Origin of the sequence: Streptomyces sp. ISL-36, assembly GCF_018614205.1 — a bacterium.
Lineage (GTDB): Bacteria > Actinomycetota > Actinomycetes > Streptomycetales > Streptomycetaceae > Streptomyces.
In genome coordinates this window covers 1-108,634 of record NZ_JAGGOS010000120.1, presented here as the reverse complement: position 1 = coordinate 108,634, position 108,634 = coordinate 1, and the positions used below count along the sequence as shown (strand labels likewise).

Below are 108,634 nucleotides of genomic sequence, written 5' to 3'. Positions count from 1 at the left end.
TCTGAACCGGCTGGAGTCCGTGGTCGAGACAGTGCGGGCCGCGCTCAACGCGCTGGCCGCGGCCGCCCCGCAGTGGCTGGCCGGCCGAACGCCACCGCAGTGGTTCGACCGCTACTCTGCCCGGCCGGAGGACACGAAGTTCCCCAGCCGGTGGGCCGCCCGGGTCGCGCATGGCGAACAGGTCGGCCAGGACGGCATGACGCTCCTGAGCTCCGTCTGGTCCGCCGATGCGCCTGCCTGGCTACGAGAGCTTCCCGCAGTGGAGTTCCTGCGGCGGATGTGGGTGCAGGAATACCAGGTCAGCGACGGTGCCGTCGTCCGGCGCAAGCCGAAGGACTGCCCGCCCGGCCGGTTACGGGTCCGCTCGCCCTACGATCCGGACGCCCGCAACGGCGTCAAGCGTGACCGGGCCTGGTGCGGCTACAAAGTCCACCTGACCGAGACCTGCGAGCCCGATGCCCCGCATCTGGTCACCGAGGTGGTGACCACCACCGCCGCCGTCACCGATTTCGAGGTCACCGACAAGATCCATGACGGCCTCGCCCGGCGGAACCTGACCCCGGACGTCCACCTGGTCGACGCCGGCTACGTCGACGCCGCACACCTGGTGGCCGCCCGCCGCGACCACGGCATCGAACTGGTCGGACCGGTCAAGACGAACACCGGATGGCAGGCCGCCGCGGACAACGGTTACACCATCGACGACTTCACCATCGACTGGGACAGCAAGCGCGTGACCCGCCCGAACGGCAAGAACAGCACCCAGTGGCAACACGACCGGCGACGCTCCGAGGGCCCAGTGATCAGGGCCAGATTCTCACCCGCCGACTGCCGCCCCTGCCCCTCCCGCAACCAGTGCACCCGAGGCGTCGCCTCGATGGGGCGAGAGATCACACTGCGGCACCGCGACGAACACGAAGCACTACGCACAGCCAGACGGGACCAGCAGACCGAGCAGTGGCAGAAGCGCTACGGGCACCGCGCAGGCATCGAAGGCACCATCGCGCAAGGCGTCCGCGCCTTCGGCCTGCGCAAATCCCGCTACCGAGGCCACCCCAAGACCCACCTGCAACACATACTGACCGCCGCCGGAATGAACCTCGTCCGCCTCGACGCATGGCTCACCGGCACACCACTCGCCCCCACCCGCACTTCACACTTCGCAGCACTCCGCCCCACCGGATAAATCCGGTGGGGCGGAGTGAAGGGGCATTCGCCAACGGTGTCCGGTACACCGGGTGCGCCCCCTCCTACGCCTGGCTGGCGCCGTGCCTACCAGCGGTACCAGCGGCCTCGTCGACCACCGGTGTCTGCCGAGCGCATGACGAAGCCCAGGAGCCAGACGACCAGCACGATGACCGCGATCCACCACAGCGCCTTCACCGCGAATCCGGCACCGAAGAGGATCAGGGCGAGCAGAAGAACGAGAAGCAGGGGAACCATAGTTATCAACCTCCGTCACGCCGTCTGCCCCACCTTCACACCCTCACACGCTTGAAATTCCTTCGTTTCTTTTTCGAACGCCGGGGAATGCGTCGAAATTTAATGGTGGCGGGCAGCGCCGGTTTCTCTCCTGACGCGGTGACAGGTGCCGTCCGCTCGGGCACCGGTCCACTGCCTCCGCCGAGCCGGCCTCTTCAAGGGCCGCTGCCCCGACACCGGTGCCGAGTCCCCCACCCGAGCGGGGATCGCCCCCTTTCCCGGCCGACGTCAGGTCGATGGTTGCCCGGGGGGCAGTGAGCCCGCGCCCGGACAGGCCGGTGCCGCATTCCTACGGCCGCGCTTTCGCACCTCCCGCAGCTCACGTACTCTAGATAGACCTACCTACCTATTTTTGGACGGTCGATGAGCGAGACCGGTGTAAGTGCGACGGAGAGCGGAAGGCGGCGGCCGGCCCGGGAGCGGCTGCTGGAGGCGGCGGCCCGCCGCTTCTACGCCGACGGTGTGGCGGCCACCGGCATCGACACGATCACCGCCGAGGCCGGCGTGGCGAAGATGAGCCTCTACAACAACTTCTCCTCCAAGGCCGACCTGGTCAGGGCCTACCTCGACGCCCGGCACGAGGAGTGGCTCGGCCTGTACCGGGCCCGGCTGGAGCGGGCCCGGAGCCCGCGCGACGGCGTTCTCGCGGTGTTCGACGCCTACGCCGACCACGCTGCGTTCGCCTACGAACACGGCTTCCGCGGCTGCGGCCTGCTCAACGCCGCGGCCGAGCTCCCGGCCGGAGACGGTGGCCGGGCCGTGGTGCGCGCCCACAAGGAGGAGGTCGAGCGCCTGATCGCCGGCCACCTGGAGGAGCTGCTGCCCGACCGCCCCGACGAAGCGCACGCAACGGCTGAGCACCTCGCCTTCCTTCTGGAGGGCGCGATGGCTCGCGCCGGCCTGGAAGGGGACGGCGACCGTCTCCAGCACGCTCGCTCCATGGCTGCGGCTCTGCTGGACCGGCTGTGAGGCGGCCCATCGCACACAGCCGGTCCGCAGCGACAGGCGCGCTGTGCGTCCTGGCGGCCTCCGTTCTGTGGGGTACGACGGGCACGGCCGCCACCTTCGCTCCGGACGTGGGCCCGCTCGCCATCGGCGCCGTCGCCATGGGCCTGGGCGGACTCCTCCAAGCCCTCGTCGCCGCCCCGCGTATCACGCGCCACGCCTCCCGCCTGCGCGACCAGCGCGGCACAGTGCTCCTCGGAGCGGTCTCGGTGGCGGTCTACCCCCTGGCGTTCTACAGCTCCATGCACCTGGCCGGAGTCGCCGTGGGCACCGTGGTGTCGCTCGGTGCCGCCCCGCTCGCCTCGGCCCTGATCGAACGCGTCGTGGACCATCGTCGGCTCACCCGCCGCTGGACGATCGCTGCGACCCTCGGTCTGCTCGGCACCGTTCTGCTGTGCGTCGCCGAAGCCGCCCACGCAGCCGGCGCCGGGGGACAGGCATCGGTGGCCACCACGTTGCTCGGCGTGAGCCTCGGCCTGGTCGCCGCCGCGACCTACGCCCTCTACTCCTGGGCGGCGCACCGGCTCATCACTCGCCAGATCCCCTCCCGCGCGGCCATGGGCGCCGTGTTCGGGATCGGCGGACTGCTCCTCCTGCCCGTCCTGCTGGCCACCGGCACCCCGCTCATCAGCTCCTGGTCCAACGCGGCCGTCGGCACCTACATGGCACTGGTCCCCATGTTCGCCGGCTACGCCCTGTTCGGCTGGGGATTCACCCACGTACCCGCCAGCACCGCCACGACACTGTCCCTGCTCGAACCGGCCGTGGCGGCCGTCCTTGCCGTCCTGGTGGTCGGCGAACGCCTCCCCGCCGTCGGCTGGATCGGCATCGCATTGGTCATCGTCTCCCTCGCCGTCCTCACCACCCCGGCGCCCGCCACCTACCACCGAAAGCGGCGGCCGAGCGGTCCGGCTGGACCGGTCCCGGGAGGCGATGCCGGCGACACGGCGAAGGGTGATCTGACAGGCCTCGGCGTGGCCAGGGCGTTTCCGCCTGCGGATGCGGGCGGTGGCTGACTGACGAGCGTCTCGCCCGAAAGTGAGACACCGCAGGAGCCGTTCCCGGTACGCGTACGGGATCAGCGGGGCCACCGTGCCGCTGCCATGCGACGGGTCAACGGGCCCCGGCCGTGAAGTGGGGTCCTTGTACCGGGCGCGCGCCGGCTCCCGAGCCCCCATCAGAGGTTCGGCGGCTCCGACCGGGTGACGGCAGGGCGGCGCGGCCCAGGCATGCCTCGGCCCGGTCGCCCGGACGCCAGACTGCGAAGGGCCCACTGCCGCCGCGCATCCCGGAGCCCGCCATGCCCCAGCCCGACACCGGACCGACCCAAGCGGACACCTTCCCGGCCGTGTGCGGCTCCACGCACCTGTTCCCGGGCGCCCGCTGCCGCCTCCAGGGACTGCCCGATCCCCGTGCCTTCATCGCCGACCCTTGGCCCATCGGCGTGGACCTGCACTTCTCCGACGCGGTGGCAGCCGACGCGGAGTTGCGCAACGACGACCCGACGGGCCTCGTACTCGCCGTCCCGGCCTACACCACCGGCGCCGGCACCCGTATCGACGAACGCACCTGGCTGATCCGGGAGTTCACCCGAGCGGGAGACGAGGTCGAGCTGACGATCGGCAGCCGAGCCTCGGCCTGAGCACCGCTCCTGGTCGTGTCCCGGTCCGGGACGGAGCCTGTCCTGCCACTGCATTCGCTTCGCCGCCCCGTTGTCCGAACCCCGGGCGACGCCCTGATCAACCAGTAGGCAGGTACCGCCCAGGCGGCCCGACTCGCCAGGTCGTGAACGGGATGCCGGCGCCGTCATCGAGGAGGGCTGGACCCGTCCTCGATGAGCGGCATCCTGGCCGGCCGACAACCCCTATCGTCTGCTGCCGGCCTGACGGCCCGGTCTCACTTCAGGTGCCGGGTGAAGAACCGGGCCGCATCGTCCACCTCGAACCACGGTGTACCGGTGTGCCCGCCCAGGTTGGCGTGCAGCGTCTTCTCCTTGGTGCCGAAGGCGTCGAACAGGTCCAGGGCCGGCTGCCGGTCCATCCCTTCGTCGTCCCACTGCATCAGGAACTGCAGCGGAACGGTGACCTGCCGAGCTTCCTCGCGCAGGACGTCGGGCACGAAACTCATGCCGAAGAAAACGGCAGCCGAGATGCGCGGCTCGACCACCGCCAGCCGAATGCCGATGGCGTTCATCCCTTCGTACCCCACTGGGCCGCCGATCTCGGGCAGCGAAAGGAGGACGTCCAGAGTGGCCCGCCATTCAGGTACCGCCTTCTCGACCAGAGGGACGATGAAGGCATCGAGGATCTCGTCGACCGGCTCGCCGGCCTGCAGCGCCCGGCGGAGGTCGGCCCGGGACTGCTCGTCGACGGCGGAACGGGGGCGGTCACCGCACCCTGGGGCGTCGATGGCGGCCGCTGCGAACCCGTACTCCGCCGCATAGTGCCGGGCCCGGGCCACCAGCCGGGGAAGTCGCTTGTGCAAGCCACCGGGGTGGCCGATCAGAATCAGCGGGGCCGGCGCGGATCCAGGCGTCCACAGGACGCCAGGTACCTCGCCGAGCGTGAATTCGCGTTCGAGGACGCCGTCGTCGAGGCGCTGTTCAGAAGTGAACTGCACGGTCGTGCCTTTCGGGAGTGCTCGTGAACGGCGCTCCCGGACGACCTATCGCCCGACCGTGACCCCGGAGGGGAGCACCCATGTCGAAACTGCGTTCACGGGTACCACCTCCTCGTTCTCTCGCACGGCCTCGGGAAAAGTAGCAGTGGTCGCGGTGGTCTTCAACGGGTTTTTGCGGAGGCTCCGTGGCCGGGCGCCACGGAGCGATCGCGCCCCGGTTCGACAGGCCGTGCCGGGATTGCCGCCGTCGGCGATCTGAGTCGAGTCGGGTGTCGGCGTCGATGCCGACCAGGGTGGTCGGTGGAGTAGGGGTAGTTCTTCGACTGTTCGGCGATGGTGTGGTCGCGGGTGGGGACCAGGGTGCCGTCCACGATGAGCACGGTGTCCTTGGAGAACCGCTTGCGGGGCCGGAGCGCGAGCATCGGCCCGAGGCGACCGATCACGCGGGGCGCCGCGGATTTCGCAGCGCGGTCACCAGTCCCGAAGGCATGCGGGCTCAGCCCGGTGAACGGGGCTGTCCAGGAAGGGTTCCGACGCCGTGATCACACCAGCCACGCCGTGATCAGTGGACCGGACCCGCGTGCCCCGTCAGCAGGCATCCGCCTCAGAGCGGAACTCGTGAATCACCTGGATCTCGCCGACAATGTGGGCGTTGAAGTCGTCCAGCTCCTCGGCCGGAACCCAGAGCTCGAGGATCGTCTGCCCGCCGGCCTGCTGGATCGGATACCGGCTCAAGAACTCCGACTCGACCTCAAAACGAGTGACGAAACCGGCGCCATCGTGCTTCACGTTCCAGTCCCGCGCGATCCTGACCGCATAGTCCTCGTTGAGGACCGGGTAGAAGATCGGCTGCTCGGGCAGCCGGGGCGGCCAGGCACGCCAATTCAGCTCCCGAACCAGATCCAGCTCCTTGGGGCCGGTGGGGCGCCACAGGGTCGTCGTTGCTTGCCGGCTGGTCATCTGCATCGCTTTCTGAACGTAGGCCACCCGTTCGGCGGGTCGGGAGACCGGACGATACCGGCACCGCGATCTCCGCAGCTACGCAGTTTCCGCACCCTGGCCAGCTCCGTGACCAGCAGTTACGGGACAGCCTGTATGGGTGGGGTGTTGAGGGCCGAGGCGTTGTGGGTGGAGACGTTCACGGGTCTGTGGATGCGGCAGTTCGGGCGGCTGCTCAAGGTGGTCCGGGAACGGGGCGGGAACGGTGCTGGTGGCGGCCGGCTGTGGTGTTTGCCGCTTGCGGACCGGGTGCTGCTGGTGGCCGTGTAGCGACGCGCCTACACCAACACCGGTCTCCTCGTCCCGCACCGCAAACGCCCCGGATGGGCCCTGCTGCCCGGCGAGGAGGAGGACAACGCCGAACACCGGAAGGTCCGGGCCCGCGTCGAGTACGCCTTCGCCCGGATGAAGCACTACAAGATCCTGCGCGACTGTCGACAGCGGGGCAACGGTCTTCACCACCCGGTCCAGGCCGTCCCGGTAGTCCGCCCCCGGGGCCGTTCACCGACTGCTTTCAGCGCAGATCGAGCAGCATCACGTCATGGAGGTCCGCGCCATCGCCCCACGGCCGGGCCTCGCCGATCTTGCGGTATCCCCACGCCCGGTAAGCGGCCGAGGCGGCCTTGCTCGCCGGGTGGACGTTCAGGAGCACCCGCTCGGCCTCGATGGTGTCGAGCAGCGTCTCGTGCAGACGCTGCGCAACACCCTGTCCGCGCCACGGTCCGCGCACGGCGAGTTCCATGAGCCCGAAGGTGCGGTGCCCGTCCTCGCGCCGCATGCCGTCGGGCACGGGCTCGGTCAGTTCGTCCCACCGCACCGTGTCGGGCCCGAGTTGGTGGCCGTACGCCATGCCGATCGGCTCGCCGCCCTTGGCGCGGGCCAAAGCAGCGCGAAAGGCGTATTTGCGAGCCTGTACGGGGAAGCGGCGGAAGGCGGCGACGACATCGGCTGCAGTCTCGTTGTAAGGAGGCTCGGCGAACGCTTCGGCGTAGATCAGCTTGAACGCGTCCTCGGCCTGCACAACGGCCGATCCATCCATGCGCTCTATCGCGATGGTCCCTTGCTCCGTCATGTGGTGCCCCCCTCGAACAGTCACGCAAATGCGCTCGCCGCGCACTCGCGGCCGCCGAGCCTCCCGGATCTTACCCACCGAGGGCAGGGAGACCTGGGCAACGGCTGATGGTGCATGCCCCAACTCCCCATAGTGGGGCAACTTTTGGCTCGGAGAAGCGACGTCGAGTATCACGTCGGCTCGCCTCCGGGGCCGGCCGAGGTATGCGGCGCGCTCACCAGACGGCGGGACGGCCGAGGTCGGTGACGGGCGCAGTCGGTCACCGGCCCCAGGCCGTTCCGGGTCGCGGTCCCGGCCGGTCCCGGGGAGACCGAGCCCGGGACAATGCCGAACTCGAAGGTGAGTAGCGAAGCGACGGGCTACCGCTCGATCCCGGTGCGCCCGAGTCGGCCCCGCGGCGGCCGGGGCGGCTCGGTACGGGGTCCGCTCGCCGATCCGGCGCGACGGGGCAGCCGTCGCTGGGCGGCGGGTTAGAGAGGCTCCCCGCTGGTGCGCTGCTGGAGTTCCCACAGGGACCGGAACAAGCCCGGTTCCCGGGTGAGCTGCTGGTAGCTGCCTTCCTGGACCACGCGCCCCCGGTCGAGGACGATGATCCGGTCCGCGACGGCCACGTTGGCGAGCCTGTGCGTGATCAGCAGCACCGCCCGGTCCTTGGCCAGTTCCCGCAGTCCGGTGAAGACGCGGTGCTCGGCTCGGGCGTCGAGCGCCGCTGTCGGCTCGTCCATCACCAGCAAGGACGCCTGCCGGTGGAAGGCCCTGGGAAGCCGTCTGAAAACAACGCGTTGCTTCGCGGGCCCCATGATCGTTGATCTTGCGTGGCCATATCCCAGTCGATACCTCACCAACTTATTTCGCGGTTGGGGGTGTTGCTCCCCCATCTCAACGAAAGGCAGCGGCGTTTGCTGCTGGCCGCAGAGGCCCGCGAGCTCGGGCACGGCGGTATACGCGCGGTGTCCCGCGCGGCCGGTGTCAGCGAAACGACGGTGCGCAAAGGTATCGTCGAACTCGCAGATGAGCCGACGCCCTTTCCGAGTGGTCGCATTCGACGCCCCGGAGGCGGCCGCAAGAACGCAGCCTCGAAGGACCCCGGACTGCTGCCCGCCCTCTTGGCATTGGTCGAGCCGGATGAGCGAGGCGATCCCATGTCGCCCTTGAGGTGGACTACGAAGTCGCTGCGGCATCTTGCCGCCGAGCTGAACAAACAGGGGCATCCGGTCTGCGCGACCACAGTTGGAAAGCTGCTGCGTGCGAACGGGTTCAGCCTTCAGGGCAACGCCAAAACCCTGGAGGGAAAGCAACACCCCGACCGAGACGCCCAGTTCCACTACATCAACAACCAGGTCAAAGAACATCAAGCGGCCGGTGAGCCGGTGATCAGCGTGGATACAAAGAAGAAGGAAATGATCGGCCGGTACCACAACCCGGGCCGTGAGTGGCGGCCCAAGGGCGAGCCGATCGACGTCGAGGACCACTCGCTGTTCTTCCGCGGGGAAATCCAGCAAGCCATCCCATACGGGATCTACGACATCGCAGCCAACACGGGATGGGTGAATGTCGGCGTGGACCACGACACGTCGGCCTTCGCCGTCGCCTCGATTCGCCGATGGTGGGACAACCGCGGCAAGGGTGACTACCCGAGCGCCGAGCGCCTGCTGATCACGGCGGACTCCGGCGGCTCGAATTCTCCGCGATACCGACTCTGGAAGTCCGAGCTCGCAGCTCTGGCCGAGGAAACCGGCTTGGCGATTACCGTCTGCCACTTTCCGCCTGGAACATCGAAGTGGAACAAGGTCGAGCACCGCCTCTTCTCCCACATCACGATGAACTGGCGTGGGCGCCCGCTGACCAGCCACGAAGTCGTCATCAAGACCATCGAATCCACACGCACCCGCTCCGGACTGCGCGTCGAGGCCGAACTCGACACGCGCGCCTATCCGATCGGGGTCACCGTGAGCAAGGAATACCTGGAATCCTTGCCGATCCAGCCACACGACACTCACAGCGCCTGGAACTACACCATCCAGCCACAGGGCCGCTGCACTGTGCAGGCGGCCGACAGAAGCCCCAGAGTCATCCAGTCCGAAGTATTGGAGATGCTCGCCCACCCGGTGCTGACTGGGATGACCCGAGAAGAACTGACCCGCCTTATCGAGCTTCTCGCACCAGCCCAGGAAGCCAAAGCCGAGCAACGCAATTACGACCGACGAGGCGGGAGAAGACGCCGCGCGAAAGGCTCCGGCGGAATGACGGTAATGACCCCTGCCGCTCGCATTGTGGCCAGTCTTGTCTACCTCCGCGAGGTCTGCCCGATGCCCGTGCTCGGCGATCTGCTCGGAGTGAGCCGAAGCGCCCTTCAGCACGCCACCAGGGAGACACGGGTCCTCTTCGCAGAACACAACCACACCGTGCGAGCCATCACACTCAGGCTTTCCACCGCCCAAGCAGTCCGAGAATTCGTTGCCTCCGCCGGCCCCCTTCAGGAGGCCGACCCCGAAGAGGCATTGCGGCATCCAGCCATCACCGGCATGAGCCGTGACGAACTCGACGCCGTCACAGCCCGCCTGGCCACGCGGTATCAAGCCCGTCTTCAAGAAATCCGACACAAGCGGCGAGGCGCCGAGCCGAAGAAGGACCCAGGGGCCGTCGTCTACAGAAAGATCACCGACGAGGGTCGAGTCCTTGCCGCGATTATCGCCATGCGCCAGGTTGCCACCCGGCCGACGATCGCCGCCCTCTTCAAGGTGAGTCCTCGCACCATCGGCAACGCGCTTGTGGAACTCCGTCCTCTTCTCAAAGAGGACGGGTACAACCCCGCGCCCGTCCACAGGAAAAACCGGTTTCACAGCGCGGAAGAAGTCCTCCGCTTCGTCGAGTCCCAGGAGGAATCGAATGCTCATACGGAACCGTGAGGTTGTTTCCGCACGGCTTCTGGAGAGCACGACCCGCTGCCACTGACCACCGGACAGCTGCTGGCCGCCGAACCACTCCGCGGTCAGCAGTGTGTCCAGCCCGGACCGCAGGCCGGGCAGCATGTCGATCGCCCCGGACGCCTCGCACGCGGCGAGCACGGCCGCGTCGCTCGTGTCGCCCTGACCGAAGGTGATGTTGTCCCGCATGGTCAGGGGCAGGTACGTGAACTTCTGCGGGACCAGGCCGACGTGCTTCCACGCGTCCCACGGATCGAGCTCGGCCGTGGTCCTGTGACCCCACGCCACCGCCCCGGAGGTGGGCAGCAGCAGGCCGCAGAGCAGCCGCGAAAGGGTGGTCTTGCCCGACCCGTTCTCCCCGACCAGCGCCACGATCTCCCCTCGCTTCACATGCAGGGACACCCCGGTGAGACTGTCCTCGGGAGCGCCGTCGTACCGGTAGGTGATGTCGCGGGCTTCGAAACGCTCCGGCGCCGCCGGCAGGATCTCGGTGCCGCGGGAGGCCGTCATGGCCTGCCCGTGGGCGTTGTCGAGGAACTTCTGCCAGTCCTGCACGTACCAGCCGGTGCGCACCAGCCGCGCCCCGCCGTTGATGATGCCGCGTACGGATCCGGTCGCCGTCTGGAGGGCGAACACCGCGCCGCCTCCGGCCGCCAGGTCCATGCGGCCGGAGGCGAGGAGATAGAGGAGCGCCGCCCACACCGCGGCGGACGCGACACCGCCGACGGCGGCCCCGGCGACCCCCATCCACGCGCCGGCGTCCGCCGCCTCGCGTTCGGCGCGGTTGACCGAGGCGGCGAGCCGCCGGTACCGGTCGATGAGGAACGGTCCGGCCAGGCACGCCCGCATCTCCTCGCTGGACTCCATGTAGGCCATGTGCCAGCGCAGTTTGGACAGCATGCGGCGCCGCCCCGAGGTCTCCAGGCCCGCCAGGTACAGGACACGTGCGGCCCGTACGTACGCGGCGGCCTGCGGCAGGCACGCGATGAGGAGCAGAGGCAGAAGCGCCGGGTGGAGCACGGCGAGCACGGTCGCCCCGGCGGCGAGGGTCGCGGTGGCCGCCAGCACGTCCTGGGCCTCGGCCACGAGGTCGGGGGTGACCTGGGCGCCGCGGTCGGCGATGTCGTAGAAGTCGTTGTAGCCGGGCTGGTTGTTCGCCGCGAGCTCGGCGCCGAGCGCGGCCTCGATCATCGTCAGCTCCGCCGCTCGTCCCAACACCGGCCGCAGCCGGCCGGTCAGCCAGGTCACCATGACCCCCAGCAGCGCCCGCAGGCCGGCCGCCGCGGCGATGACGGCCAGTTGTGGGGCCGCCTCCCGCAGCCGGTCGGTGATGTCGCCCGAGGAGATCAGCGCGGTGATGGTCCCTGTGACCGCGAGCAGTCCCAGCGCGGCGAGTACGCCGGTCACGACCTGGCAGACCAACAGCCCGACGGTCGCGACCCGATCGGCCTGCCAGGCCATCGTCAGGGACCGGAGCACGAGCGCGGGCAGCCGGCGGGCCATCGTCCCGGTCGTCAGCAGTGCGCCGGCCCGGAGCCTGGACTCGTCCCGGTACAGGAACTCTTCCTTCTGCGCTGAGTTCACGCTCGCGCCGGACGAGGCCGTTGATTCCGCTGCGTCCGCATCCCACTGCTCGGGTGTACTGGCCGAGGTCAACTGATCCCCCTTGTCGGTCACGGCTGGGTTGTCGTGAGGCTCAACGAGCCCGCCCGCATTTCGAACACCTGTGTTTCGGTCGGACGTCGAACCCCGGGATACGGCGCGTGTCGGAGCGTGCGGGATGCACCGACCCCGTCCCCGCAACGGGTGTACGGATGGGCGGGGTTGGCCGAAACGCCGACACCGGGCACGGGCGTGCGCCGTGGGCCCGGTGGCGGACTCGATCGACTGCCTTGCCCAGCCGCCCGGTCGTGCGCGGACGGGGAGAGGCGCAGCCCCGAGGGCAGGCGGTCACGGCGCAGGGAGGGGTGAGGAGCATGCCGTCGGCGTCGGTTCAGCGCGCCCGCCCGATCAGGTCACCGAGCCATCCCCTGCTCGGCCATCACGTACGTGAGTAGGAGCGCGCGCCCCCGGCCCGGACGGTCTCCTCGACCAGCAACACCGCGGCACTCACGGCCGGGGATTGGTGCGGTGCCAGCGGGGACGGGCATCGCCGCCGCGGCGTCCGGCGACGGAAGCGCAGCGTGGACATTGGCGCTGGACGCGGTCTGCCGCGCCTCCGGACTCGGGAAAGGTGTCGGCCCAGGTGATGTGAGGAAAGCGCCCCAGGACGGAGCGGCTGAGGGAGAGGCCGCACACGGTCTGGTTCATGCCCGGTTCCCAGGCGTGGACCTCTCCGGCAGGCAGACGACGGCGGCCTTCCTCCTCGTCCGTCCACTGCCCCGAGGCGGCGACGGCGTACTGCTTGGCGCGTGGCATGGCGTACCGGCCTTGGTGGTAGGTCCTCAGCCGGCCGTGTTCTCGGCACGCAGGCGCACTTGTTCCGCCAGACGCTCCAGACTCGCATCGAGGGCCCGGGTGACCGCCTGCTCGCCAGGGTCGTGGCTGCCCTCGAAGAACGAAAGATGGACCGTGACCTCACTGGCTCCACTGTCGATGCCGGCGACCTGGAGCCAGCCGGCGTAATCGCCCTGCTCACGGGTGCCCCACTCGAGCCGCATCTGCTCGCGCTCGGCGCGCAGCAGTGCGGGGGTGTCCTCGTCGGTGCGATCCTCATGCACGGTCACGGCGGGCAGTCCCTCGGCCCGCACATGCAGGTCCTGTGGCATCCACGTGTCCAGTCGGCCGATATCGGCGGCTTGGTCGAACACCTGCTCGGGGTGCGCGGGCATCGTCCGTGAACGTTCGTACTCGGTCATCGCTGCACCATCCCTCGGCGTGGGGTTGCACGACGAACGAGTGCCCAGCCTGCCGGATCCAATGCCGCCCGACCCGTGATGCTGCTGTCCGGGGATTCCGCGGCCGCGAGGGCCGGTCACAGTAAGTAAATGCGGGAACGAGGGGATGAAGGTCACCGGTGTGGATCAGCGCGCGATTCCCAGGTTGGGGCGGCGCGGACCTTCGGATCCAGCAGGCCACAGACGCCCGTCACCTCGGCAGCCATCGTGCCCTCGGGCACCGGGCCACTCTCACCAGGCCACTCTCACCGGGCCACTCTTCGGCACGCTGATGACAGCGCTGCGGCGACATGGGCGCGAGGCGGCTTGGCAGAAGCACCGGACGGTTCGACTAGGCCATCGCGTCGAGGGCGACTTCGGTGGCTCGGGCGATGAGGGCGTCGTCGCGTGTGGCGTCCTTGGTGTCACGGCGGGAGAGGACGGCCAGGGCGATCGGTTCCGCGTTGGGGGGCCAGAGGATGGCGATGTCGTTGCGGGTGCCGTAGCCGCCCGTGCCGGTCTTGTCGCCGACCTGCCAGCCGGCGGGGGCGCCGGCGCGGATGGTCTTGTCGCCGGTGGTGTTCCGCTTGAGCCAGTCGGTCAGCACGGCTCGCTTGTCCGGGGCGAGGGTGTCGCCGAGGACGTACGCACGCAGGTCGGTGGCGAGGGCGCGGGGCGTACTGGTGTCGCGGAGGTCGCCGGGGGCGGCTTCGCTGAGGGCGACTTCGTAGCGGTCGCACCGGGTGACCCGGTCGCCGAGGCCACGGAGGGCTTCCTGCAGGCCGCTCGGTCCGCCGAGTTCGCGGAAGAGGAGGTTGGCTGCCGCGTTGTCGCTGTAGCGGACGGCGGCATCGCACAGCTCACGCAGGGTCAGTCCGGTGGCGACATGCCGCTCGGTGATCGGCGAGTTGCTGATGAGATCGGTGCGGGCGTAGCGCACGAGCCGGTCGAGCTGCCGGAGGGAGTTCTTGTCCAGAACGGCGGCGGCGAGCAGCGCTTTGCAGGTGGAGGCGTAGGCGAAGCGTTCGTCGGGCCGGTGGGCAATGGTCCGGCCGCTGCCGGTGTCGAGCGCGTAGACCCCCAGCCGGGCATCGAACTTCCGCTCCAGTTCGCCGAACGCGCGCTCGGTACGGGGATCAGCAGACGCCGGTGTGGAGGGCTTCGAGGCAGGTGGTGTCGCACCGGATGTGGTCGGGGACGGGGAGGCCGCATCCGGGGTGGCCGTGCATCCGGACAGCGGCAGGGCCGCGAGCCCGGCCAGGGTGGCGAGTGCGGTACGACGGGAGACAGCGGTTCGGGTGCGCGTGGTGTGCATGGCGTGCATGGTGGGCGAGCTTTCTGGTCTGACGTTCGTCGGAGTGCCTGCGTGTGTTCGTGTGTCTTCGCATGTGTTCGCATCGGGGCACGGGGCGCAGGTCATCGGCATGCCTTCGGCCACGACTCGATCGCTCAGCCGGCCAGGTTGCGCAGGAACCGCGCGGCGACCGGGCCCGCGTCGGCGCCGCCGGAACCTCCGTCCTCCAGGAGCACCGCCCACGCGAGGTCGGAGTCGCCCTGGTAGCCGATCATCCAGGCGTGGGTGCGCGGCGGGGTCTCGGCGCCGAATTCGGCGGTTCCCGTCTTTGCGTGAGGCCGGCCGGGCAGGTCCTTCAGCGCGCGGGCGGAACCGGAGGTCACGGTGGCGCGCATCAGTTCGCGGAGCCGGCCGGTCACCTCGGCATCCAGCGCCACCGGGGCGTCGTACTTCTTCTTCACCGCGTCGGGCACCAGCATCGGCTGGTTGAACCTTGCGTTTTTGACGGTGGCCGCGACGGACGCCATCACCAGCGGTGAGGTCTGAACGCGCGCCTGGCCGATCGTCGCGGCGGCTTTGTCGTTGTCGCTCGTCGTGACGGGGACACTGCCGTCGTACGTGCTCGTGCCCACGTCCCAGCTGCCGCCGATGCCGAACGCCTGGGCCGCGTCGCGCAGGTCGGTGTCGGAGAGCCGGCTGCGGGCGTTGACGAAGTAGGTGTTGCAGGACTGGGCGAAGGCGTCCGCGAAGGTCGAGCCCGCCGGTAGCTGGAACTGGCCCTGGTTCTCGAAGCGCTGACCGTTGACATGAGTGAACTTCGGGCAGGCCGCCGGGTCTCCGGGCCGTACGCCGCCCTCCAGGAGAGCCGCCGCGGTGATGACCTTGAAGACGGAACCAGGGGGGTAGCGTCCTTCGAGGGCGCGGTTGAGGCCGCCGGGCCGGTTGGCGGCGGCGAGGATGTGACCGTTGCGCGGGTCGATGGCGACGATGGCCGCGTTGACCTCGACGCCGGTCAGGGCTTCGGCCGCCGCCTGCTGGATGCGGGGGTCGATGGTGGTGCGCACGGGGCGGCCTTCGGCGGGCGCGGCCTTGGTGAGGTCCTTGACGGCGCGCCCGCTCTGCCGGTCCGCGACCACCAGGATCTTGTTCGGCTTCTTGCCGCCGGACAGGACGTCGTCGTAGCGGGCCTCCAGGCCGGATGTGCCTCTGCCGCTGACGGGGTCGACGGTGCCGACGAGACTGTCCGCCCGGAGCGGGTCGCCGTTGGCGTCGAGCACCTTCGCCCGGTCGTTCCCGCCCTTGAGCGCAAGTGTCTGCCCCGGTTTCAGCTCCGGATGGATCATCGGCGAAGTGAACTCCACCTCCCACTTCCCCGATGTGTGGAGCATCCGCGCCCGGGAGTGCCAGGTGACGTCACCCGCGCCCGGAACCGCCATGGCCACCGTGAAGGGAAAGTGCACCTCCCCTTCGTTCTTCTTCTGACCCGCGCCCGCGACGACGGTCGTCCTGGAGGGCTTGAGGTTGGTCAGAACCGAGCCCAGGAGCGACGCCGCGCCGTCGGGTGTGTCGGTGTAGCCCGCCGCCTTCCGCGCGTCGTGCCCGGCCCATGCGGCGAGGAACGCCGTCAAGGGCTCGCGGGCGGAGACCACCTGCGGGTCTTCGTCCGGCGAATCGCCGCCCGCGAGACGGAAGGCGGCATACCCGCCTCCCGTCAGCAACAGGAGAAAGGCCACGGCGATGCCGAGCGGACGCCGCTTGCGCCGCGACCGCCCGTGCAGGGCGGGAGCCTTCCGGCTGTCGGGTTGCATCAAGGTGCTCTCCGTTCGAAGTCGGGCCTGATCGGCTCGCCGGAGACGACCCCCGGCGTCCTTGGGGGCGTCCTCGACAGCAGCCTGGCGACGGCCTCGCCGGCCACCCCGGCTCGGCCGACCCCCGTCCCGGAGTCAAGCCCGACCCTGTCCGCATGTCGAATACAATCTCGGCATCACGATGATTCGCAAGCTGTATCGCTGCACGTCGGGAGGGGCGGAGTGCTGACGGAACGGCATCTGGAAATCTTTATCGCGCTGGCGGAGGAGGAACACTTCGGTACCGCCGCACAGCGGGTGGGCATCACCCAGCCGCCTCTGTCGCAGGGCCTGCGCCGGCTCGAAACACTGCTCGGCGTGCGCCTGTTCGACCGCGAGAGAGGGGTGTCCCTCACCGAGGAGGGGACCCTGCTGCTTCCGCACGCCCGCAGAGCGCTGGCCGCCCTCGCGGAACTCCGTGAGACCGGTGCCCGCGAGCACGCCGACGGCCGTCGCCTGCGGCTCGGCCTGGCCCCCGAAGTGCCGACGACCCTCGCGGCCGACGTGGCGGCCGCGCCGGTCCGGGCCGGCGAACGGACTCGGATCGGCATGGTGACGGCACCCACCGCCGCGCTGCTCAGCGACGTTGCGGCCGGACGGCTCGACATCGCCGTGATCCGCCACCCCTCCGTGCTGCACGGTCTCGACGCCGGCCGGGTGATCCTGCTGCCGACCTGGATCCTCGCCCCCGCCGGTCGCGGGGACGCCGGTGACAGGTTGCCGTCGCGCCTGCCCGTAGCCGTACGTCCGCGTGCCGAGGCACCCGCCGCCCACGATCTGTTCATCGACACCCTGGCCAGCCGCGGCCGCCGGGTGGAAACCGTGGTGGTCTCCGATGAACGCGCCGGTCTTGCCCTGGTCGCGGCAGGTCAGGCGGTCCTGGTCACGGCGGACGACGCGCTGACGGCGTCCGGAGTCGAGCGGCGCACGGCGACGGACCCGCCGCTTCCCCTGCGACTGCGGGTGGCCTGGGACCCGCGGCGTCCGGGCGCGAAGGAGACCGCCGAGACGGCGCGGCTGCTCGAGGACGCCCTGGCCCGGAAGGTGGCACCGTGAGCGGCACGCGGCGCGGCAGCGGCGTGGAGCGGGCCATTCGCAGCATGTTCGACGACGCCGGAGTCCGCGGCTGGCTGCACGTGGCGGATCTGCATCGCCCGTCTGCCCAGGTGACCATCGACCCCGACGAACAGGTGCCCATGAGCTCGGTCTACAAGGTGCCTCTGATGGTGGCGTTCTGCCGGCTCGCGGACGCGGGGCTGATCGATCCGTCTCACCGGCTGACGCTGGAGCCCGACGAGCGCGTTCCCGGCCCGACCGGCATCTCCATCCTGCACGACCCCGTCACCCTGTCGCTGCGCGACATGGTGGTGCTGATGATGAGCATCTCCGACAACACCGCGGCCGATGCCGTCCTTCGAGCGGTCGGTCCGGACGTGGTCGACGCCATGTGCCGCGACCTGGGCATGCCCGACACACATGTCCACGGGGGCGTCGTCAACACGTTCAGCCGACTGCTCGCCGAGACGGGTGCCCACTCGCTGGACGCGGCTCTGGCACACGTGGCGGACAACGACATCATCGTGCCCCCGGGCGTCTACGACCCGGCGTCCAAGGCGTCCACCACACCCGCGGACATGGCGCGGCTCCTGCGAGCGATCTGGACCGGAGAGGCCGCCTCCGACGACCGCTGCGCCTTCATGCGCCAGGTCATGCGCAGACAGCCCTGGACGCACCGGCTCGGCTCCGGATTCCCCTACGACGACGTCACGGTCTACGGCAAGACCGGTACCTTCGGTTCACTGCGCCACGAAGCGGGCGTCGTCGAACTCGCGGACGGCAGCACCTACACCGCCGTGGTCTTCACCCAGGCTGCTCGGTCCGACAACAAGCTGCCGCGCGCCGACGCCGTGATCGGCGCCGCGGCACGGGCCGCCGTGGAGGAGCTGCGCGGCAGCCAGGGCACCTGAGGGAGCCGAGCGCCATCCACACGCAGCAGTAGGCAGCCCGCACCGGCAGGCAGAGCCCAGGCGGCCGGAACGACTGCCACGGCAGGCCGTACACCGGTACGGGGGCGGGTCACCCCCGCTCCGTACCGGTGGCGGCGCCGCCTGCTGGGGCGCGTACGCCCTGCTTCCCACCACCCGCCCGGTGCCGGCGGGGGAGTGGTGGCGGACCGTCATCGCCGCCACCTGTCCCGAGGACACCGGCCTGGTCCGGGGACTCGGGCGCGGCGTCGCCGCTCACACCGACGACCCCGGCCACGGGACCGTCATGATCGGCCGGATAACCCCCTAAGCCTCCTCCCTTGCCGGAGCGGGCGCTGCCAGGTCCCAGGCCGCCACCGTGTACGCCGCGGAGGGGACTCCCGAAGCACCGGCCTGCAGACGCCAGGGGCCCTCGCCGAGCGGGTAGAAGCGCAGCGTGAGGCTGCGGCCCGAGGCGGTGAAGACCTCAGCGACGGAGTGGTCGAACACGATCCGCAGCGTGGCGTGCCGGCCCTCCGCGGGCAGTCGCCGGGCGCCGCCCTTGGCGCGCGGGTCCGCGGAGGCGTGGGCGCGGTCGACGACCACCTCCCCGGTGGCCGCGTCATGCACGATGTCGAGATACTCGCCACCGTCGGGTGAGGTGAGCAGCCTCAGTCGCCCGCCCCGCTCCAGACTGACCGTCACATCACTGCAGCGTGAGATCTCGCCGAGGTCCGAGGGCCGGTCGGGATGCGCCGTGCCTGTGGCGGTGACGCGACGTCCGCCGCGCAGGGCGAGCAGTTCCCGGGCGAGCTGCTGCCGTACGGAGCCGTCCTCGCCGAGAGTCAACTCACGCGGCAGCGTGAGCATCCCGGCCCATCCCATCTCGTCCGTCCAGGTACTGGGGGCGCCGACGTACTCCTCGTCACGGGCCTCCCAGATCCACGCCCACAGCAGCCACCGTCCGTCGGGCGCCGGCAGGACGGCCGGAGCGTAGAAGTCAGGACCGTGGTCGAGGAGTTGAGGATCCTCCGCGACGAACTCCCCGTCCCGGTCCCGGCCCGGCCAGACGGCCGCGCACTGGGCGCCGTCCTTCGGATCCCAGGCGCTGACCAGCACCGCTCCCGCGCCCCCGGGGAACGACGCGTACTGCGCGCACTCCCAGCCCTCCTCGGTGGTGAGCCCGCCGGGCAGGGGGTGGGGCGGCCGGGCGAGGAAGACGCCGCGGTACTCCCACCGCTCCAGGTCGGCGGAGGCGTACTCCAGTGCCGCGCCCCGGCCGTCGGCGAGCGAGGCGCCGACGAGCATCCGCCAGCCGCTCGCCTCCCGCCACACGAAGGGATCGCGGAACATGGTGGTGCCCTCGGGCGGATCGGCGATCAGCAGTCGGCCGCGCTTGGTGAACGTCGTACCACCGTCGTACGAGACCGCGGACGTGACCGGCTGGTGCCGGCGGTCCGGGTGGCGGGCGGAGTAGAAGGCGACGAGCGAGCCGTCGTCGGCTTCCACGGCGTTGCCCGACCAGACGCCGCCCTCGTCGTCCCCTCCGGGCGTGGGGGCCAGAGCCACCGGCATCGGCTCCCAGTGGAGCAGGTCGGCGCTTCTGAAGTGCCCCCAGTGCATGTCCGCGTGGCGGGCGCTGTGCGGGTTGTACTGGAAGAAGACGTGGTAGTGGCCGTCGTGGAAGACCAGGCCGTTGGGGTCGTTGACCCAGTGCGCGGGGGGCCGCAGGTGGATGGCGGGGAAGTGCGGGTCGTCCATGGTGGCCCGCGCTCCCGTCAGAACCGGCCGCTCGGCGGCGGTCCGCGCTTCAGCCACAGCGGCAGCCTCGGCCACGCCAGCAGCCTCGGCTACGGGAGCAGGCCCAGCCTCGGCCACGCCAGCGGTCCCGACCACGGGAGCAGCCCCAGCCACGGGAGCCGCCCCAGCGATGCGAGTGGCCTCAGCCATGCGAGCGCTCGTCGTAGCGGCGGCGGACGGCGGCGGCCTGCTTGATGTTGGCCTTGGACTCCTGCAGGGAGCGCTCACCGCGCTGCCGGGTTCGCTCGGCCAGCCGGTCCGTGTGCCGCTGGAGGCGGGCCTCGTACCGCTCGCGCATCACCGCGATCTCCTCGGCGACCGCTCCGCGGCGCGGGGCGGGGGCAGGCATCGGCTGGGCGGCGGGCCGGACGGGGAGGCGCTCGGCGAGCGGAAGGATGGACGCCTTGGGGGAGGGCAGGATCTGGTACCAGTACGCGGTCGAGGCCCAGTCGTCGCTGAGATGGTTGCCGTGACCGTGCTCGACGGAGACCTTGATCCGTTCCTCGAAGCGGACCGGATCCGCCACGTGCAGACGGTAGTTGACCGAGTACCCGGGGACGTCGGCCTCGTGGACGATTGCCCCGTGGTAGAGGTAGGCGTTCTTCTGCATGCCCCACGCGTGGTTGAAGTAGTCCTCGGTGCCGGTGCCGTGCAGCGACGGCGGCCAGCTCGTGGAGCCGTCGGACCGGAAGTCGTCGTCGATCCAGATCATGTCGTTGCCCTCGCCCCACCAACTGCCCTGGCGGTGGTGGACGGAGAGATTGCAGCCGACGTAGTGGCCCTTGCCCTCGGTGTCGAGGATGACGTAGTTGTCCTCGCCGGTGACGTCGACGATGTTGACCTCGGGGCTGTTGGTCTGGATGTCGGGCGCCCAGCCGTTGCAGGGATTGCTGCGGTTCCAGCGGGCGTGGAAGTAGAGGGTGTCGGCGGGGAGCCGCTCGGGGAACAGCTCGTAGTCGATGTAGAAGTACTGCTGGATCGGCAGGTCGTTCTCGTTGACCAGCTCGATCCTGGCACGCTTGTCGAACGGCATCGGCGCCCAGCAGTTGAGGGCCGCGCTGCCACCGAAGATCAGCGACTCCTCCGGCTTGGCGGAGACGGTGAACAGGGCCGACTGGTAGCTGTTGGGCAGGCAGTGCCCGACGCCGAAGAAGTCGCCGAGCGGGACCAGGACCGCCGGCTCCTCCTCGTCGTCCCAGGTGATGCGGATCAGGACCTTGCGGTAGTAGTCCGGGTCGGGCTCCTCCCACGTGACCCCGAGGGCGTTGTGGATCTCCATCACGGGCGCGACGGTGTCCGCCTCCAGGGGGTCGATCAGACCCGGCCCGAGCGTCCGGCGGCAGAACTGGGTCATCCAGATGTGGGTGATCTGTCCCGGGCCCTCCAGATCGGCGAGGACCCGGGTGGAGTGTGCCGGGGTGGTCCAGTAGTCCTGGTTGCGTCCGCGCTGGTCCCAGCTGGAGACGCGGGCGGAGCGGGCCGCCGCGGGCCGGGTGAGGTGGTCGAGCGAAGAAGGCATGAGAAAGTGTTTCCTTCAGTGATATGGGTCGCTGAACTCCGGCGGCGAGGGATGGCAGTCCCTCGCCGCCGCTTTCTGTCTTCCTGCCGGGGGCGGGCGGTGGTGAGTGCCGGCTCAGGCCGGGCAGCCGCACGACTCCCGGTAGGTGATCTCGGGATCCAGCCGGACCGAGCGCCGGCGGGAGGTGAGGTTCCCCTCGATCCGGCTGAGCAGCAGCTGCATCGCGGTGCTGCCGATCTCTCGGGCGGGCTGGGTGACGGTGGTGATCCCCGGGCGGAACAGGTCCGCGTACGGGAAACCGTCGAAGGTGGCGAACGCGAAGTCCCCCGGCGTACGCATGCCCAGGTCACCGGCCGCCTGCAGCACGCCCACCGCGGTCTCGGTGCTCACCGCCACGACGGCGCTCGGCCGCTGGTGGAGCGGGCGGCTCAGGAGCCCGAGCACCTGCTCACGGGTCTGGTCGGCGAGGCCGCTGCCGGTGAGGATCAGCGAGGGGTCCGCCTCGATGTCCGCGTCGCCGAGCGCCTCCAGGTAGCCACGACGCCGTTCCGCGATGGTGAGGACCCTTTCGTCACCCCCGGCGAGCGCGATGCGCCGGTGGCCGTGCCCGACCAGATGCAGGACGAGATCCCTCATGGGCGCGGTGTTCTCGACGCCCACCTGGTCGGTCGGAACGGCGCCGAGGCGGTCCATCAGGACCACCGGGGTGCCGCGTTGCTGCACCGCGACCAGTTCCTCGTGCCGCGACCCGGCGACCGGTGCGACGACCACGCCGTCCACACGGCGTGCGGTGAGGGCCTCCAACGCGCGCAGTTCCAGGTCGGGATCCTCCCCGGAGTTCGCGAGCAGCAGGGTGAGCCCCGCCCGGGTCGCCTCGTGTTCGACGCCGCGGACCATCTCGGCGAAGGCCGGCTGGGCCACGTCCGAGACGATCAGGCCGATGGAGTCGGTGCGCGACCGTCGCAGCGCCCGGGCCAGGCTGTCCCTGCGGTAGCCCGTGGCCTTCACGGCCTGTTCGACCCGTGCCCGGGTGTCGTCCCGCACGGGCCGTGTCCCGTTGATGACATGCGACACGGTGGACGTGGACACGCCGGCCATCCGTGCGACATCGGAGATGGTCGCCACTGGTAGTTCGCCGCCTCCAAGGTTGTCGAATCGATTGCGCCGACCTTGACATGCTCCGACGCCTGTCGTCAACGGGCAGGAAACGAACGCTTCTACGGGTCGTGCCCGGCAGACCTTCTACCGGTCGTGCAAGGCAACCCACCTGCACCCCAGCGGTTTTGGACGCCCCCACCGCCTCTCTGGCGTACGGAGGTAGCTCATCCGTCCGGAAACAATCTCGACACCTGGGCTTGACAGCGCGGCGCGGCTGAGTACTTTTCATCGAAACGTTTGCGCGGCTTGGCGGAAGGGTCGACCCCACACCCTCGTACCCCGCCGCAGGGATCACCCCCGCCCGGACGGCGTCCGGCCGCCGCCCCGCAACCCCTCCCTCCCCTCCCCTCCCCTCCCCTTCGTCTCGTCAAGCTTCCTGGAAGGCAGCATCATGACGACGTCTTCTCACCCCGGAACCGCACCCCGGGGCATCCGCCGCAGAATCGCGCTCGGCGCCACGGCGGTCGTACTCCTCGTCTCGTCGACGACCGCCTGCGGCGCCGCCACCGGCGGGAGTCCGTCCTCGGGCGGCGTGATCACGCTGTCCATGCAGAACCCGGACGTCAAGGCACAGGACCCGGCGACCTACGACATGGTCCAGACGTTCAACCGCAAGCACCCCGACATGAAGATCAACCTCATCGGGCAGCCGGTCGAGCAGCACGAACAGCAGATGACCATCGCGGCGCAGAGCGACACCCTCCCCGAGATGTTCTGGGTGTACAACTCACTGGCCAAGACGATGGTCAAGGACGGCGATCTCCTCGACCTGACCCCGATCCTCGGCGAGACCGGCCTCCACCCGAAGTTCGCCCCGAGCATGCTCGCCGGCTTCTACCACGACGGCATCCAGTACGGAGTTCCGTACCAGGCCCTCGTCACCGGCTTCTACTACAACAAGGACATCCTGCGCGAGCACGGCATCCAAATACCCACCACCTCCCAAGAGTTCCTCGCGGCGATCAAGAAGCTGAAGGCCGCGGGCGTGGTGCCCATCGCCCAGGGCTCGAACAACTCCGCGTACAGCGTCTGGGCCTTCCTCACCATGCTCGACCGCTTCGGCTACGAGGAGAAGATCTCCGCGATCATCAACGGCAAAACGCGCTACGACAACGCCGACTTCCTGCGTCTGTACCGGTACGTGCGCGAACTCGCCGACGCCGGAGCCTTCCCCGCCAACATGGCCACGCAGACCTACCCGCAGGCGGTCGCCTCCTTCGGCAGCGGCAAGGCCGCGTTCCTCGACGCCGGCGTCTGGGAGGCGGCGAAGATCCAGAACAGCAAGGTCGGCGACAGCGTCGGGTTCTGGGCCGGGCCCACGTTCGCCGACGGTGTGGGTGAGCAGAAGCTGGCGATGAACGCGCCCTCGGCCCCCTTCGTGGTCAGCGCCGCGGTGAAGAAGGACGCGAAGAAGTACGCCGCGGTCAAGGCGTTCCTCGCGTTCTACTACAGCGACGAGGGCCAGCAGATCCTCGTCAAGAACGCGCAGCCACCTGTGACGACCTACCGGCCGAACGTCGACGCCGCGAAGAACGCCGTCTTCGCCGCCGTCCTCGCCGAAACCTCCAAGCCGGGCTGGAAGAGCCCCCAGGCCCAGCCCGACCTCGTCGTCGAGGCGGCCACCGCCAGCGCCATGTACGACAGCTTCTACGGCGTGATGGGCGGCAGCCTCACTCCGGAAGAGGCCGTCAAGCGGGTCCAGAAGACCTTCGAGTAGGCGCCGGCCCGCACGCCACCAGGCCCCGGCGGCACACCGGTCGGGCCCGAACCACAGGAATGGCATGAACTGGCTCACCACCCGCCGGCACTTCACCCTCATGGTCGCGCCGGCGTTCCTCCTCTACAGCCTGTACATGGTCTTCCCGATCCTGTACTCGCTCACCTACAGCTTCACCGACTTCGACGGCGTCTCGGCCTCCGGCTTCACCGGCCTCGACAACTACCTTCACATGGCGCAGGACGCGGCCTTCTGGACCTCTCTGCGCAACACCGCGATCATTCTGGGCGTCGCCGTGTTCCTGCTCGTCCCGCTGGGCTTCCTGCTCGCGGTCCTGCTCAGCGGAAACGTCCGGGGCAGCGGCGTCCTGCGCGCCCTGGTCTTCGCCCCCGCCATCGTCGCGCCGATCCTCGTCGGACTGATCTGGATCTTCATCCTGGATCCGGAGATCGGCCTGGTCAACGCGTTCCTGCTGTCCGTGGGCGTCCCCGCGCACCCTCAATGGATCGGCGGCGACACGCTCAGCCCGTACTCCATCGCCTTCGTCTACCTGTGGCAGCAGATCGGCTTCGCCGTCACCATCTTCTACGCCGGGATCCGGATGCTGCCCCGCGACGTCATGGAGGCCAGCAGCCTCGACGGCGCCACACGCCTCCAACAGCTGCGCCACATCCAGATCCCCATGCTCCAGGAGACGTTCGGCATCGTCACCGCCCTGGTCGTCACCGGCGTGTTCAAGGTCTTCGAGCTCGTGTACGCGCTCACCGGCGGCGGCCCCGTCCACCTGTCGGAGGTCATGGTCAGCTACATGTACCACATCACCTTCACCACCCAGCAGTACGGCTACGGCATGGCCCTGGCCGTGGTGGTCTTCGTCGTCGGCGCCGTGGCCTCGGGGGTCACGTTCCTCGGCAACCGCCGCAAGGAGGCGCAGGGATGAGCACGGACACCCGCCAGGACAGCACGGCGGCCCGCGGCCGGCGCGCGCCCCGGTCCGCCGGCCGGCACACCGACCGGTCCGCCGTCCGGTCCGCCGTCCGATCCGGCGGCCGACGCACCGACCGGTCCGCCGGCCGGTTCGCCGCCCGGCACGACGCCGCTCAGCGGCCCCGAAGGAAGGGCCGCTCCGGTCTCCTCGTCTCCGCGGTCGCCTACCTGATCACCTTCGTGATCCTCTTCCCGCTGCTGTGGATCGTGCTGCTGTCCTTCCAGAGCAACGAGAACATCCTGGAGAACCCCTTCACGCTCGCCGATCTCAGCCTCGCCAACTACCGACGGGCGACGGAGACGCTCAACCTGCTGGTGATGTACAAGAACACCCTGATCCTGGCCATCGTCTCGGTCACGCTGGGGCTCGTCGTCTCCTACCTGGCCGCGTTCGCGCTCACCCGGATGGTGTTCCGCAGGGGCGGCCGCCGGGCGCAGAACACACTCCGGTACTACTTCCTGGGCGGCCTCGCGGTACCGGTGTACATCCTGCTGTTCCCCGTGTACCGGATCGACATCGCCCTCGGGCTCTTCGGCACCCATCTCGCGCTGATCCTGCCCTACATCGCCGTCACGATCCCCTTCAACATCCTGCTCCTGACGGGGTTCCTCCGGGACTTCCCCGAGGAGATCGAACAGGCCGCCGTCATGGACGGGGTGGGCGTGTGGCGCATGGCGTGGCGCGTCGTCTTCCCGCTGATGCGCCCGGTCATCGCCACCCTGGCCATCCTCAACGTCATCTACGTGTGGAACGAGTTCCCCTTCGCGGTGACGCTCATCAACGACCCGACGCTGACCACCGCCTCCCTCGGGGTGTCGCAGTTCCAGGGCATCTACAGCGTCGACTACGGCGCGATGATGGCGTCCGCCACCCTCGTACTCCTGCCCCAACTGGCCATCTACGCCGTGTTCCAGAGGCAGGTCATCGCCGGCATGACAGCCGGCGCCGTCCGCTGAACCGAGCCCTCTCCCAGGAGCCCGCATGGACACCGACAAGCAACTCCCGCTGCCCCGGCGCACGGTGCTGCGGGCAACCGCACTCGCCGCGCTGACCGCGCTGACACCCGTGACCAGGGGGCAGGGGAACTCGGCGCACGCCGCCCCCGCGGCCCCTCCACGGATCGGTCCGGCGCCGCACCCGGCCTACGACACCATCGTGGGCCTGCTCTGATCCCGCTCCACCCCGCCCAGTTCCCGGCGTACCCCGTGTACGCCGCTTTCCCCGCGTAAGGAGTGCACATGGCCGACACCGTCTACGACGTCACCACCTGGCCCGGCGCCACCGTCTCCCCGTACACCGACATCGGCAGGGTGATCAACGAGATCATCGCGGACATCAAGAGCAGGCAGACCACCCAGAACACCCGGCCCGGCGCGGTCGTCTACATCCCTCCGGGCCACTACGACCTGCTCACCCGGGTCGTCGTCGACATCAGCTTCCTCCAGATCAAGGGCTCGGGGCACGGCTTCCTGTCCAACGCGATCCGGGACGAGTCCTCGACGGGCTCCTGGACCGAGGTCCAGCCCGGCGGCAGCCACATCCGGGTGCGGAACACCGACGGGAACAAGGAGGCGTTCCTGGTCCAGCGGGCGGGGGCGCCCACGACGGTCGGACGGCTGAACAGCATCGTCTTCCAGGACTTCTGCCTCGACGGAGTCTCCTCGTCGAAGCCGTACTCCCCGGGGAACTCCAAGATCGGGATCTCCGTACAGTCGGACAACGACGCCCTGCGTTTCGAGGGCATGGGCTTCGTCTACCTCGAACACGCCCTGATAGTGAAGGGAGCCGACGCCCCCACCTTCACCAACAACTTCATCGCCGAATGCGGCAGCTGCATCGAACTCACCGGCGCGTCGCAGGTCGCGAGAATCACCAACAACTTCCTCATCAGCGCCTGGGCCGGCTACTCGATCTACGCCGAGAACGCGGAGGGCCTGCACGTCTCGGGCAACAGCCTCCTGTGGGCCGCCAACATCACCCTGACCAACTGCCATCGGGCGTCCATCTCCGCGAACAAGCTGCTCAGCAACTTCCCCAGCATGATCGCGCTGCTCAACGGCAGCTCCGGCAGCCTCGTCTCCGGCAACCACTTCCGCCGCGTGTACGGCGACGGAACCAGCACCCGCTTCGACGACCACTTCGGTCTGGTCCACATCAACGGCAGCGACAACGCCGTGAGCTCCAACCAGTTCTCCTTCCAGGTACCCGCGGAGAACATCAGGCCCGCCGGAGCCAGCCCGACGATCGTTCTCGTCAAGGGCGGCGACAGCAACTACCTGGCCGTCAACAACATCGTCAGCAACGTGGGCGTGAAGGTCGTCCTCGACGCCGCCTCCACGGCGACGAAGATCCTCTACAGCGCCCGCAGTGCGCAGCTCGACGCGTACACCACCAACTACTCCTTGGTGGCCACGCCGTAACGGTCCGCGCGGCGGCTTCCGCGCGGCAGCGGCTCCGGCGGCTCCGGCGGCTCCGGTCGAGGTTCGACCGGAGCCGCCGGACCGGCGTTCGTGGCGGCAGCCGAGGCGGTCGCGCCTGCCCGACCCGCCGGTCGGCCCGACCCGTCAGTTGGTGGGGCACGCGGACCACAGGCCCGCGCCGGCCTGGCGGGCGGCGGCCTGGGCCGCGGTCATCGTCTTCCAGTGCTTGTCGTCGGGCGGGAACAGCGTGGCCTTGGCGTGACCACTGCGCACCAGGGACTCGTTGACGAAGACGCCGCTCTCGTTCCACACGTAGAGCAGGTAGCGGCCGTAGCGGTCCTTGAGCGTGACGTCGATCTCCGTCCGCAGCGTGCTGCCTCGAGGCAGCAGCTCGGATGTTCGGGCCGTGGCCTGACGGCTGTAGCAGGCGCCGCGCTCGGGTGTGTCGATCTCGAGCAGGCGTACGCGGGCGACGGTGCCGTCAGGGACGACCCTGCCGGTTCCTCGTACCTCGAGCGTGTCGCCGTCGATGACGCGGATCACGATCGGTCCGGGCGGGGCGGCCTGCGCCGGGGCGGCGGGTGCCAGTACGGCGAGGCCCATCAGTGCGGTGGCCGAGGCCAGGACGGTGGTCCGTCCGCGGGAGAAAGGCTGCACGTCGACCCCTCTCAGCGAGGTTTCTGTCTTTCAGTACAGCACCGCGGCGGTGGTCAGGCGACCGCGCTGAGGGTGTCCGCGAGGCGATGGCGGGTGGCGCGGGCGGCGGGGAGGACGGCGAGGGCGACCGCGCCCGCGACGGCTGCCGCGGTGAGGGCCACGAGGTGGGCGAAGGACGGGGCGTGGGCGATGCCCGCGCCGATACCGGTGGCCTGGGCCTCGTGGTCGATCAGCCAGTGCGCGAAAGGGACGCCGAGGGCCGTGCCGGCGACAGCGGCGGTCAGGGCGGTGCAGCCGACGGCGGTGACGGTGACCATGGTGATCTGGCGCGGTGACAGGCCGATGGCCTTCAGCGCGAGCAGGTCGCGTTCGCCGTCCCGGACGCTGCCGCCGATCGCGGTGGAGAGTTCCGTGAGGCCGATCAGGGCCAGGACGGCGATCAGTCCGGCGACGACGCCGCGCAGTGCGGAGAGGTGGTCGGCGGGGCTGGTGACCTCGTGGATGTCCAGCCGTCCTCGGGAGGCGTCGGCGAGGTGGTCGCGGACCGTGCGCGGCTCGGCGCCCGGTCGCAGCTGGAGCTGGTAGTGCGTGGGGCGCAGGGAGGGGTCGTTCTCGCGCAGGGTGTCCAGCGAGGTCGAGATCACCCGGCCGCCGTTCTCTGGCTCGATGCTGCGGCCGACGATGTGCAGGACCTGCGGGTGGCCGCCGACGGTCAGCCGTACCCAGTCGCCGACGCGGGCGCCGAGCAGGTCGAGCAGGCCCTGGCCGGCGACGGCCTCGTCGGGGCCGCGGGCGGGGCGGCCCTCGGCGAGGGAGTACGGGTACGGCTGCGCACGGGTGCCGAGACCGCGCAACGCGATGGTGCCGGTCTGGCCGGGGACCAGGGCGGCGACCTCCAGGCCCGGGTGGGCGGTGACGACGTCGGGGTCGCCCTCAAGGAGGGCGGTCGCCTCGCGGTCGGTCACCGTCTCGTCGGGGCGGGCGGTGAGCGCGGCGGCCAGCCCGAGCTGCTCGGGCCGGCTGTCGAACCGCTCGATGGTCGTCCACGCGCCCAGGGCCACGGTGATCAGCAGCAGCGGCAGGGCGAGGCGCACGATGGCGGCGGGGGCGCGGCGCCCGCGGCCGAAGGCCCGGTGCCAGCCGAGGACCAGGGCCGGCGGGACGCGCAGTTCGAGCGCCTTCCTGGCCGCCCGGGACAGCCCTCCCACGGACGCCGTCCGGGGGGAGCCCCAGCCCGGGGCGGCGGCGGACGGCAGCACCGGCACGGGCGGGACGTGGCCGGCCCGCCAGGCGGCCAGACAGGTGGCCACGCCGATGAACAGCACCGCCCCGACGGGGACGAGCAGCAGAGCCGGGAGATGGCCCGGCAGTCCCTGCCAGACCTGGACCGCGTCGCCGAGCCGCCCGGGCAGGCGGCTGCCCGAGGTCCGGACGAGCAGCACCGCGAGCGCGGCGCCGAGGACGGCGAACGCCAGATGCTGGACGAGGAAGATCCGCACCACCTGGCCGGGCGTGAAACCGACGGCCTTGAGGACGGAGATGTCCCGGAGGTGGCCGCGTACCCGCGTGCTGATGGCGCCGAACACCGCCAGCGCGGCGGCGATGAGCGCGCCAAGCCCGAAGAGCCCGAGGACCTGCCCGAGCAGTCGCGTGTCGCCCTGCGCCTCGGCGCGCGCCTGCTGCCAGGTGGAGACGTCGGTGACCGCGCCCGCGCCGAGCGTGGTGACGACGCGCTGGACCGTGTAGTCGGTCTCCCCGGGATCGTCGAGCCGGAGCCCGACGACCTGGCCGCCGGTACGGTCCTCCGGCACCGCGCGGGGCAGGGCCCATACCGTGCCCGGACGCTCTCCGGGCCGGTAGCGGCGCTCGGCGGTGTCGGCGACGCCGAGGACGGTCACCGTGCGCCCGGCGAGGGAGAGGCGGTCGCCGGGCGCGGCCCACAGGGCGCGGGCGAGGCCGGCTTCGAGGACGACACCGTCCGGCACGGCGGGGTCGAGCCAGCGGCCGGACGCCACCAGGGGACGGCCGGCCGGGGGAAGGTCGGTGTCCACTGCCCGCAGCTCGGCGCCCGCGCGGGCACCGCGAGAGGCGACGGTCGTGGTGGCGGTGCGGTACGGGCCGGAGACGTCGGCGACACCGTCGAGGGTGGCGAGCCGTCCCGTGTCGGCGGCGGGCCCGGTGTGGATCCACACGTGCGCGCCCCGGGACTGGGTGAAGACCCGCTGCCACGGGTTGGTGGCGTACCCGAACAGGGCGGTCGCGAGCAGCAGCGAGGCGACGATGCCGGCGGTGGCGGCGACGATGAACAGCGCCTCGCCCCGGTGCGTGCGCAGATCGGCGTGCGCCCAGCGCAGCATGGCCCGCACGGTCAGTCCTTCAGTTCGTTCAGTTCGAGTACGCCGGACAGGCCGGTGCCGCGCGGCGGCGTACCGCCCAGCTCCGCGTCGTCGGCTATGCGGCCGTCGAAGAAGCTGATCACCCGGTCCGCCGCGGAGGCGAGCCGCGCGTCGTGGGTGACGAGCACGATGCTCTGCCCGCGCTGGTGGAAGCGGGTCAGCAGCCGCATCACCTCACGGGTGCCCTTGCTGTCGAGGCTGCCGGCCGGTTCGTCGGCGAGGAGCAGGCGCGGATGGTTGACCAGGGCGCGGGCGAGGGCGACGCGCTGCTGCTCGCCGCCGGACAGTTCGCCGGGCATGCTGCGGGCCTTGCCGTCGAGACCGAGCTCGGCCAGGAGCTCCTCGCGCTCGGCCCGGGCCTGCCGGGCGGACGCCCCGGCCAGCAGGGCGGGGAGCTCGACGTTGTCGGCGACGGTGAGGTTGGAGACGAGGTTGAAGAACTGGAAGACGATGCCGATGCGCCGCCGCCGCTCGACGGCCCACCGCGCCTCGCTGTAGCCGTCGGTGCACTCGCCGTCGAGCCACAGGGAGCCGCTGTCGGGGCGCTGGAGGCCGCCGAGGAGATGCAGCAGGGTGGACTTCCCGGCGCCCGAGGGGCCGGTGACCGCGACGAACTCGCCGTGCCGGACGGCCAGGTCGACACCGCGTACGGCATGGGCGGGGACGCCCTCGCCGTGGTGGGTCTTGGTGAGGCCCTCGGCGCGGAGCAGCGGCTCGGCCGATACGGCGGGTACGGGGGATACGGCGGAGGCGTCCGTCACTGCAGGTCCTCCAGTTCCTCCTGGCAGCGCTCCAGCCAGTCGAGGTCGGCCTGCAGATGCAGCATGGCGCCCTCGATCAGCAGGTGGGCTATGCGGTTGTCCCGGTCTTCGGTCGCGGCCAGCTTGGACAGGTTGCGCATCGTGTTGAGGTACTCGCGTCGCTGCTTGTTGATGAGGGCGATCTGGTCGGCGAGCCCGGTCCTGGGAGCGAGGGCGAGCTTCATGAAGAACTCGTCCCGGACCCTCGGTTCGTCGGCCGTCTCCTCGAACCAGGCGCGCAGTGCTTCCTGCCCGGCGTCGGTGAGGCGGTAGATCTTCTTGTTGGGCCGGCTCTCCTGGGCGATCTCCTCGCCTTCGATGAGACCGGACTTCTCCAGCCGGCCGAGCGTCACATAGATCTGGCCGACGTTGGTGGGAGGGTACGCGGCGCCCAGCAGTTGCTCAAGGTCCTGCTTGAGCTCGTAGCCGTGGGCGGGCCCGCGTGCCAGGAGAGCGAGGAGCGGAAGGCGCACTCGTGCTGTCCTCCTCCGCCGGCCCCCGATGTGATGTGGGCTCTAGTATCGCCCATGCCTAACGGGTATACATGCCCGAGACGCCGGACGCCGATGTCCTGCGCCGGTGCACTGGGAGGAACCTATGCGGTGGATACGTGCCGCGGGTAGGGGTCTCCTGGTCGCCGTGGTCATTCTGACCGGATACGCGGCATCCGGCGCCGCCCCGGCGGCCGGGGAAAGCGATGACGGGCGCGGCCCGATGACCCTCGCCACGGCCGGCGACCTCACGGGCTACCTCGGCCGCGTGCTCGACGGCTGGAACCAGACACATCCGGGCGAACGGGTCACACTGGTCGAACTGCCGGACTCGGCGGACGAGACCCGCGCCCAGATGGTCACCGACCTGCGCTCGGGCGCGGGCAGGTTCGACGTCCTCAATATCGACGTGGCCTGGACGACGGAGTTCGCCGCGGCCGGATGGATCGCGCCCGTGGACCGGACCCGGCTCCCGCTCGACAGCTTCCTGCGGCCGGTCGTGGACACGGCGACGTACGACGGAAAGCTGTACGCCGTCCCCTATGTCACCAATGCCGGAATGCTCTTCTACCGCAAGGACGTGCTCGACCGCGAGGGCGAACGGCCACCGCGGACCTGGGCGGAGCTGGAGCGGCAGGCGCGCACCATCGCGCCCCGGCACGGGCTCGGCGGATACGCGGGGCAGTTCCTGCCGTACGAGGGCCTGACCGTCAATGCCGCCGAGGCCGTTTACTCGGCGGGCGGCTCGATCCTCGGCGACGAGGGCGAGCGGGTCACGGTGGAGTCACCGGCGGCCCGCGCGGGAATCGGGTTCCTCGCCCGGGGCGTACGCGACGGCTGGATCCCACGGGAGGCGCTGACGTACACGGAGGAGGAGTCGCGGCAGGCGTTCCAGAACGGCCGGCTGCTCTTCCTGCGCAACTGGCCGTACGCCTACGCCGGCGCGTCCGGCGCGGACTCCAGGGTGGCGGGAAAGTTCGGCGCCGTACCGCTGCCCGGCCCGGACGGGCCCGGCACGAGCGTGCTGGGCGGGTCGAACCTGGCGGTGAGCAGCCATGCGCGGCACCCGGACTCGGCGCGTGACCTCATCGCGTACCTCACGAGCGAGCAGGTGCAGCGACGCGTGCTGACCGAGGGCGCGCTGCCTCCGGTGCGGGCCGCGCTGTACCAGGATCCGGCGCTCGTGCGGCGGTTCCCGTACCTGCCCGCGCTCCGCACCAGCGTGCTCGCGGCCGCTCCGCGCCCCAAGAGCCCGCGGTACGAGCAGGTCAGCCTGGCCGTGCAGGCCGTGGTGCATGACGCGATGGCGCAGCACCAGACGCCCGCGGCGGCCGTACGACGGCTGGCCGGCGAGCTCGCGGCCATCACCCACCGCCGCTGACCCGATCGCCTCTCTTCCACCTTCGGCGATCTTCACTAGTTATCTGTTAGGTATTCGTGGCCTGACTTCTCGCTGCCTGCTCACGGTACATACCGGGATATACAACCCCAACATCCGCTGGTTTTCGCACAGTCGTTGACACCTTCTCGTCATGCCTACTTAACATGCATGCATAACGGCTATCCGCTCTGGATGGCGCGCACCCCTTCACGAAGAAACAGGTCAACGGGTGATGCTCACAGCTCCCGCCGGCGACGGCCTCGCGCAGCGCCTCACACACCGCCCCGCCCACCCCTGGTGGCGTGACGCGGTGATCTACCAGGTGTACGTCCGCAGCTTCCTGGACAGCACCGGAGACGGCATCGGCGACCTCGCCGGCGTCCGCGCCGGATTCCCGTACCTGAAGAAGCTCGGCGTCGACGGCATCTGGCTGAGCCCGTTCTACCCCTCTCCGCAGGCCGACCACGGCTACGACGTCGCCGACTACTGCGATGTGGACCCCGTCTTCGGCGACCTGCAGGAGTTCGGCCGGCTGGTCGCCGACGCGCACCGGCTCGGCATCAAAGTGCTGCTGGACATCGTCCCCAACCACTGCTCCAGCGAGCACGCCTGGTTCCGCGAGGCGCTCACGGCGGGCCCCGGCAGCCAGGCCCGCGCCCGGTTCCACTTCGCCGACGGCCGCGGCCCCGGCGGCGACGAGCCGCCCAACAACTGGCACGCCATGTTCGGCGGGCCGGCCTGGAGCCGGGTCACCGAGGAGGACGGCACACCCGGCCAGTGGTACCTGCACATGTTCACGCCCGAGCAGCCCGACCTGAACTGGCGCAACCCCGAGGTAGGCGACCACTTCGACCACGTCCTGCGCTTCTGGCTGGACCGGGGCGTCGACGGCTTCCGCATCGACGTCGCCGCCGGCCTGTTCAAGCACCCCGACCTGCCGGACTCCTCCGATCCCGAGGCCGACGCCCGCACCCGCGACTCGGTCAACCCGCTGGCCTGGAACCAGCCTGAGGTCCACGACGTGTGGCGCCACTGGCGGTCGGTCTGCGAGGAGTACACCGCCCGCGACGGGCGCGAGCGGCTGCTCGTCGGCGAGGTCTCCGTACCGACCGCCCGCGAGCACGCCATGTACGTACGCCGCGACGAGCTGCACCAGGCGTTCTTCTTCGACCTCCTCGGCGCCCCCTGGGACGCCGGCACCTTCCGTACGGTCATCGACGACGCCATGCGGGACATCGCCGGCACCGGATCCACCGTCACCTGGGTGCTCAACAACCACGACCAGGTCCGCACCGTCACCCGGTACGGGGAGTCCGGCACCGAGGGCAGCGGCCTGGGGGCCGCCCGGGCGCGGGCCGCCGCCCTGCTGATGCTGGCGCTGCCCGGCGCCGCCTACATCTACCAGGGCGAGGAGCTCGGCCTGCCCGAGGTCGTGGACCTGCCCGACGAGGTGCTCACCGACCCGATCTTCCGCCGCACCGGCAGCCGGGCCCGGATCCGCGACGGCTGCCGCGTACCGCTGCCGTGGTCGGGCCACGCCTCGCCGTTCGGCTTCAGCACCGGCGCCGAGAGCGCCAAGCCGTGGCTGCCGCAGCCCGGCTGGTTCGCGGAACACGCCACCGACCGGGCGCTCGCCGACACGCGCTCGTTCTGGCACCTGTACCGCGACGGCCTCCAACTGCGCCGTGGCCTGCCCCAGTTGGGCGAAGGCACCTTGCGCTGGCTGGAGGCGCCACCCGGCGTCCTGGCCTTCGAACGCGGCGAGGGCCTGGTCTGCGCCGTGAACTTCACCGCCGCACCGGTGCCCGCACCGGTCTCCGGCGCCCCCCTGCTGTCCAGCGGCCCCTGCCCGGCCGGCGTACTGCCCGGATCCACCGCCGCCTGGTGGATCAGTGACCACACCACCTCGGAGGTATGACCATGAACATGCGACGACGGACGGCGATGGCGTGCTGCTCGGCGCTCACCCTGGCGCTCGGGGCGACCGCCTGCGGCGGCGGCCCGGTGAGCGCGGGCGGTGGCGGCAAGGAACTCAGCGGCCAGACCCTGAACGTGGCCGGTGTCTGGTCCGGCGCCGAGCAGAAGAACTTCCAGAAGGTGCTGGACGCCTTCACCGAGAAGACCGGAGCCAAGACCCAGTTCACCTCGACCGGTGACAACGTCTCCACCGTCGTCGGCAGCAAGATCGAGGGCGGCAACGCCCCCGACGTGGTGATGGTCCCCCAGGTCGGCGTGCTCCAGCAGTTCGCCGAGAAGAACTGGCTCATGCCGCTGTCCGCGACGACCCAGAAGGCCGTCGACGCCAACTACGCGCCGGTCTGGAAGGAGTACGGATCCGTCGACGGCAAGCTGTACGGCCTGTACTTCAAGGCGGCGCACAAGTCGACCGTCTGGTACAGCCCGGAGGCGTTCGAGCAGGCCGGTGTCAAGCCGCCGAAGACGTACGAGGAGATGCTCGAGAGCGGCCAGGCCGTCTCCGACTCCGGCCTGTCGGCCTTCGCGGTCGCCGGTGAGGACGGCTGGACGCTCACCGACTGGTTCGAGAACATCTACCTCTCCCAGGCCGGCCCCGAGAAGTACGACCAGCTCGCCAAGCACGAGATCAGCTGGACCGACCCCAGCGTCGTCAAGGCGCTGACCACGCTCGGCACGCTGTTCTCCGACAAGAAGCTGATAGCCGGCGGCCAGAAGGGGGCGCTGGGCACCGACTTCCCCGGCTCCGTCGAAAAGGTCTTCGGCCCCGAGCCCGAGGCGGGGATGGTGTACGAGGGCGACTTCGTGGCCGGCATCGCCAAGGACCAGTTCGGCAAGAAGATCGGCCAGGACGCCACCTTCTTCCCCTTCCCCGCGGTGACGGGCGGCAAGGCCCCCGTCGTCAGCGGCGGTGACGCCGCCGTCGTCCTGAAGGACGGCAAGAACCAGAAGGCCGCGACCGCGTTCCTGGAGTACCTGGCGACGCCCGAGGCCGCCGCCGTGTGGGCCGGGGCCGGCGGATTCCTGTCCCCCAACAAGAAGCTCGACCTCGCCTCCTACGGCGACGACACCCTGCGCGAGACCGCCAAGTCGCTGATCGACGCCGGGGACTCGGTGCGCTTCGACATGTCGGACCAGGCCCCGGCCTCCTTCGGCGGCACCAAGGGCGTGGGGGAGTGGAAGCTGCTCCAGGACTTCCTGCGCGACCCGTCGAAGCCCGCGGCGACGGCGGCCGCGCTGGAGGCCGCCGCGGCCAAGGCGTACAAGGGCTGACGGACATGACCACCCTCACCACTCCCGTGGGGGCCGCGAATCCCCGGCGGCGCGCCCAGCGCCGCCGGCGGACCATCGCCGTCGCCTTCGTCCTGCCCGCGCTGCTGCTCCTCGGCGCACTGGTCGTCTACCCCGTCCTGTTCTCCGTCGGCCGCAGCTTCTTCGACGCGTCCGGGACCCGGTTCGTCGGCGGGGAGAACTACGCGGAGATGTTCCGCGACCCGGCCACCCTGACCGCCATCCGCAACAGCGCCCTCTGGGTCGTCGTCGCCCCGACCCTGCTCACCGGGCTCGGGCTGATCCTCGCCGTGCTGGTGGAGAAGGTCCGCTGGGCCACCGCGTTCAAGCTGCTGCTGTTCATGCCGATGGCCGTCTCCTTCCTCGCGGCCGGCATCATCTTCCGCCTCGCCTACGAGGAGGACCCCGACAAGGGCGTCCTCAACGCCGCGGTCGTCGGCGTGCACGACGCCTTCACGAGCACGTCCTCGTATCCGACCGCCCGTGCCCGGGACGACCAGGGCCTGGAGAAGGCCCCGGACGGGTCGTACGGAACGGCCGAGGCCCTCACACCGGGCGGCACCGTCAGCCTCGGGCTCGTGGGCGTGTCCCCCAAGGACGTGCCCGCCGAGGCGAAACCGGCGTCCCCGGCGAAACCGGCCGCGGGTGAACTGCGCGGTGCCGTCTTCCTGGACTTCACGCCCGGCGGAGGCGGCAGGCCCGGCGTGATCGACCCGGCCGAGCACGGTCTGCCGGGGCTGACGGTGGAGGCCGTACGGGACGGCGAGACGGCCGCCACCACGACGACGGCGGCCGACGGCTCGTTCCGCTTCGCCGGCCTGGAGGCGTCGGACGCGTACACGGTGAGGCTGCCCGCGGCGAACTTCGCGCCGCCCTACGAGGGCGTCTCCTGGCTCGGTCCGGCCCTCGTCACCCCGGCGATCATCGGCGCGTACCTGTGGATCTGGACCGGCTTCGCCATGGTGCTCATCGGCGCGGGCCTGTCGTCGCTACCGCGTGACGCGCTGGAGGCCGCCCGGATGGACGGGGCGAGCGAGTGGCAGGTGTTCCGCAGGATCACGGTGCCGCTGCTCGCGCCCGTACTGACGGTCGTCTTCGTGACTCTGGTGATCAACGTGATGAAGGTCTTCGACCTCATCTACATCATCGCGCCGGGCCCGGTGCAGGAGGACGCCACCGTACTGGCCACCCAGATGTGGCTCGTCTCCTTCGGCGGCGGCAACAACCAGGGGCTCGGCAGTGCGCTCGGTGTACTGCTCCTGCTGCTGGTCATCCCCGCCATGGTCTTCAACGTCCGCCGCTTCCGCAGGAGCCAGTCATGAGCGCGACCGTCACCGCACCTCCTTCGAAGCCGTCCGCTCCACCCCCCTCCGCACGGCCGGCATCCCGCCGCCGTCCCGGCGGCCGGCTCCGCCGGTGGCTGGCCAACGGCCTGGTCCAGGCGTTCCTGGCGGTCGTCGGCCTGGTCTGGATCACCCCGGTCGCCGGTCTTCTGCTCTCCTCGCTGCGCTCGGCCGACGACAGCGCGTCGAGCGGCTGGTGGACCGCGCTGGGTGATCCCGGCCGGCTGTCGCTCGACAACTACACGGCACTGCTGGCCAATGCCGGGATCACACGCGCCTTCTGGAACACGGTGCTCATCTCGGTGCCGACGACCGTGCTCGTCGTCGTCATCGCCGCACTCGCCGGATACGCTTTCGCCTGGCTGGACTTCCCCGGCCGCGACTGGATCTTCCTGCTCGTCGTCGCGCTGCTGGTGGTGCCGGTCCAGGTGGGGCTGCTGCCCGTCGCCAAGCTCTTCGGTCAACTGGGCCTGTTCGGCACGATCCCGGGCGTGGTGCTGTTCCATGTCGCGTACGGGCTGCCGTTCGCCGTCTTCCTGCTGCGCAACTACTTCGCCGACATCCCGCGCGAGATGCTGGAGGCCGCGCGGATGGACGGGGGGAGTGAGTGGCGGATCTTCATGCAGCTCGTGCTGCCGGTGGGCCGGCCCGCCATCGCGAGCCTGGCGATCTTCCAGTTCCTCTGGGTGTGGAACGACATGCTGGTGGCGCTGCTGTTCGCGGACAGTTCCTCCCAGCCGCTCACAGTGGAACTCCAGTCGCAGGTACGGCAGTTCGGCAGCAACATCGACGTGCTGGCACCCGGCGCCTTCCTCTCCCTGATCGTCCCGGTCGTGGTCTTCTTCGCCTTCCAGCGGCACTTCGTGCAGGGGGTGATGGCGGGCTCGGTCAAGTGAGGCGGCGGCCCGGTGACGGGGCGCCCCAGGCCGCGCCCGCCGGAAGCCGGGCGCGGCCTGGGCCGCTCGGCGCCGGGGCGGACGTGGTACGGCTACGCGGCCAGACGCATCACCAGTTCCTTGGCACGGGACTCGGCGGCCGCGAGGGACTCGGTGCGGGAGGCCTCGAAGAGCGGGACCAGGTCGGTCATCGCGGGAACCGTCGGGGCGGGTTCCGCGGCGGGGCAGCGGCCCGTACGGGCCGCGACGCTGCGCGGAGACGTCGTCGGTTGAATCGACTGGTGATGTGGACTGCAGGGCGGCCTCCACGAGGCCGCCCTGCGGTGTGCAACAGCCTGCTTCCTCAAGCCTGGTTGAGGTCCAGAGGCTGTGATCCACATCATCGCCCGACAACGCCTGCCCGCTGACGGACCCTCGCGTCGGCACGGTCCGCGCGACCGTGCCGACGGGTTGTCAGAAGAGGGTCACGGGCCCCGTTCGGAGAGGCTCGGGGGTGTAGATCCCGGTCCTGGACCCGAACGGAGCACGCCAGTCGCCGGTGCCCTTGTGGAGGGCGAGCGTCTCGTGGCTACCGCCCATGACACCCTGCACGACCAGGTCGGGGCGCCCGTCCCTGTCGGTGTCCCCGACGCCGACGATGTCCGTGTACCGGTCCCAGCCGGCGCCGACCCTCGTGCGCGGGGCGAAGGTGCCGTCACCCTTGCCGAGGTACAGCCACAGCACGCCGTCCTTGTCGCGGGCGACGAGGTCCCCGGCCGGGGCGCCGGCGATGTTGCCGGTGGCGGTGATCTGGTTGTAGATGCCCCAGCCGGTGCCGATCTTCTTGCGGGCGGAGAAGGGGGCGTTGGCATTGCCGGTGCCCGGGTAGAGCCACAGGCCGCCGGCCTTGTCGGTGGCGACGAGGTCGGCCCGGCCGTCGCCGGTCAGGTCGGAGCCGCCCGTGATCCGGTCGTAGATCTGCCAGCCGGTGCCGATCTGCTTCCGGGCCGCGAGGCCGTGTCCCGTGCCCGAGTAGAACCACAGGGCTCCGTTCCGGTCCCGGCCGATGATGTCGGCGTACGGGGAGGCGTCCAGGTTCCCGGGAGCGGCGACCCGGTCGTAGATCTGCCAGCCCGTGCCCATGACCACCTGCGTCGGCTTCGACCAGGTGCCCCACTGGCCGCTCTCGAAGAGGGTCTGGCGGGCGTCGTAGTTGATCAGCCGGCCCGCGCCGTCCCGCACGAGGAGGTCCGGAACGCCGCTGTCGGAGAAGTCGTGCGGGGCGGGCATGCTCACGACCTCGAGCGTGCCGGTCCGCTCCACCGATGGGCCGATGCCGTTGGCGGGGCGTGCCGTCATCTGCCAGGTGTAGTCGCCGTTGTAGGCGGACGTCTTGTCGTCGAACACACCGTTCCAGATCGCTCCGGTGAGCCCGGGCCCGTCCGTGAAGGAGGGCCCGGCTGTCCAGCGCTTCCCCGACGCGGTGTGGGTCAGGACGACGCGTACCTGTGCGGCCTTGTCGAACTCCCACAGCAGTCTCGCCTCCGCGCCGCGTGAGAAGTCGACGACGGTCGTGGGCGTTCCTTGGGTCTTCGCCCCGAGCACGAGGGACTTGCCGGTGCTCGCCACGAGGACGGCGGTCGGGGTGCCGTCCGGGCCGGGGGCGATCCGGAAGACGCCCTCACCCTGCGCGAGCGTCCCGCCCTGCACCAGAGCCTCGCCACCGGGCTCGTTGCGGACGTACATCAGTGTGTCGAGGAGCTTGACGGTCTGCCCCGTCCTGAGGGAGCGGGCGGTCAGCGAGTAGAGGGGGTCGGGCGTCGTGGCCGTCGCTCCTCCGGCAACGCCGTACGTCACCCAGTCGCCCAGCAGATCGGCCCGGACCGGGTTCCTGGTTCCCAGGGGAACACGCTCGGCCTCGGCCTCACCTCGCCGCGCCACCACCAGCGTCCTGTCGCCGCCGGCGGACATCTCGGTCCAGGCCACGTGCGTGGCGGACGCGCTGACGCTGGAATCCCGATCGGCCGCGGGGGTGGCGCGGTCGTCGACGACGGCGGCGGTGGCGAGGTCCACCACGGCCACCCGTTTCCCGGACACCCCGCCCACCGTGCCGGTGTACAGGAGAGCCATCGTGTCGGGTGAGACCTGGCGGTACCAGTGGGGCACCGTGTCCTCGGGCAGCCCGGTCACCTTGCGGTCCAGGAGCGTGCCCTCCGGCTTGCCGACGAGGTGGATGTCTCTGGCGCCCCCCGCCTTGGCGACCGTCATGACGAGCGTGGTGTCGGTCAGGCCGATGATCTGGGCGGACGTGCCCAGGGAACTGGTGTCGATCACCACGGGGGTGGCGCCCTGCGGGCCCATGTCGTACAGCGTGTGGGTGGTTCCCTCGGATTTCACGACGATGTCGCTCTGAAGGCTCCCCTTCCAGTTGCCCGCGGGCAGTGCGGTCGTGACACCGTCGGAGTACCGCGTCCAGCGGTACTCCGACCCTTCCCCCGCGGGGAGGCGGGTCACAAAGCCCGAAGGGCCGTTGCCGGTGAGCAGGGAGCCGGGCGGAATCGAGGCGACTTCCTGCTCCGCCGGCGCCGCGACGGCCTGCGGCGTCTCAGCCGTCGCCACCGTCGGCATCGCCAGGGTCCCCGCCGTGACGGCGAGCACGGCCGCGACGGACGAGGCGAGACGCCGTCGGGACGTACGTGTGTGGTTCAAGGAATGTTCCTTCTTCAAAGGGGTGGGCGTGGCGGGAACCCGCCACGCTACTGGCGGATACGCGATGTCAGACGACCGGGTTGTACGGCGTCGTCGTCGCCGGGTAGATCGAGCTGCCCACGCGCGGCCCGAACGGGGCCGTCGCGCTGCCCGTCCCCGGGTAGACGTACGATCCTCCGCTGCCGTACGCGAACAGGTCGTTGCGGCCGTCCCGGTCGGCGTCGCCCATGCCGACGAGGTGCGTGTACGCGCCCCAGCCGGCGCCGAGGCGGACGCGGCCGATGAAGGAGCCGCTGCCGTTGCCCTGGTAGAGCCAGAGGACGCCGGAGGTGTCGCGGGCGAGGAGGTCACCGGCGGCCGTGCCGCCGATGTCGCCGACGGAGGTGATCTGGTTGTAGATCTGCCAGCCGGTGCCGATCCGCACGCGGGCCGCGAAGGGCGCGGCCCAGTTGCCCGTGCCCTTGTAGAGCCACAGGCCACCGGAGCCGTCGGTGGCGAGCAGGTCGGACGTGCCGTCGCCGTTGAGGTCGCTGCCGCCCGCGAGCTTGTTGTACACGTTCCAGCCCGCGCCGAGCCTCTGGCGGGGCGCGAAGGTGCCGTCGCCCTTGCCGAGGTAGAGCCAGAGGACACCGTCCTTGTCGCGGGCGACGAGGTCCGCGGCGGGGGCACCGCCGACGTTGCCGACGGACTCGATCTGCTGGTAGATGTTCCAGCCGCTGCCGGCGAGCTTGCTGCCCACCGACCAGTAGCTGTCGGAGGACCAGGTCTTGCGGACCTCGTCCTTCCACAGCCGCCCCGCGGAGTCGCGGACCAGCAGGTCCGGGGCGCCGTTGTCGTCGTAGTCGTGCAGAGCGGCCTTGCGGACGACCTTGAAGGTGCCGCTCGTCCTGAGGTCGGGGCCGATGCCGTTCATCGGCTTGGCGGCGACCTCCCAGACGTAGTCGCCGTTCGGGGCGACGTCGATGCCGAGTTCGCCCTGCCAGCGCCAGGGGAGCTCGTCCATTCTCTCGGTCTGCATCTGGGCGGTCTTGCCCGTCCTGACGTGGCGCAGCGTGACGGTCGCGGTCGCGTTGGGCCGGGACAGCGTCCAGCCGAGCTGCGTGTCGCCGCTCTTGTCCAGGTCGATGACGGAGGGAACGTTACTGCTGGTGAGCGCGAGCGACGTCGGGACGCCGGTGCTCGCGACCAGCGTGGCGACCGGGGTGCCGTCACCGCCGGGGGCGATCCGGTAGATCCCCTCGCCCTCGGCGACGGTGCCGCCGCGCACGAGGAGGGAGCCGTCGGGGCTGACGGTGGAGCTGTGGACGTGGTCCAGGAGCTTGATCGTGCGCGTGGGGTCGGTCAGGGAGCGGGCCGTCAGCGGGTGCAGCGCCGAGGGCGCGAAGGCGTCGTTTCCGCCGGTCATGGAGTAGGTCGCCCAGTCGCCCAGGAGGTGGACGGCCAAGGGGCCGGCCCCCGCGCCCAGCGGCGTCACGGTCGGCTGCTGCCCCTCCCCGCGCGCCGCCGTGACGAGCTGGACGGTGGTGGCGGTCGGCCGTTCGATCCACGCCCAGTGGGACGCCGAGAGGAAGGCGGGGGAGTCGGCCTGCTGAGTGCTCGTCGTGCGCTGGTCGAGGATGCTGCCGGTGGCCAGGTCCACGGCGGCGAGGTAGTACTGCGTCTCGATCCGGTAGGTGAGGAGCGCCGTGCCGGGGGTCGTGCCCGAGACGTGGGTCACTCTCGCGTTGCCGGGTATCCCGGTCACGCGACGGGTCGTCGGGGACGACGACGAGCCCGACGCCTTGCTCATCAGCACGACGTCGAGCACGCCGCTGCTGTTGACGTACGTCATGACGAGCGTGCCGTCGACGATTCCCTGCGGGGTGTAGCGCTGGTCTCCGAACGACAGACCGGTCGGCGAGCTTCCGGGGGCGGCCATGTCGTGCAGCCAGTACGTGGACTGCGTCTGCTGGCGGGACACCACGATGTCGGACATCTGACTGCCGTAGTAGTCGGTCCCCCGTGGGTCGAGGAGCTTCGTCGAGCCGTCCGCGTAGTTCGTCCACCGGTACTCGGTGCCGGACGGGTAGAGGGAGCGGATCAGGAAGCCGGTGTTCCCGGCGCTCACGATCTGCGCGTTGTGCGGGAGCGTGATCACCGCATCGGCCTGCGCCGCCCCCTGTACGACGGCGACCGGGGCGGCGGTGGCCGGCGTGGTGACCACGGCCGTACCGGCGGTGACCGCCAGGACGGCGGACACGGCCACGGCGAGGCGGCGACGGGAGGACGATCTGTACTGGGTCACGGTGGTTTTTCTCCCCGAAGACGGAGGGGCACGGCGGAGTGCCGCACCCGAAGCATGACGAGAGATCAGGATCGGTGGCTCTACGAGCCGTTCGATCAGACTCTTGATCGGCCGATGTGGTTGTACGTGTTCCGGTTCTGGTGAAGAGGTCAGGACACCGGGTAGCCCGATTTCCGACCGTCACGGACGGAAAGCGATGAGTTTCTCCGACCCGGGGAGTCTCACCACTGTTGTCGCCACCACAGGAGGAACACGTGACTCAGCTGCTGAGAGTCCAGAACTTCAATGTCTCGAGTGACGGGATCGGTGCCGGGGAGGACCAGACCCTCGAGAGGCCGTTCGGTCATGTCGATGCCGAGAGGCTCTTCGCCTGGGCCGGCGCCACGGCGAGCTGGCCCAGGCGCACCGACCCCGGGGGAAGCCGGGGCCTGGACGACTACCTCACGCGGGACTACGCCCGCAACATCGGCGCCGAGATCATGGGCCGCAACAAGTTCGGGCCGCAGCGCGGGCCCTGGCAGGACCACGAGTGGTGCGGCTGGTGGGGTGACGAGCCCCCGTTCCATACCCCGGTCTTCGTCATGACCCACCACAAGCGTCCTTCGTTCACGCTCTCCGACACCACGTTCCACTTCGTCGCCGGCGACCCGGCCGCGGTCCTCGAACAGGCGCGGGAAGCGGCGCAGGGCAAGGACGTCCGACTCGGCGGCGGAGTCACCACCATCCGGCAGTTCCTCGACGCCGACCTGGTCGACACCATGCATGTGGCTGTCTCGCCGGTGAAGCTGGGGTCCGGCCTACGACTCTGGGAGTCACCCGATGAGCTGCTCGACCGGTTCCACCTGGAGGTCGTGCCCAGCCCCAGCGGGGTGACGCATCACCTTTTCTGGCGAAAGTGACCGGTCCTCAGGGACGGCCCCGGCAGTCTGATCTTCCTGTCCGGGGCCGCCCCGGGGCCGCCCCGGGGCCGCCCTGGGACGGGCCGTCGAGCCGCGCCTCGCGCGGTCGCCGGCCTTGGCGGTTGCCTCCGCTCGGGACGACCACCAGTGGTCCACGGGTGGCTGGGGCTTGGGCTTCCGTGCGCACGGCCCTCTGTGACGAGGGCGGGACTGGTGGCACGATAGCCGGACAGGCCGGTCGACGGCCGGTTCCACCTCTCTGGAGCACCCATGAACATCTCGCTCCCGTTCCGACTCCTCACCGCAGCGACCGTGCTGGGCCTGTCGCTCACTGCGTGCGGTGGTTCCGGCGGCGCCCCCAGCGCATCGCGATCGACGCTCCCCGCACCCGGGACGTCCACACCCGTGCCCACGCCCACGCCCACCACCTCGCGCACGACGCCCACGCCCTCGACACCCCCGACGGCCACGCCGTCCGCCACGAAAGCCCCGACCACACTCACGCCGACCCCCAAGAGCACGCCGCCGCTGGGCTCCTGGAGCCTCCAGCCGTTGTGGCCGTTCACCACGCTCGCCCAGGCCCAGGAGTGGGAGCGCGCCTACCGCTCCGGCGGGCACCAGCCCTGGCACCGGGACCCCGAACAGACCGCGCTGGCCTTCACCCGCGACTACCTCGGCTTCAAGGAGATCGACAAGGTCTCCTCGCGCACGGTCAGCGGTCGGCACGCCCGTATCGGCGTCGCGCCGACGGGGCGCGAGGGCGGCACCGCGGCGGTGATCCACCTCGTGCGGTACGGCTCCCCGGACGGTCCATGGGAGGTCGTCGGCACCGACGACACGACGTTCTCACTGACCACGCCCGCGTACGGGTCGCTCGTGCGTTCCCCCCTCGCGATCGGCGGGAGGATCACCGGAGTGGACGAGAGCATCCGTGTCGAGGTACGCCAGCCCTCGTCGAAGGCGCCGTTGGGCACCTCCGCATGCTGCATCTCCGCGGGCGGCAACGACCAGCCCTGGAGCGCGAGGGTCTCCTTCTCCGGTGCCCACGACCCCGTGCTCACGGTCGTCGCCTCCACGGGCGGTCACGTCGCCGATGTCGAACGCTTCACCGTCACGGCGGTACGCGCCAGGTGACCGCATGACGGATCGCCGACATCCACGTACACCGGGGGCGTGTGCTCAGGATGCCGCGGACGAAGGACCGGGCCGCTCGATAGCGGCCCGGCCCTGCATCAGTGGTCCTCGGTGCGGCTCTCGACGCGGTGTCTACCAGTCGCCGAGGACGAGGCGTCCGCCGACCCTGCCGAGGTTGTAGGCGCCGCCGGTGTACCAGACGCCGTCGGAGTTGGCGCCGTTGAGGAAGGGGTAGAGGCCCCAGGTGCCGTCGTTGTACTGGTAGGCCATGACGATGTCGTCCTTGCCGTCACCGTTGACGTCTCCTGAGGCCATGCGGTCGTCGACGTTGGCCAGGGAGAAGCTGCCGGAGTCGTAGTCGCTGGTGCGGTCGAAGTTGCTGCCGGTGGAGGTCCAGCGGTAGATGCGCATGGTGCCGTCACCCTGGTCGTACGCCGTCGCCGGCTCGGCCTTGCCGTCACCGTTCCAGTCGCCGAGGACGAGGCGTCCGCCGACCTTGCCGAGGTTGTAGGCGCCGCCGGTGTACCAGACACCGTCGTACGTCCTGCCGTTGAGGAACGTGTACAGGCCCCAGGTGCCGTCGTTGTACTGGTAGGCCATGACGATGTCGTCCTTGCCGTCACCGTTGACGTCTCCTGAGGCCATGCGGTCGCCGACGTTGGCCAGGGAGAAGCTGCCGGAGTCGTAGTCGCTGGTGCGGTCGAAGTTGCTGCCGGTGGAGGTCCAGCGGTAGATCCGCATGGTGCCGTCACCCTGGTCGTACGCCATGGCCGGCTCGGCTTTGCCGTCACCGTTCCAGTCGCCGAGGACGAGGCGTCCGCCGACCTTGCCGAGGTTGTAGGCGCCGCCGGTGTACCAGACACCGTCGTACGTCCTGCCGTTGAGGAACGTGTACAGGCCCCAGGTGCCGTCGTTGTACTGGTAGGCCATGACGACGTCGTCCTTGCCGTCACCATTGACGTCTCCTGAGGCCATGCGGTCGCCGACGTTGGAGAGCGAGAAGCTGCCGGAGTCGTAGTCGCTCGCGCGGTCGAAGGCGCTGCCGGTGGAGGTCCAGCGGTAGATCCGCATGGTGCCGTCACCCTGGTCGTACGCCGTCGCCGGCTCCGCCTTGCCCGGGGCGGGGGTGGAAGTGGCCTTGTCGTAGCGCAGGCCCTTGAAGTTGTTGGAGGCGTAGTACGACTTGGTCTTGGTGGCGTGGCGGCCCGCCTGGCCGTAGTCGTACTCGTCGTAGATCCACATCTCCGTCTTGCTGGAGTCGGTCCACTTCTCGAAGAGCGCGACATGCCCGTCGCCGAGGATCGCGTCGCCCGGCTGCAGGCTGTCCAGGGAGATGGTAGTGGTGTCACCGAAGGCGTCGAGGTTGCCGGTGTTGCGGTCCCAGCCACCGCTCTTGGGGAGCCGCCAGGCCATCGACACGAAGCCGGAGCAGTCCGGGCGGTACTTCTCGCCGGTGACCGACGCCTTGGCGTCGGCCTGGTCCTGGCTGTAGATGACGCCGTAGGTGTCCATCCACCACTTGGCCCGGGCGAGTATCTCGGTCCGGCTGATCGAGCCGCCGACCGTGGACTGTTCCGCGGCGTACGCGGTGGTCGGGGCGGCGACCTCGGAGATCACGGTGGTGCCGATGGCCAGGCCGCCCAGGACCAGGAGGGAGGTGAGGGCGGCGGTGACACGTCTGAGCGGATTGCGCATGAGAGCTGTCCTTCTCGCTGAGGGGTCCCGCTGAGGAGTTGTTTCTCGCCGAGAAGGCTCCGCGCCGCCGCTTCAACTCCGCATCAACTCCGCTTCAACACCCCCACAGGCGCCGTTGAAGCGCCGCTGACCTCCGCGTACTCCCGTGCGCCGTGCTCCTGGAAGACCACCAGCGCATGCGTCCGAGCCGCCAGGGCCGCCTCGGTCCCCCCGCGGGCCTCATGGACCAGGGACAGGTCGTACTCCGTGCGCGCCCGCCAGAGCGGGGTGTCCATGGCGTCCCACAGCGGCAGGGTCGCCTCCAGACAGCTCTGCGCCAGGTCCAGCCGCTCGTCGGCCAGATGCAGCTGGCCGATGACCCGCAGGGTGACCGCCTGTCCGAACCGGTCGTGGCAGGCGCGTGCCGTGTCCAACGACCCTTCGAGCCGGGGCAGCGCCTCGGCCCGGTGGCCGAGCCGCATCTGTGCCTTGGCATGGGCACGGACGGCGTAGGAGTGCATCAGCTCATCGCCGAGCTCGGCGAAGATCGCCGCCGACTCGGCGCAGACGTCCAGCGCGGCCACGTAGTCGCCGACGGCCCGGTGGTACAGCCCCAGGGTGCGCAGGGTGAGCGCCAGGCCCCTGCGGCTGCCGGCCCTCCGGTAGGCATCGAACGCCGTGTCGATGTCGGTTCGGGCCGCACCGTACTTTCCCTGCTCCAGCCGCACCGACGCCCTGGTCCGCTGGACGTGGCCGATGCCGCTGTGGTCCTGGAGTGCGTGCAGCAGCGTCGCGGCCTGGTCGAGGAAGTGGACCGCCTCGGCCAGATGCCCGGGCTCGCGGCACGTCATACCGAGACCCGACAGGGCGAAGGCCTGCCCACGCACGTCGTGCAGGGCGCGGAATCTGCTGAGTGCCTCACCGAAGTGACACCGGGCGTCGGTGAACCGGTCCTGGTCGTAGCGGAGCTGGGCCAGCTCCGCCAGCATGCCGGCCTCGCGGCGCTGGTCCTCCATGCGCTGCGCCGCGGCCAGAGCGGCGGTGGTGATGCGTGCCCGGAACTCGAAGTGGTTGGTGCGCAGTTCCACGGCGTTGTACGACGAGACCAGGTCGCACACGAGATGGTCGAGGCCGATCGCGGCGGCGCGCTCGACGGCCACGGCCAGCGCCGCCTGCTCGTCGTCGAACCAGCCGAAGGCGTCGCCGAGGACGTGCTCGCCGAGGACACGTTCGAGGACGCGCTCCCCGAGCTCGTCCGGCAGGGTGCCCGGGGGCGGCGGCGCAGCGGGACGCCAGGCGATCTGAGGCGCCGGGCTGCTCGCGGCGATCTGGTGCAGCAGCGTGAGCCAGCCCCGGAACACGCGCGCGACGGACTCGGTCAACTCGGCGGCCGATTCGGCGGCTTCGGCCCGCTCGCGCGCGAAGAGCCGTACCAGGTCGTGGAGGCGATAGCGCAGGATGCCCGTCCGGTCCACCCGTGTGAAGGTGACGAGCTGTGTGTCCACGAGCAGTTCGAGCAGGTGCTGGGCCTCCGCCTCCGGGATGTCGAGCAGCCGGCCGACGACCCAGGGGGAGAACTCCGGGAGGCCGAAGAAGCCCATGCGCTCCAAGGCCGTCCTGGGCAGTGCGTCCAGGGAGGTGAAGCTGAGCCCGATCGTGCTGCGCACCGCGAGGTCGCCCACGGCCAACTCGTCGAGCAGCCGGCGCTCGTCGGCCAGCCGGTCGGCGAGAACCTTCAGGGGCAGCCGGCTCCGGGTGGCGAGGCGTGCGCCCGCGATCCGGATCGCGAGGGGCAGATTGCCGCATGCGGACAGGATGCGCGCGGCGGCCTGCGGAGCGGCCTCGGCCCGCTCCGGACCGACGATCCTGGTGAGGAGCTGAAGAGCCTCGGCCGGCGCCAGCACGTCCAGTTCGGTCAGCCTGGCTCCGACCAGTCCGCCCAACCGGTCCCGCGACGTGATGAGTACGGCGCAGCCACGGTCGCCCGGGAGCAGCGGACGGACCTGCCGTTCATCGGCGGCGTCGTCCAGCACGATCAGCAGGCGGCGGTCGGCGACCAGGGTCCGGTACAGCTCCATGCGCTCCTGCGGGCAGTCCGGCAGCCGCTCCGCGTCGACGCCGAGGGAGCGCAGAAACCTTCCCAGGATCTCGGCGGGGGCCGCGGGGCTGTCGGAGAGACCGCGGAGTTCGGCGTGCAGTTGTCCGTCCGGAAAGGAGGCGGCGACCTGGTGGGCCGCCTGCGCCGCAAGCGCCGACTTGCCGCTGCCTCCTGGGCCCGCCACGACATGGATCGGGAACGAGCCCTCGGCCGGCTCGGCAAGGGCACCGGACAGCGTGGCCAGCTCCTCGCCGCGTCCGGTGAAGTCGGCCGGTGCGGGTGGCAGATGCGCGGGAGGCCTCGCCTGGAGGGGCTGGGGTGACGGGAGGGGCTGGGGTGACGGGAGGGGCTGGGGTGACGATAGCGGCTGGTTCCGCGGATGCGGCTGGAGTGAGTGATGCGGCTGGAGAGGAATGTGGGGCTGGAGTGGAATGTGGGGCTGGAGTGGCGGGGCAGGCCACAGCGCTCCTCCTTCGGGCGACCCGTCGCCGATGCCGTCGCCGCGCAGAATCGCATCGTTCAGTGCGCTGAGAGCCGCGCCCGGTTCGACGCCCAGCTCCTCCACGAGCGTGGCCCGCCCCTCCCGGTAGCAGGCCAGTGCGTCGGCCTGGCGCCCCAGCCGGTTCAGGGTCACCATCAGCTGCCCGCGCAACCGCTCATTGGCAGGGTGCTGCGCGACAAGGCCGGTCAGCTCGGCCAGGTGATCGAGCCTGCCCAGCGCCAGCTCGACGCCGAAGCGCTCCTCCAGAGCCGTGACGCGCAGCTCATCGAGCCGCCGTGCCTCCCCTGTCAGCAGCGACTCTTCCAGGCCGCAGAGTGCGGGCCCCCGCCACAGTGCTGCCGCATCGAGCAGCAGTGTGGCCGCCGGGGCGAGCTCCCGGGCCGCGACACGCTGTTTCGCCTCGGTCAGCAGCTGGGCGAAGAGCGCGGCATCGACCGTCGCCGCTTCGGTGCCGATCGCGTATCCGGGCGCCCGGGTCTCGATCACCTCGGGACAGCCGACGCCGGACAAGGACCTGCGCAGAGTCGATACGTACGTCTGGATCAGCGAGCGGGCGCTGTCCGGAGGATCGTGCGGCCAGACGACGTCGACGAGGCGCTCGGTGGAGATCACATGGCCTTGCTCCAGCGCCAGCGCCGCGAACAGTGCACGTGGCTTGCCGCCGCCCAGTGGAACCCGTCTGTCCCCGGAGTGGACCTCGACCGGGCCCAGCAGTCTGATCTGTAGCACGTTGACCCCCACAACGATGCCGGTACGACTTCTGTCGCGGCAGGGTCATCCGGAGCGGCGGCTGTCAGCGGTCGAGCGGGCCGTAGCCTGCGTACCGCGCCCCGCTCAAACAGGCCCAGTAACGGTCCCCGTATGACCAATGCCACCACGCGGCATGGTAGTTGACGAACCCTGCGGTGGTCATGGCCATGCTCAGAGACCGGCGATTCTCGGCGGCGACGGGGTCCGGGCCGGGCGCCGTCGTGTGGCGATGCGGCGACCGCGTGTCCTGGGGTGCGGACCCCATCCACAGCGGGGCGCCCTCGACGGTGCAGAGCGTGAGGTCGGCGGCGGCGCCGGTGGCGTGCGGAGCCTCCGGTGGGTCCGGCCGGTATCCCTGGATCATGAGCAGCCGCAGCCCGGCCGGGAGCAAGGTCTGCGCCGTGACCAGGCGGTCGACGACGCCGAGCCGCAGCCTGGCCGGGGCCTCACCCGGGCAGGCCGGCCGCCGGCCCAGCCGCAGCACGCCGACCTCGCGCAGATCGACCAGCGGCTCTCCGCACTCCCGGACCTCGACCGCCGCGACCCGTGGATCGGACAGCGGTACGGTATCCAGCCTTCTGCCCTCCGCATCGCACCACCGCATAGCAGGCCGGAGCATGCCGTCCTCCGCTTCAGAATTCCTTCAAGCTGCTGCCAGAGCTCTGCCGCGCTGTCGGGCCGCTTCCCTCAGCGCCAACTTGAGTGGACCCTTGTCAATCTTCTTTATGCGAGTTATATAGAGCGTGTCGGCAGTCGCATCCTCCTGAGGTGTGAGAGGAGCGAACGGGATGCCCACGCGAACCGACGGAGCAGGCGGTGCCGGTACCCGGTGAGATCCGAAGAGCCGGCGAGACGGCTCCGAGTCCGAGAGGAGTAAGCGATGGCACGGGCAGTGGGCATTGACCTTGGTACGACCAACTCCGTGGTCGCCGTCCTTGAAGGCGGCGAGCCCACCGTCATCACGAACACCGAGGGAGCCCGTACCACGCCGTCGGTGGTCGGGTTCGCGAAGAAGGGCGAGGTGCTCGTCGGTGAGGTCGCAAGCATCAGGCCGTGACGAACGTCGAACGAACAGCACGGTCGGTGAAGCGGCACATCGGAGAGGCGCAGTGGCGCTTCCCGGAGAGCGGACATCGACGGCAAGAGGTACACGGCGCAGGAGATCTCGGCCCGGGTGCTCCAGAAGCTGAAGCGCGACGCCGAGGCGTACCTCGGTGAGGACGTGACGGACGCGGTGATCACCGTTCCTGCCTACTTCAACGACAGTCAGCGCACGGCGACCAAGGAAGCCGGTGAGATCGCCGGCCTCAAGGTCCTGCGCATCATCAACGAGCCGACCTCCGCCGCCCTCGCCTACGGCCTGGACAAGGAGAGCGACCAGACCATCCTCGTCTTCGATCTCGGTGGCGGCACCTTCGACGTCTCCCTCCTGGAGATCGGCGAGGGACTGGTGGAGGTGAAGTCCACCAACGGCGACACGCATCTCGGCGGTGACGACTGGGACCAGCGGATCGTCGACCATCTGACCAAGCAGTTCAAGAACGCCTACGGTGTCGATCTTGCCAACGACAAGCTGGCCACACAGCGTCTGCGTGAGGCCGCGGAGAAGGCCAAGATCGAGCTGTCCTCCTCCACGGAGACCTCGATCAACCTGCCGTACATCACGGCCTCCGCCGAGGGCCCGCTGCACCTGGAGGAGAAGCTCACCCGAGCACAGTTCGAGCACCTGACCCGGGATCTCCTCGATCGCTGCAAGGGCCCGTTCAACAACGCCATCAAGGACGCGGGGATCGATGTCTCGGCCATCGACCACGTGATCCTGGTGGGTGGTTCGACGCGTATGCCGGCGGTGACCGAGCTGGTCAGAAGGATGACGGGCAAGGATCCGCACAAGGGTGTGAACCCGGACGAGGTCGTCGCCATCGGCGCCGCGCTGCAGGCCGGTGTCCTCAAGGGTGAGGTCAAGGACGTCCTGCTCCTCGACGTGACCCCGCTGTCCCTGGGTATCGAGACCAAGGGCGGCATCATGACCAAGCTGATCGAGCGCAACACCACGATCCCGACCAAGCGGTCCGAGATCTTCACGACGGCCGAGGACAACCAGCCGTCGGTGCAGATCCAGGTCTATCAGGGCGAGCGCGAGATCGCGGCGTACAACAAGAAGCTCGGCATGTTCGAGCTGACCGGTCTGCCGCCGGCGCCGCGTGGCGTCCCGCAGATCGAGGTCGCCTTCGACATCGACGCCAACGGCATCATGCACGTGACCGCGAAGGACCTGGGCACGGGCAAGGAGCAGAAGATGACCGTCACCGGCGGCTCCTCGCTGCCGAAGGACGAGATCGACCGGATGATGCGCGAGGCGGAAGCGCACGCCGAGGAGGACCGGCGGCGTCGTGAGACCGCCGAGACCCGCAACCAGGGCGAACAGCTCGTCTACCAGACGGAGAAGCTGCTGGCCGACAACGCCGACAAGATCCCCGGCGACGTGAGGAGCGAGACGGAGGCCGCCCTGGCGGACGTCAAGGAGAAGCTGAAGGGCGAGGACACCGCCGCGCTCCGCTCCGCCATCGAGAAGGCCATGGCGGCCTCGCAGAAGATCGGCAGCGCCCTCTACGCCCGGACAGCGGGTGCCGGAGAAGAGGCCGACTCCGCTTCCCGGACCGGGCCGGCGAGCGGAGAGGAGGAGGTCGTCGACGCTGAGATCGTCGATGACGAGAGTGCCAAGGGAGGTGCGGAATGAGCGTGCCGAACGGTTCCCGGTCGCCACAGCAGCAACAGCTGCCTGTCGTCATCCGCGACAACCGGCGCATCGATCCGGTCACCCTGCGGCCGAGAAAGCCCGACCATGCCGACCGCGCATCGGCGGAACGGGAAACGCGATCACCAAAAGAAGACACCGCCCCGGGAGCCGAGCGGGCCCCGGTCGAAACCGGCACCCGGGAAGCCGGGCTGGAGGCGCAACTCGCCGAACGCACGGATGATCTGCAACGGTTGAAGGCCGAGTACGACAACTACCGCAAGCGCGTACGGCGTGACCGCTTGGCGATCCGGGAGATCGCGGTGGCCAATGTCCTCGGCGGGCTCCTTCCGGTGCTCGACGCCATCGACCAGGCGCGGGAGCACGGCGAAGTGACCGGCGGGCTCAAGGCGGTCAGCGAGGTGCTGGAGGGCCGGCTCGCGGCTCTCGGACTGGAGCCCGTCGGCACGGTGGGGGAGCCCTTCGACCCGGCCCGGCACGAGGCCGTCACCCATGAGGTGTCGGACACGGTCGACCGGCCGACCTGCAGCGCACTGCTGCGCCGTGGGTACCGGGTCGGACAGCAACTCCTGCGCCCCGCCCAGGTCACGGTCACCGAACCTCCCGGCCCGGGGACGCGCTCCGGCTAGGCCGGGTCTCCTCTCAGGGGGCGGAGGCGGTGCGGTAGGCGAGTGCCTCGGTCGCCCCCGTGGCGGGCCGACCACCGAGATCCACGTCGGGGCGGAGGGGAAGCTGCCCGCTGTCGCTGGTCATCGCGCCAGGACAGCGGGCGGACTGCACCCTGGGCCGGGGCTCAGGCGGACCGTGGAGCGGGCGACGATCAACAGGGATCAACAGGGTTCAACAAGATCAGCAGGCTGCAACAGTTCGGAGTCGCCGCTACCCGCCATGGCGTGGTTCGGTCGTGATGGGGAGGACGGAACCTCAGGCGCCGGCCAACTCGGCGTTCGCGCGCTCCGTGACCAGTGCCAACACGCGGCCCGCAGTGGCAAGATCCTCGGCCGGAATACCGGCGTACAGCCGGGCGGAGATCTGGGCGCTCTCCGCGGTCGTGCTCTCGTACAGCTCCCGTCCGGCGTCCGTGAGCCGCATACGGGAGGCTTCCGCCGGGTCCTCTTCCAGCAGCTTCGCGGCCGTCAGCTCCTCGATCACGCCGCGTACGACCGACTCGTCGGTCTTCAGCGAGCCGGTGACGTCGCCGACGAGCTCGTCGCTGCCGACGGACTCGCCCGCGACCACGACGGCCCGGAGCGTCACACTCTGGTGGAACGTGGCCCCGTGGCGGGCCAGTACGCCCTCCAGGAGGGCACGCCCGGCATGGTGCGCCAGCGCTATGACCCGTCCGTTGACCGTGGGTGCGGTGGTGGTCATGACTGCTCCTTGTCGTTGTGGTTGCCGTTGTCGGTGTCCGGGTTGTCGGTGTCCGGACCAAGGGGTACGTCGAGCAGGGTCGCCAGCTCGCGGGTGAACTGCTGTGTGCGCGCGCCGCCCTGTCCGCCGAGCGGCTCCAGCAGCTGGTCCAGCAGGCCCTGGACCACCTTGATCGCGCGGCGTGTGACGTCGCGTCCTTGCTCAGTGAGCGACAGCTGCATGGCGCGCGGGTCCTTCGGGTCCCGGGTCCGGGCGACCAGCCCGGCGGCCTCCAGGGTGCGGGCGAGTTTGGACACGTACAGCGGTTCGAGCCCCGTGTGGTCGGCGAGCAGACGCTGGCTGGGTCGGAGCCCGGAGCGCGACATGCCGTGGAGCGATGCCATCAACGCGTACTGGGCATGGGTCAGACCCAACGGCGCGACCGCCCGGTCGACGGCTACCCGCCACTTCATCGACAGGCGCCAGACCAGGAATCCCGCTGTGGCGCGCTCAGTTGCTGAACTCACCTGAGACACAGTACATGGCTACTATGCACATGGCTACTATTTTCTCGCGGGTACCCGAAGCGGGTCACTGATGCGAGGTGGAACCGGATCAAGCCGTTGATGCCGGCCGCCGCGGGCCATGGGCGACGGCTGGTGTGGATCGTCTTGGCCGTACCGGGCGCTATGCCGACGGAGCGGGTCGGTCGCGAGCGTGCGGATGATCAGTCAGCCCATGCCGGTACAGCTGGAGATCGCGGCGGGCGGGACCGACCATGGGGGTGTTGTCGTGAGGCCTGGTCCGCTTCGTCACCGCTTGGCGTACGCGGCCATGAACATGTCCAGCAGCCCGTCGATGGCCCTCTCGTCGACCGGCATCGTCGTCAAAAGGTGGCGGTAGTACAGCGCCCCGCACAACACCTCTGCGGCGAAGGTCAGATCCGCGTCCGCGCGCAGTTCGCCCGCGTGCTGAGCGCGGACGATCCGGTCCATGGTGCTCCGCTCGACGGTGCGCAGGAACCTCTCGTGCAGCGTCGCCCGCAACGCGGGGGAGGACTGGGCCTCGGCGATGACGGCGCGGTAGACCGGACCGATCGGCGGCTCGGACAGCGCGGACGTGGAGCGCAGGAACTGCTCGCGCAGGTCGGAGCGCAGATCGCCGGTGTCGCTGTAGTCCAGGTCCGTGGTCCATGCGCGGTTGAGCGCGTCCAGCAGCAGGGCCGTCTTGGACGGCCACCGCCGGTAGATCGTGTGCTTTCCGACCTCGGCCCGTCGCGCGATGGCCTCGATGCTCAGGCCCGCGTATCCGACCTCCGCGGCCAGGTCGAGTGTCACCTGGAGCAGCGCGTCGGTGCGCGCGGAGCCCCGGCGTCGCGGGGCCGGAGATTCGTTCGCCATGGGCCAGATCGTAACGGCACGCATGGTGCCGTTGACAGTCCGGCGCACGGCGGAGCAGGATGACGGCATGATCGGTACGCGCCGTGCCGTAACGACTGCCCCCCGCACCCGGTGAGGAATCACTCCCCATGCCTGTGCCCGCCGACCCGACGGTCCTCCATCCGATGCCTGAGCAGCCGCGGGTGGTGCTCCTCAGGCCGCTGGTGAAGTCCCCGCTGATCGGGGTCGGGGAGTACTCGTACTACGACGACCCGGACGACGCGACCGCGTTCGAGACGCGCAACGTGCTCTACCACTACGGGCCGGAGAAGCTGATCATCGGCAAGTTCTGCGCGCTGGGCACGGGAGTCCGGTTCATCATGAACGGCGCCAACCACCGCATGGACGGGCCCTCGACCTTCCCCTTCCCCACCATGGGCGGCTCGTGGTCGGAACACTTCGACCTGCTCACCGGCCTGCCGAACCGAGGGGACACCGTCGTCGGCAACGACGTCTGGTTCGGCCACGGCACGACGGTCATGCCGGGCGTACGGATCGGACACGGCGCGATCATCGGCTCCGGAGCCGTGGTCACCGGCGACGTACCCGACTACGGCATCGTCGGCGGCAACCCCGCCCGCCTCATCCGCACCCGCTACAGCGACGAGGACATCGCCCGGCTGCTGGCGGTGGCCTGGTGGGACTGGCCGGCGGAGCACATCACCGAGCACGTACGGACGATCATGTCGGGCAGCATCGCCGCCCTGGAAGCCGCAGCCCCGGACCCCTCGCACGCGTGACGGGCGGCCAGGGTTTCCGTGCGGGCGCATCGGCCTGCGTGGAAATCTCCTGATGGCGGGTAGCGGCACTGTCAAACCATCGAGCTCCCGGCTCCTACGATGACGCTCATGGCACACGTTGAGGATCTTCAGCACCCGTTCTGGGACACCAATAGCGACCGCGGAGTGCAGCCGTCCTTGACCGACCAGGCGATTCTGGAGGCCGAGCGGCTGTTGAACGTCACACTCCCCGCCTCACTGCTCGATATCCTCCGCGAACAGAACGGTGGCCTGGTCGCATCCAGTCGGGACGCCTTCCCCACGAGCCGGCCGACCTCATGGGCTCCTGACCATGTCCCCTTTGATGTGGTGATGGGCATCGGCCACGGTGAGCAGACGCTCTCCCTGCTCGACAGCCCGTACCTGGTCCAAGAATGGGGCCTGCCCAGGGACGTAGTACTGGTCTCGGGTGAGGGCCACTACTGGATCGGGCTGGATTACCGGACCTGCGGTCGGCATGGGGAGCCGTCCGTTGTCTGGTTCGACGCGGACGACAACTCGGAACTGACCCTCGCCCCGGACTTCCGCTCCTTCATGGAGGGTCTCACCTCCGCGCTCGAGTTCGACGTCGAGCGGGGCGAAGGTTCACGGGACTGAGCTCGCGTGCTGAGCGATGCTGCGGTGGTCAGCCCCCCCGTCACCAGCCGCATCGGCCGTGGCGAGCGTCGCCTGATGCGGCACCGGGACGTGTCTCTTCGATCAGATGGGCTCGCCGTTCTGAGCATGCTCAGAACGGCGGATCCGATCGACGCGGAATGGGCGGTCCTGGAACCGTTGCTACCGAAGAGCGATGAGCGGTGCGGGAGATGGCGGGATGACTAGCGTCTACCTGACGACCACTATGCTGAACGTGTTCAATGTCGGTTGAACTGGCCGGGTGCGCCCTTCAGATGCGGTGGCTGTAGCGGAAGAGGCGGGTGCGGGCGTCCTTTTCGGTCGCGCCGAGCCCTTCGGCGATCCGGTCCCACGGGATCTCGTCTTCGCGCAGGGCGAGGAAGGCTGCGCTCGGGCCGATGGCGCCGATGATGGTCTCGAGTTCGTGTACGGCCCTCAGCGCGGCCAGCGGTGCGTCGTCGGCGAGGTGCTCCAGTCGGCCGCGGAGCTGGTCTAGCAGGTCCGTGACGTCGGCCGGCAGCGGGACGGTGCGGGCTTGAACGTCCTCGAGGTGCTGGGCCCAGTCCTCCCGGGGAGCGGAGGTGTCGTATGCATGGGGGTCGTCCCTGAGGACCTCTTCCCAGTCGATGGGGTAGCTGGTCTCCCCGCGCCAGCCGCAGGAGCACTTGCCGCGCATCCGAGAGGCGCGGGGGATGCGTAGGGTGCCGTCGTAGACCCACCAGTCGGTGGTCTCGTAGAAGCTGCTTCCGCTGCCGATGTCGAAAATGGCCGGACGCGGTTCGCTGCCGTCGGGCAGCAGTACCCCGACCGAGCCCTCGTGCGACGTGAAGCCATCTCGTTCCCAGGTCATGGCCTTCCCCCTCGCTGCGGCGGCCACCCGAGCGGCCGGCGGTGGGTACCACGATGCCGCAGAAGCAGGTTCTGCATATGCGTCTTGCACATTCCTTACCCGTGTGAGGGACAACGCGGACGACCGCGCCGGGTCGTCGCCGGGTGAGCACAGCCTTCCTCCATCGGGGCGAGGGAATGCTCACCTCGATCGAGCGGCATCGTGCCTGCCCCGATACGAGCCGGAGTGATGACCGCTGCACAAGCGGCCGATTCGGCGTTATGGGTGCCGGACCCGCTGTAGGCGGGCCCTCGCTGGATCATGGCCGGCTGCGCTCGCTCACCAGTGCGCGCAGGAGGCCGGGGAAGGCTTCGTCGACCTCCTCGCGGCGTAGCGCGTTCATCCGTGAAGTGCCGACGTAGTACTGGCGGATGAGGCCGGCTTCGCGCAGCACATGGAAGTGGTGCGTGGCGGTGGACTTGCTGACCGGCAGGTCGATCGTGCCACACGCGAGGTCCTGGGTCGTGGCGTACAACTCACTGACGATCCGTCGGCGCACAGGGTCGACCAAGGCCTCGAGCACCTGCTGAAGGCTGATCGTACGGACGTCCGGGTGAGCCGGTACGCGGTCGTCCCGGCTCTTGTTCTGCACTGCCGCCATGTGTCTGTCGACCTCCTGCTCATGTCGTACGACGATTGTCAAAGTATCATGACCGTCGAACTTTGACAGGCGTCGTACTTTGCGTTTGAGTGAGGCGCGGCGGTGCGGTTCTCGTGCCGACGTCATCAATCGAAGGGGGATGTGTGATGGCTGCGACGGTGCGATTCCACGAGTACGGGGGGCCGGAGGTGCTGCGGTTGGAGGATGTGCCGGTCGCTGGCCCCAGCGCCGGTGAGCTGCTGATTCGCGTGGATGCGATCGGACTCAATCGAGCCGAGGTGCTGTTCCGCAGCGGCCACTACATCGAGCCGGTCAAGGAGTTCCCTGCCCGGCTGGGCGCCGAGGCCGCAGGGGTGGTCGAGGCGGTCGGCGCGCAGGTGGCCGGGTTCGAGGTCGGCCAGGCGGTCAGTGTGGTGCCCGCGTTCTCCATGAACGCCTACGCCGTCTACGCCGAGCGCGCGATCGTTCCCGCGGCCGCGGTTGTGCACCGCCCCGAAGGGCTCGGCGCGGTTGAGAGTGCGGCGGTGTGGATGCCATACGTGACGGCCTACGGGGCGCTGGTCGAAGTGGGCGGCATGGGGGCTGGTGACACGGTGGTGCTCACGGCGGCCTCCAGCAGTGTTGGCCTCGCCGCGATCCAAGTCGCCCGACGCGTCGGCGCGGTGCCCATCGCCACCACGCGCAGCCGCGCGAAGAAGCACGCGCTGCTCAAGGCGGGGGCGGCCGAGGTGATCGTCACTGGCGAGGAGGCGGTCGCCGACCGTGTGCTCGCACTGACCGCGGGCCGGGGCGCCGAATTCGTCTTCGATGCCGTTGCCGGGCCCGGAGTTGTGGACCTGGCCAGGGCCGTCGCCCCTGGCGGCACCCTCTTCCTCTACGGGGCGGTGAGCGGCGAGCAGACTCCCTATCCGGGGTTCGAACTCGGCATGCCCGCACTGAACATGCGTACCTACACCATGCATGAGACGACCCGAGACCCACAGCGCCTGCGCCGCGCCGAGGCTTTCGTCTCCTCCGGGCTGAGTACCGGCGTCTTCCGGCCCGTTGTGGACCGCACCTTCGCCTTGGACGAGATCGCTGCGGCGCACCGCTACATGGAGGCGGGCACCCAGGTGGGCAAGATCGTCGTCACGGTCGACCACTGACGGTCTCTCACTGGTCCTGGCATCGGGCGGGCGTTGGGTCGTCTCGCGAGGCAGGCCGCTGCCGGATGTCTGCGGCATCGCGCTGGCGGTGTGAGCTGCTGTGCCCTCCTGCATGTCGTATCAGCTCAGACACGTGCCTTCCGGGCGCTTGCAGCAGCCGGCCGCGACGGCCGGCGCCTCGTCACCTCCGCGAGCAGCACCTCGCTCCGGGGTGTTGCAGCCGTCGGCGAGGTCGAAGCCCGTGTTCCGGTCAGCGGCGGACCAGGATGGTCAGCCGTGACCGGTCCTGCGTCTGTGCGACGCCACGAGCGCACGCCCTGCCCGGAGCCATCCGCGGCCGTACGAAGGCGCTGACCGGGTACGAGGAGTAGCGCACTGCCGTGTGGGAGGTCACCGGCAAGCAGGAGCGGCTGCCCCGTTACCCCTGCGCCGAGGGCATCTTGCCCCCGTGCTCTTCGTGCGAGGCGCCCGCACCGCAGCGCTCGACAACGCTTCGCGGTCCTGCTGGTGGTGGTGGCGTACCAGCTGCCCGCCGTGCACATCGGCAAGCTCACCGTTGCAGCCACCACCCTCACCAAGCTCGATCACCATCGGCCCCGTGCGGCGATCTGGCGCCACCCGGCATCGCAGAGCCGGCACTTGGGCAGCTGCACCCTGCCGGACCTCGGCGACATAAGGAAACCGACCGGTCCACTCGCCGCCGCTGCCGTGCTTCGCACGCGACCGATCGCCTACTGCGGCTGGGTCGCGATCTGGATCAGGTTGCCGCAGGTGTCGTCGAAGACGGCTGTGGTCACGGGGCCCATCTCCAGGGGCTCCTGGATGAAGCGCACGCCGAGGTCGCGCAGGCGCTCGTACTCCGCCGTCACGTCGTCGACGGCGAACTGGGCGAGCGGGATGCCGTCCGTGACGAGCGTGTCGCGGTAGGTCTTGACGGCCGGGTGGCCGGCGGGCTCCAGGAGGAGCTCGGTGCCGCCGGGCTCGTCGGGCGAGACGACGGTCAGCCACCGGTCCTTCTCGCCCACCGGGACGTCGTGCTTCTTCACGAAGCCCAGAACCTCGGTGTAGAAGCGCAGGGCCTTGGCCTGGTCGTCGACGAAGACGCTGGTCAGATGGATCTTCATGCGGTGCTCTCTTCCGGTCCGGATGTGTCGGGCCTCAGCCATCGCTCGGTGATCTGGCGCAGCGGGGCTGTGTTCAGGTCGTGGAACTTGTAGCGGCCCTCCCGCCTGGTCTCGACGAGCCCGGCGGCCTCCAGCACGGCGAGGTGCTGGGAAACTGCTTGGCGCGAGATGCCGAGCTGATGCTTCATGCTCAGCCGCGAGCAGATCTCGAACAGTGTCTGGCCGGACTTCTCCGCGAGCTCGTCGATGATGGTGCGGCGGGTGGGGTCGGCCAAGGCTTTGAAAAGGTCGTCGGCCACGTCTCCAGGATATGCAAGCACTCACTTGCCTATCAAGTCGAGGGGGGCGTTTCCCGAATCGGTCCGCCGCCGAGGAGCGCAGGGGCGGTCACCCCAGCAATGCCGCGGAGGAGCCTCACGGAGATTTCACACGGCAAAGGGGAGCCACCGCGGGAGGCGCGCTACGCTCGGCGGCCGCCAGCACTGTGCGGTACGTCCTCGGCCGTAGCCGTAGCCGTAGCCGTAGCCGCGGCCGGTCCAGGGTGAAGGTGCGAAGCGCTGACCAGGCCAGAGGGTGGGCAGCTCGGCCCCACCGCTGCGTGCGCTGCCGCCTTGTCCAGAGAGACGGCAGCTGCCCCGCATGGCGCGACCGGAGCACTTGGTGCCCGGACGGGCCGGCCCTCCCGCTCGCTGCTTCCGGTGGAAGGGTGGGTGAGGATCGCCGAGACGTACAGGGTCACGTCGACTGGCGCCCCGGCAGCATCGAGGGCGCCGTGAACCGCATCAAGAAGATCAAGAGACAGCTCTACGGTCGAGCCGGTTTTGAGCTGCTCCGCAAAATGATCTCGCTCCAAGTTCCGCGTGAGCGTGTTTGGTCCGTCGCTGGTCGGCACGTTCGAGGTCAGAGTTCGGTCGTCCAGATTCCGACAGGGTGCTCACTCGGTGGAAGCCACAGCTGAGGCTGTGACTCCCGATGCCTCTCCTCAGCCTGTTCTTCCCAATGAAAGTGGTCATCCATGTCGGCCCACGCAACTTGCAACACCGGGAAAGGAGGCCGCCGGTAGAACCCGATGGCCCGTCCGAAGAAGGTCCGGTACCAGCGGAGATCCACCTGCCTGAGCGCGACTTGGCGGCCGTCGGCAACGTCAGGATGCCTCTGGCCGTCAGCCAGTACAGCCCCCGCAGTGGACTTCTCTCCGAGCCTGTTGAGCGTGCGGTGCATGGCGTGGATGTCGAGTCCGAACATGGCGAGCTCAGGCGCGCCATGAGTGTGCGACAGCCCGATCGTGTAGGCGAACCCAGGACCGATCTCGTCCTCGGGAACCATCACGACGTGCCATCCGTGCTGCTGCACATTCTCGATGATCGTCAGGTCAACGTGGTCTGCTTCGTCTCGGTCACCGTAGTCATGGCAGAGGGTGCAGCGGCACTGGAACGGATCATCAGTCATGCGCGGAGGCTACGAGGTGAGCGTTTGAGTCAGGCAGCCGGGGCTCGGGACCGCTCATGGATCGAACGACATCGTCACCCTTCGCGACCGCTCCCCAAGGTCTGTGCGAAGCATCTAGCCTGGCGGCCTGGCTCACCCAACGGCCCGGCGTGGAGGTCGTATGCCGGGACCGGGCGCCGTTCGTCGCCGAAGGCGCCACCGTCGGCGCCCCGCAGGCCGTCCTGGTCGCGGACCGGTGGCACTTCTGGCACAACAGGAGCGAAGCCGCCGAGCGGAGGGTCGCCCAGCACCGCAGCTGTCTCTGATCCCTGGTACCCGCGGTCCCTGAATCCGAGCCCGCCCCTGCCGAGGGCCCGGACGGGTCGGCCCCGGCCACGACGACACCGGTTCGCCGACCGCACCCGGCCCCGGCACGCTGCCGCGCTGCGACGCCGGGGGAACTCCTCACCGGCCAATGGCAGAACCGGCCCTCCGACCTCGACGACGACAAGCCATAGCTCGACGACCGCTGGAACGAGGGCTGCGCCAATCCCTGCAAACTGTGGGAGGAGATCGTGCCGCTCGGCCAACAAGGGCAGCTACCAGCACCTCCGCGCCTGTCTCCACGCCAAGCGCACTGCGTCACGGTCGGCGACCGCCCGGCCGCCCCCGCCCCGGACGGTCGCCGGATGGTCCTCCGGCACCCGGGGAGCCCTCACCGAGCCCGAAGTCAGATGTTCGGCCGTGCTGGGTTTGCACTCCTACGCAAACGAGTGCTGCTCGCGTGATGTCGCCCATCAGGTCATCCAGATCAGGGCTACTTGCCCTCCGCAGATCAGATCGCGGGGCGACGCAGCACATCAGTGGGTTCCCAATCGCTCTTCCAGAAGGCTTCAAGCCCACGCTCGTTGATGAACTGCCGCTCCACCTCGTGGATGGGGTACATCCCCTGGATGTTGATCACGTCGTGACCCTCGTGTCCTGGAACGCCAACGTCGATGCCCAGGTAGTCGTCTCTGTCGAGGACCATCGGCGCGAACACGCAGAACGCCGTCATCTCCGACTCGGGCACGATTCGCTCTCCGAAGTTGATGGTGCTGCCGTAAGTGAATGGGCAGGTGCCACGGAGCTGCTCGGCAAGGAAGCCCACCGCGTGGGCCCAGATAACGTTGGTCGAGTTCACGCTGAGACAGAGCTCCGGCGAGCCGTGCTGCCAGTCCGGATGCTCTGCCAGCGACAAGCCGTAAGTGAGCGTCGTGAGAAGTCCGGCCGGGAGGTCGTCGTACACGATCTCCGTGACATCCCGCAGGCCCTGTTTGGTCGACTCGACAGGGAAGAACCGAGGCTCCCTTCCTCCGGAAAGCCGATCAAGATGGGCGAGGTACGTCTCTACGCGACTGAGCATGCAGCCAGCCTGCACGATCAACCACACGCGGACGCCACCGGGGCGCCCCCAGAAATGCGTTGTCGTGCCATCGCGTCGGTCGGCATGCTCAGGGCCGTGATCACTGAAGAACACTCCATCGATGCCACCGTCGTCCTGCCTGTCGGCGTGCGCGATCTACTGCACCGAGATCTGCCCGCGTGCACTTGGTCCGGCTCGGCCACCCACCTGCGCGCCGTGGAGCGAGAGCTGGCGCGCGCTGCGGTGGGCGAGGCCGACTATCTGGCTGTATGCACTCCTGTGGATCTGCCGGTGGCGATCGGCGGCATCGACTATCAGGTCTCCGAGGGAGCCGGAACCGTGTGGCAGCTCGCCGTCCTCCCGGCGCTCCGGTCCCGCGGCCTGGGAACGCTGCTGATCCGAGCTGCCGAACGGCGGATCAGGGACCGCGGTCTGCTCAGGGCCGAACTCGCCGTGGAAGAGGACAACCCTCGGGCTCGCGCCCTGTACGAGCGCTTGGGCTATGTCGCGTACGACCGCAAACCGGATGCCTGGGACGAGGAAGGGCCCGACGGATTGATCCGTCGCTACGAGACGATGTGCGTTCTCATGCGAAAGGACCTCTGAGTCATGTGCTCTCTGTTCTCGGGCTCTGGCTCAACATCTGTGGTGGAGGGCCTTTTCGGTGCCGACCGGCGACGCGAAGCGGCACGGCCGGGGTGGCTGCCACGCAAGCGCCCGTTGAACGTCCTCACGGAATGTGTCCTTGGATGCTGTCGCGTCGGCCCGCGCGCTTGGGCCGGCCGAGTACCACTCCGGCCAGGACCAGGACCAGTCCGCACAGTTGCTGAACAGTCAGCACCTCTCCGGCGACCGCTGTGCCGAGCAGAACGCCTGTAACGGGGTTGAGCAGTCCTATCAGTCCGACTGTCCCCACAGGCAGGTGCCGCAGCCCGGTGAACCAGGCGACGAAGGCCAGTGCGGTGGCAACCACGGCGACGTATCCGAACGCGAGGAGTGCCGGCGTGGAGAGTGCGGGCGGAGGGCCCTCCACGGCTGCGGCGACCGGGAGCAGGAACACGCCTCCCGCGGTGAGTTGCCAGCCGGTCGAGGCGAGCACGTCGGTACCGGCGCTCCACCGTTTGGCCAGGATGTGGCCGAAGGACGACACCAGCAGGGCGGCGACCGAGGCGAGGACTCCCGGCGCGCTCGCCCCTTCCACCCCCGTGAGCAGCATGAGGCAGACCCCGCCGAGTCCGACCGCGGCGCCGGCCAGGTGGGCGGTGCCTGGCCGCTCGGGCACCAAGGGCCAGGCGATGAGCATCATCGTCAGCGGGGACACCGCCATGACGGTGGAGGCGACGCTCGTCGGAAGCAGTTGGGAGGCGGCATAGACGAGGACGAAAAACACGCTCATGTTGAGCAACCCGAGCACCGCGGACCGCCACCACCACACCCCGCGCGGCCGCTGCCTGCGCAAGGCCAGCAGGACCAGGCCGGCGGGGAGCGCCCGCAGGGCGGCCCCGTAGAGCGGGCGGTCGGCCGGCAGGAACTCGTGCGTGACGAAGTAGTTGGTCCCCCACGCCACCGGAGCGACTGCGGTCAGTGCCACCCACCGTACATTAGCTTCCATGGAAGCTAATGTAGCTTCCTGGGAAGCTATCATGGTGTGCATGGAGCAGCATCAACCGCTGGACCGCGTGGCCGCCATCCAGGCCGAGTGGCGCCGCGAGCGGCCCGACGTCGACATCACCCCGCAAGGAGCGATCGGCCGGCTGCACCGCCTGGCCGACCGGCTCACCGAGGAGCTCTCTCTCGTCTACGGCCGCTACGGTCTCTGCGAGGGAGAGTTCGACGTCCTGTGCGCACTGCGCCGTGCCGGTGATCCATACGAACGGGCGCCCGGCGAGCTCGCCACTCACACCATGGTCACCACCGGTGCGATGACGAAGAGAATCGACCGCCTGGAGCGAGCAGGACTCGTCACCCGCCGCCGTTCCGACGACGACCAGCGCGGCCGGATCGTCGCCCTCACCGGACCGGGACGCGAACTGATCGACCGAGCCTTCACCGACCACATGCGCAACGAACGCCACCTGCTGGATCTACTGACGCCTGAGGAGGCCGAGTCACTCGAAGGGCTGCTCACCGCCTGGCTCTCCAGGATGGAAAATCCACATCATCCCGGCGGCGAGTGACCCGCCCTCTTCGGCCATCGGTCTTGTCCCAGCTTTGTGCAAGCCGCCGATCCAGCTGCCCGCCGCCCCGCAGGCCGTCATCATTCAGCGCCCGGCACCGGGCGCGCCCCGGCCCCGTAGGCCCAAGGGGATCGGTTGACGCCGCCGACGCGGTGGGGGAGAGGCGCAGCGGCACGGTGAAGGCCCCGGGCGAGCTCCGCGGCACGGCGCCGATGGCAAGGGTCGGCGCCCCTGTCCACCATGGACGGCATCGGTATCCAGCCATTCGGGCATGGGGGGCGGCGGCGGGGATGTGCAGCGGCATGCAGCCGCAGGGTCGTTGTGCGCCCCGGCGGCTCCGTCGCACTGTCATCGGCGCACGCCCGTGGCAAAGCCCGCTGCACACTTCTCGATACACAGGTCAGAACGTTTTTTCATTCTCGTGTGCCATTCCGCATGCCGAATGTTTTGCATTTGACCATCCATGCGGTCCTCGAGAGGCGAATTCGGCCACATTTGAAATGTGCCTATAGTCCTAATTTTTTGAGTGGTCTTGCTGTGCCTTGCCCTTATGCGCATAGCTATGGGGTACGCCGTCTCTTCGTCCCGAGCTCCCGATGAGTCCTGGGGCAGGCGGCTGTGAACCGGCCTCCGGTTCACAGCCGGCCAGGGAGGCGGTCGTGACACCTGCACGTGAGGAGAAGTCATGAAGAAGGCCTACGAAGCGCCGACGCTCGCCAAGCTCGGGACGTTCCGGAAGAAGACCGGGCTCCTGCAGAGCTCCGGCAACGACCGGCTGATCCTGAGCAAGAACTGACGACCGACGGCTCTGACCTGACGTCATGACTGAACTGCACGAGAGTGCGGGGACGGGCCCCGGCGACGCGCACTTCGCGGTCTTCACCGACCGTGAGGACGCGGCCGCCGTGGCCCGCTCCTTCTCCCGCCCCGGAACGCGCATCCTGACGTACGCCTCCGGCCGGCCCTGGCTGGTGGGCCAGTGGCACGACCAGGACATCGTGACCGCGCGCGCCGGCCACGCGGCCCTCGCCGTCATCGGCTGCTGCCCTGTCGACGCCGCAGAGCTCGAGCGCCGTGCCGGGCGATTGGCCGACCTCGCCGAGCTCGACGCACTGGCTCGCACTCTTCCCGGGAGCCTCCATCTCATCGGCGCGCTCGACGGACAGCTCAGGGTGCAGGGCACCGCGTCCGGGCTCCGGCTGGTGTTCCATGCCTCCGTCGGCGGCTCGCGCGTGGCCGCCAGCCGCGCCGACGTACTCGCCGCCGCGCTCGGCGCCGAACCGGACCCGGAGCAAGTGGCGGTCCGGCTGCTGTGGCCGGTCCCCCATCCGCTCGCCGAGGCGCCCATGTGGCAGGGCGTCACCGCCGTACCTCCGCAGGAGGCGCTGATCGTCGCTGCCGACGGCCGGACCGTGCGCCACTCGCACTGGTGGACACCGCCCGAGCCCGTACGGACGCTGGCCGACGGCGCGTCCGCCGTCCGGGAAGCGCTGGCCACGGCGGTGGACACCCGTACGAGGCAGGGGGGCGTCGTCAGCTGCGACCTGTCCGGCGGCCTGGATTCCACCTCCATCTGCTTCCTCGCCGACCGCTCACCGGCCCGGGTGGTGGCGAGCACGTGGCCGGGGCGCGATCCCGCCGACACCGATCTGTACTGGGCCCAACAGGCCGCACGCTCGTTGCCGGACGTCGAGCACGTCGTCTGGGACGCCGACGCCTCCCCGCTGGTCTACAGCGATCTGCTGGCCATCGACGATCTGCTGGACGAACCGACCATCGGCGTCATGGACCGCTCGCGCGTCCTGCATCATCTGCCGGGCATGGCCGAGCGGGGCAGCCGGCTGCACCTGACGGGCATCGGCGGCGACCATGTGGCCTGGTGCTCCGAGGCGTACTACCACCGGCTGGCACGCACCCGCCCCCTGTTCGCCCTGCGGCAGCTGCGCGGCTTCCGAGCCCTGTGGCAGTGGCCACTGGGCGGCACGGTCCGCGCGCTGGCCGACTCCCGCCCGTACGGGACGTGGCTCGCCGACTCCAGCAGAAACCTCCGGGCCCCTCTGCCCGCGACCGTCCGCACTAGCCTCGGCTGGGGCATGCCGCCCCGGCTCTTCGACTGGGTCACTCCGGACGCCGAGCGGACAGTCCGGCGAGCGCTGCGCGAGGCGGCCGAGAACGCCGTCCCGCTCCACCCGGACCGTGGCCTGCACGCCGATCTGGACCAGATCCGCTCCTGCACCCGCATCATCCGCCAGTGGGACCGGATGGCGGCCCGGGCCGGCGTGCCGATGGCCTCGCCGTTCCTCGACGATCGCGTCATCGAGGCATGCCTCGCGGTCCGCCCGAGCGAGCGCGTCACACCCTGGCAGTACAAGCCCCTCCTGACCGCAGCCATGAGCGGGATCGTCCCCGAGGGCTGCCTGCGGCGCACCAACAAGGCCGCCGCTTCCATGGACGCCTCCAACGGACTTCGGGAACACCGCGCCGATCTGCTGGCGCTGTGGGAGGACTCGCGGCTGGAACAGCTGGGCCTGGTCGACGGGAAGGCTCTGCGCCGTCTCGCCCAGCGGCCGGCCACACCCGAACTGCGCGAGGCGATCCTCTACTCGACCATCGCCGCCGAAGTGTGGCTGCGCGGCCTCTCCCGGACCACAAAAGCCACAGCCACAGCGAGAGCCACAGCGACAGCCCGCACCGGCACCCAGAACGGGCCCTGAACTCCACCACGCGAAAGGTACGCAGACCATGGCATTGCGGTTCGGCGCCAACGTCTCCACGGCGGACACCGACTACGGCACGGTTCTACTGGACGAACGAGCCGGAGAGTACTGGGAGTTGAACCCCAGCGGTTCCCTGGTGGTCAAGACGCTCATGGCGGGCGGTGACGAAGCGGACGCCGTCGCCGCGCTCGCCGACGAGTTCGAGATCGACCTCGCCCAGGCGAGCCGGGACGTCGAGGCCCTCGTACAGCAGCTGCGGACCTCGGGGCTGGCCGAATGACGACCCCCAGCGCCCTGGAGAGGCCCACCGGAGTCCCCTTCGCGCGGCGCCTCGCCGCCCGTCTCGTCCTGCTCCCCGCGCTCGCACTCTCGCTCCTGCCGCCCCGCCGGATCCGCGCCGTGCTCGGCTTCGCGCGCCGCGGTGCCACCCCCGCCACCCCCGCGCAGGCCGCGAACGCCCGAGGCGCCATGTGCGCGGTGAGCCTGCGCTGCGCCGGCCCCAAGGGCTGCCTGCCCCGATCCCTGGGAGCCGCGCTGCTGTGCCGGCTGTCGGGGGCCTGGCCGACCTGGTGCACCGGCGTGCGCGTCGTGCCGCCGTTCACCGCGCATGCCTGGATCGAGGCGGACGGCCGGCCCGTCGACGAGGGCGTACCCGACGACTACTTCACGCGGCTGATCACGGTCGCCCCTCAGAGCCGATCGGGCCGATGACCCACAGCACCCTGGATCAAGCCCAGGCGAAGGCGCAGACGGAGACGGAGACGCAGGCGGGCGGCGACCGCTCCACCCGGGCCGCGGTCGCGACCATGTACCGGTTGACCGCCGGGCACCGGGCCTCCATCGTCGTCGCCACCGCGCTCACGCTGGTCGGCTCGGCTCTGGGTCTCGCCCAGCCCCTCCTCGCCAAGCAAACCGTCGACGCGAGTGGCCGCGGACAGGTGCTGTGGCCGCTGCTGCTGGCCCTCGCCGTGCTGTTCGTCACCGAAGCGGTGACGGGCGCGGTGGGCCGCTTCGTTCTGGAGCGCATGGGCGAGGGCGTCGTACGTCAGCTGCGCCACGGACTGGTCGCGCGGCTGCTCCGGCTGGAGATGAGGGAGTACGACCGGCATCGCAGCGGTGACCTGATCTCCCGGGTCACCGCCGACACCACCCTGCTGCGCGAAGTGGTGTCCCAGGCACTGGTCGACCTCGTGACAGGTGTCCTCGTCGCGGCGGGGGCCATCGCGCTCATGGTGTGGATCGACCCGCTCCTGCTGCTCCTGGTCGCCGTGACCGTGGCCATCGCCGCCGTGATCGTCGCCTCCCTGCTCAAAGGCATCCGCGCCGCCTCCGAACGTATGCAGGACTCGGTCGGTGCGATCGCCGCCGACCTGGAACGCGCACTCGGCGCCCTGCCGATGGTCCGCGTCCACCGCGCGGAGGACCGCGAGGCGGCCCGTATCGGTGAACGCGTCGAAACGGCGTACAGCGCCGGCGTACGGACCGCGAAACTCGCCTCCGTCATGAGCCCGGCCGTCGAACTCGCCGTCCAGGGCTCCTTCCTCATCGTCCTCGTCATCGGCGGCCTGAGGGTGACCGGACAGGCCAACTCCCTCGGCGACCTGGTCGCCTTCCTGCTCTACGCCTCCTACCTGGTCCTACCGCTCTCCTCGGTCTTCCGCGCGGTCGGACTGATCCAGCGCGGCATGGGCGCCTACCAGCGCATCGAGCAAGCCCTCGAGCTGCCTATGGAGCCAGCGGAGCCAGCGGAGCCGGCGGAGCCGGCGGAGCCGCAAACGGTCGCCGGCCCGGCCGCCCGAACCCGCCCTCACCCGCCGATCGCCGTCGTGAGGGAGCTCGGCCGCACGGACAAGAGGGAGGACAGCGCGCCGGCGCTCGCTCTGCAGGACGTCTGCTTCGGCTACGAAGCGGACCGGCCGGTTCTGCAGGGCATCTCCTTCACCGTTCCCCACCGCAGTCAGACGGCGCTCGTCGGCCGGTCGGGTGCCGGGAAAAGCACGATCTTCGCCCTCATCGCCAGGTTCTACGAACCGGACTCAGGACGTCTGCTCTTTGACGGCCTGCCCGCCACCGAACTGAGTCGCACCGCCTGCCGCGAACGCATCGCCGTCGTCGACCAGGACACCCACGTCGTCCATGGCACGCTGCGGGACAACATCACCTACGCCGCGCCCGACGCCACCGACGCCGAGGTACGGCGCGTCGTCGAGCTCGCCCAACTGGAGGGAGTCGCCCGAAGACTGCCCGGCGGCCTGTCGGGGATGCTCGGCCCGCGCGGTGGCACCCTCTCGGCAGGCGAACGCCAAAGGGTCGCCCTGGCCCGCGCCCTGCTCGCCCGGCCCGCGCTCCTCCTGCTCGACGAACCCACCTCACACCTCGACAGCATCAACGAAACCGCGCTCACCAGCGTCATGAAGGACGCCGCGCAGGAATCAGCCCTTCTGGTGATCGCGCACCGTCTCTCCACGGTCCAGCACGCCGACCAGATCATCGTCCTGGACAACGGCCGCACCACCGCTGACGGACGCCACAAGGAACTCCTCCGCAGCAGTCCTACCTACCGCAAGCTCGCGGCCGGACAGATGCTCCATCCGGCCGCCGCCACCACACCCACCGGCGTGACGACCACCCGGCGCCCCCTTCAAGGCCCGCAATGAATTACGTCCGCTGCGAGCGCAGCCACATGAAGTAGTCGTCGATGTCCAGGACTTCGTCCCTCGTCAGATGGGCCGGGGCCCACCCCGTCGCGCGGCCCCTTCGCAGGAAGTCCTCCGGGAGGCTCGTACCGTACGTCTCGACGTACTCCGCCGCGTCGCGCCGCCAGAAGTACGTGCCGTCACTCAGGATGGCGGAGCCGCCGGTGACGGAGAACCTTCCCTCCAGGACGTCCTCCGAGTAGCCCATGAGGGCGATGATCACGAGAGCGTTCCTCAGGTACGCGCCGATCGCCGCTCGCTCTTCCTCCGGAACGCCCCCGCTGCCCTCCGCGAGCTCCTTCGCCAGGTGGGAAAAGGCGGACTGGCCGGCGATCCGGCCGAAGACTCCCAGGGGGGCCACTTGACGCATCTTCGTCCCTCGGTCGGGGTGGGCGGGCTGACGGCTGACGGCTGACGGCTGCCGTGAGGATCGTAAGGATCGTAAGCCACCGGGGAGGCCCGAGATGATCTTGGGCCTCCCCGGTGGCTGAGCCGAGAAGGTGGCGCCTACTTGGTCAACGGGTCTCCGAGCGGCCCGTCGGGCCACTCCCGCACCGTGCCGTTACGGTCCAGGTCGACCTGGTGCGGGCTGGCGTTTCTCACCTCCACGCCGCCCAGCGCCTTGGAGAGTTCCGCAGCCGCTCCGCACGCGCCGTGGCAGGTCACCAGCTGGACGGGACCGCCGTCGTAGTACGGGTTCTCACGGACGAGGTCGGCGATCTGCTGGGGGTGGGTGATGTTTCCGTCCACGCGGAAGTTCCCCTGCTCGTCTCCGTGGACGATGACGTCATGCCCGTTGCGGCCGGTCGATCGCAGCAGGTTCTGGATCGTGTTCGCGTCGTCGCCGATCGCGGTGGCGGTCCTGGTGTAGCGGACGTTGGCCCCGCCCCAGGTGAACGACGTCGCCCGGGGAATCGACGCCATGCCCGCGAAGGCGCCGCGGGGGGCGGCCGCGACCCGTTGCCAGCCGGTCAGACCGCCGATTCCGGTGAGGGCGACCTGCCCGGCGAGGTCGGCCGCCGCCTGGCTGTAGACGTCGTACAGCGCCTCGCAGCCCTGGTCGCGGAACATCTGGGCCGCGCGGTAGAGGCGGTAGGCGGGGCGGACGGGCAGGTACTTGTCCACGAAGCCGCCGGCGCCGCCCTCCTGACCGGTGAACGCGTCGTAGATGTCGCCGACGAACTCGAACGGCAGCTTGAGGCCCTGGACGAAGCCGTCACCGAAGACCTTGAGACCTTCGCCGAAAGACTCGATCTTGTCGTCGGTGGGGTCGTCGGGGCTCCAGCCCGTCGGGTCCGTGTACCGGGTGGGTGTGTTGTCGGCGTAGGCGTACGGGGACACCGCCGGCCTGCCGGTGGTGAAGCCGGCCGGGTCCTTGCCGGTGAAGCGTCCGGTGGTGGGGTCGTAGTTGCGGGCGCGCAGGTAGTAGCCGGCGGCGCTGGTGGTGGGTTCGGTGTAGGCGCCGGTGTAGGTGAAGGGGTTGGCGGGCGGGTTGGCGGCCACGTCCGTCTTCGTGGCTTCGCCGAACGCGCCGTACTCGTAGCGGATCCGCGCCGCGCCCGCCGCGTCGGTGACGTCGGTGACGGAGCCGAGCTGGTCGTGGTGGAGGTAGAAGCTGGTGCCGCCGGCGGTCTGGGTCTGGATCTGGCCCAGCGGGTTGTACTGGTACTCGGCGGTCATCGTCCCGCCGGGGCTGTACTCCGCGCCGACCGTGGCGAGGGCGCCGTTGGTGTCCCAGGACGTGGTCCGCAGGGCCGTGGTGCCCTTGGCGGCCTTCGTGCGGTGGCCCTCGGCGTCGTACGTGTAGGAGTACGTGTCCGTGCCGGCGGTGACGGAGGTCAGCTGGTTCCGCGCGTCGTAGACGAACGTGGCGGTTCCGTCGGAGGTCTGGTTGCCGTCGGCGTCGTAGGTGAAGCCACGACTGGTGGTGCCGGTGGTGGCCGAGGTGAGCTGGTCGGCGCCGTCGTAGGCGTACGTGGTGGTGGCACTGGCCTTGGTCTGCGCCGTGCGGTTGCCAACCGGGTCGTAGGTGTAGCTCGTGGCGGTGGAGAGGTCGGGGCAGGCCGCGGCCTGTGTGGCCGAGGTGCACTCCGTCAGGAGCCGGTCGGCGTCGTCGTACGTGTAGTACTGGTGGCTCGTGGGCCGTCCGGCGCGGGTGGCGGTGATACGGGTGGTGCGGCCGGCGTCGTCGAGGGTCAGCTGCCAGCCGGCGAGGGTGGTGGCGCCCTTGGTGGTGGTGACGGAGGCGAGGCGGCCGGCCTGGTCGTAGGCGCGGTTCTCCGTGTGGCCGTTGGCCGTGGGAAGGGAGCTGGTGGTGAGCCGGTCGGCCGGGTCGTAGGCGTAGGTCAGCGTGCCCGCCGAGCCGGTCTGGGTGGTGCGGCGGCCGTCGGCGTCGTAGCCGTAGACGACCTTGCTGCCGCCGGCCGGTCCGGTCGCGGGGGTGGCACCGGTCAGATTGCCCTTGCCGTCGCCGCTCCACTTGCGCAGTCGGCCCGCGTTGTCCGGCGCGACGATGCCCTGGTTCGTAGAGGAGCCGAAGCGGCCGACGCCGGGGATGCCGTACGGGGTCCAGTCGTCGGGCTGGAGGATGTACGTACCGAAGCCGCCGGTGCCGTTGCCCGGGTAGAAGCGGAGCTTGCGGTTGGTGGTGTCGACGGCGAGGAAGTCGGCCTTGCCGTCGTTGTTGAACTCACCCGGGACCAGGCGCATCGCGCCCCAGCCGGCCCCGAGGTCGGTGCGGGTGCCGAAGTTGCCGGCGCCGTTGCCCGGGTAGAGGTAGAGGTGTCCGTCGGAGGGGTTGACGGCGAGGATGTCGAGCTTGCCGTCGCCGGTGTACTCGATGAGGACGATGCGGTACGTGCCCCAGCCCGAGCCGAGGTCGGTACGGGCGCCGAAGCCGCCGGTGCCGTTGCCCGGGTAGAAGTACAGGCGGTTGGCGGTGGAGCTGATGGCCAGGAAGTCCTGCTTGCCGTCCTTGTTGAAGTCGCCCGCGGTCAGGGTCATCGGGCCCCAGCCGACGCCGAGGTCGAAGGGGGCGGCGAAGCCTCCCTTGCCGTCGCCGTCGTAGCGCAGCAGGTTCCCGGTGGTCTTGTCGATCGCCAGCAGGTCGGTCTTGCCGTCGCCGGTGTACTCGACGGCGAGGATCTGCTGGAAGCCGCTGCCGGACCCGGTGACGGTGCCGCCCGCGGTGAACGTGCCGTCCGCCCGGCCGAGGAAGGTGCGCAGTCCGTTGGTGCCGTCCGCGCGCACGACGTCGGTGTAGCCGTCGCCGTTGAGATCCGCGGAGGCGGTGTGGGCGGCGCCGTTCCAGTCGAGTTGCTGGGGAGCGGTGTAGTCGATGCCGCGTGATGTCAGGCGTCCGGCGTCGTCGTACGTGTAGGTGTACGCGCCCTTGCCCGTGCTGGGGGTGACGCCGGTCAGCCGCCCGGCCGTGTCGTAGCCCAGGGTCCGGGTGCCGGTGGCGTCGGTGACCGTCTTGCGGCGGCCCAGGGCGTCGTAGGTGGCCGATGTCCGGGGTGTGGCGTCGCTGTAGCTGATCGCCGTGGCCAGGCCGCGGGCGTCGACGGTGGTGGTGGCGGTGACGCCCCGGGCGTTGGTGGCGGTGGTGCGGTTGCCGTCGGGGTCGTAGCCGATGGTCCTGGACCGGCCGAGCGGGTCGGTGACGGAGGTCGGCCGTCCGGCATCGTCGTATCCGTAGGTGGTGGTGTGGCCGTTGGGGTCCTTGCGGGTGGCCAGGTCGCCGGCCGTGTTGTAGGTGTAGCCGGTGACGGCGTTGTCGGGCCCGGTGACCTTGCTGATCCGGCCGAGTGCGTCGTAGTCGGTCCTGGTGGTGCGGCCGAGCTCGTCGGTCGCGGTCACCGGCTGGTTCGCCGCGTCGAAGGTGGTGGCGGTCGACTTGCCCAGGGGGTTGGTCGTCCTCGTCGGGTTGCCCGCGAGGTCGTAGGAGTAGGTCGTGGTGAACTGTGCCGGGTCGGCGCCGGTGACGTTGCCGCGGGGGTCGACCTGGGTGGCCGTGCGGCCGTCGTCGTCGTACGTCCAGGTGGTCTTGTGACCGAGCGGGGTGGTGAGGCTTATGCGGTTGCCGTCGGCGTCGTAGCCGAAGGAGGTCACCTTGCCGAGCGGGTCGGTCGTGGTCGCGAGCAGGTTGTTGTCGGTGTAGGTGTGGCGGGTGGCCTTGCCCAGCGGATCGGTCGTGGTCAGGACGTTGTCGTTGCCGTCGTACGACGTCCTGCGGATCTGGCCCAGGGCGTTGGTGACGGTGACGGGACGGCCGAGGCTGTCGTAGCCGGTGGTGGTGACGGCGCCGGTGGGATCGGTGACGGTGGTGCGGTTCCCGGCCGCGTCATAGCCGTAACTGGTCGTGAAGGCAGCCGCGTTGGCGCCGGACACGTTGCCGCGCGGCGAAACGGTGCTGATGAGCCGGTTCGCCTTGTCGTAGGCGTGGGTGGTCTTGTTGCCGAGCGCGTCGGTGACCGAGGTGAGGTTGCCGTTGTCGTCGTACGTGCGGGTCTCGGACTTGCCGGCGGGATTGGTGGTACGGATGTGGCGGCCGGAGGCGTCGTAGCCGTAGCTGGTGGTCCGGTTCGCCGGGTCCTTCACGGAGGTGACGCGGCCGGCCTTGTCGTAGCCGTACGTGGTGGTGCGGCCCAGCGGGTCCCGCACAGTGCTGAGCAGGCCGCGCGTGTCGTAGGTGTAGGTGGTGGTGAAGGCGTTCGGGTCCGCGCCGGTGGCGTTGCCGCGTGGGTCGGTCACGGCGGTGACCCGGCCGGCCGCGTCGTAGCGGAGGGTCGTCTTCTCACCCAGAGGTGTCGTCACCGCGGTGCGGTTGCCGCTCGCGTCGTAGGTGTAGTGCGTCGTCTTCCCGCGCGGCGTGGTGACACTGGCGAGGGCGCCCAGGGGCGTGTACGCGTACGAGACCTTGCCGCCCGCCGGGTCGGTGCTGGTGAGGACGCGGCCCGCGGTGTCGTACGTGTACGTGGAGGTCTTGCCGCGGCTGTCGGTGTGGCTGGTGATGTTCCCGGCGGTGTCGTACTTCCAGCTCTCGGTCAGACCGGCGGCGGAAGGCGACGTCCTCGTGGCCATGCGGCCGGCCGCGTCGTAGGTCATCTCGGTGGTGTTGCCGGAGGCGTCCGTGATCGAGACGGGGCGCAGATTGCGGTCGTAGCTGTAGGAGACCTTCTTGCCGAAGGGGTTGATGGTCTCGAGCAGCACGTTGCCGGAGTAGACGTCGGTCCACACGCCGCCGTTGGCGTCGGTCGTGTGCGACTCGCGCTTGTTGTCCCAGGTGAAGCGGGAGATCTTGCCGGAGCTGTCCGTCTGTGAGGTGACGCGGCCCGCGGTGTCGTACGTGTTCACGATCTTGCCGCCGCCGCGGCCGGTGGCGGTCTCGAGGCGCTTGTTCGCGTCGTAGGTGTAGACGGCGGAGTTGCCGGCCTGGTCGGTCGCGGAGGTCAGCAGGCCGTCGGTGTAGCCGTAGGCGACCGACGTACCGTCCGGGAGGGCCACCCTGGTGAGCAGGCCGGCGGAATCGAGGGTGAAGGGGACGGTCCGGCCGGCGGCGTCCCTCACGGAGGCGAGGCGGCCCGACGCGTAGGTGGGGGTCAGGCCCTGGCCGCCGGCGTCGGCGAGCGTGGTCAGCTGGCCGGTGGCGCTGTAGGTGCGTCGGGAGTGGTCGGGGCTGGTGACCGTGTACGTCGTACCGGACTTGGCGAGCTTGAGGCCGGATCCGGCGGGCGTCGTGTAGATGCCGCCGGTCTGTTCCCTGAAGACGATCCGGGCGCCGTCGGCCTCCTGGAGCGTGGCGCTCGTGCCCGCGGCGATGGTCAGCTTGGAGTCGAACGGGGTCGCCCAGCCGCGGCCGAGCAGGCCGGTGGCGGCGGAGTCGGACCGGTAGGTGCGCTCCAGCGTGAAGGGGGTGCCGACGCCGACGAGCGAGGCGTCGGTGACGCGGTCGTAGAACATACCGGTCGCGGTGTTCACCGGGTCGGCGCGGTACGCCTGTCCGTAGCAGGTGCACAGGCCCGCCTGGACTCCGGGAATGTCCGGGGTGTAGAAGGCCTCGACGAGCGGGGAGGTGGTGCCTCCGGGGCTGGAGGAACCGTCGGTGCCCATGAGGAAGATCCAGGCGTAGTACTTCTTGCCGTCCGCGAGGTGTCCGCCGAGCAGGCTGGAGCTCCACCAGAAGCACTGGTCGACGGGGTAGGAGTTGGACGGCCACCAGCCGTAGCACCAGGCGCCGTTCTCCAGGTACTTGCCGGAGGGGTCGTCCGTGGAGCGCTTGATCTCCTTCTGGAGCGCCGGATTGCCCTGCTCGTCCATGATGTACAGCCAGAGGCCGGAGACGGAGGAGGCCGAGACGGTGGAGAACTTCGTCTGGCCGCCGATCGACAGCATGGCGGGGTAGGCGCTGGCGTACGCGCTGACCCAGTCGGGGTTCGGCACCGCCGCCGCGGCGGAAGACTCGGCGGGGGACGCGGCGCGGTCCGACGCATCCGGAGTGCCGGGCGCAGCCGGCGCGTGTGGCGGCTTGGCCGCGTCTCCCGGGCCGGCTTGCGGGGCTGCTGCGGGGCCCGTCTTGAGGGGCTTGTCAGGTTTGGGTGCCGGAGCGAGCGGCAGCCGGGGAGCCTTGGGCCTGACGAACTCGCGCATCGGCGAGTGGCTGCCCTCCGAGGCGTCGATCTGTGCCCGGCGTTCCGCCAGGTTCATCGCCTTGGGCGGCTTGGGAAGGTCCTTCGCCGTGCGCGAGAGGCCGGGTGGCGCTGAGGCACTCTGTTCGGCCGGCCCCGTGACCGAACGGGCCCAGGCGGCATCCGTGACGCCGACCGTGGTCAACAGCGCCGATGTCAGTGCGAAGACGATCCCACGACGTGCCGATCTGAACACGACTCACTCCACCCCCATAGGAAACGGGGAGATCATCTGCCGCAGGGAGACGAGAACGAAGCCCAACTCGAACGGATGGCCGAGATCGCGCAGGCTCCGTGTGGTGCGACACGCGTTCTCACATGCGTGTTTCACGGAAAGCCATCGATCGAATTGGCCAGAACCCGCCTCGTGTTCGTCGGAAGAGTCCGAGGAAGAGGCTGCGCCGTGGGCCGTGCACCCGCGGGAAGACCGTGCCCGCGCCGGCCCGCTGACCCGCCGGCCCCGTTGACGCGCCTGTGCCGCCGGCCCCGTGGACGCGCCTGCGCCGCCTGCGCCGCCGGTCATGGCGACGCCGCTGGACCGTCAGGCCCGGACCTGATCGCCTGCCGTCGCGCGAAGGTGTTCGAGGCCGGTGTCGAGCGCCGCCTTGAGGTGGGTCGAGTCGCCCGTGGACATCATGATGGCGACGCCTCCCTGGATGCCCGCCAGCAGGGCGGCGGCCGAACGGTCCACGTCAAGGGCCGGTGACACCAGGCCGTTCGCCTGGAGGGCGCGCATGCCGCGGGCGAGCTGGTCCTGCCATTGGCGCATCAGCTCCGTCACGATCGCCCGGGCGCCGGGGCGGGACCGCCCGACCTGCAGGAACAGCGATCCCAAGGGGCAGTGGTCGCCCTGGCGTTCATAGCGTTCCACCACCACGTCCCGCCACTGGCGCCAGGACTCCCACGAGTCCAGACGTCCCAGGTGCGGCTCCTGATCCTCCAGGACGCGGTCCGCTTCCAACTGCGCCACCGCCAGCAACAGTTGGTCCTTGCCGTCGGGGAAGTAGTGGAAGAGCTGGCTCTTGCTCGTGCCGGTGCGGCTGCGAATGTCGTCGAGGGTGGTGAAAGCGACACCTTGCTCGCGCAGCACTTCGGCCGCTCCCTCGACGATGCGGGCCCGAGTGGCACGGCCCTTCGCGGTCGGCGCGTCCGGCATCCCGCCTCCTCGTCTCCCACGGCAATGGACTAGCGGGTCCACTCTATCGGCATCGGCCGCGGGTGGCGGCGAGAAGACCCCCTCAGTCTGGACTTGCCGGTCCATTTTCTGCGGCGCACAGTGGTCCGCACACTGCGAGACAAGGGAGATCACGTCATGGGTGAACGACTGCGGAACAAGACGGCGCTGGTCACGGGTTCGACCAGCAATATCGGGCAGGCGATCGCCGAAGCGTTCGCCGCCGAGGGGGCCCACGTCATCGTGTCCGGTCGCAATCAGGAACGGGGCGCACAGGTCGTCGACGGAATCCGCGCATCCGGCGGCCGGGCCGATTTCCTGGCGGCGGACCTCGACGGCAGCGTGGAGGCTTCCCAGCACCTGGCCGAGCGGGCCCGCGAGACCTTGGGCGGGCGGATCGACATCCTGGTGAACAACGCCGGCATCTATCCGGCCCCCGGCACCACCGCCACCGACGAGAAGACGTTCGACAAGGTCTACGGAGTGAACGTGAAGGCGCCGTTCTTCCTCACCGCGGCCGTCGTGCCGGCCATGGCGGAGTCCGGTGGCGGGTTGATCATCAACCTCGGCTCGTGGATCGCGCGCATGGGTGTGCCTCTCGGCGCGCTCTACAGCTCCACCAAGGGAGCCATGGAGACGCTCACGCGGGCATGGGCCGCGGAGTTCGGCCCGATGGGCGTGCGGGTGAACGCCGTCTCGCCGGGCGTGATCCTCCCCCCGGCTCCGGAGGGCAGTGAGCCTCATCCGGGCGAGATCATGATGAAGGGCACTCCCGCCGGTGGCGTCGGCACGCCGGACGCGATCGCGCATGCCGTGGTCTGGCTGGCCAGTGACGAAGCGGCCTTCGTGCACGGAACCGTGGTGGACGTCGACGGGGGCAGGGCAGGGGTCGCCGTCATCGCCGCATAGTGCGCGGACATGGGACTTCCCGTGTGTGCCGTGGCCTTGGCGGCTGCCTGTCGGTGAGTCAGTTCTCAGACACAACCGAACTCGCGCTCGCAGCTTGGGTAGCTGCGAGCGCGAGCGGCTGATGTGGACGCCGATCCGGGCGGACGGCGGGGCCGCAGCTCGCCAGGCCAGCAGCTTCACAGTGATTCCCCGCTGTTCCCGTCCACCTGTGACGGCCCGACAGTCACTCGGCGAGCTCGTCGGCGACGTCCTTCACCGTGTCGAGCGAGACCGCCAGCGCCTCCCGGGACGAGGCTCGGGCGCGGCGTAGTCTCTCGTACCCGTATCCGGCGAACGCCACAGCCCCGACGCCGTACGCCGCCGCCAGCGCCCCCGACACCCGGTGCGCCGGCCACACCCGCTCCAGCGCCCGCACCGCCGACTCCTGGGCCGCCAGCAGGGCCAGCACACCGAGCACTCCGCCGGCCGCCAGGGCCGCCGATCCCCGGCGCCCCTCCGACACGGCAGCCACCAACTCCGTCCTCACCTGGTCGATGTCCTCACGAACCAACTCGATCACATCCTGTGACAATGTCTGCATGCCTTCCGTTACCCCTGACGCGGCCGGGCACGCAACGGACCCCCACGGGCACCGGCGAAAGGCGTCACGCACAAGGCCCTTGCGCACTCAGCGACACCTTGAAAGTGGTTGATCATTGGCCATGGAGGACTACCCCGGGCGGGCCGCGGCCGACGCCCCCACGCTGACCGACCTGGGCGCGCGGCTGGTGCAGTGCCGTGCCTGCCCTCGCCTCGTGGCGTGGCGGGAGGAGACCGCCCTCGCCAAGCGTCCCGCGTTCGCCGACTGGCAGTACTGGGGGCGACCGGTGCCAGGCTTCGGGCCCGAGGACGCCGCCCTGTTGATCACGGGGCTGGCGCCCGCCGCACACGGCGGGAACCGGACGGGCCGGATGTTCACCGGCGACCGAGCCGGCGACCTGCTGTACGCGACCCTGTACGAGCTCGGGCTGGCCTCCCAGGCAACGGCTACGAGCGCTGACGACGGGCTGCAACTGTACGGCGTCAGAGTGACGGCGCCCGTGCACTGCGCGCCTCCCGACAATCGCCCCACGCCCGGCGAGCGGGACACCTGCCGCCCGTGGCTGACCCGGGAGTTGCAGCTGCTGCGCTCGACGATGCGGTCCGTGGTCGTTCTCGGCGGTTTCGGCTGGCATGCGGCGCAGTCCGCACTGGAGGAGGCCGGCTGGAGCGTGCCCCGGCCACGTCCGGCGTTCGGCCACGGCAGGCGGATGACACTGACGCCGACGAACGGGGGAGGGGGCGCGTTGACGGTGTACGCCTGCTACCACGTGAGCCAGCGCAACGTGTTCACCGGCCGGCTCACCCCCGAGATGCTGCGCGATGTGCTCACCGAGGCCGCGCACACGGCCGGGCTTCCCGTCAGGCGGCCGAACTCGGGGTGACGGGCCCCTTCCGGGTACGAGGCGTCGCCGGGCGATGACCCCGGCGTGATCCACCCCCTGCCGAGGGCATCGTCCCAGGACACCCTCGGTGCGCCCAGCGGAGAAGGCGCGGCCGGCGCGCTGCGCACGGGCATCCGACGCCCCGCCTCCCAGGGCCGCCGCTCGGGAGGATCGCGGCGTGCGCGTGACAGGCCGTGACCGGCGCCATCCATGGCTTTGCGTTCGAGCAGTCATGGTTCGCGTTTCTCGGGGCAGCCGCGTCCTACGGGGCACCCGTCAGCACACGTACGACGTGGCCCCGTTGGCGTACCGCACGAGGAAAGGTTGTTTCATGTCGCAGGTCGAAGAGTCCATCGAAGTCGACGTCCCCGTCCGCACCGCCTACAACCAGTGGACGCAGTTCGACACGTTCCCGATCTTCATGGACGGTGTCGAGAAGATCACTCAGGTCAACGACACCCTCACCCACTGGACGACCAAGGTCGCCGGCGCGGAGCGCGAGTTCGACGCCGAGATCACCGAGCAGATCCCCGACGAGCGAGTGGCCTGGACCACCGTCGGCGGGGAAGCGAGGCAGGCTGGGGTGGTCACCTTCCACCGTCTGCACGACACCAGGACCAAGGTCATGCTGCAGATGGATTTCGACCCCGAGGGCTTCGCGGAGAACGTCGGCGACAAGCTCGGCTTCGTCGAGCGCCAGGTCCACGGTGACCTCGAGCGCTTCAAGCAGTACATCGAGTCCCGAGGCACCGAGACGGGCTCCTGGCGCGGTGAGGTCTGACCCACCGCCTTGAGCCCGCGAGGGCCGCGTCGGCCGCTCCGCATCGAGGAGCCCGGCCACACTCAGCCGCTGCGCGGCGATCGTCGCCAGGCTCAGTCGTCCGGCTGTACGGCGAGACGTCCCGGACCGGCTGGTGGCCCGGAGTTCAGCTACTTCCCCATGGTGGTGAGGAACAGCTCGTCGACGAGGCGGAGGACTGGGCGGACCGCTGGGCGAGCTGTCGCGAGGCACGCTTCCTCGCAGTCCTCCACCACGAGCCGAGCCCAGCGGTCTCTTCTCCGAGACGCTGTGCCGGTGGACTCACACGTAGGACGTAGTCGGTCCCGGTGGCGGCAGCCCGGTGCTGCCGCCACCGCGGATTGCCCGGACTCCACCCAGTCCACTCGGCAGGCGGCGACCACCGCCTCCACCGCCCCGAACGCCACCGTCGCAGGCGCCCTGGCGGCCGTGGGCGTACCCCGGGAACGGACTCGGTCACTCGTCACGCTCAGATAAGCGCGCGGGAAGGGGCGATCCGGATCGCCCGCGCGGAGTAGGACGTCCGTGCGTGGACCTCGGGGGAGTCCTGAGGGCAAGGGTTGCCGACGCCGGCCCCGCCATCCTCAGTTCGCCGCACGCGAGCGTGCGAGCCCTAATATCCTTCGCGTGACCGAAACCTCCTCGCACCTCCGTGCCACAGCAGAGGCCTACGACGCCGTCGCCGTTCTCTACGCAGATCTGGTCCGCAAGGGGCTCGACGGACTCCCGCTGGATCGCGCGGTTCTCGCCGCGTTCGCCGAACTCGCGCGCGCCACCGATGCCGGGCCCGTCGCCGACTTGGGATGCGGTCCCGGATACATGACGGCGCACCTCTGTGACCAGGGACTGGACGTCTTCGGCGTCGACCTTTCGCCGGTGATGATCGACCTCGCCCGCGCGGCCCACCCGGACCTGCGGTTCGAGGTCGGCTCGATGGCCGCCCTCGACCTGGCCGACGGCGCGCTGGGTGGCATCGTGTCCTGGTACTCGGTCATCCATACTCCGCCGCAGGACGTACGGTCGTACCTCGCCGAGTTCCGCCGGGTCCTGGCCCCCGGGGGCATCCTCCTGCTCGGCTTCTTCGAGTCCGAGGGCGGGCCGGTGACGGCGTTCGACCACAAGGTGACGACGGCCTACCGATGGCCGATCGACGAACTGGCTGGCCTGGCCCGCGAGTTCGGCTTCGTCGAGGTCGGCCGCATGCTGCGCGCGCCCGGCGAGGAGGAGCGGTTCCGCCGGGGCCACCTGCTGATGCGGGCGTAGCTCAGAGGACCGCCGGGACCACACGGGGGACAACCACTCCGACACCCCGATCCTCCGCGACGACCACGGCCGGGCCCGGGCACCACTTCCTGGCCACCCATGCCAGGTCACTACTCCAGCGGCAGCGCGATGCACACGCACACGCACACGCACTCGCACTTTCCACGCAAGGCGGAAGTTTCCTGGCACCTACTCCCTGGTCATCCCCGACACTTCCGCAGCAACGCCTGGCTGCGGCCGGGTCCGCATGCCCCAGCGGGCAAGAGACGGGCCGGCAGCACCCAGCGCCGCGAAGAACACCGCCAGCAGCAGCCAGCCCGCCGTGCCGAGGCCGAGCACCACCGTGGTGAGGATCGCGGGGGCAAGAGCCTGGCCCGCGCTGAAGCCGAGGCCGAGGACACCTTGGTACTGGCCCTGGGCATGGTCGGGGGCAAGGCCGAAGCCCAGGGCGAAGCCCGCCGAGGACTCCCAGACCTCTGCCAGGCTATGGACGAAGATCGCTGCCGGGACCAGTCCCGCTGCCGCCCAGACCGGGGTGTACGCCGCCAGCGCCATCATCGGGCAGCTGACGAGGAAGAGCAGCCCCGCGGTGCGAAACGCCCTGCCGCCGTCGTGCGGGCTTTCGATGCGGGAGCCGATCCTGGTCTGCATCAGTACGCAGAAGGCGGCATTGACGGCGAACAGTGCGGCCACCGTCCAGCGCGGCGCTTCGGTGTGTTCGGAGATCCAGATCGGCAGGAGCAGGGAGACCACTGGGTATTGCAGCCCCATGGCCCCGTAGAGGGCGGTGAACGTCAGGAACGGGCGGTCCGTGAAAGCGAGCCAACGACCCTGCTGCGGCGGTGCTGCCAGCACCGGATAGCGGGGCAGCAGGAGCAGAAGCACCGCGCACAGGGCGAAGCTCGCCGCGTTGCCGAGGATCAGCGTGACATAGGCGCCACGGGTGTCCGCGGCCAGCGCCAGCCCGGCACCCACCGTTCCGAGAATGACTCCCAGGTTGACGAAGGTGCGCAACTTGGCCCGGAACAGGGCCGGGCGATCACCCTCGACCCGGACCACCAGAGCGCCCCAGGCCGCCCCACCGGCCGCCGCGGCGATCTGGTCGACCGTCGCGATGATCGTGAGCGCGGCCCAGCTCTCGACGAGGACGAGGGCCGCCATCGACATCGCCTGGACCGCGAGGGCCAGCATCATGATCGTGCGCGCCCCGCGCCGGTCGGCGAGATGCCCTCCGGGTATCCCCGCGCACAAGCCGATCACTCCGGCGATGGTGAGCGCGGCGCCGACCTGCACCGCGGGCAGGCCCACGACCAAGGTGAAGTAGAGCGCCGACGCCGCGTTGAACAGACCGTTGCCGACCCGGTTGACGAAACTGGCGGCGACCAGCACGCGCTCCGGCCTACTGTCCCCCGCCATGCGGGCTATTCGGCCTGCCAGGCTGCCCTTGATCATGGTCGGCAGGCTAGCAGCGGTCGCAGAACCCGCCGTCGAATGCGACCACCACAACGGGGAGTGGCATGGCCGACCTGGTCTACAAGCGGGTGTCGACCGACCAGCAGTCGACCGACCGTCAGGACCTCGTCCTCGCTGAGGCCGGGATCGAGGACCCGACCCTCTTCGAGGAAGAGGTCGGGATCTCCCGCCGCCTCCATCCGGAACGACCGAAGTTCGGCGAACTGCTCGCCTACGCGCGGCCGGGCGACACCGTCCACATCTTCGAGATGTTCCGCCTGGTACGCGGCACCGGTCACATCCTCGACTGGCTCGACGTCCTCCAATCGCGACCAGGTGGCGCTGCGCATCCACGACCGGGCGTTCTCCGCGATCACCTCACCGCCCGACCCCCACGCAGCGGCGAGCTGCTGCCCACCGCGAAGTTCATGGTGCCGACCCTCGCCGCCGCCGACGAACTCCAACGCGACCTCCAGCGGGAGCTGACCTACGACGGACTGCGGGCCGCGAGGCCAAGGGCAACAAGGGCGGGCGCCGACCCGCCGTCCCCGCCGCGAAGACCGGTACCGTCCCACCGCGTACCTGGAGGGCCGGTCCATCGCGGCCCTCGCCCGCGACCACGACGTCAGCCGCGGTGCCATCCGTACCGCCGTCGCCTACCTCCTGCCCGAGTACACGGCCGCCGACCCGGACGCCCCGGCCCCGGTCCCCGGCTCGCGGTGGGGGAGGGTCCAGCCGCCACCCCCAGCCACGTGCGCCGGGCACCGGCCCCCCGGAACCCGTGATCATCAACATCCGCCTACGGATGCGGCTCGCGGGCTGTTTTTATCCCTGCGGCTCACGGGCTGACCAGCGCGTCGATGCGGGCCAGTTCCTCGGTGTCGAAGTCGAGGTTCCTGATGGCGGCCACGCTGTCATCGAGCTGGCGTGCGCTGCTCGCGCCGATCAGGGCTGAGGTCACGCGGCCACCGCGCAGCACCCAGGCGAGGGCCAGTTGCGCCAGGTTCTGCCCGCGGGACCCGGCGATGTCGTGCAAGGCGCGCAGTCGGCCCACCAGGTCCTCAGTGACGGCGTCGCGCTGCAGGAAGGGGCTGGCGCTCGCGGCTCGCGAGTCATCGGGGATGCCGTCCAGGTACCGTCCGGTGAGCAGACCCTGCTCCAGCGGGGAGTAGGCGATGGAGCCGACCTGGAGTGCGTCGAGGGCGTCCAGCAGGCCCTCGTCCTCCGGACGCCGGTCGAGCATCGAGTAGCGCGGCTGATGGATGAGCAGTGGGGTGCCCAGCTCGCCGAGGATGCGAGCGGCCTTGCGGGTCTGCTCGGCCGAGTAGTTGGAGACGCCGACGTACAGCGCCTTGCCCTGCTGGACCGCCGAGTGCAGGGCACCCATCGTCTCCTCCAGGGGAGTCTCCGGGTCGAAGCGGTGCGAGTAGAAGACGTCGACGTGATCCAGACCCAGCCGCCTCAGGCTCTGGTCCAGCGACGACAACAGGTACTTGCGCGAGCCCCATTCGCCGTACGGGCCCGGCCACATCAGGTAACCGGCCTTGGTGGAGATGATCAGTTCGTCACGGTAAGGCGCGAAGTCCGTCTGCAGGAAACCTCCGAGGGCGGACTCGGCGGCGCCGGGCGGCGGCCCGTAGTTGTTCGCCAGATCGAAGTGAGTGATCCCGAGGTCGAAGGCGCGGCGCAGAATGTCGCGCTGGGTCTCCGCTGTACGGTCCGGGCCGAAGTTGTGCCACAGGCCCAGCGAGAGCGCGGGAAGCTTGAGGCCACTGCGTCCGGCTCGCCGGTAGGGCATGTCGGCATAACGGTCGGGGTGTGCGGTGTACAACGCGACTCCATGGCATGAGGACGGGGGAGCCCGGTGGTCGGGCCGAACCCAATCTCCCTCCACCTGCGGGCATCGGTCCAACAGAAGAATCCGATGGAATTCAGCGGATACGCTTCTCAATCATGGAACTGCGCCACCTCCAGCACTTCGTCGCCGTCGCCGAGGACCAGCACTTCACCCGGGCCGCGGAACGGCTCATGGTCTCCCAGTCGGGCCTGTCGGCGTCGATCCGGGCGCTGGAGCGAGAGCTGCGGGCGCCACTGTTCGTACGGACCACTCGCCGGGTGACGCTGACGGAGGCCGGGCGAGCGCTGCTGGGGGAGGCGGAACGGATCCTGGCTCAGGTGCGGACCGCGCGTGAGGCGGTGGCGGCCGTGCAGGGCGTGCTGCGCGGAACACTCGCGTTGGGCACCGAGCAGTGCATCGCCGGAGTGCACGCGGCGGGACTGCTGGCCGCGTTCCGACGGCGGCACCCGGAAGTGGAGATCCGGCTGCGACAGGCGGGCTCCCTCGATCTGGCCGAGGAGGTCGCCGCCGGGCGTCTCGACCTGGCTTTCGCCTACCGCAGTCGGGCCGACTCCGACCAGCTGCGCTCGGTGCCCCTCACCGCCGAGCCGATGGCCCTGCTGTGCCACCCCGACCACCCGCTCGCGTCGGCCGGGCCGGCCCTCGCGCCCGACGACCTCGCTGAGGAGGTCTTCGTCGACTTCCACCCCGACTGGGGCCCGCGACGGGCCACGGACGCCGCGTTCGCCGCCGCGGGCGTACGGCGCAAGGTGGGCCTGGAGGTGAACGACGTACACAGCCTGCTGGATCTGGTCGACGAGAACCTCGGAGTCGCCGCCGTTCCACGGCACTTCCGACACAAGCGCGAGTCCCTGAGCGCCATACCCGTGAAGGGCACGGGCGAGTCGGTCTACGAGACGGTGGCGCTGCTCCCGCCCCCGCAGGCCACCAGCCCTGCCGCCCGCGCCTTGATGGCATTCCTTTGAAGCGCGACCACGCGGAGCGGTGCCTCCGCCGGGTGAAACAGCGGCCTGGCACAGCGACCCTGGTAGGGGAAGGACCGCCGGCCTGCGCGATCGGCCGCGACCACGCGGAGCGGTGCCTCCGCCGGGTGAAACAGCGGCCTGGCACAGCGACGCTGGCAGAGGAGGACCGCCGGCCTGCGCGATCGGCGCGGAGCTGTCGCCCCCCCGCGGTGGAGCGGCGGCGGGCTCGACCGCTGGTCCTCAGGGCATCGGCGTAGCCGTCCGGGGGGCGGGCGCTGCGCCGGTGACCGTCCAGGCGGCCGTACCCCACAAGGAGAGCGCGGCGGTGACGCCGACCACCAGGCGCACCGTCGAAGCCGGGCTCTCGGTCGCCCACACGGCGAGGCCGGCCAACCCCGCCAAGATCAGGAGGACGGCGGGGACACGCAGACGCGGCTGCTCGAAGACCACCGCGAGAGGAAGGAAATGCAGTCCGACCACCAGCGCGACCAGTGGCGGAATCAGCACCGGGAAACCGGCACGGCCGCACACCACGGCGATGGCGATGATGAGGATCCACTGAAGTGCGTTGACCTGGTTGAACCGCCGCCGGCGCTCGGCCGGGAACGGTCCCCCCGCGGATGCGGGCAGGAGCCGCCTCGCCGCCACCATCAGACCCAGCGCGAGTAAGCACCCCACGACGATCGCGACCGGCCGGACCCAGCCGTCGAACGCACTTGTGCCCAGCAGCCACCAGCCGACACCGAACAGCGCGAGGAACCCCACCCCTGACTTGAACATGTCCGCACTGTAGTGCGGTTCTGTCCGGGTGGAGGGGGATCCCGGTGCTTTGCCCCGTGCCTTCGTTCTGGAGTTGCCGGCCTGCGCTGCCGATAGGCCGCCGAAGGCCTCACTGACCGGGCGGCGCACCCCTGTCTGCCAGGACCCGACCCGATCCAGGCCTACGGGGCGGCCAACGGCTCGATCACCGCCCACGCGGCGTCAGAGACCTCATCCCCCGATACCGCTGTCGTGCTGCATTACGCCGTCGGCGGTCGCGGCGGAATCCGCTTGTCGCACGGCCCCAGTGAATTGGGTGGTCCCCACGACCTTGAGCAGGGCGAGGCGCTCGGCGGTGTCGCTGCCGACGGGCGGGGTGTAGAGGATCACCCGCTGGTCTCCTTGCGGGGCGAGCAAGGTCTGGCAGTCGAGGTCGACCGGGCCGATCAGCGGGTGCAGCACCCGCATGCGCGTGGCCCGGCGTACGGCGACCTCGTGCAGTTCCCACAGGGCGCTGAACTCCTCGCTGGCCTCTCTCAGCCGCTCCACCAGACGCGTCGCCGCGGCATCACCCGCCCGCCGGCCCACGGACGCCCGCAGGTCGGCGACGTGCAGACGGCTGTAGTAGTCGTGCTCATCAGGCGGGTAGGCGGCACGCTGGGCAGGATCGGTGAACCAGCGCCAGATGGTGTTGCGACCGTGCTCGGACACGGTGCACACCCCGCCAAGAAGTGCCTCGGCCATGGCGTTCTGGGCCAGGACATCACCCAGATCACTGAGTACCTGGACCGGGGTGGTGGGCAGTTGGTCCAGGAGGTGCAGCAGCCCAGGCCCGACGTGGTCGCCGGATACCCGGCCGGCGGGCGGGCGTCGACCGGCGAGGAGATGGAGGTGGTCGCGTTCGTCCTCGGACAGGCGCAGGGCGCGGGCCAGCGCGGCGAGCATCTCCGGAGACGGCTGCGGGCTGCGGGCCTGTTCGAGGCGGATGTAGTAGTCGGCCGACATCCCGGCGAGCTGGGCGACCTCCTCGCGGCGCAGCCCCGGAGTACGCCTGCGCTGCCCGACGGGAAGACCCACATCCTGCGGGCGCACCCGGTCGCGTGAACGGCGCAGGAAGTCGGCGAGAGCGGCACGGTCGATCGTCATGGTGATCATCCTGCAGTACGCGTCGACGGCTCAACCAGGGACTCCCGATCCCAGGGTGAAGAGGTCTCTCCCGGCCCGGTCGCCACGGCGGCAGAGTGAGTCGGGCCGGAGCACCGGGCCCCGGCGACCCAAGACAGGGAGCGTTCCATGGCCACCATCACCGTCGACGGCGCACACGTCCACTACGAGAAGACCGGCCCCGGCGCCGGCCCCGCGCTCGTCCTGGTCCACGGCACCGGATCGGGAGGTGCGGCCGTCAACTGGGGGCAGACCGTGCCGCGGTTCACCGAACACCGCACCGTCATCACCCCCGACCTGTCGGGCACGGAAGCCACCGTCGACGACGGCGCCCCGCTGACCGCAGAAGGGCTCGCCGCCCAGGTCATCGCCGTCATCGAGGACGCGGCCGACGGACCTGTCGACCTGCTCGGCTTCTCCATGGGAGTGACCGTCGCCGCCACCGTCGCCGCACTCCGTCCCGACCTCGTACGACGCCTGATCCTGGTGGCAGGCTGGGCCCACACCGACAGCGACGAGTACCTCCGCAGCCTCTTCACGCTCTGGCAGAACCTCGGCACCAGCGACCCCGCCTCCTTCGGCCGCGCCGTGGCGATGACCGGCTTCAGCCGCGGCTTCCTGAACACCATCGGGCGCGACGAGTTCGAGGCACTGATCCCCAACATGCCGCCCACGCCAGGAACTCTGCGCCACATCGCCTACGACTTGCGCGTCGACATCCGCCACTTGCTGCCCCGCATCGAAGCCCCCACCCTTGTCCTCGGCGGCACGCAGGACATCACCGTCCCCGTCGAGCACAGCCGCGCCCTCCACGCCGCGATCCCGTCCAGCACCTACGCGGAGATCGACGCGGGCCACGTGATGTTCTTCGAACAGGAGGACACCTTCGTCAAGCTCGTGACCGACTTCATCGAAGAGCACACCTTCCTCACGCCGTGACCGGGCACGCCCCCGCTCCACCGGCACGGGCCAGTCATGAACTGCCCAGCCTCACGGCGGCTTCGCCACGGTTTGCGGCTGATCGGTCCGGGGGCTGCGGTGGGCCGACCACCGCCGCACCTCGGAGGCCATCGCGTGGAATCACCGCACCTGCCGGGGAAAGGGGTGCCGGGGCGGTTCGAGCCCCGGCGATCACGGGCTTGGACGCTCCCGCGACGGCCTGAGGAGCGGTCGCGGAGGGAGCACGACAACCCACCTCGTCAGCGACAGCCATGCACGACCCCCTGACTTCCGCGTCACCGCAGGCCAGGCGGCTTCTCGGCACGCCGGTGACATGGCCACGGAATCTACAGGCCCAAGCTTGTGACGAAGGCCGAGAAAGTCGGTGCTACAACCCGCCACTGGCACAGAAGGGGATCCGTCCAGAAGTCGCTGCCGACAACGCGAGGGTCCGAGGGATCAGTCCGGTAGTCGAGCGCCAGGGCGCCGTCATCACCAGGGTTGCGAGTGACGGCGATCAGCACCGCCTGTTCAACGTCAAGCCATGGCAGTTCGAGCGGGGCGGTGGCCCTGCTTCCGCGTGCCTCGCGGAAGAATGCGGAGTGTGGATCGTCCGCGAACATGTCCATCGATCGGGACGCGAACCCCATCTGCTCGGGGTTCGACACGAAGGCAAGCGGGTCCTCGAACCACGGGATGACCTCTGCCAGCACGGCATCGCCCGGGTGACGCCAGAGATCGCGATCGATGAGGGACGTCAATCGGGCGGGCAGAGCAAGTCCACGGACTATCGAAGGCGCCATGGCGCACAGCTTCGCACGGCAGGATGACTCTGCTGCGGCCGACCAATGCCACGAAGAAGACACGCCCTACGGGTGGTTGGCGGAGGATGGGCGAAGCCGCTGCCGGAGCGCGACGGGGCAGTAAGTTGGGTGGATGTCTACGCTGCCTGTGGTTCTGTTGCTGTCCGGAAGCCTGCGGACCGGTTCCTCCAACGAGGCCGTGCTGCGTACCGCGCGGGCGGTGGCCCCCTCGCAGGTGCGTACCGTCATGTACGACGGCTGGGCGGCGCTTCCGCACTTCAACCCCGATGACGACACCGATCCCCTCCCGGCCCCCGTGGCCGAGTTGCGCGCGGCGATCGACGAGGCGGCCGCTGTCTTGATCTGCACCCCGGAGTACGCGGGCACCCTGCCGGGCGCGTTCAAGAACCTGCTGGACTGGACGGTCGGGGGCACCGAGATTTGCGACAAGCCCGTGGCCTGGGTCAACGCGGCCGCCCCCGGCCGCGGCCAAGGCGCGGAGGAAACGCTGCGGACAGTGCTCGGCTACACCGGCGCGAACATCGTGGAGTCGGCCTGCGCAAAGATTCCGGTGGACCGCCGGATGGTGGATGCAGACGGCGTCATCACCGATGAGGAGGTGCGCGAGCAGCTCGGCAAGGTGCTTGGGCTGCTGGCGCAGGTCCACGGAAGGGCCGCATCGCTCGACCAGGCATAGAGCGGCGGTTGCGGCGGAAGCTGTAAGCCGTCCGCCAGGGCCCGGGCCTCTCCGTAGATCCCTCCAGGGCCGGGCCGTACGGAACTTGAACACGATGCCCTCAAAGCCCTGGCGGTGATCCCGCCACGGCCACGAGCCCGGCCACAGGATGGGGCGGGTGTCAGCCGATGAAGGACTCCGGGCCGAAGCGGCCCCACGCCAGGAACCCCGCCAGGACGAGGTAGACGAGGTCGACCGTGGTCGTGGTCCTCTCGCCCCGACGGAGCCGCATGGTGATCGCGCCGATGAACAGCAGGACGAGTCCGGTGGCGGCCAGCGGTACCAGGACCGGCGCGATGTCGAGCACGGCGGGCAGGATCAGTCCGGCCGCTGCCAGGACCTCGACCGCGCCGATGGCCTTGAGGGCGGCGGGGCTGAAGTCGTGGACCCACTGCGCGGAGGCGCCGCCCATGGCGGCCATCTTCTCCTGCGGCACGAACAGCTTGGCGCTGCCGGCCAGGCAGACGGCGGCCAGCAGTCCGGCGGTGATCCACAGCGCGACGTTCATCGTCAACTCCTTGATCGAGGTCTTCCGTACCCGAGACGAGGCAGGGGCCCGTCCTGTGACATCTCCGAACGCCTCCCGTGGAGAGACGTGGGTCACATCCCGCCGTGTCACAGCCACGCGGGCTGCCTCGTCTCGGGCAGTGAAGTCACCAATCGGCACGAGGAGCACACGATGGACGCACGACTGAACTACTTCGCCAGCCCGACCGCAGGCAAGGCCCTCAAGTACTTCATGTCGGCCGGGAAGGCGCTGAAGGAGTCGTCGCTGCCGGCCACCACACAGGAGCTGGTGGCACTGCGGGTGAGCCAGATCAACGGATGCGCGGTCTGCATCGACATGCACACTAAAGAGGCCGCAGCCGCCGGCGAGACGGCGGTCCGGCTCGCTCTGGTGGCGGCGTGGCGGGAGGCGAGGGTCTTTACCGAGGCCGAGCGGGCCGCCCTGGAGCTGGCGGAACAGGGAACCCGGGTCGCGGACGCGGCCGACGGGGTCAGCGACGAGGTCTGGGCCCGCGCCGCGCAGCACTACGACGAGGACCAGCTCACCGCCCTGGTGATCCTGGTCTCGTTCATGAACACGGTGAACCGGCTGAACATCATCACCCAGCAGCCCGCCGGTGACTACGAGGTCGGCCAGTTCCACTGAACAGCCGTTAGCCCGCGCCCCGGCCCAGGCCGTTCGGGGCCGGGGCGCGCCATGTGGGGCGCGGGCGTTGTTCACCCGCCCACAAAATTGGATGATCACCAAAGGATGTCTTGCCGGCGCCGGCCCGGCCGGCGGGCCAAGGAACTGCGAGGGGGAGACCGCGTGAGCAAGGTCGAGGAGTTCGAGGAGCTGCGGCCGCTGCTGTTCTCGATCGCGTACCGGATTCTGGGCAGCGTGAGCGAGGCGGAGGACGCGGTCCAGGAGACGTGGCTGCGCTTCGACGCCTCGACGACCCGGCCCGTGTCGGCCAAGGCGTTCCTGTCGGCCACGGTGACCCGTATCGCGATCGACGTCCTGCGCTCCGCCCGGGTGAGACGGGAGGAGTACACCGGACCGTGGCTGCCCGAGCCGCTGCTGAACGATCCGTACGAGGACCCCGAACGCGCGGCCGAGCTGGCCGACTCGGTGTCGATGGCGGCGCTGCTGCTCCTGGAACGGCTCAGCCCGCTGGAGCGGTCGGTGTTCGTGCTGCGGGAGGTCTTCGCCTTCGGCTTCGACGAGATCGCCTCGGCTGTGGGGCGCTCGGAGGCGGCCTGCCGGCAGCTGCTGGTGCGGGCGCGCCGCCACATGAGCGAGGGGCGCCCCCGGTTCGAGGCGGACCGCCGGCAGCGGCAGGAACTGGCGACGCGGTTCTTCGAGGCACTGTCGCAGGGTGACGTGGGCGGGCTCCAGAACCTGCTGTCCGCCGACGTCCAGCTCGTCGGGGACGGCGGCGGCAAGGCCCCGCAGCTGGCCAAGGCCGTCGTCGGCGCCGAGAGCGTGGCCCGCCTGCTCGCCTCCGTCTACCCGCTCATGGCCCGGATCGACATCACGTGCGAACAGCACGAGATCAACGGCCAGCCGGGCGCGGTCTTCCGTGACCGGGACGGCAAGGTCCTCCACGCCCTGGCCCTCGACGTCCTCGACGGTCAGATCCAGAGCATCCGCTCGGTCATCAACCCCGACAAGCTCGGCCATCTCGGCCCCGTCGCCGACGCCTGGGCCGTCGACCGGGAGGTGAAACAGGCCCGCAAGCGGACGCAGTGACCTCGGGACCAGCCTGGCAGCGCAGGACCGGACGCTCCCGAGCAGTTGCAGGCCGGCTCGTACCCGAGCTCCTTGCCGACGAGGAGGTGGATCATTCAGGGAGAGATCCAGTGGCCCCCGGCTCCGGCAGCGGAGAAGTCGAGCAGCTCGCGCCCAGGTCCTTCTCGTGCTCGGTACCCGCCGCCGCCCCCTGCCCGTACCCGAGCGGGTGTCAGTGCGGGATCTTTCGGGGCGGGCGCGCGACAACTTCGTCACGGAACTCCGCGATCGCACTGCTGACCTGGCGCATCAGATGCGTGTCCTCGATCCGGTCGAGGTAGAGGCATCGGGCGGCCAGTCCCTGCAGTTCGAAAACGAAGCACAGCGACATCAAGGGGTTGATGAACAACTCGCTGTCCCCGGTGCGCGGGGTGAACCGGACGTCGCCGAAGGAGCCACGGACCGCAGCCGCGACAGAGCCGTTGACGATGCTGGGGTGATCGGGGGTGTGGTCCTGCGCGTGGGCGACCGCGTCCAGGTAGAGCGCGCCCTCCCGCGTCGCACGGGATATCGAGAAGGCGCCGAGATAGGCGCCTTCGCGCTCAAGCGCCGCCATGTTCTCCAGCACCAGGCCGTGACTGACGCCGTGGTACGCGTCGACGCCGAAGCCGACGGACACCACGAAGCGTTCGGGTACGTCGTCCAGTCCGGCCAGCGCCGCCACGCTGGTCAGGTCCTCCTCCGGAGTCCCGAGACCCGCCTCGTCGCCCCGCATCAGGATGTCGGTGCCGCCGTCGACCAGGACCACTGCGTCGATCCGGTGGTGGTCGATGAGCGCTCGGTACGCCGCGCGCAGCGGCTGGACACCCGTGCGAGGAAACGCGTGGACGGTGCTGGGGTAGCGGTGCAGTGCAAGCCACTGGGCCAGGGTCCGCTCGGGGAAGTAGGCCTGGTGCGGTGCGGAATGGGGGGTCACCGCCACCACGTCCGGCGCGAGCCAGTCGTCCATGGGCAGCCCTTCGACCGCGCTGAACGTGAGGTTTGCCAGATGGACCTCCTTGCCCTGGTGCATGAGGGCAAGGGCTATCGGCAGGCCTGAGTAGATGTCGAAACCGCCTCCGGCACCGGCGACGAGTACACGCTCGGCACCTTCGAGGCGGGAGAACAGGGGATTGATGTGCAGGGCCGTCATGCTGATCAGTGTGTGGCGTGCGGTGGGCGCACGCTCGTGAATTAACACAACGTGGATCCCGCCCATCGAGCGCCACGACGTCGCGGCGCGGCCTGCGCGATCAACGAGACCTCGCGTAGTTCGCCGTCGGTGCCCAGCCGGGTGCACGGTCCCCGGGCGAAAGCGTCGAGCCGAGTTTGAACTCCGCGATGGTCAGGGGGCGGTGGGGGCGGGATCCAGAAGGTGGGGGCCGTCGTTGCGGACGTTGTTGACGGCGGTGGACACGGGCCGGACGTCGAGGCGTCCGTCGGCGGGGGTGTGGAGCAGAGCGCGGAGGTGGTCCGTGTCGTGGTGCGTGGGGTCCAGCCAGGCGTCGTAATCACCCGCGTCGATGGCGAGAGGCATGCGGGGGTGGATGCGGCCGGCCGCGTCGGTGGCCTCGGTGGTGATGATGGTGCAGGTGACCCACCAGGCGGCAGGATCGCCCTCTTCGGTGACGCTGGGGTCGCGCCAGAACTCGTACAGGCCGGCCATCGCCATCGGCTCTTCGTCGGCGGGGTGGATGAAGTAGGGCTGCTTGTACGCCTTGCGGGCGGTGGTGGCCGGTACGGACACCCATTCGTAGAAACCGTCGGCCGGGATCAGGCAGCGGCGTTCGGCGAACGCGCGCCGGTATGCCGGCTTCTCGTGCACGGACTCCACTCGCGCGTTGATCATCTTCGCACCGATGCCCGGGTCCTTCGCCCATGAGGGCACCAGTCCCCATCGCAGCGACCGCAATCGGCGGGTCACCGTGTCACCACCTCGCGGGGCGCGTTCGAGTACGGCCCACACCGGGTCCGTTGGGGCGACGTTCCAGCTCGGGCCGAGTGTCTCTTCCGGTTCGATGTCGCTGACCCGGAAGAGCGGGGCGAGTTCCTGGGGGCTGCGGGTGGAGACGAATCGGCCACACATGGAGCCACTGTGCCACGCATGTCCGGAGGCGACGTACTGCCAGGGGCGTGGCGCGGCCAGCGGCCCCGGCAGCTGCCGACACCGCCTGTCCGCGCCGACACTGGCTCCGTGCCGTCGGAAAATGTCTTCATGCGACCGCAAGGGCGCGATCACCGCCCGCCGTACATCTTCGTCAGACGTACGGTGACGAGCGCCCGCAGTGTTCAGACACAGAAAACGGAACCTGCTGGGTCTGGCTTCTGGGACCTCACGGGCCCAACAAGGAGACTGTCATTGAGCCGCCGGGCCCGGCTCGAAGGCACATCGGCATGCTGGGACCCTCGGCGGCTGTTGGCCCTCCGGGCGGGTGAGATGGCTTTGCTCGGACCAGTGGCCAGTCGAGGGGGAGCGCCTGGTGGGCGGCGACGATGGCATCGTTCCTGCGGGCGAGGTCGAAATCGGCCTGGGTCAGCCGGTTTCCGGCGTCGTGGGTGGTGATGGACGCCCGCAGGCGATCCATGCGCAGTTCCAGGTCGGCGTGGTGCTGGATTCGCGTGACCGGTGCGCGATGGTGACGATCGCCGCCACGGCCGCGTGATACGGATCGCGTAGGTGCGGGTGATCACGTCGCCCATCCGCTCCCACCCGGGCAGCACAGCTCGCGACGCGCGGTGATCTCCTCGTCGCACAGTGGTGCAGGTACTCCCACGTCAGTTCCCCTCGTTCACGGGCGCGAGGACCGCATGGCTCGCTCCAGGGGTTTTAACTCCCGTTTCATGTGGGCGGACTGGGTCGCGACGGCGATGTCCGCTACCGTGCGCGCGATTTCCAGCGCCTGTTCCGGCTCGCGCGGCCGCGGCAGCCGTCGCATGCATGGCCATGTAGACGCCGCGGTCCCGGCGAGCGGTTCCGGCGAGCGGTCTCGGCACGACGTCGAGGACCTGCGACCACAGCGCGCCCGCCTCCGCGCCGAGCCCGAGGCGCCCGTAGCAGGTGGCCCGCTGCACTTCGAGATAGCCGGGCGTTCGGCGAACAGGCATTGCCCCAGGGCAGGTCATCGTCGACCTGACCGATGGGCTGGTCGGCGGAGTCGATGAGCTGTCGACGGCCGTGCGGTCGCCGATGAGGCCGGCGCCAGGGGCCTGCTGCAGGGACATCACCCGCACCTTCGGGGCGAGCCGGTCGGCGTCGCCGAAGGCGGCCTCGCACAGGTCAGCCGACTGGGCCCGCGTCGGCGCCGTTCTTCTTCATGCACACGTCCTCGAAGGCCATCAGGGTGATCACGCCGTCCTCCGGGGCGGTCCGGTACTCCGCGACCATGGTCCAGCCGCGCTGCTTGAGGACCACCTGGGCTTCGTAGATCACCCCGTCGTCCACGCCCTTGCGCTCCTTCCGGTCCCGTGGCTGTTGCCAGTCGCGCTTGCGCAGCTCGCCCACCACCGCCTCGTAACGGGCGACGTCGACCGGGGTGGCCTCGGTACCGAAGCCCTTGAAACCGACTACGCACGATCGCGGCGAGCCGGCCGAAGCGTCCTCGGGCACACGGGCGTATTCCGATGCGTTCGCCGGAACGCCCGCGGCCGCAGCCGAGGTGTCGAGGTCCGTGCGCACGACCTCCTTCGTGAGCGGCCCGGTGCCTTGGGGCCGGGGCGACGTGGGCACGGGGGCGGCGGCCACTCCGGTGCCGGCGTCGCTCGTGCCGCAGCCCGCGGCTCCGAGCACGATGACCGCTACCGCCATGGCGGCCCACTTCGTCCTGCGCACAGTCGTACCCTCCCAGGTCGCGAGGGTCGTACGCCCTCGTGATCAAGGGAGGAGTGTGCCACGGGGTACCGACAGGGCGGCCCCCGGCTACTCCTCCGGCGGGAACACCGTTCGATTTACCCCGTGAGCCGATCCGTCTCGTGTGAGAGCCGGTCATTGGCTGGGCGCAGGCAGCAGGTGATACCAGGTCAATGGAGGGTGGGTCGGTAGATGAGCTCTTGGATGTGACCGTCGAGTGTCCGGTTCTCGACCAGCTCCAGGTCGAAGTCGGCCGCACCCTGGAAGATCGGGTCCAGCCCGGTCCGACCGGTGATGACAGGGAAGAGCGTCACCTGCAAGCGGTCGACCAAGCCGGCGGCCATCAGCGCCCGGTTCAACGACAAGCTGCCGTGCGAGCGCAAGGGCACCTCGGACTCCTCCTTGAGCCGGGCGACGACGTCGACGGCGTCACCGCTCACGACGGTCGCGTCCGGCCAGTCGAGGGGGCCTTCCAGCGTCGTCGACACCACCGTTGCCGGCAGGCTCCTCATCCGAGTAACCCAGGGGTCACGCACTTCGGACTCCTCGGTGCTCGAGGCCAGCATCCGCGCGAACGCACGATACGTGTTGGCCCCGAAGACCATCCGCTGCTCCTCGTCGTACAAGGCAAGGCGGTGGTCGAGCAATTCGGGGCCTTGCTTACCCCAGTAGCCGGTCCAGTTGGCGCTTGCGGCGCCGTAGCCGTCGAGGCTCGAAAAGACGTCGAAGGTGTAGGTAGCAGTCATGTCGTTCTCCTCGAGTGCGGTTGATGAGTGTCCGTACAGACTGGCGATCTTTTCTGGGTGGGCTTCGGCGACCGTCGCATCCCTAGACCCAGCACGCTCCCGAAACTCATCGCTATGCCAACCAGAAGTGGCCCTGACCACTCGAATGGCGCGTGATCAACGATCGGTGGCACGAGACAGTGGCCACGTGACGCTGCCTGTGGCCCTCTATCACTGAGAGTCACAGCGCCGCGCGGCTCGGTCACTCGATCGCACCCCGCCGTCCGTCCTCCACCAGGCCGTGATGATCCCTGACACGGGCGAGGCGGGCAGTGGGCAGTGGGCAGTGGGGTGTGCGGCCTCCGGTGGAGCCGATGCCGGCGCAGGCTGCGGAGTCGGTGCCGGGCTCCCGGCGTGCCGGCGGGTGGCGCCGCCCTGGGTCAGAGGTTCGACGGGCACCGCGCGCTGATGTTCTCTCCGGCCGTGCCGGGCGGCGGTGTACTGGTGCAGACCCGGCGCGGATCGCTGAGCCGGGATCGTTCCCTGATCTGGTGGCGGCCGCGGAGCGGCTGCCGTGTGGCTTGGTCCTCGACGTCGAGTCGCTGGTGTCGACCGGAGGACGGCCGGCTGTCGTTCGAGGCGTTGCAACACCGGGCCGCAGCTCGTGCCGGGGCGCTGCCGCCCTCGCCATCCGTGAGGGGTTTGGTGGCGGGCACAGCATCGTGACCCCTTGCCGCACTACGCGTCCGGCCGCTTCATGGCGGGGAGAAGAGGGCTGAGGGGCGCTGACGCGTGGGAAGCTGCGCGCAGCGGCTGCTGTGTCATGGTGGTGGTGGAGGAAGCCACCCAGGGACCCTGACGGACAAGATCCGCCAGTTCCTGGACGACGACCTCGCCGGCAGCCTCTTCGGCAGCACCGGTACGGCCTGGCGCCGTACCGGCCGAATCGTTTCCGGGAGGTCGCGATGGACGTCCTGGTGCTCATCGGACGCATTTTCTTCGCGCTGGTATTCCTGGGCTCCCGGCCCTCAATCACCTGACCCACACCAAGGCCATGACCGGCTACGCCACCAGCCGCGGCGTCCCGTCCGCCGCTGCGGCCGGCGTCACGGTGGGCAGTGGCCTGCTGAAACTGGCGGGCGGCGTGATGGTGGCGCTCGGGCTCTGGGCGGACCTGGGCGCGCTGTTCCTGGCCGTGTTCCTCATCCCGACTGCGGTGATCATGCACGCCTTCTGGAAGGAGAGCGACGCCCAGGCCCGCCAGATGGAAATGACGCAGTTCATGAAGGACCTCGGTCTGGGTGGCGCCAGTCCGGTTCTGCTCGTCTTCTTCTCGTACGCGGGCCACGACCTCGGTCTCACGATCACGGGACCGTTGTTCCACATCAGCTGAGCCTGCGCCTGGACGTGTCGCCCGTGGTCCTACGGCCACCGTACGACGGAGAGCGGGATCGAGCTCAGCTCCACCTTTAGCGCTCACTGCTGTGCGCGGCGGCATCAGCAGGGGCCGGTCGGCGTCCTCGCGCGACTCGTCGAACGACGGGGTTGTGCTTCTCGTCGCCGCCGAGGAACAGCACCTCCAGCCACGTGTGCTCGGTCCAGGGCGGGCCGGGAGGAGGAACCGAGTGCGTGCGTCATCGACTCGCAACGCATCAAGACATCTACGAACGTTCCGGCGGCAGGAGAGATGCACATTCCGCGTTGCCCGCGGCGACCCAAGACCAGGGGCTTTGCCGTCCTGCCCCGCCACTCGCCCGTCGAGCGCACCCAGAGTCGGTCGGCTCGTCAACCACCGCCGCCCGCCCCGCCCGCGACGACGAGCGCACCCGCACCGCTCCAGAGCGTGATCCACCTCGCGGTCGACTTCATGACCCGCGGACTCACGGCCGAATCCGCCCCCACGTGGCGCGCCACATGAACAGGAGGATCCGATCACGAGGCGGACCGCCAGGGACGCCGCCGAGAGTCGGTAGCGGCGCCCTGACCGAGCCGCAGCCTGGCACGCGCCGAGCCCGGCCCGTCCACCCCGCCGCGGCTCCCCATCCACCTGCGCCGCAGCTCAGGCTCCGAGCGCACGGGTGAGCAGAATTCTGCGGTTGTTCGTCGAGGTCTTGGCGAAGATCGACTTGAGGTGGTCCTGAACCGTGTGTTCGGAAAGGAACATCTGACGGGCCACCGCGTGGCTGTCGCCGCCCTTCGCCAGGTGGCTGAGCAGCTCGGCCTCACGGGCGCTCAGGGCGAACGCTTTGGTGAACACGGCGAGCCGCTCGGTCGGCGAAGTCTCCTCGATGGTGACGGCGATATCGCGCCGTTCGGGTGGATCCGCCTCGCCGATCCGGGCGGCGCGCAGCGTCAGCCACAGGCCGTCCGCCAGGTGGACGCGGGCGCGCGGAGGGTTCGTGTCGACTCCTGCCTCGACGGCCAGTAGCTGCGCGGCGACGTTGTAGGCACTCGCGGGGATCGGCGGGCGGCCGTGCTGGGGCGGCACCAGCACGCTAAGGTACGCGTGCGTCTCCGGGGTCTGGCCATGTACCAGCAGGTCGCGGGAGAGAAGCAGCACGAGAGGGCCTGGGCGCGGCGCGTCGGGTGGCCGTATGACGAAAGTCTCCGCCTGGCTGCGGCGCAACGCCGTGGTCACCGGCTCGGCGAGGCGGGACAGATACGAGGCCTCCGCGCGGGTGAAGTCCCGGTCGTACCGGTACAGGTCGAGGAAGCCCCAGCAGCCGAAGCGGTCCTTGAACGCCATCGAGGCGACGTCACGCACACCGTAGCCGCGCAGCAGCTCGCGCCAGAGCAAGCTGCGCGTGGGGCCCTGCTCCTCGCTCAGCAGGGCGACGTCGTCCAGTGCCGTCCAGCGGTTCACCTCGGTCAGGTACTTGAGCCGGATCAGTCGGGGCAGCTCGGGCATGGCCGGTACGTCGGCGACCGGCGCGCAGCCCACCGAGGTCTCCGGGTCGGTGAGCAGGAACGCGTAGGCGTCGAACCCTGCGGTTGCGCGCAGCTCGTCGAGGAGGCGAAGACGCAGGTGACGGGAGTCGCCGCCGGCCTCGCAGAGGCGGACGACACGCTCGTGTGACCGCGCGTACGCGGCAGAGGACGCCATGGTTCGAGCCTATGTCGCGATTCCCCACATATCTGGGATGTGCCGAGCCCCCGACCGCTGTCCAGCATGGAGGCACCAGACCGAGGAGACGTCATGTGCACCCTGCACATCGAGCATGAGATCACCGACTTCGCCGTGTGGAAGAGCGCGTTCGACCGATTCGCGCCCGTGCGGAAGGAGGCGGGCGTACGGAGGCACCGGGTCCAGCGCCCGCTGGACGACCCGACGTACGTGATCATCGGCCTTGATTTCGACACCACGGACCAAGCCGAGCGGTTCCTCGGCTTCCTCCAGGCCCGGGTCTGGGCCTCACGAGACAACGCGCCGGCACTCGCCGGGATACCGCGGACCCGGATCCTCGAGACGGACGAGGAGACCTGAATCGACTTCTTCTATCGGCGACGAGCTCAGAAAGCCTGATCGATCATGACCACATCGCACATTCGGGCCGCTCGGACCGCGGCCACCACCGGTCGCTGGGTGGAGGAGCTCAAAGCCAATCCGTCGGCCTGGAAGATCCACTGGATTCTGCGTGTCGCGATCGCGGCCGAGTTCATCGGGCACGGGGCCTTCGGAATCATGGGCAAGGAGGCCTGGCTCAACTATTACGCGGTGATGGGGATACCCCCGTCGGCAGCCTGGGTGCTGATGCCGATGACCGGGGTCGTCGACATCACGCTCGGACTCCTCGTGCTGGTGCGCCCCACGCGGGCCCCACTCGCCTACATGGCGTTCTGGGGCTTGTTCACCGCCTTGCTGCGCCCGCTGAGCGGGGAGTCGTGGTGGGAGGTCGTCGAACGCTCCTACAACTTCGGCATTCCTCTCGCGCTCCTTCTGTTCCACGGCCTTGGGACCTCCCGGCGGGAGTGGACCGAGCGGATCCGCGGGGTCCCGCGTCTGACGCGGAAGCGGGCGCGGCGGTTCGCCCGGGCCTTCCGGTTGATCATCGGTGCCTTCCTGATCGGACACGGTGCTTACGGAATCTTCGCCGACAAGCCGATCCTCACCCAGCACTACAGGTCGATCGGCCTGACCTCCCTGGCCGACGATCCGCAGGTCGTGAGCCAGGCCGTGGGCTGGTTCGAGATCGCGCTCGGCGTATTCGTACTGGTGGCCGCGCCGACAACCGGCCTGCTCCTCTTCATCTGCGCCTGGAAGATCTCGACAGAGATGCTGTACGTGACCAGCGGGGCGTACGGCGCGGGATTCGAGGTCATCGAGCGAGCAGGCAGCTACGCCGCCCCTCTCGCCCTGATCTGCTTCCTGACGATCCTCGCTCGCGAGACGCGAGCGGAGTCCCGCCGCGCAGTACTGAGAGTGCCGAGACGTAACCCACCCGCAGCAAGTCGGCGTTCGTCACACGGCAACGAGGTCGCGACGCCCATACCCACGCACCGCACCCTTCGCGTCCCACCCCCGCCGCTGGGTCGAACCTTTCCGACCAGCCTCGCCACCCATCGGACAGCCCCTGACGCATCCGTCGTGCCGGGCTACGCCCGACCCACAGGCCTGTACTGATCAAGCGCGTCCGGATCGACCGGCAACCGGGGAAGATCGCCGGCCTCGTCAGGCGCACGCCGGCTGGCGCGCGGGACAGTCTGCTGGTTACGCCCCGTGCGGCGGCGGGGGCTGAACCGGGTTCGGAGTGATGAACACCGCGAGGCAGCGGAACTCGCCTCCTGGGCCATCCAGTTGCGTGTATGGGCGCCAGGCGAGCGTGTAGGCGCCGCGCAGCACTCGGGTGTTGGCCGGGAAGGAGCCGCCGACCCACAGCAAGGTGCCGCTCAGCTCGCGGCCGTGGCGGCCGTCGTGGATGCGGAACTCCTCGTCCCTGGTGGGCATCCTGCGCTGCCTGGGGAGCCACAGGGACGTCTCGTTCGTGATGAGCAGGGCCAGCCCGTTCTGGTCCTCACGGTCGCAGAAGCGTTCCAGCCTTCCTACGGTCCCGCAGAAAGTCCCTACGCGCCACGTCCGGCGCGTTGTGCCCGCGCAAGATGTACTCCTCGGGCGGCGTCCCTGCTGTGCCCGACCGCTGCCGGGTCACGTACTTGAACTCGACGGCCATACGACCCGCCGGCCCTATACACAGCATGGCCAGGTACTCCGACGCGTCGCTCCCGCGCACCGGGACCTCCAGACGGCACCTGACCTTCCGCGCGACCTCGCCCACCGCGAGGGCGAAGCTGTGCTGGAGATCGGCCTCGGAGTGGAACACCGGCCGCCGCGCGCGCAGACAAGCCAGCACTGCGTCCAGCGCAGCGCTACCCGCGATCGTCTCCAGGGCGGCTGACGGGGGCGGGGATATTGGCGTGGCCAGGCGCCATTGAAGCCTGTGCGGCCTGCCCGCGTCAGCTGATGGCCTATCACCGTCGACAGGAGGCCGGCGGCCCCCCGCAGGCCGAGGCCGTGCCCGACGGCCCGTCGGCTCGTTGTCCACGACGGAGCGACACGCACGCCCCGCCTCCAACCTGTGGGCCGCTCAACCTCCACCCCGGCGGTCCATCGTCCCCGTCAGCGTCCATCCCGAGGGCTGGGCTCACCTGTATCTGTCGCAGCCTTGGTGGACGTATGCCTCCCGGCGCGCCGTGTGTGCGGGCCACGATGCGAGCGCCGGGAGCTTGATACCTCGGGCTCCCGGCGAACCCAGGCGATAAGCGGGCAACCAACAGCACATTGGCGCTGAGGGCCAGGCGGACACCGGAACCGAGAAGAAAAACCCGGCACGCATCTTGACGACTCGTCCTTACCCACCAGTACGCTCACGCCACCCCTCGAACGGCACCGGTGTCCTTCCCATGCGGCTGTGGCGAACCGTCCCCACGGCATGCCCTCGCACGTCCCAGAGGAATCTCGTGACCCGGGAACCCCCCCAGCACTGTCCCCCTGCCCACTGATGCGCTCCCGAGCACTTTCCGAACCCACCCTCGGAGACTCCCCGTGAAGAAATCCCTCGTGGCCACGGCCATCGCTGCGGCCAGTGCCCTCCTCACCCTGCAGGCATCGGGTCCCGCTCAAGCATCAACCCTCTCCGACTTCCAATCCTCCAGCAACCCGATCCTGTTCGTACACGGCTACAGCGGCGACAGCAGCAACTGGAACACCATGGCCGACCGCTTCAGGACCGACGGCTGGCCCTCCTCCCACCTGGACCAGTGGGCGTACGACTGGCGGCAGTCGAACGCCACCACTGCCCAACAACTCGCCACCGAGGTCGACCGTCTGCTCGCCGCCACGGGCGCCGCCAAGGTCGACATCGTCAGCCACTCCATGGGGGGACTGTCCTCGCGCTACTACCTGAAGAACCTCGGTGGGACGTCAAAAGTCGACGCCTGGGTGTCGCTGGGCGGTCCCAACCACGGGACCGACAGCGCCAACAGCTGCTTCGACACGTCCTGCACCGAGATGCGCATCGGCTCCAGCTTCCTGAACGCCCTCAACTCGGGCGACGAAACCCCCGGGGCATCCCGGTACGCGACCTGGTGGTCGCCGTGCGACACGGTGATCAATCCGGACAGTTCCGTGGCTGTGTCCGGAGCGTCCAACACCAGGACCGCCTGCATCAGCCACAGCGGGCTGCTCAGCGACGCGACGGTGTACGCCCAGACCCGGGACATGATCAACAGCTGACCCCCGGCACCGGCAGGGATCCTGTCCCTGTCGCAGGCTTCGTCGGCGTACGGCTCCCCGGCGCGCCCGCGTGCGCGGGCGCACGATGCGAGCGCCGGAGGCTTGATGCCGGGGGTTACGGCCCCGACGTGTAGTGGACGACCTGCTGCCCGCCCGGGCCGCCGGCTCAGACCTTGATGACGTCGATCTCGCCCTGGTCGGCGGGCAGGGCGCAGCGGAGCTTGGTCGCGGTCCACTCGGCAAAAAAAGGTAGCGCAGGTGGAGTTCGGGGACGGCGGCATCCAGGCGGCCGGGCCCGGGGTTCGCCTTCTGTCGGTTCGTCCGCGCGGTCACCGCCGCCAGGCTGGTGGTGGCGTCCTGGTCATTGGCGTAGGCCTCCCGGCGCGCCGCCGTTCCGGTGGAGGCGCCGGAGTCCAGGCCTCGGCGAGCGAGCTCAGGGCGATGGAGAGTGCGGCGGCCGCGCGAGACATGTTCTTGATCACGTTCTTGATCACGACCACACAAATGGCTCTCCAGCCCGGGGAAGGGAGGGTTGCTGACGGAGGGTCGTTCCGGTCGGCTCCGGCGGTCCGATGAGGAAGTCGCAGTCGAAGGTCGATCGGTACGCCGGACGCGGCTATCGGGGTCGCATCCGCACACGTTCCTTGCATGAGCGATGAGTTTGGGCGGTGAATCGAGTCTGCCCTGGTATGACTCGCATCATCGCTGACATCTCGGTCTCCCTCGACGGCTTCGTCACCGGGCCCGACCCCGGCCCGGACAACGGTCTGGGGACGGGCGGCGAGGCCCTGCACACCTGGGCGTTTTCCGACGACCCCGACGACCGCCGGTTCCTGAGCGAGGGGACCGCCCGCTCGGGCGCTGTCATCCTCGGCCGTCACCTCTTCGATGTGGTCGACGGGCCGAAAGGCTGGGACGACACGTCCGGCTACGGCGCCGGCGAGGTCGGCAAGCCCGCCTTCGTCGTCGTGACGAGCTCGCCACCAGAGTCGGTGCGGACCACCAACCTCGATTGGACGTTCGTCACCACCGGTCTGCCCGACGCCGTCACCGCCGCGCGCGAGCGAGCCGAGGCGGCGTCGTCGGACAGTGGCAAGGACCTCGACGTCATCCTCATGGGCGGCGGCGCCACGATCCGCTCGGCGTTCGACGCCGGGCTGCTCGACGCGCTGACGCTACACCTCGCGCCCATCGTGCTGGGCGCCGGGACACCACTGTTCACCGGGGGAGCGCCGCGCACGCTGATGCAGCGGAGCGTGATCTCGACATCGACCGCGACGCACCTGACCTACGACGTCCTCTGACTACATCGTTTCATCAGGTCGGCACCCCGGGAGGCCGGCCTTCCTCACTCCCGGTCTCACCTCGAAGCGACACCCCCGGAGGGGTTCCAGCTCAGCTTCTGGGGTGCCGCACCGGTGAGTGACAGCTTGCCGGCGCTACGACCAGAACTCGTCGTATGCCCTCTGATCGGACCACAGGCCCCAGGCCTCGATGATCCTGCCGTCTCGAATGTGGAAGACGATCGCGTAGTCCATGTCGAGCTCCTTGCCTTCACGCGAGGCCGTGGCATGGAGCAGGGCGACCGTGTGCTCGTCGTTGGCGAGCACATCGTGGAGTCGCGGACGGTACGTGCCTCCTGACATCTGAAATTCCCGCTGGAACAGGGCGAAGGTGGCCTCACGACCACGGAAGTCGCCCGCCAGCGGGCCGTGGCCGGCGTTGTGCCACACCACGTCGGGGTGGAATACCTCAGCCAGCGTCTCCATGTCACCTACCGCGAAGGCGGCCATGGCCCGTTGAAACACGGCAATGTTCGGGTGATCAGTCATTACAGCCTCCGTTAGCCTCGCCGTTTCGGTTGGGGTTGCCGGGCGGTTGAGTGTGGCTGTTCGAGGCAGTGTCGGTCCGTGGGCACGGTGAGTGCCCGGCGCGGTGGTCGGGTTCTCCGGGGTCCTTTGGGGTGTGGGCGGGCAGGATGGGTAGCTGTCAGTTGGCCGGGCGGGGAAGTGCGGCGAGGCGGTGAAAGGCCGTGGCC

The 108,634-nt window shown here is 69.8% G+C and carries 96 protein-coding genes and 6 pseudogenes; 51 read left to right on the top strand and 51 right to left on the bottom strand.

What is annotated here, in order from left to right; all coding sequences use genetic code 11:
- A partial coding sequence (locus J7E93_RS28545; RefSeq protein WP_215072878.1) for a transposase occupies positions 1-1,186 on the top strand: 1,186 nt, incomplete at its 5' end.
- 86 nt (positions 1,187-1,272) lie between these two features.
- Here the strand turns inward: J7E93_RS28545 and J7E93_RS28540 are convergent.
- Positions 1,273-1,443 carry a DUF5670 family protein gene (locus J7E93_RS28540; RefSeq protein ID WP_215072877.1) on the bottom strand — a complete coding sequence of 57 codons (171 nt, stop codon included), beginning with the start codon at positions 1,441-1,443 and terminating at the stop codon, positions 1,273-1,275.
- Between the two features lie 402 nt (positions 1,444-1,845).
- Between J7E93_RS28540 and J7E93_RS28535 the strand changes: the two genes are divergently transcribed.
- The 3 genes from J7E93_RS28535 (at position 1,846) to J7E93_RS28525 (ending at position 4,129) form a co-directional block, all read left to right on the top strand.
- A complete protein-coding gene (locus tag J7E93_RS28535; RefSeq protein WP_215072876.1) occupies positions 1,846-2,451 on the top strand; it encodes a TetR/AcrR family transcriptional regulator in 606 nt (201 codons plus the stop codon).
- Positions 2,448-3,503 carry a DMT family transporter gene (locus J7E93_RS28530; protein WP_215072873.1) on the top strand — a complete coding sequence of 352 codons (1,056 nt, stop codon included), beginning with the start codon at positions 2,448-2,450 and terminating at the stop codon, positions 3,501-3,503. The genes J7E93_RS28535 and J7E93_RS28530 overlap by 4 nt, the downstream gene beginning before the upstream one ends.
- 284 nt (positions 3,504-3,787) lie before the next feature.
- A complete protein-coding gene (locus tag J7E93_RS28525; RefSeq protein WP_215072871.1) occupies positions 3,788-4,129 on the top strand; it encodes a hypothetical protein in 342 nt (113 codons plus the stop codon).
- Between the two features lie 254 nt (positions 4,130-4,383).
- Here J7E93_RS28525 and J7E93_RS28520 read toward each other — a convergent pair whose 3' ends face one another.
- From J7E93_RS28520 to J7E93_RS28510, 3 genes and pseudogenes are all read right to left on the bottom strand, one after another.
- Positions 4,384-5,106: an alpha/beta hydrolase gene (locus J7E93_RS28520; protein ID WP_215072869.1), complete on the bottom strand. Its 723-nt coding sequence runs from the start codon at positions 5,104-5,106 to the stop codon at positions 4,384-4,386.
- A 262-nt stretch (positions 5,107-5,368) separates the two neighbouring features.
- Positions 5,369-5,661, bottom strand: a pseudogene (locus tag J7E93_RS28515) (IS5/IS1182 family transposase); the annotation flags it as partial.
- Positions 5,662-5,694: 33 nt separating this feature from the next.
- Positions 5,695-6,072: a hypothetical protein gene (locus tag J7E93_RS28510; RefSeq protein WP_215072868.1), complete on the bottom strand. Its 378-nt coding sequence runs from the start codon at positions 6,070-6,072 to the stop codon at positions 5,695-5,697.
- 129 nt (positions 6,073-6,201) lie between these two features.
- Here J7E93_RS28510 and J7E93_RS28505 point away from each other — a divergent pair.
- Positions 6,202-6,582: pseudogene (locus J7E93_RS28505) on the top strand (transposase family protein); the annotation flags it as partial.
- A 37-nt stretch (positions 6,583-6,619) separates the two neighbouring features.
- Here the strand turns inward: J7E93_RS28505 and J7E93_RS28500 are convergent.
- On the bottom strand, positions 6,620-7,177 hold the full coding sequence (locus J7E93_RS28500) for an N-acetyltransferase (protein WP_215072866.1): 558 nt from the start codon (positions 7,175-7,177) through the stop codon (positions 6,620-6,622).
- Positions 7,178-7,647: 470 nt separating this feature from the next.
- Positions 7,648-7,968: pseudogene (locus J7E93_RS28495) on the bottom strand (ABC transporter); the annotation flags it as partial.
- Positions 7,969-8,025: 57 nt separating this feature from the next.
- Between J7E93_RS28495 and J7E93_RS28490 the strand changes: the two are divergent.
- Positions 8,026-10,086, top strand: a complete 2,061-nt coding sequence (locus J7E93_RS28490) for an ISAzo13 family transposase (RefSeq protein WP_308368819.1) — start codon at positions 8,026-8,028, stop codon at positions 10,084-10,086.
- A gap of 15 nt (positions 10,087-10,101) precedes the next feature.
- On the opposite strand, the pseudogene J7E93_RS28485 reads toward J7E93_RS28490, so the two are convergent.
- The 5 genes and pseudogenes from J7E93_RS28485 to J7E93_RS28465 form a co-directional block, all read right to left on the bottom strand.
- Positions 10,102-11,760: pseudogene (locus tag J7E93_RS28485) on the bottom strand (ATP-binding cassette domain-containing protein); the annotation flags it as partial.
- Positions 11,761-12,213: 453 nt separating this feature from the next.
- Positions 12,214-12,522, bottom strand: a complete 309-nt coding sequence (locus J7E93_RS28480; RefSeq protein ID WP_215072865.1) for a hypothetical protein — start codon at positions 12,520-12,522, stop codon at positions 12,214-12,216.
- Between the two features lie 26 nt (positions 12,523-12,548).
- Positions 12,549-12,962, bottom strand: coding sequence for an SRPBCC family protein (locus tag J7E93_RS28475; protein ID WP_215072863.1), 414 nt, complete (start codon positions 12,960-12,962; stop codon positions 12,549-12,551).
- Positions 12,963-13,332: 370 nt separating this feature from the next.
- Entirely contained in the window at positions 13,333-14,295 is a 963-nt protein-coding gene (gene bla / locus J7E93_RS28470; RefSeq protein ID WP_215072862.1) for a class A beta-lactamase, read from the bottom strand.
- A 134-nt stretch (positions 14,296-14,429) separates the two neighbouring features.
- Positions 14,430-16,082: a penicillin-binding transpeptidase domain-containing protein gene (locus J7E93_RS28465; protein WP_215072861.1), complete on the bottom strand. Its 1,653-nt coding sequence runs from the start codon at positions 16,080-16,082 to the stop codon at positions 14,430-14,432.
- 222 nt (positions 16,083-16,304) lie between these two features.
- On the opposite strand from J7E93_RS28465, the gene J7E93_RS28460 reads away from it, so the two are divergent.
- From J7E93_RS28460 to J7E93_RS28450, 3 genes are all read left to right on the top strand, one after another.
- Positions 16,305-17,177 (top strand): LysR family transcriptional regulator, encoded by an 873-nt coding sequence (locus J7E93_RS28460; protein WP_215072860.1) that lies wholly within the window; start codon positions 16,305-16,307, stop codon positions 17,175-17,177.
- Positions 17,174-18,088, top strand: coding sequence for a serine hydrolase (locus tag J7E93_RS28455; RefSeq protein ID WP_215072859.1), 915 nt, complete (start codon positions 17,174-17,176; stop codon positions 18,086-18,088). The genes J7E93_RS28460 and J7E93_RS28455 overlap by 4 nt, the downstream gene beginning before the upstream one ends.
- A 181-nt stretch (positions 18,089-18,269) precedes the next feature.
- On the top strand, positions 18,270-18,416 hold the full coding sequence (locus tag J7E93_RS28450; RefSeq protein WP_215072858.1) for a hypothetical protein: 147 nt from the start codon (positions 18,270-18,272) through the stop codon (positions 18,414-18,416).
- On the opposite strand, the gene J7E93_RS28445 is transcribed toward J7E93_RS28450, so the two are convergent.
- The 3 genes from J7E93_RS28445 to J7E93_RS28435 all read right to left on the bottom strand — a co-directional run bounded on the left by J7E93_RS28445 (position 18,413) and on the right by J7E93_RS28435 (position 22,529).
- Complete coding sequence (locus tag J7E93_RS28445; RefSeq protein WP_308368817.1) at positions 18,413-19,903, bottom strand: glycoside hydrolase family 32 protein; 1,491 nt, start codon at positions 19,901-19,903, stop codon at positions 18,413-18,415. The genes J7E93_RS28450 and J7E93_RS28445 overlap by 4 nt on opposite strands.
- Before the next feature lie 124 nt (positions 19,904-20,027).
- A complete protein-coding gene (locus tag J7E93_RS28440) occupies positions 20,028-21,404 on the bottom strand; it encodes a glycoside hydrolase family 172 protein (RefSeq protein ID WP_215072857.1) in 1,377 nt (458 codons plus the stop codon).
- Positions 21,405-21,518: 114 nt separating this feature from the next.
- On the bottom strand, positions 21,519-22,529 hold the full coding sequence (locus J7E93_RS28435; RefSeq protein WP_215072856.1) for a LacI family DNA-binding transcriptional regulator: 1,011 nt from the start codon (positions 22,527-22,529) through the stop codon (positions 21,519-21,521).
- Between the two features lie 424 nt (positions 22,530-22,953).
- Here J7E93_RS28435 and J7E93_RS28430 point away from each other — a divergent pair, with 424 nt between their 5' ends.
- From J7E93_RS28430 to J7E93_RS28410, 5 genes are all read left to right on the top strand, one after another.
- On the top strand, positions 22,954-24,279 hold the full coding sequence (locus tag J7E93_RS28430; protein ID WP_215072855.1) for an ABC transporter substrate-binding protein: 1,326 nt from the start codon (positions 22,954-22,956) through the stop codon (positions 24,277-24,279).
- A gap of 64 nt (positions 24,280-24,343) precedes the next feature.
- Complete coding sequence (locus J7E93_RS28425; RefSeq protein WP_215072853.1) at positions 24,344-25,219, top strand: carbohydrate ABC transporter permease; 876 nt, start codon at positions 24,344-24,346, stop codon at positions 25,217-25,219.
- A complete protein-coding gene (locus J7E93_RS28420) occupies positions 25,216-26,223 on the top strand; it encodes a carbohydrate ABC transporter permease (RefSeq protein ID WP_215072852.1) in 1,008 nt (335 codons plus the stop codon). The genes J7E93_RS28425 and J7E93_RS28420 overlap by 4 nt, the downstream gene beginning before the upstream one ends.
- A gap of 25 nt (positions 26,224-26,248) precedes the next feature.
- Entirely contained in the window at positions 26,249-26,437 is a 189-nt protein-coding gene (locus tag J7E93_RS28415; RefSeq protein WP_215072850.1) for a hypothetical protein, read from the top strand.
- Between the two features lie 68 nt (positions 26,438-26,505).
- On the top strand, positions 26,506-27,687 hold the full coding sequence (locus J7E93_RS28410) for a NosD domain-containing protein (protein ID WP_215072849.1): 1,182 nt from the start codon (positions 26,506-26,508) through the stop codon (positions 27,685-27,687).
- A gap of 144 nt (positions 27,688-27,831) precedes the next feature.
- Here J7E93_RS28410 and J7E93_RS28405 read toward each other — a convergent pair whose 3' ends face one another.
- From J7E93_RS28405 to J7E93_RS28390, 4 genes are read right to left on the bottom strand one after another with little or no spacing between them, the layout of a single operon-like run.
- The gene (locus tag J7E93_RS28405) at positions 27,832-28,344 is read right to left on the bottom strand and encodes a thermonuclease family protein (RefSeq protein WP_308368816.1); all 513 of its coding nucleotides are present in this window, start codon (positions 28,342-28,344) and stop codon (positions 27,832-27,834) included.
- Positions 28,345-28,397: 53 nt separating this feature from the next.
- Complete coding sequence (locus J7E93_RS28400) at positions 28,398-30,710, bottom strand: FtsX-like permease family protein (RefSeq protein ID WP_215072848.1); 2,313 nt, start codon at positions 30,708-30,710, stop codon at positions 28,398-28,400.
- A 2-nt stretch (positions 30,711-30,712) separates the two neighbouring features.
- Positions 30,713-31,501 (bottom strand): ABC transporter ATP-binding protein, encoded by a 789-nt coding sequence (locus tag J7E93_RS28395; RefSeq protein ID WP_215072846.1) that lies wholly within the window; start codon positions 31,499-31,501, stop codon positions 30,713-30,715.
- Positions 31,498-32,013, bottom strand: a complete 516-nt coding sequence (locus tag J7E93_RS28390; protein WP_073755692.1) for a PadR family transcriptional regulator — start codon at positions 32,011-32,013, stop codon at positions 31,498-31,500. Before J7E93_RS28390 ends, J7E93_RS28395 begins: the two co-directional genes overlap by 4 nt.
- A gap of 124 nt (positions 32,014-32,137) precedes the next feature.
- On the opposite strand from J7E93_RS28390, the gene J7E93_RS28385 reads away from it, so the two are divergent.
- From J7E93_RS28385 to J7E93_RS28365, 5 genes are all read left to right on the top strand, one after another.
- Positions 32,138-33,412 (top strand): ABC transporter substrate-binding protein, encoded by a 1,275-nt coding sequence (locus J7E93_RS28385; protein ID WP_215072845.1) that lies wholly within the window; start codon positions 32,138-32,140, stop codon positions 33,410-33,412.
- Between the two features lie 232 nt (positions 33,413-33,644).
- Entirely contained in the window at positions 33,645-35,330 is a 1,686-nt protein-coding gene (locus J7E93_RS28380) for a glycoside hydrolase family 13 protein (protein ID WP_215072843.1), read from the top strand.
- A gap of 2 nt (positions 35,331-35,332) precedes the next feature.
- A complete protein-coding gene (locus J7E93_RS28375; RefSeq protein ID WP_215072842.1) occupies positions 35,333-36,658 on the top strand; it encodes an ABC transporter substrate-binding protein in 1,326 nt (441 codons plus the stop codon).
- 5 nt (positions 36,659-36,663) lie between these two features.
- Entirely contained in the window at positions 36,664-37,998 is a 1,335-nt protein-coding gene (locus tag J7E93_RS28370; RefSeq protein ID WP_215072840.1) for a carbohydrate ABC transporter permease, read from the top strand.
- On the top strand, positions 37,995-38,915 hold the full coding sequence (locus tag J7E93_RS28365; protein ID WP_251067205.1) for a carbohydrate ABC transporter permease: 921 nt from the start codon (positions 37,995-37,997) through the stop codon (positions 38,913-38,915). The genes J7E93_RS28370 and J7E93_RS28365 overlap by 4 nt, the downstream gene beginning before the upstream one ends.
- A 453-nt stretch (positions 38,916-39,368) precedes the next feature.
- Here J7E93_RS28365 and J7E93_RS37885 read toward each other — a convergent pair whose 3' ends face one another.
- Together J7E93_RS37885 and J7E93_RS28355 are read right to left on the bottom strand one after the other, a co-directional pair.
- Positions 39,369-41,603, bottom strand: a complete 2,235-nt coding sequence (locus J7E93_RS37885; protein WP_215072839.1) for a VCBS repeat-containing protein — start codon at positions 41,601-41,603, stop codon at positions 39,369-39,371.
- Between the two features lie 67 nt (positions 41,604-41,670).
- A complete protein-coding gene (locus J7E93_RS28355) occupies positions 41,671-43,887 on the bottom strand; it encodes a VCBS repeat-containing protein (RefSeq protein WP_215072838.1) in 2,217 nt (738 codons plus the stop codon).
- Positions 43,888-44,141: 254 nt separating this feature from the next.
- On the opposite strand from J7E93_RS28355, the gene J7E93_RS28350 reads away from it, so the two are divergent.
- Both J7E93_RS28350 and J7E93_RS28345 read left to right on the top strand, forming a co-directional pair.
- On the top strand, positions 44,142-44,786 hold the full coding sequence (locus J7E93_RS28350) for a dihydrofolate reductase family protein (RefSeq protein ID WP_215072837.1): 645 nt from the start codon (positions 44,142-44,144) through the stop codon (positions 44,784-44,786).
- 270 nt (positions 44,787-45,056) lie between these two features.
- The gene (locus J7E93_RS28345) at positions 45,057-45,920 is read left to right on the top strand and encodes a hypothetical protein (RefSeq protein ID WP_215072836.1); all 864 of its coding nucleotides are present in this window, start codon (positions 45,057-45,059) and stop codon (positions 45,918-45,920) included.
- A 132-nt stretch (positions 45,921-46,052) separates the two neighbouring features.
- Here the strand turns inward: J7E93_RS28345 and J7E93_RS28340 are convergent, their stop codons facing one another.
- The 3 genes from J7E93_RS28340 to J7E93_RS28330 all read right to left on the bottom strand — a co-directional run bounded on the left by J7E93_RS28340 (position 46,053) and on the right by J7E93_RS28330 (position 51,563).
- Positions 46,053-47,615, bottom strand: a complete 1,563-nt coding sequence (locus J7E93_RS28340) for a VCBS repeat-containing protein (RefSeq protein ID WP_215072835.1) — start codon at positions 47,613-47,615, stop codon at positions 46,053-46,055.
- An 83-nt stretch (positions 47,616-47,698) separates the two neighbouring features.
- Complete coding sequence (locus J7E93_RS28335; protein WP_215072834.1) at positions 47,699-50,923, bottom strand: AfsR/SARP family transcriptional regulator; 3,225 nt, start codon at positions 50,921-50,923, stop codon at positions 47,699-47,701.
- A 64-nt stretch (positions 50,924-50,987) separates the two neighbouring features.
- Positions 50,988-51,563 carry a M15 family metallopeptidase gene (locus J7E93_RS28330; RefSeq protein ID WP_251067204.1) on the bottom strand — a complete coding sequence of 192 codons (576 nt, stop codon included), beginning with the start codon at positions 51,561-51,563 and terminating at the stop codon, positions 50,988-50,990.
- 261 nt (positions 51,564-51,824) lie between these two features.
- Here J7E93_RS28330 and dnaK point away from each other — a divergent pair.
- Both dnaK and grpE read left to right on the top strand, forming a co-directional pair.
- Positions 51,825-53,684 (top strand): annotated as a pseudogene (dnaK, locus tag J7E93_RS28325) (molecular chaperone DnaK).
- Positions 53,681-54,331 (top strand): nucleotide exchange factor GrpE, encoded by a 651-nt coding sequence (grpE, locus tag J7E93_RS28320; RefSeq protein ID WP_215072833.1) that lies wholly within the window; start codon positions 53,681-53,683, stop codon positions 54,329-54,331. The pseudogene dnaK and the gene grpE overlap by 4 nt, the downstream one beginning before the upstream one ends.
- Before the next feature lie 295 nt (positions 54,332-54,626).
- Here grpE and J7E93_RS28315 read toward each other — a convergent pair whose 3' ends face one another.
- The 3 genes from J7E93_RS28315 to J7E93_RS28305 form a co-directional block, all read right to left on the bottom strand.
- Positions 54,627-55,073, bottom strand: coding sequence for a MarR family transcriptional regulator (locus tag J7E93_RS28315; RefSeq protein ID WP_215072832.1), 447 nt, complete (start codon positions 55,071-55,073; stop codon positions 54,627-54,629).
- On the bottom strand, positions 55,070-55,579 hold the full coding sequence (locus J7E93_RS28310) for a MarR family winged helix-turn-helix transcriptional regulator (protein WP_215072830.1): 510 nt from the start codon (positions 55,577-55,579) through the stop codon (positions 55,070-55,072). The genes J7E93_RS28315 and J7E93_RS28310 overlap by 4 nt, the downstream gene beginning before the upstream one ends.
- A gap of 285 nt (positions 55,580-55,864) precedes the next feature.
- Positions 55,865-56,452, bottom strand: a complete 588-nt coding sequence (locus J7E93_RS28305) for a TetR/AcrR family transcriptional regulator (RefSeq protein WP_215072829.1) — start codon at positions 56,450-56,452, stop codon at positions 55,865-55,867.
- A 128-nt stretch (positions 56,453-56,580) separates the two neighbouring features.
- On the opposite strand from J7E93_RS28305, the gene J7E93_RS28300 reads away from it, so the two are divergent.
- Both J7E93_RS28300 and J7E93_RS28295 read left to right on the top strand, forming a co-directional pair.
- On the top strand, positions 56,581-57,231 hold the full coding sequence (locus tag J7E93_RS28300) for a CatB-related O-acetyltransferase (RefSeq protein ID WP_215072828.1): 651 nt from the start codon (positions 56,581-56,583) through the stop codon (positions 57,229-57,231).
- A 108-nt stretch (positions 57,232-57,339) separates the two neighbouring features.
- Entirely contained in the window at positions 57,340-57,867 is a 528-nt protein-coding gene (locus J7E93_RS28295; protein ID WP_215072827.1) for an SMI1/KNR4 family protein, read from the top strand.
- A gap of 289 nt (positions 57,868-58,156) precedes the next feature.
- Here the strand turns inward: J7E93_RS28295 and J7E93_RS28290 are convergent, their stop codons facing one another.
- Positions 58,157-58,735, bottom strand: a complete 579-nt coding sequence (locus J7E93_RS28290; RefSeq protein ID WP_215072826.1) for a hypothetical protein — start codon at positions 58,733-58,735, stop codon at positions 58,157-58,159.
- 298 nt (positions 58,736-59,033) lie between these two features.
- Positions 59,034-59,375, bottom strand: coding sequence for a helix-turn-helix transcriptional regulator (locus J7E93_RS28285; protein WP_215072824.1), 342 nt, complete (start codon positions 59,373-59,375; stop codon positions 59,034-59,036).
- 146 nt (positions 59,376-59,521) lie between these two features.
- Here J7E93_RS28285 and J7E93_RS28280 point away from each other — a divergent pair, with 146 nt between their 5' ends.
- Complete coding sequence (locus J7E93_RS28280) at positions 59,522-60,520, top strand: zinc-dependent alcohol dehydrogenase family protein (RefSeq protein ID WP_215072823.1); 999 nt, start codon at positions 59,522-59,524, stop codon at positions 60,518-60,520.
- Between the two features lie 731 nt (positions 60,521-61,251).
- Here J7E93_RS28280 and J7E93_RS28275 read toward each other — a convergent pair.
- From J7E93_RS28275 to J7E93_RS28265, 3 genes are all read right to left on the bottom strand, one after another.
- Positions 61,252-61,644, bottom strand: coding sequence for a VOC family protein (locus J7E93_RS28275; protein WP_215072822.1), 393 nt, complete (start codon positions 61,642-61,644; stop codon positions 61,252-61,254).
- Entirely contained in the window at positions 61,641-61,943 is a 303-nt protein-coding gene (locus tag J7E93_RS28270; RefSeq protein ID WP_215072821.1) for a helix-turn-helix transcriptional regulator, read from the bottom strand. The genes J7E93_RS28275 and J7E93_RS28270 overlap by 4 nt, the downstream gene beginning before the upstream one ends.
- Before the next feature lie 601 nt (positions 61,944-62,544).
- Positions 62,545-63,093 (bottom strand): DUF4262 domain-containing protein, encoded by a 549-nt coding sequence (locus tag J7E93_RS28265; RefSeq protein WP_215072819.1) that lies wholly within the window; start codon positions 63,091-63,093, stop codon positions 62,545-62,547.
- Positions 63,094-63,149: 56 nt separating this feature from the next.
- On the opposite strand from J7E93_RS28265, the gene J7E93_RS28260 reads away from it, so the two are divergent.
- Positions 63,150-63,398, top strand: coding sequence for a hypothetical protein (locus tag J7E93_RS28260; protein ID WP_215072818.1), 249 nt, complete (start codon positions 63,150-63,152; stop codon positions 63,396-63,398).
- 509 nt (positions 63,399-63,907) lie between these two features.
- On the opposite strand, the gene J7E93_RS28255 is transcribed toward J7E93_RS28260, so the two are convergent.
- Positions 63,908-64,360: a suppressor of fused domain protein gene (locus J7E93_RS28255; protein WP_308368815.1), complete on the bottom strand. Its 453-nt coding sequence runs from the start codon at positions 64,358-64,360 to the stop codon at positions 63,908-63,910.
- A 201-nt stretch (positions 64,361-64,561) separates the two neighbouring features.
- On the opposite strand from J7E93_RS28255, the gene J7E93_RS28250 reads away from it, so the two are divergent.
- The gene (locus J7E93_RS28250) at positions 64,562-65,083 is read left to right on the top strand and encodes an N-acetyltransferase (RefSeq protein ID WP_215072816.1); all 522 of its coding nucleotides are present in this window, start codon (positions 64,562-64,564) and stop codon (positions 65,081-65,083) included.
- Positions 65,084-65,207: 124 nt separating this feature from the next.
- Here the strand turns inward: J7E93_RS28250 and J7E93_RS28245 are convergent, their stop codons facing one another.
- Positions 65,208-66,089 carry an EamA family transporter gene (locus J7E93_RS28245; protein WP_215072815.1) on the bottom strand — a complete coding sequence of 294 codons (882 nt, stop codon included), beginning with the start codon at positions 66,087-66,089 and terminating at the stop codon, positions 65,208-65,210.
- A 40-nt stretch (positions 66,090-66,129) separates the two neighbouring features.
- On the opposite strand from J7E93_RS28245, the gene J7E93_RS28240 reads away from it, so the two are divergent.
- The 6 genes from J7E93_RS28240 to J7E93_RS28215 all read left to right on the top strand — a co-directional run bounded on the left by J7E93_RS28240 (position 66,130) and on the right by J7E93_RS28215 (position 72,028).
- On the top strand, positions 66,130-66,654 hold the full coding sequence (locus tag J7E93_RS28240) for a MarR family winged helix-turn-helix transcriptional regulator (RefSeq protein WP_215072814.1): 525 nt from the start codon (positions 66,130-66,132) through the stop codon (positions 66,652-66,654).
- Between the two features lie 685 nt (positions 66,655-67,339).
- On the top strand, positions 67,340-67,450 hold the full coding sequence (locus J7E93_RS28235; protein ID WP_215072813.1) for a keywimysin-related RiPP: 111 nt from the start codon (positions 67,340-67,342) through the stop codon (positions 67,448-67,450).
- Between the two features lie 25 nt (positions 67,451-67,475).
- The gene (locus J7E93_RS28230; RefSeq protein WP_215072812.1) at positions 67,476-69,368 is read left to right on the top strand and encodes a lasso peptide isopeptide bond-forming cyclase; all 1,893 of its coding nucleotides are present in this window, start codon (positions 67,476-67,478) and stop codon (positions 69,366-69,368) included.
- A gap of 28 nt (positions 69,369-69,396) precedes the next feature.
- On the top strand, positions 69,397-69,651 hold the full coding sequence (locus J7E93_RS28225; protein WP_215072810.1) for a lasso peptide biosynthesis PqqD family chaperone: 255 nt from the start codon (positions 69,397-69,399) through the stop codon (positions 69,649-69,651).
- Entirely contained in the window at positions 69,648-70,082 is a 435-nt protein-coding gene (locus J7E93_RS28220) for a lasso peptide biosynthesis B2 protein (protein ID WP_215072808.1), read from the top strand. Before J7E93_RS28225 ends, J7E93_RS28220 begins: the two co-directional genes overlap by 4 nt.
- Entirely contained in the window at positions 70,079-72,028 is a 1,950-nt protein-coding gene (locus J7E93_RS28215) for an ABC transporter ATP-binding protein (RefSeq protein ID WP_215072807.1), read from the top strand. Before J7E93_RS28220 ends, J7E93_RS28215 begins: the two co-directional genes overlap by 4 nt.
- A 1-nt stretch (position 72,029) precedes the next feature.
- Here the strand turns inward: J7E93_RS28215 and J7E93_RS28210 are convergent, their stop codons facing one another.
- The 3 genes from J7E93_RS28210 to J7E93_RS28200 form a co-directional block, all read right to left on the bottom strand.
- Positions 72,030-72,428, bottom strand: coding sequence for a hypothetical protein (locus J7E93_RS28210; RefSeq protein ID WP_215072806.1), 399 nt, complete (start codon positions 72,426-72,428; stop codon positions 72,030-72,032).
- 146 nt (positions 72,429-72,574) lie between these two features.
- Positions 72,575-78,949, bottom strand: a complete 6,375-nt coding sequence (locus J7E93_RS28205; protein ID WP_215072804.1) for an FG-GAP-like repeat-containing protein — start codon at positions 78,947-78,949, stop codon at positions 72,575-72,577.
- A gap of 345 nt (positions 78,950-79,294) precedes the next feature.
- Positions 79,295-79,909: a TetR/AcrR family transcriptional regulator gene (locus J7E93_RS28200; protein WP_215072803.1), complete on the bottom strand. Its 615-nt coding sequence runs from the start codon at positions 79,907-79,909 to the stop codon at positions 79,295-79,297.
- 156 nt (positions 79,910-80,065) lie between these two features.
- Here J7E93_RS28200 and J7E93_RS28195 point away from each other — a divergent pair, with 156 nt between their 5' ends.
- On the top strand, positions 80,066-80,836 hold the full coding sequence (locus J7E93_RS28195; protein ID WP_215072802.1) for an SDR family NAD(P)-dependent oxidoreductase: 771 nt from the start codon (positions 80,066-80,068) through the stop codon (positions 80,834-80,836).
- 223 nt (positions 80,837-81,059) lie between these two features.
- Here J7E93_RS28195 and J7E93_RS28190 read toward each other — a convergent pair whose 3' ends face one another.
- Positions 81,060-81,416 carry a phage holin family protein gene (locus J7E93_RS28190; RefSeq protein WP_215072801.1) on the bottom strand — a complete coding sequence of 119 codons (357 nt, stop codon included), beginning with the start codon at positions 81,414-81,416 and terminating at the stop codon, positions 81,060-81,062.
- A 121-nt stretch (positions 81,417-81,537) separates the two neighbouring features.
- Here J7E93_RS28190 and J7E93_RS28185 point away from each other — a divergent pair, with 121 nt between their 5' ends.
- The 3 genes from J7E93_RS28185 to J7E93_RS28175 all read left to right on the top strand — a co-directional run bounded on the left by J7E93_RS28185 (position 81,538) and on the right by J7E93_RS28175 (position 84,361).
- Positions 81,538-82,299 carry a uracil-DNA glycosylase gene (locus J7E93_RS28185; protein ID WP_215072799.1) on the top strand — a complete coding sequence of 254 codons (762 nt, stop codon included), beginning with the start codon at positions 81,538-81,540 and terminating at the stop codon, positions 82,297-82,299.
- Positions 82,300-82,630: 331 nt separating this feature from the next.
- Complete coding sequence (locus tag J7E93_RS28180) at positions 82,631-83,080, top strand: SRPBCC family protein (protein WP_215072798.1); 450 nt, start codon at positions 82,631-82,633, stop codon at positions 83,078-83,080.
- A gap of 645 nt (positions 83,081-83,725) precedes the next feature.
- A complete protein-coding gene (locus tag J7E93_RS28175) occupies positions 83,726-84,361 on the top strand; it encodes a class I SAM-dependent methyltransferase (RefSeq protein ID WP_215072796.1) in 636 nt (211 codons plus the stop codon).
- A 189-nt stretch (positions 84,362-84,550) separates the two neighbouring features.
- Here J7E93_RS28175 and J7E93_RS28170 read toward each other — a convergent pair whose 3' ends face one another.
- Positions 84,551-85,813 carry an MFS transporter gene (locus J7E93_RS28170; RefSeq protein WP_215072795.1) on the bottom strand — a complete coding sequence of 421 codons (1,263 nt, stop codon included), beginning with the start codon at positions 85,811-85,813 and terminating at the stop codon, positions 84,551-84,553.
- A gap of 65 nt (positions 85,814-85,878) precedes the next feature.
- Between J7E93_RS28170 and J7E93_RS28165 the strand changes: the two genes are divergently transcribed.
- Complete coding sequence (locus J7E93_RS28165; RefSeq protein WP_251067203.1) at positions 85,879-86,598, top strand: recombinase family protein; 720 nt, start codon at positions 85,879-85,881, stop codon at positions 86,596-86,598.
- 53 nt (positions 86,599-86,651) lie between these two features.
- Here the strand turns inward: J7E93_RS28165 and mgrA are convergent, their stop codons facing one another.
- A complete protein-coding gene (gene mgrA / locus J7E93_RS28160) occupies positions 86,652-87,644 on the bottom strand; it encodes an L-glyceraldehyde 3-phosphate reductase (protein ID WP_215072794.1) in 993 nt (330 codons plus the stop codon).
- A 122-nt stretch (positions 87,645-87,766) separates the two neighbouring features.
- Here mgrA and J7E93_RS28155 point away from each other — a divergent pair, with 122 nt between their 5' ends.
- Positions 87,767-88,636, top strand: a complete 870-nt coding sequence (locus tag J7E93_RS28155) for a LysR family transcriptional regulator (RefSeq protein ID WP_215072793.1) — start codon at positions 87,767-87,769, stop codon at positions 88,634-88,636.
- 240 nt (positions 88,637-88,876) lie between these two features.
- On the opposite strand, the gene J7E93_RS28150 is transcribed toward J7E93_RS28155, so the two are convergent.
- Both J7E93_RS28150 and J7E93_RS28145 read right to left on the bottom strand, forming a co-directional pair.
- Positions 88,877-89,416, bottom strand: a complete 540-nt coding sequence (locus J7E93_RS28150) for a hypothetical protein (protein ID WP_215072792.1) — start codon at positions 89,414-89,416, stop codon at positions 88,877-88,879.
- Between the two features lie 210 nt (positions 89,417-89,626).
- A complete protein-coding gene (locus J7E93_RS28145; RefSeq protein ID WP_215072791.1) occupies positions 89,627-90,550 on the bottom strand; it encodes a helix-turn-helix transcriptional regulator in 924 nt (307 codons plus the stop codon).
- Positions 90,551-90,688: 138 nt separating this feature from the next.
- On the opposite strand from J7E93_RS28145, the gene J7E93_RS28140 reads away from it, so the two are divergent.
- Positions 90,689-91,498, top strand: coding sequence for an alpha/beta fold hydrolase (locus J7E93_RS28140; RefSeq protein ID WP_215072790.1), 810 nt, complete (start codon positions 90,689-90,691; stop codon positions 91,496-91,498).
- Positions 91,499-91,845: 347 nt separating this feature from the next.
- Here the strand turns inward: J7E93_RS28140 and J7E93_RS28135 are convergent, their stop codons facing one another.
- A complete protein-coding gene (locus tag J7E93_RS28135) occupies positions 91,846-92,301 on the bottom strand; it encodes a hypothetical protein (RefSeq protein ID WP_215072789.1) in 456 nt (151 codons plus the stop codon).
- Positions 92,302-92,434: 133 nt separating this feature from the next.
- Between J7E93_RS28135 and J7E93_RS28130 the strand changes: the two genes are divergently transcribed.
- On the top strand, positions 92,435-92,998 hold the full coding sequence (locus J7E93_RS28130; protein WP_215072788.1) for an NADPH-dependent FMN reductase: 564 nt from the start codon (positions 92,435-92,437) through the stop codon (positions 92,996-92,998).
- Between the two features lie 160 nt (positions 92,999-93,158).
- Here the strand turns inward: J7E93_RS28130 and J7E93_RS28125 are convergent, their stop codons facing one another.
- Positions 93,159-93,545, bottom strand: coding sequence for a DoxX family protein (locus J7E93_RS28125; protein WP_215072787.1), 387 nt, complete (start codon positions 93,543-93,545; stop codon positions 93,159-93,161).
- Between the two features lie 171 nt (positions 93,546-93,716).
- Here J7E93_RS28125 and J7E93_RS28120 point away from each other — a divergent pair, with 171 nt between their 5' ends.
- Together J7E93_RS28120 and J7E93_RS28115 are read left to right on the top strand one after the other, a co-directional pair.
- Entirely contained in the window at positions 93,717-94,190 is a 474-nt protein-coding gene (locus J7E93_RS28120) for a carboxymuconolactone decarboxylase family protein (RefSeq protein ID WP_215072786.1), read from the top strand.
- A 162-nt stretch (positions 94,191-94,352) separates the two neighbouring features.
- The gene (locus tag J7E93_RS28115; protein ID WP_215072785.1) at positions 94,353-95,276 is read left to right on the top strand and encodes an RNA polymerase sigma-70 factor; all 924 of its coding nucleotides are present in this window, start codon (positions 94,353-94,355) and stop codon (positions 95,274-95,276) included.
- Positions 95,277-95,487: 211 nt separating this feature from the next.
- On the opposite strand, the gene J7E93_RS28110 is transcribed toward J7E93_RS28115, so the two are convergent.
- The 3 genes from J7E93_RS28110 to J7E93_RS38180 all read right to left on the bottom strand — a co-directional run bounded on the left by J7E93_RS28110 (position 95,488) and on the right by J7E93_RS38180 (position 97,858).
- Entirely contained in the window at positions 95,488-96,447 is a 960-nt protein-coding gene (locus J7E93_RS28110) for a DUF1152 domain-containing protein (RefSeq protein WP_215072784.1), read from the bottom strand.
- 192 nt (positions 96,448-96,639) lie between these two features.
- A complete protein-coding gene (locus J7E93_RS28105) occupies positions 96,640-97,380 on the bottom strand; it encodes an SOS response-associated peptidase (protein WP_215072783.1) in 741 nt (246 codons plus the stop codon).
- 247 nt (positions 97,381-97,627) lie between these two features.
- Complete coding sequence (locus J7E93_RS38180; RefSeq protein ID WP_308368818.1) at positions 97,628-97,858, bottom strand: hypothetical protein; 231 nt, start codon at positions 97,856-97,858, stop codon at positions 97,628-97,630.
- Between J7E93_RS38180 and J7E93_RS38175 the strand changes: the two genes are divergently transcribed.
- Positions 97,775-97,957, top strand: coding sequence for a hypothetical protein (locus J7E93_RS38175; protein ID WP_308368820.1), 183 nt, complete (start codon positions 97,775-97,777; stop codon positions 97,955-97,957). The genes J7E93_RS38180 and J7E93_RS38175 overlap by 84 nt on opposite strands.
- A 614-nt stretch (positions 97,958-98,571) precedes the next feature.
- Here the strand turns inward: J7E93_RS38175 and J7E93_RS28095 are convergent.
- Together J7E93_RS28095 and J7E93_RS28090 are read right to left on the bottom strand one after the other, a co-directional pair.
- Complete coding sequence (locus tag J7E93_RS28095) at positions 98,572-99,123, bottom strand: hypothetical protein (RefSeq protein ID WP_215072781.1); 552 nt, start codon at positions 99,121-99,123, stop codon at positions 98,572-98,574.
- A 188-nt stretch (positions 99,124-99,311) separates the two neighbouring features.
- Positions 99,312-99,887: a dihydrofolate reductase family protein gene (locus tag J7E93_RS28090; RefSeq protein ID WP_215072780.1), complete on the bottom strand. Its 576-nt coding sequence runs from the start codon at positions 99,885-99,887 to the stop codon at positions 99,312-99,314.
- A 1,033-nt stretch (positions 99,888-100,920) separates the two neighbouring features.
- Between J7E93_RS28090 and J7E93_RS28085 the strand changes: the two genes are divergently transcribed.
- Together J7E93_RS28085 and J7E93_RS38170 are read left to right on the top strand one after the other, a co-directional pair.
- Positions 100,921-101,259 (top strand): DoxX family protein, encoded by a 339-nt coding sequence (locus J7E93_RS28085; RefSeq protein ID WP_308368814.1) that lies wholly within the window; start codon positions 100,921-100,923, stop codon positions 101,257-101,259.
- 201 nt (positions 101,260-101,460) lie between these two features.
- Positions 101,461-101,784 (top strand): annotated as a pseudogene (locus J7E93_RS38170) (hypothetical protein); the annotation flags it as partial.
- Between the two features lie 141 nt (positions 101,785-101,925).
- On the opposite strand, the gene J7E93_RS28080 reads toward J7E93_RS38170, so the two are convergent.
- Entirely contained in the window at positions 101,926-102,969 is a 1,044-nt protein-coding gene (locus J7E93_RS28080; RefSeq protein ID WP_215072779.1) for a helix-turn-helix transcriptional regulator, read from the bottom strand.
- A gap of 93 nt (positions 102,970-103,062) precedes the next feature.
- On the opposite strand from J7E93_RS28080, the gene J7E93_RS28075 reads away from it, so the two are divergent.
- Together J7E93_RS28075 and J7E93_RS28070 are read left to right on the top strand one after the other, a co-directional pair.
- The gene (locus tag J7E93_RS28075) at positions 103,063-103,350 is read left to right on the top strand and encodes a hypothetical protein (RefSeq protein WP_215072778.1); all 288 of its coding nucleotides are present in this window, start codon (positions 103,063-103,065) and stop codon (positions 103,348-103,350) included.
- Between the two features lie 45 nt (positions 103,351-103,395).
- The gene (locus J7E93_RS28070; protein WP_215072777.1) at positions 103,396-104,487 is read left to right on the top strand and encodes a hypothetical protein; all 1,092 of its coding nucleotides are present in this window, start codon (positions 103,396-103,398) and stop codon (positions 104,485-104,487) included.
- A gap of 87 nt (positions 104,488-104,574) precedes the next feature.
- Here the strand turns inward: J7E93_RS28070 and J7E93_RS37460 are convergent, their stop codons facing one another.
- Entirely contained in the window at positions 104,575-104,811 is a 237-nt protein-coding gene (locus J7E93_RS37460; RefSeq protein WP_251067202.1) for a hypothetical protein, read from the bottom strand.
- 1,095 nt (positions 104,812-105,906) lie between these two features.
- Here J7E93_RS37460 and J7E93_RS28060 point away from each other — a divergent pair.
- Both J7E93_RS28060 and J7E93_RS28055 read left to right on the top strand, forming a co-directional pair.
- A complete protein-coding gene (locus tag J7E93_RS28060) occupies positions 105,907-106,596 on the top strand; it encodes a triacylglycerol lipase (protein WP_215072776.1) in 690 nt (229 codons plus the stop codon).
- Between the two features lie 689 nt (positions 106,597-107,285).
- Entirely contained in the window at positions 107,286-107,900 is a 615-nt protein-coding gene (locus J7E93_RS28055) for a dihydrofolate reductase family protein (RefSeq protein ID WP_215072775.1), read from the top strand.
- Positions 107,901-108,035: 135 nt separating this feature from the next.
- Here J7E93_RS28055 and J7E93_RS28050 read toward each other — a convergent pair whose 3' ends face one another.
- Entirely contained in the window at positions 108,036-108,428 is a 393-nt protein-coding gene (locus tag J7E93_RS28050) for a nuclear transport factor 2 family protein (RefSeq protein ID WP_215072773.1), read from the bottom strand.
- Positions 108,429-108,634: the final 206 nt, after the last annotated feature.

What these genes read in the sequence shown, in the direction of transcription:
- J7E93_RS28280 (WP_215072823.1), top strand. Translation starts at nt 59,522, where the DNA reads ATGGCTGCGACGGTGCGATTCCACGAGTACGGGGGGCCGGAGGTGCTG.
- J7E93_RS28245 (WP_215072815.1), bottom strand. Translation starts at nt 66,089, where the DNA reads ATGGAAGCTAATGTACGGTGGGTGGCACTGACCGCAGTCGCTCCGGTG.
- J7E93_RS37460 (WP_251067202.1), bottom strand. Translation starts at nt 104,811, where the DNA reads ATGCCCACCAGGGACGAGGAGTTCCGCATCCACGACGGCCGCCACGGC.
- J7E93_RS28535 (WP_215072876.1), top strand. Translation starts at nt 1,846, where the DNA reads ATGAGCGAGACCGGTGTAAGTGCGACGGAGAGCGGAAGGCGGCGGCCG.
- J7E93_RS28190 (WP_215072801.1), bottom strand. Translation starts at nt 81,416, where the DNA reads ATGCAGACATTGTCACAGGATGTGATCGAGTTGGTTCGTGAGGACATC.
- J7E93_RS28200 (WP_215072803.1), bottom strand. Translation starts at nt 79,909, where the DNA reads ATGCCGGACGCGCCGACCGCGAAGGGCCGTGCCACTCGGGCCCGCATC.
- J7E93_RS28140 (WP_215072790.1), top strand. Translation starts at nt 90,689, where the DNA reads ATGGCCACCATCACCGTCGACGGCGCACACGTCCACTACGAGAAGACC.
- J7E93_RS28075 (WP_215072778.1), top strand. Translation starts at nt 103,063, where the DNA reads ATGTGCACCCTGCACATCGAGCATGAGATCACCGACTTCGCCGTGTGG.
- J7E93_RS28305 (WP_215072829.1), bottom strand. Translation starts at nt 56,452, where the DNA reads ATGGCGAACGAATCTCCGGCCCCGCGACGCCGGGGCTCCGCGCGCACC.
- J7E93_RS28385 (WP_215072845.1), top strand. Translation starts at nt 32,138, where the DNA reads ATGCGGTGGATACGTGCCGCGGGTAGGGGTCTCCTGGTCGCCGTGGTC.
- J7E93_RS28415 (WP_215072850.1), top strand. Translation starts at nt 26,249, where the DNA reads ATGGACACCGACAAGCAACTCCCGCTGCCCCGGCGCACGGTGCTGCGG.
- J7E93_RS28130 (WP_215072788.1), top strand. Translation starts at nt 92,435, where the DNA reads ATGTCTACGCTGCCTGTGGTTCTGTTGCTGTCCGGAAGCCTGCGGACC.
- J7E93_RS28285 (WP_215072824.1), bottom strand. Translation starts at nt 59,375, where the DNA reads ATGGCGGCAGTGCAGAACAAGAGCCGGGACGACCGCGTACCGGCTCAC.
- J7E93_RS28165 (WP_251067203.1), top strand. Translation starts at nt 85,879, where the DNA reads ATGGCCGACCTGGTCTACAAGCGGGTGTCGACCGACCAGCAGTCGACC.
- J7E93_RS28105 (WP_215072783.1), bottom strand. Translation starts at nt 97,380, where the DNA reads ATGTGTGGCCGATTCGTCTCCACCCGCAGCCCCCAGGAACTCGCCCCG.
- J7E93_RS28345 (WP_215072836.1), top strand. Translation starts at nt 45,057, where the DNA reads ATGAACATCTCGCTCCCGTTCCGACTCCTCACCGCAGCGACCGTGCTG.
- J7E93_RS28180 (WP_215072798.1), top strand. Translation starts at nt 82,631, where the DNA reads ATGTCGCAGGTCGAAGAGTCCATCGAAGTCGACGTCCCCGTCCGCACC.
- J7E93_RS28155 (WP_215072793.1), top strand. Translation starts at nt 87,767, where the DNA reads ATGGAACTGCGCCACCTCCAGCACTTCGTCGCCGTCGCCGAGGACCAG.
- J7E93_RS28070 (WP_215072777.1), top strand. Translation starts at nt 103,396, where the DNA reads ATGACCACATCGCACATTCGGGCCGCTCGGACCGCGGCCACCACCGGT.
- J7E93_RS28425 (WP_215072853.1), top strand. Translation starts at nt 24,344, where the DNA reads ATGAACTGGCTCACCACCCGCCGGCACTTCACCCTCATGGTCGCGCCG.
- J7E93_RS28055 (WP_215072775.1), top strand. Translation starts at nt 107,286, where the DNA reads ATGACTCGCATCATCGCTGACATCTCGGTCTCCCTCGACGGCTTCGTC.
- J7E93_RS28430 (WP_215072855.1), top strand. Translation starts at nt 22,954, where the DNA reads ATGACGACGTCTTCTCACCCCGGAACCGCACCCCGGGGCATCCGCCGC.
- J7E93_RS28365 (WP_251067205.1), top strand. Translation starts at nt 37,995, where the DNA reads ATGAGCGCGACCGTCACCGCACCTCCTTCGAAGCCGTCCGCTCCACCC.
- J7E93_RS28300 (WP_215072828.1), top strand. Translation starts at nt 56,581, where the DNA reads ATGCCTGTGCCCGCCGACCCGACGGTCCTCCATCCGATGCCTGAGCAG.
- J7E93_RS28050 (WP_215072773.1), bottom strand. Translation starts at nt 108,428, where the DNA reads ATGACTGATCACCCGAACATTGCCGTGTTTCAACGGGCCATGGCCGCC.
- grpE (WP_215072833.1), top strand. Translation starts at nt 53,681, where the DNA reads ATGAGCGTGCCGAACGGTTCCCGGTCGCCACAGCAGCAACAGCTGCCT.
- J7E93_RS28265 (WP_215072819.1), bottom strand. Translation starts at nt 63,093, where the DNA reads ATGACTGATGATCCGTTCCAGTGCCGCTGCACCCTCTGCCATGACTAC.
- J7E93_RS28410 (WP_215072849.1), top strand. Translation starts at nt 26,506, where the DNA reads ATGGCCGACACCGTCTACGACGTCACCACCTGGCCCGGCGCCACCGTC.
- J7E93_RS28480 (WP_215072865.1), bottom strand. Translation starts at nt 12,522, where the DNA reads ATGCCACGCGCCAAGCAGTACGCCGTCGCCGCCTCGGGGCAGTGGACG.
- J7E93_RS28225 (WP_215072810.1), top strand. Translation starts at nt 69,397, where the DNA reads ATGGCATTGCGGTTCGGCGCCAACGTCTCCACGGCGGACACCGACTAC.
- J7E93_RS28120 (WP_215072786.1), top strand. Translation starts at nt 93,717, where the DNA reads ATGGACGCACGACTGAACTACTTCGCCAGCCCGACCGCAGGCAAGGCC.
- J7E93_RS28240 (WP_215072814.1), top strand. Translation starts at nt 66,130, where the DNA reads ATGGAGCAGCATCAACCGCTGGACCGCGTGGCCGCCATCCAGGCCGAG.
- J7E93_RS28135 (WP_215072789.1), bottom strand. Translation starts at nt 92,301, where the DNA reads ATGGCGCCTTCGATAGTCCGTGGACTTGCTCTGCCCGCCCGATTGACG.
- J7E93_RS28295 (WP_215072827.1), top strand. Translation starts at nt 57,340, where the DNA reads ATGGCACACGTTGAGGATCTTCAGCACCCGTTCTGGGACACCAATAGC.
- J7E93_RS28235 (WP_215072813.1), top strand. Translation starts at nt 67,340, where the DNA reads ATGAAGAAGGCCTACGAAGCGCCGACGCTCGCCAAGCTCGGGACGTTC.
- bla (WP_215072862.1), bottom strand. Translation starts at nt 14,295, where the DNA reads ATGCACACCACGCGCACCCGAACCGCTGTCTCCCGTCGTACCGCACTC.
- J7E93_RS28220 (WP_215072808.1), top strand. Translation starts at nt 69,648, where the DNA reads ATGACGACCCCCAGCGCCCTGGAGAGGCCCACCGGAGTCCCCTTCGCG.
- J7E93_RS28525 (WP_215072871.1), top strand. Translation starts at nt 3,788, where the DNA reads ATGCCCCAGCCCGACACCGGACCGACCCAAGCGGACACCTTCCCGGCC.
- J7E93_RS28500 (WP_215072866.1), bottom strand. Translation starts at nt 7,177, where the DNA reads ATGACGGAGCAAGGGACCATCGCGATAGAGCGCATGGATGGATCGGCC.
- J7E93_RS28110 (WP_215072784.1), bottom strand. Translation starts at nt 96,447, where the DNA reads ATGACGGCCCTGCACATCAATCCCCTGTTCTCCCGCCTCGAAGGTGCC.
- J7E93_RS28510 (WP_215072868.1), bottom strand. Translation starts at nt 6,072, where the DNA reads ATGCAGATGACCAGCCGGCAAGCAACGACGACCCTGTGGCGCCCCACC.
- J7E93_RS28420 (WP_215072852.1), top strand. Translation starts at nt 25,216, where the DNA reads ATGAGCACGGACACCCGCCAGGACAGCACGGCGGCCCGCGGCCGGCGC.
- J7E93_RS28230 (WP_215072812.1), top strand. Translation starts at nt 67,476, where the DNA reads ATGACTGAACTGCACGAGAGTGCGGGGACGGGCCCCGGCGACGCGCAC.
- J7E93_RS28170 (WP_215072795.1), bottom strand. Translation starts at nt 85,813, where the DNA reads ATGATCAAGGGCAGCCTGGCAGGCCGAATAGCCCGCATGGCGGGGGAC.
- J7E93_RS28375 (WP_215072842.1), top strand. Translation starts at nt 35,333, where the DNA reads ATGAACATGCGACGACGGACGGCGATGGCGTGCTGCTCGGCGCTCACC.
- J7E93_RS28340 (WP_215072835.1), bottom strand. Translation starts at nt 47,615, where the DNA reads ATGCGCAATCCGCTCAGACGTGTCACCGCCGCCCTCACCTCCCTCCTG.
- J7E93_RS28465 (WP_215072861.1), bottom strand. Translation starts at nt 16,082, where the DNA reads ATGCAACCCGACAGCCGGAAGGCTCCCGCCCTGCACGGGCGGTCGCGG.
- J7E93_RS28195 (WP_215072802.1), top strand. Translation starts at nt 80,066, where the DNA reads ATGGGTGAACGACTGCGGAACAAGACGGCGCTGGTCACGGGTTCGACC.
- J7E93_RS28370 (WP_215072840.1), top strand. Translation starts at nt 36,664, where the DNA reads ATGACCACCCTCACCACTCCCGTGGGGGCCGCGAATCCCCGGCGGCGC.
- J7E93_RS28145 (WP_215072791.1), bottom strand. Translation starts at nt 90,550, where the DNA reads ATGATCACCATGACGATCGACCGTGCCGCTCTCGCCGACTTCCTGCGC.
- J7E93_RS28250 (WP_215072816.1), top strand. Translation starts at nt 64,562, where the DNA reads ATGCTCAGGGCCGTGATCACTGAAGAACACTCCATCGATGCCACCGTC.
- J7E93_RS28475 (WP_215072863.1), bottom strand. Translation starts at nt 12,962, where the DNA reads ATGACCGAGTACGAACGTTCACGGACGATGCCCGCGCACCCCGAGCAG.
- J7E93_RS28440 (WP_215072857.1), bottom strand. Translation starts at nt 21,404, where the DNA reads ATGCCTTCTTCGCTCGACCACCTCACCCGGCCCGCGGCGGCCCGCTCC.
- J7E93_RS28080 (WP_215072779.1), bottom strand. Translation starts at nt 102,969, where the DNA reads ATGGCGTCCTCTGCCGCGTACGCGCGGTCACACGAGCGTGTCGTCCGC.
- J7E93_RS28315 (WP_215072832.1), bottom strand. Translation starts at nt 55,073, where the DNA reads ATGACCACCACCGCACCCACGGTCAACGGACGGGTCATAGCGCTGGCG.
- J7E93_RS28290 (WP_215072826.1), bottom strand. Translation starts at nt 58,735, where the DNA reads ATGACCTGGGAACGAGATGGCTTCACGTCGCACGAGGGCTCGGTCGGG.
- J7E93_RS28330 (WP_251067204.1), bottom strand. Translation starts at nt 51,563, where the DNA reads ATGCTCCGGCCTGCTATGCGGTGGTGCGATGCGGAGGGCAGAAGGCTG.
- J7E93_RS28540 (WP_215072877.1), bottom strand. Translation starts at nt 1,443, where the DNA reads ATGGTTCCCCTGCTTCTCGTTCTTCTGCTCGCCCTGATCCTCTTCGGT.
- J7E93_RS28125 (WP_215072787.1), bottom strand. Translation starts at nt 93,545, where the DNA reads ATGAACGTCGCGCTGTGGATCACCGCCGGACTGCTGGCCGCCGTCTGC.
- J7E93_RS28085 (WP_308368814.1), top strand. Translation starts at nt 100,921, where the DNA reads ATGACCGGCTACGCCACCAGCCGCGGCGTCCCGTCCGCCGCTGCGGCC.
- J7E93_RS28090 (WP_215072780.1), bottom strand. Translation starts at nt 99,887, where the DNA reads ATGACTGCTACCTACACCTTCGACGTCTTTTCGAGCCTCGACGGCTAC.
- J7E93_RS28185 (WP_215072799.1), top strand. Translation starts at nt 81,538, where the DNA reads ATGGAGGACTACCCCGGGCGGGCCGCGGCCGACGCCCCCACGCTGACC.
- J7E93_RS28275 (WP_215072822.1), bottom strand. Translation starts at nt 61,644, where the DNA reads ATGAAGATCCATCTGACCAGCGTCTTCGTCGACGACCAGGCCAAGGCC.
- J7E93_RS28260 (WP_215072818.1), top strand. Translation starts at nt 63,150, where the DNA reads ATGGATCGAACGACATCGTCACCCTTCGCGACCGCTCCCCAAGGTCTG.
- J7E93_RS28150 (WP_215072792.1), bottom strand. Translation starts at nt 89,416, where the DNA reads ATGTTCAAGTCAGGGGTGGGGTTCCTCGCGCTGTTCGGTGTCGGCTGG.
- J7E93_RS28215 (WP_215072807.1), top strand. Translation starts at nt 70,079, where the DNA reads ATGACCCACAGCACCCTGGATCAAGCCCAGGCGAAGGCGCAGACGGAG.
- J7E93_RS28380 (WP_215072843.1), top strand. Translation starts at nt 33,645, where the DNA reads ATGCTCACAGCTCCCGCCGGCGACGGCCTCGCGCAGCGCCTCACACAC.